Source organism: Streptomyces sp. NPDC044061, from assembly GCF_056434305.1.
In genome coordinates, this window is record NZ_JBWKFL010000004.1 from 215441 (window position 1) to 312638 (window position 97198).

General features: G+C 71.2%; 81 protein-coding genes, 4 tRNA genes and 1 pseudogene. 47 read left to right on the plus strand and 39 right to left on the minus strand.

Annotated features, from left to right (window positions below):
- Positions 1 to 135: 135 nt before the first annotated feature.
- The 5 genes from AC07CM_RS08185 to AC07CM_RS08205 all read right to left on the minus strand — a co-directional run bounded on the left by AC07CM_RS08185 (position 136) and on the right by AC07CM_RS08205 (position 8081).
- Positions 136 to 1569: a S28 family serine protease gene (locus AC07CM_RS08185; RefSeq protein ID WP_478875515.1), complete on the minus strand. Its 1434-nt coding sequence runs from the start codon at positions 1567 to 1569 to the stop codon at positions 136 to 138.
- A gap of 105 nt (positions 1570 to 1674) precedes the next feature.
- Positions 1675 to 2067 carry a hypothetical protein gene (locus AC07CM_RS08190; RefSeq protein ID WP_478875516.1) on the minus strand — a complete coding sequence of 131 codons (393 nt, stop codon included), beginning with the start codon at positions 2065 to 2067 and terminating at the stop codon, positions 1675 to 1677.
- A 126-nt stretch (positions 2068 to 2193) separates the two neighbouring features.
- On the minus strand, positions 2194 to 5922 hold the full coding sequence (locus AC07CM_RS08195; RefSeq protein WP_478875517.1) for an ABC transporter ATP-binding protein: 3729 nt from the start codon (positions 5920 to 5922) through the stop codon (positions 2194 to 2196).
- Between the two features lie 141 nt (positions 5923 to 6063).
- Positions 6064 to 7092, minus strand: coding sequence for an esterase-like activity of phytase family protein (locus AC07CM_RS08200; RefSeq protein ID WP_478875518.1), 1029 nt, complete (start codon positions 7090 to 7092; stop codon positions 6064 to 6066).
- A gap of 53 nt (positions 7093 to 7145) precedes the next feature.
- Complete coding sequence (locus tag AC07CM_RS08205; RefSeq protein ID WP_478875519.1) at positions 7146 to 8081, minus strand: serine hydrolase; 936 nt, start codon at positions 8079 to 8081, stop codon at positions 7146 to 7148.
- Positions 8082 to 8372: 291 nt separating this feature from the next.
- On the opposite strand from AC07CM_RS08205, the gene AC07CM_RS08210 reads away from it, so the two are divergent.
- Positions 8373 to 10706, plus strand: a complete 2334-nt coding sequence (locus tag AC07CM_RS08210) for an ArnT family glycosyltransferase (protein ID WP_478875520.1) — start codon at positions 8373 to 8375, stop codon at positions 10704 to 10706.
- A gap of 83 nt (positions 10707 to 10789) precedes the next feature.
- A pseudogene (locus tag AC07CM_RS08215) lies at positions 10790 to 11170 on the plus strand (DUF6210 family protein); the annotation flags it as partial.
- Positions 11171 to 11350: 180 nt separating this feature from the next.
- On the opposite strand, the gene AC07CM_RS08220 reads toward AC07CM_RS08215, so the two are convergent.
- From AC07CM_RS08220 to AC07CM_RS08230, 3 genes are read right to left on the minus strand one after another with little or no spacing between them, the layout of a single operon-like run.
- Complete coding sequence (locus tag AC07CM_RS08220) at positions 11351 to 13036, minus strand: thiamine pyrophosphate-binding protein (RefSeq protein ID WP_478875521.1); 1686 nt, start codon at positions 13034 to 13036, stop codon at positions 11351 to 11353.
- The gene (gene speB, locus AC07CM_RS08225) at positions 13033 to 14013 is read right to left on the minus strand and encodes an agmatinase (RefSeq protein WP_452966474.1); all 981 of its coding nucleotides are present in this window, start codon (positions 14011 to 14013) and stop codon (positions 13033 to 13035) included. The genes AC07CM_RS08220 and speB overlap by 4 nt, the downstream gene beginning before the upstream one ends.
- A 56-nt stretch (positions 14014 to 14069) precedes the next feature.
- The gene (locus tag AC07CM_RS08230) at positions 14070 to 15530 is read right to left on the minus strand and encodes a sodium:solute symporter family protein (RefSeq protein ID WP_478875522.1); all 1461 of its coding nucleotides are present in this window, start codon (positions 15528 to 15530) and stop codon (positions 14070 to 14072) included.
- A 187-nt stretch (positions 15531 to 15717) separates the two neighbouring features.
- Here AC07CM_RS08230 and AC07CM_RS08235 point away from each other — a divergent pair, with 187 nt between their 5' ends.
- A complete protein-coding gene (locus AC07CM_RS08235; RefSeq protein ID WP_478875523.1) occupies positions 15718 to 17346 on the plus strand; it encodes a PucR family transcriptional regulator in 1629 nt (542 codons plus the stop codon).
- A gap of 62 nt (positions 17347 to 17408) precedes the next feature.
- Positions 17409 to 18197 (plus strand): phosphatase, encoded by a 789-nt coding sequence (locus AC07CM_RS08240; protein WP_478875524.1) that lies wholly within the window; start codon positions 17409 to 17411, stop codon positions 18195 to 18197.
- A 79-nt stretch (positions 18198 to 18276) separates the two neighbouring features.
- Here AC07CM_RS08240 and AC07CM_RS08245 read toward each other — a convergent pair whose 3' ends face one another.
- The 5 genes from AC07CM_RS08245 to AC07CM_RS08265 form a co-directional block, all read right to left on the minus strand.
- Positions 18277 to 18606, minus strand: a complete 330-nt coding sequence (locus tag AC07CM_RS08245; RefSeq protein ID WP_478875525.1) for a hypothetical protein — start codon at positions 18604 to 18606, stop codon at positions 18277 to 18279.
- Positions 18607 to 18900: 294 nt separating this feature from the next.
- Positions 18901 to 19767, minus strand: coding sequence for an acyl-CoA thioesterase II (tesB, locus tag AC07CM_RS08250; protein ID WP_478875526.1), 867 nt, complete (start codon positions 19765 to 19767; stop codon positions 18901 to 18903).
- Between the two features lie 35 nt (positions 19768 to 19802).
- Complete coding sequence (locus AC07CM_RS08255) at positions 19803 to 20960, minus strand: acyl-CoA dehydrogenase family protein (protein ID WP_478875746.1); 1158 nt, start codon at positions 20958 to 20960, stop codon at positions 19803 to 19805.
- 112 nt (positions 20961 to 21072) lie between these two features.
- A complete protein-coding gene (locus tag AC07CM_RS08260) occupies positions 21073 to 21645 on the minus strand; it encodes a hypothetical protein (RefSeq protein WP_478875527.1) in 573 nt (190 codons plus the stop codon).
- Between the two features lie 83 nt (positions 21646 to 21728).
- Positions 21729 to 22328: an SACE_7040 family transcriptional regulator gene (locus AC07CM_RS08265; protein ID WP_478875528.1), complete on the minus strand. Its 600-nt coding sequence runs from the start codon at positions 22326 to 22328 to the stop codon at positions 21729 to 21731.
- Positions 22329 to 22424: 96 nt separating this feature from the next.
- On the opposite strand from AC07CM_RS08265, the gene AC07CM_RS08270 reads away from it, so the two are divergent.
- The 10 genes from AC07CM_RS08270 (at position 22425) to AC07CM_RS08315 (ending at position 35319) form a co-directional block, all read left to right on the plus strand.
- Complete coding sequence (locus AC07CM_RS08270) at positions 22425 to 24041, plus strand: carboxyl transferase domain-containing protein (protein ID WP_478875529.1); 1617 nt, start codon at positions 22425 to 22427, stop codon at positions 24039 to 24041.
- Positions 24042 to 24052: 11 nt separating this feature from the next.
- A complete protein-coding gene (locus AC07CM_RS08275; RefSeq protein WP_478875530.1) occupies positions 24053 to 25981 on the plus strand; it encodes an acetyl/propionyl/methylcrotonyl-CoA carboxylase subunit alpha in 1929 nt (642 codons plus the stop codon).
- Between the two features lie 17 nt (positions 25982 to 25998).
- Positions 25999 to 26922: a hydroxymethylglutaryl-CoA lyase gene (locus AC07CM_RS08280; protein ID WP_478875747.1), complete on the plus strand. Its 924-nt coding sequence runs from the start codon at positions 25999 to 26001 to the stop codon at positions 26920 to 26922.
- Between the two features lie 5 nt (positions 26923 to 26927).
- Positions 26928 to 28088 (plus strand): acyl-CoA dehydrogenase family protein, encoded by a 1161-nt coding sequence (locus AC07CM_RS08285; RefSeq protein ID WP_478875531.1) that lies wholly within the window; start codon positions 26928 to 26930, stop codon positions 28086 to 28088.
- 140 nt (positions 28089 to 28228) lie between these two features.
- The gene (locus AC07CM_RS08290) at positions 28229 to 29275 is read left to right on the plus strand and encodes an ABC transporter substrate-binding protein (protein WP_478875532.1); all 1047 of its coding nucleotides are present in this window, start codon (positions 28229 to 28231) and stop codon (positions 29273 to 29275) included.
- A 59-nt stretch (positions 29276 to 29334) separates the two neighbouring features.
- Positions 29335 to 30189 carry a siderophore-interacting protein gene (locus AC07CM_RS08295; protein ID WP_478875533.1) on the plus strand — a complete coding sequence of 285 codons (855 nt, stop codon included), beginning with the start codon at positions 29335 to 29337 and terminating at the stop codon, positions 30187 to 30189.
- Positions 30190 to 30301: 112 nt separating this feature from the next.
- Positions 30302 to 31744 (plus strand): lysine decarboxylase DesA, encoded by a 1443-nt coding sequence (desA, locus tag AC07CM_RS08300; RefSeq protein WP_478875534.1) that lies wholly within the window; start codon positions 30302 to 30304, stop codon positions 31742 to 31744.
- Positions 31728 to 33011, plus strand: a complete 1284-nt coding sequence (locus AC07CM_RS08305; protein WP_478875535.1) for a lysine N(6)-hydroxylase/L-ornithine N(5)-oxygenase family protein — start codon at positions 31728 to 31730, stop codon at positions 33009 to 33011. The genes desA and AC07CM_RS08305 overlap by 17 nt, the downstream gene beginning before the upstream one ends.
- Positions 33008 to 33553: a GNAT family N-acetyltransferase gene (locus AC07CM_RS08310; protein ID WP_478875536.1), complete on the plus strand. Its 546-nt coding sequence runs from the start codon at positions 33008 to 33010 to the stop codon at positions 33551 to 33553. The genes AC07CM_RS08305 and AC07CM_RS08310 overlap by 4 nt, the downstream gene beginning before the upstream one ends.
- The gene (locus tag AC07CM_RS08315; protein ID WP_478875537.1) at positions 33550 to 35319 is read left to right on the plus strand and encodes an IucA/IucC family protein; all 1770 of its coding nucleotides are present in this window, start codon (positions 33550 to 33552) and stop codon (positions 35317 to 35319) included. Before AC07CM_RS08310 ends, AC07CM_RS08315 begins: the two co-directional genes overlap by 4 nt.
- A 54-nt stretch (positions 35320 to 35373) precedes the next feature.
- Here the strand turns inward: AC07CM_RS08315 and AC07CM_RS08320 are convergent, their stop codons facing one another.
- Positions 35374 to 36987 carry a beta-N-acetylhexosaminidase gene (locus tag AC07CM_RS08320; RefSeq protein ID WP_478875538.1) on the minus strand — a complete coding sequence of 538 codons (1614 nt, stop codon included), beginning with the start codon at positions 36985 to 36987 and terminating at the stop codon, positions 35374 to 35376.
- A gap of 62 nt (positions 36988 to 37049) precedes the next feature.
- Between AC07CM_RS08320 and AC07CM_RS08325 the strand changes: the two genes are divergently transcribed.
- A complete protein-coding gene (locus tag AC07CM_RS08325) occupies positions 37050 to 37931 on the plus strand; it encodes a DUF4429 domain-containing protein (protein WP_478875539.1) in 882 nt (293 codons plus the stop codon).
- A 54-nt stretch (positions 37932 to 37985) separates the two neighbouring features.
- Here AC07CM_RS08325 and AC07CM_RS08330 read toward each other — a convergent pair whose 3' ends face one another.
- Positions 37986 to 39551 (minus strand): purple acid phosphatase family protein, encoded by a 1566-nt coding sequence (locus AC07CM_RS08330; protein ID WP_478875540.1) that lies wholly within the window; start codon positions 39549 to 39551, stop codon positions 37986 to 37988.
- A gap of 165 nt (positions 39552 to 39716) precedes the next feature.
- On the opposite strand from AC07CM_RS08330, the gene AC07CM_RS08335 reads away from it, so the two are divergent.
- A complete protein-coding gene (locus tag AC07CM_RS08335; protein WP_478875541.1) occupies positions 39717 to 39974 on the plus strand; it encodes a hypothetical protein in 258 nt (85 codons plus the stop codon).
- Between the two features lie 26 nt (positions 39975 to 40000).
- Positions 40001 to 41818: a glutamine--fructose-6-phosphate transaminase (isomerizing) gene (gene glmS, locus AC07CM_RS08340; RefSeq protein WP_478875542.1), complete on the plus strand. Its 1818-nt coding sequence runs from the start codon at positions 40001 to 40003 to the stop codon at positions 41816 to 41818.
- Between the two features lie 66 nt (positions 41819 to 41884).
- Here the strand turns inward: glmS and AC07CM_RS08345 are convergent, their stop codons facing one another.
- A complete protein-coding gene (locus tag AC07CM_RS08345) occupies positions 41885 to 42451 on the minus strand; it encodes a GPR1/FUN34/YaaH family transporter (RefSeq protein ID WP_478875543.1) in 567 nt (188 codons plus the stop codon).
- 127 nt (positions 42452 to 42578) lie between these two features.
- Entirely contained in the window at positions 42579 to 43106 is a 528-nt protein-coding gene (locus tag AC07CM_RS08350; RefSeq protein ID WP_478875544.1) for a universal stress protein, read from the minus strand.
- A 313-nt stretch (positions 43107 to 43419) separates the two neighbouring features.
- Here AC07CM_RS08350 and AC07CM_RS08355 point away from each other — a divergent pair, with 313 nt between their 5' ends.
- The 4 genes from AC07CM_RS08355 to AC07CM_RS08370 all read left to right on the plus strand — a co-directional run bounded on the left by AC07CM_RS08355 (position 43420) and on the right by AC07CM_RS08370 (position 46197).
- The gene (locus AC07CM_RS08355) at positions 43420 to 43674 is read left to right on the plus strand and encodes a hypothetical protein (protein WP_478875545.1); all 255 of its coding nucleotides are present in this window, start codon (positions 43420 to 43422) and stop codon (positions 43672 to 43674) included.
- Between the two features lie 378 nt (positions 43675 to 44052).
- Entirely contained in the window at positions 44053 to 45270 is a 1218-nt protein-coding gene (locus AC07CM_RS08360; RefSeq protein WP_478875546.1) for a helix-turn-helix domain-containing protein, read from the plus strand.
- A gap of 134 nt (positions 45271 to 45404) precedes the next feature.
- The gene (orn, locus tag AC07CM_RS08365) at positions 45405 to 46007 is read left to right on the plus strand and encodes an oligoribonuclease (RefSeq protein WP_478875547.1); all 603 of its coding nucleotides are present in this window, start codon (positions 45405 to 45407) and stop codon (positions 46005 to 46007) included.
- A gap of 117 nt (positions 46008 to 46124) precedes the next feature.
- A tRNA-His gene (locus AC07CM_RS08370) sits at positions 46125 to 46197 on the plus strand.
- A gap of 110 nt (positions 46198 to 46307) precedes the next feature.
- Here the strand turns inward: AC07CM_RS08370 and AC07CM_RS08375 are convergent.
- Complete coding sequence (locus AC07CM_RS08375) at positions 46308 to 47363, minus strand: LacI family DNA-binding transcriptional regulator (RefSeq protein ID WP_478875548.1); 1056 nt, start codon at positions 47361 to 47363, stop codon at positions 46308 to 46310.
- Positions 47364 to 47677: 314 nt separating this feature from the next.
- On the opposite strand from AC07CM_RS08375, the gene AC07CM_RS08380 reads away from it, so the two are divergent.
- From AC07CM_RS08380 to AC07CM_RS08395, 4 genes are all read left to right on the plus strand, one after another.
- Positions 47678 to 49009, plus strand: coding sequence for an ABC transporter substrate-binding protein (locus AC07CM_RS08380; RefSeq protein WP_478875549.1), 1332 nt, complete (start codon positions 47678 to 47680; stop codon positions 49007 to 49009).
- The gene (locus tag AC07CM_RS08385) at positions 49006 to 50031 is read left to right on the plus strand and encodes a carbohydrate ABC transporter permease (protein ID WP_478875550.1); all 1026 of its coding nucleotides are present in this window, start codon (positions 49006 to 49008) and stop codon (positions 50029 to 50031) included. Before AC07CM_RS08380 ends, AC07CM_RS08385 begins: the two co-directional genes overlap by 4 nt.
- A complete protein-coding gene (locus AC07CM_RS08390) occupies positions 50028 to 50921 on the plus strand; it encodes a carbohydrate ABC transporter permease (RefSeq protein ID WP_478875551.1) in 894 nt (297 codons plus the stop codon). Before AC07CM_RS08385 ends, AC07CM_RS08390 begins: the two co-directional genes overlap by 4 nt.
- Positions 50922 to 51046: 125 nt before the next feature.
- Positions 51047 to 52477 carry a GH1 family beta-glucosidase gene (locus tag AC07CM_RS08395; protein ID WP_478875552.1) on the plus strand — a complete coding sequence of 477 codons (1431 nt, stop codon included), beginning with the start codon at positions 51047 to 51049 and terminating at the stop codon, positions 52475 to 52477.
- A gap of 60 nt (positions 52478 to 52537) precedes the next feature.
- On the opposite strand, the gene AC07CM_RS08400 is transcribed toward AC07CM_RS08395, so the two are convergent.
- The 3 genes from AC07CM_RS08400 to AC07CM_RS08410 all read right to left on the minus strand — a co-directional run bounded on the left by AC07CM_RS08400 (position 52538) and on the right by AC07CM_RS08410 (position 56298).
- Positions 52538 to 54010, minus strand: coding sequence for a glycoside hydrolase family 18 protein (locus AC07CM_RS08400; RefSeq protein WP_478875553.1), 1473 nt, complete (start codon positions 54008 to 54010; stop codon positions 52538 to 52540).
- Positions 54011 to 54205: 195 nt separating this feature from the next.
- Positions 54206 to 55582 (minus strand): sensor histidine kinase, encoded by a 1377-nt coding sequence (locus AC07CM_RS08405; protein ID WP_478875554.1) that lies wholly within the window; start codon positions 55580 to 55582, stop codon positions 54206 to 54208.
- The gene (locus tag AC07CM_RS08410; protein ID WP_478875555.1) at positions 55579 to 56298 is read right to left on the minus strand and encodes a response regulator transcription factor; all 720 of its coding nucleotides are present in this window, start codon (positions 56296 to 56298) and stop codon (positions 55579 to 55581) included. The genes AC07CM_RS08405 and AC07CM_RS08410 overlap by 4 nt, the downstream gene beginning before the upstream one ends.
- A gap of 99 nt (positions 56299 to 56397) precedes the next feature.
- On the opposite strand from AC07CM_RS08410, the gene AC07CM_RS08415 reads away from it, so the two are divergent.
- Positions 56398 to 56910: a hypothetical protein gene (locus AC07CM_RS08415; protein ID WP_478875556.1), complete on the plus strand. Its 513-nt coding sequence runs from the start codon at positions 56398 to 56400 to the stop codon at positions 56908 to 56910.
- Between the two features lie 159 nt (positions 56911 to 57069).
- On the opposite strand, the gene AC07CM_RS08420 is transcribed toward AC07CM_RS08415, so the two are convergent.
- Both AC07CM_RS08420 and AC07CM_RS08425 read right to left on the minus strand, forming a co-directional pair.
- The gene (locus AC07CM_RS08420) at positions 57070 to 57939 is read right to left on the minus strand and encodes a spermidine synthase (protein ID WP_478875557.1); all 870 of its coding nucleotides are present in this window, start codon (positions 57937 to 57939) and stop codon (positions 57070 to 57072) included.
- Between the two features lie 34 nt (positions 57940 to 57973).
- A complete protein-coding gene (locus tag AC07CM_RS08425) occupies positions 57974 to 58393 on the minus strand; it encodes a hypothetical protein (RefSeq protein WP_478875558.1) in 420 nt (139 codons plus the stop codon).
- A gap of 262 nt (positions 58394 to 58655) precedes the next feature.
- Here AC07CM_RS08425 and AC07CM_RS08430 point away from each other — a divergent pair, with 262 nt between their 5' ends.
- A complete protein-coding gene (locus AC07CM_RS08430; protein WP_478875559.1) occupies positions 58656 to 60116 on the plus strand; it encodes a tetratricopeptide repeat protein in 1461 nt (486 codons plus the stop codon).
- 70 nt (positions 60117 to 60186) lie between these two features.
- Here AC07CM_RS08430 and AC07CM_RS08435 read toward each other — a convergent pair whose 3' ends face one another.
- Entirely contained in the window at positions 60187 to 60783 is a 597-nt protein-coding gene (locus AC07CM_RS08435; protein WP_478875560.1) for a histidine phosphatase family protein, read from the minus strand.
- Between the two features lie 227 nt (positions 60784 to 61010).
- Between AC07CM_RS08435 and AC07CM_RS08440 the strand changes: the two genes are divergently transcribed.
- The 7 genes from AC07CM_RS08440 to AC07CM_RS08470 all read left to right on the plus strand — a co-directional run bounded on the left by AC07CM_RS08440 (position 61011) and on the right by AC07CM_RS08470 (position 67413).
- Positions 61011 to 61955, plus strand: coding sequence for a phosphatase PAP2 family protein (locus AC07CM_RS08440; RefSeq protein WP_478875561.1), 945 nt, complete (start codon positions 61011 to 61013; stop codon positions 61953 to 61955).
- The gene (locus AC07CM_RS08445; RefSeq protein WP_478875562.1) at positions 61852 to 63039 is read left to right on the plus strand and encodes a hypothetical protein; all 1188 of its coding nucleotides are present in this window, start codon (positions 61852 to 61854) and stop codon (positions 63037 to 63039) included. The genes AC07CM_RS08440 and AC07CM_RS08445 overlap by 104 nt, the downstream gene beginning before the upstream one ends.
- On the plus strand, positions 63030 to 64628 hold the full coding sequence (locus tag AC07CM_RS08450) for a hypothetical protein (protein ID WP_478875563.1): 1599 nt from the start codon (positions 63030 to 63032) through the stop codon (positions 64626 to 64628). Before AC07CM_RS08445 ends, AC07CM_RS08450 begins: the two co-directional genes overlap by 10 nt.
- Entirely contained in the window at positions 64625 to 65962 is a 1338-nt protein-coding gene (locus AC07CM_RS08455) for an AAA domain-containing protein (protein WP_478875564.1), read from the plus strand. The genes AC07CM_RS08450 and AC07CM_RS08455 overlap by 4 nt, the downstream gene beginning before the upstream one ends.
- Before the next feature lie 303 nt (positions 65963 to 66265).
- Positions 66266 to 66637: a hypothetical protein gene (locus tag AC07CM_RS08460; RefSeq protein WP_478875565.1), complete on the plus strand. Its 372-nt coding sequence runs from the start codon at positions 66266 to 66268 to the stop codon at positions 66635 to 66637.
- 124 nt (positions 66638 to 66761) lie between these two features.
- A complete protein-coding gene (locus tag AC07CM_RS08465) occupies positions 66762 to 67349 on the plus strand; it encodes a bifunctional DNA primase/polymerase (RefSeq protein WP_478875566.1) in 588 nt (195 codons plus the stop codon).
- Positions 67340 to 67413: transfer RNA gene (locus tag AC07CM_RS08470), tRNA-Lys, on the plus strand. The genes AC07CM_RS08465 and AC07CM_RS08470 overlap by 10 nt, the downstream gene beginning before the upstream one ends.
- Before the next feature lie 158 nt (positions 67414 to 67571).
- Here the strand turns inward: AC07CM_RS08470 and AC07CM_RS08475 are convergent.
- Positions 67572 to 68786, minus strand: a complete 1215-nt coding sequence (locus tag AC07CM_RS08475; protein ID WP_478875748.1) for a M6 family metalloprotease domain-containing protein — start codon at positions 68784 to 68786, stop codon at positions 67572 to 67574.
- Between the two features lie 365 nt (positions 68787 to 69151).
- On the opposite strand from AC07CM_RS08475, the gene AC07CM_RS08480 reads away from it, so the two are divergent.
- Positions 69152 to 70957: a putative bifunctional diguanylate cyclase/phosphodiesterase gene (locus tag AC07CM_RS08480; protein ID WP_478875567.1), complete on the plus strand. Its 1806-nt coding sequence runs from the start codon at positions 69152 to 69154 to the stop codon at positions 70955 to 70957.
- On the opposite strand, the gene AC07CM_RS08485 is transcribed toward AC07CM_RS08480, so the two are convergent.
- The 3 genes from AC07CM_RS08485 to AC07CM_RS08495 all read right to left on the minus strand — a co-directional run bounded on the left by AC07CM_RS08485 (position 70936) and on the right by AC07CM_RS08495 (position 73716).
- Entirely contained in the window at positions 70936 to 72024 is a 1089-nt protein-coding gene (locus AC07CM_RS08485; protein ID WP_478875568.1) for an LLM class flavin-dependent oxidoreductase, read from the minus strand. The two genes, AC07CM_RS08480 and AC07CM_RS08485, sit on opposite strands and share 22 nt — an antisense overlap.
- A 97-nt stretch (positions 72025 to 72121) precedes the next feature.
- Positions 72122 to 72853 carry a maleate cis-trans isomerase family protein gene (locus AC07CM_RS08490; protein ID WP_478875569.1) on the minus strand — a complete coding sequence of 244 codons (732 nt, stop codon included), beginning with the start codon at positions 72851 to 72853 and terminating at the stop codon, positions 72122 to 72124.
- Positions 72850 to 73716: a maleate cis-trans isomerase family protein gene (locus AC07CM_RS08495; RefSeq protein ID WP_478875570.1), complete on the minus strand. Its 867-nt coding sequence runs from the start codon at positions 73714 to 73716 to the stop codon at positions 72850 to 72852. The genes AC07CM_RS08490 and AC07CM_RS08495 overlap by 4 nt, the downstream gene beginning before the upstream one ends.
- 97 nt (positions 73717 to 73813) lie before the next feature.
- Here AC07CM_RS08495 and AC07CM_RS08500 point away from each other — a divergent pair, with 97 nt between their 5' ends.
- The gene (locus tag AC07CM_RS08500) at positions 73814 to 74794 is read left to right on the plus strand and encodes a D-2-hydroxyacid dehydrogenase (RefSeq protein ID WP_478875571.1); all 981 of its coding nucleotides are present in this window, start codon (positions 73814 to 73816) and stop codon (positions 74792 to 74794) included.
- Positions 74795 to 74810: 16 nt separating this feature from the next.
- Positions 74811 to 76199 carry an amidase gene (locus tag AC07CM_RS08505; protein WP_478875572.1) on the plus strand — a complete coding sequence of 463 codons (1389 nt, stop codon included), beginning with the start codon at positions 74811 to 74813 and terminating at the stop codon, positions 76197 to 76199.
- On the opposite strand, the gene AC07CM_RS08510 is transcribed toward AC07CM_RS08505, so the two are convergent.
- The gene (locus tag AC07CM_RS08510) at positions 76180 to 76674 is read right to left on the minus strand and encodes a DUF3830 family protein (RefSeq protein WP_478875573.1); all 495 of its coding nucleotides are present in this window, start codon (positions 76672 to 76674) and stop codon (positions 76180 to 76182) included. The two genes, AC07CM_RS08505 and AC07CM_RS08510, sit on opposite strands and share 20 nt — an antisense overlap.
- 46 nt (positions 76675 to 76720) lie before the next feature.
- Between AC07CM_RS08510 and ehuB the strand changes: the two genes are divergently transcribed.
- From ehuB to AC07CM_RS08540, 6 genes are all read left to right on the plus strand, one after another.
- Entirely contained in the window at positions 76721 to 77647 is a 927-nt protein-coding gene (ehuB, locus tag AC07CM_RS08515; RefSeq protein ID WP_478875574.1) for an ectoine/hydroxyectoine ABC transporter substrate-binding protein EhuB, read from the plus strand.
- Complete coding sequence (ehuC, locus tag AC07CM_RS08520) at positions 77644 to 78363, plus strand: ectoine/hydroxyectoine ABC transporter permease subunit EhuC (protein ID WP_478875575.1); 720 nt, start codon at positions 77644 to 77646, stop codon at positions 78361 to 78363. Before ehuB ends, ehuC begins: the two co-directional genes overlap by 4 nt.
- Positions 78360 to 79010 (plus strand): ectoine/hydroxyectoine ABC transporter permease subunit EhuD, encoded by a 651-nt coding sequence (gene ehuD / locus AC07CM_RS08525; protein WP_478875576.1) that lies wholly within the window; start codon positions 78360 to 78362, stop codon positions 79008 to 79010. Before ehuC ends, ehuD begins: the two co-directional genes overlap by 4 nt.
- Entirely contained in the window at positions 79000 to 79782 is a 783-nt protein-coding gene (gene ehuA, locus AC07CM_RS08530; protein WP_478875577.1) for an ectoine/hydroxyectoine ABC transporter ATP-binding protein EhuA, read from the plus strand. The genes ehuD and ehuA overlap by 11 nt, the downstream gene beginning before the upstream one ends.
- Before the next feature lie 210 nt (positions 79783 to 79992).
- Positions 79993 to 80751 (plus strand): IclR family transcriptional regulator, encoded by a 759-nt coding sequence (locus AC07CM_RS08535; protein WP_478875578.1) that lies wholly within the window; start codon positions 79993 to 79995, stop codon positions 80749 to 80751.
- A 95-nt stretch (positions 80752 to 80846) separates the two neighbouring features.
- Positions 80847 to 80920, plus strand: a tRNA-Lys gene (locus AC07CM_RS08540).
- 57 nt (positions 80921 to 80977) lie between these two features.
- Here the strand turns inward: AC07CM_RS08540 and AC07CM_RS08545 are convergent.
- The 5 genes from AC07CM_RS08545 to AC07CM_RS08565 all read right to left on the minus strand — a co-directional run bounded on the left by AC07CM_RS08545 (position 80978) and on the right by AC07CM_RS08565 (position 86577).
- The gene (locus tag AC07CM_RS08545; RefSeq protein ID WP_478875579.1) at positions 80978 to 82684 is read right to left on the minus strand and encodes an AMP-binding protein; all 1707 of its coding nucleotides are present in this window, start codon (positions 82682 to 82684) and stop codon (positions 80978 to 80980) included.
- A 47-nt stretch (positions 82685 to 82731) separates the two neighbouring features.
- Positions 82732 to 83196 carry a DUF3592 domain-containing protein gene (locus AC07CM_RS08550; protein ID WP_478875580.1) on the minus strand — a complete coding sequence of 155 codons (465 nt, stop codon included), beginning with the start codon at positions 83194 to 83196 and terminating at the stop codon, positions 82732 to 82734.
- Between the two features lie 118 nt (positions 83197 to 83314).
- Entirely contained in the window at positions 83315 to 83920 is a 606-nt protein-coding gene (locus AC07CM_RS08555; RefSeq protein ID WP_478875581.1) for a lytic polysaccharide monooxygenase auxiliary activity family 9 protein, read from the minus strand.
- A 153-nt stretch (positions 83921 to 84073) separates the two neighbouring features.
- Positions 84074 to 85213: an SPFH domain-containing protein gene (locus tag AC07CM_RS08560; RefSeq protein WP_478875582.1), complete on the minus strand. Its 1140-nt coding sequence runs from the start codon at positions 85211 to 85213 to the stop codon at positions 84074 to 84076.
- A gap of 59 nt (positions 85214 to 85272) precedes the next feature.
- Positions 85273 to 86577, minus strand: a complete 1305-nt coding sequence (locus AC07CM_RS08565; protein WP_478875583.1) for a peptidoglycan-binding protein — start codon at positions 86575 to 86577, stop codon at positions 85273 to 85275.
- A 184-nt stretch (positions 86578 to 86761) separates the two neighbouring features.
- On the opposite strand from AC07CM_RS08565, the gene AC07CM_RS08570 reads away from it, so the two are divergent.
- From AC07CM_RS08570 to glxA, 4 genes are all read left to right on the plus strand, one after another.
- Positions 86762 to 86835, plus strand: a tRNA-Lys gene (locus AC07CM_RS08570).
- 176 nt (positions 86836 to 87011) lie between these two features.
- Complete coding sequence (locus AC07CM_RS08575; RefSeq protein WP_478875584.1) at positions 87012 to 87734, plus strand: FadR/GntR family transcriptional regulator; 723 nt, start codon at positions 87012 to 87014, stop codon at positions 87732 to 87734.
- Between the two features lie 312 nt (positions 87735 to 88046).
- A complete protein-coding gene (locus AC07CM_RS08580; RefSeq protein WP_478875585.1) occupies positions 88047 to 90092 on the plus strand; it encodes a glycosyltransferase family 2 protein in 2046 nt (681 codons plus the stop codon).
- The gene (gene glxA, locus AC07CM_RS08585; RefSeq protein WP_478875586.1) at positions 90089 to 92026 is read left to right on the plus strand and encodes a radical copper oxidase GlxA; all 1938 of its coding nucleotides are present in this window, start codon (positions 90089 to 90091) and stop codon (positions 92024 to 92026) included. Before AC07CM_RS08580 ends, glxA begins: the two co-directional genes overlap by 4 nt.
- Before the next feature lie 54 nt (positions 92027 to 92080).
- Here the strand turns inward: glxA and AC07CM_RS08590 are convergent, their stop codons facing one another.
- The 5 genes from AC07CM_RS08590 to AC07CM_RS08610 form a co-directional block, all read right to left on the minus strand.
- Positions 92081 to 93103, minus strand: coding sequence for a glycoside hydrolase family 6 protein (locus AC07CM_RS08590; RefSeq protein ID WP_478875587.1), 1023 nt, complete (start codon positions 93101 to 93103; stop codon positions 92081 to 92083).
- Positions 93104 to 93182: 79 nt separating this feature from the next.
- Entirely contained in the window at positions 93183 to 93854 is a 672-nt protein-coding gene (locus tag AC07CM_RS08595; RefSeq protein WP_478875588.1) for a class F sortase, read from the minus strand.
- Positions 93855 to 93865: 11 nt separating this feature from the next.
- The gene (locus tag AC07CM_RS08600; protein ID WP_478875589.1) at positions 93866 to 94420 is read right to left on the minus strand and encodes a hypothetical protein; all 555 of its coding nucleotides are present in this window, start codon (positions 94418 to 94420) and stop codon (positions 93866 to 93868) included.
- Positions 94421 to 94526: 106 nt separating this feature from the next.
- Positions 94527 to 95306, minus strand: a complete 780-nt coding sequence (locus AC07CM_RS08605) for an HAD-IIA family hydrolase (RefSeq protein ID WP_478875590.1) — start codon at positions 95304 to 95306, stop codon at positions 94527 to 94529.
- Positions 95307 to 95384: 78 nt separating this feature from the next.
- Positions 95385 to 96908: an alkaline phosphatase family protein gene (locus AC07CM_RS08610; RefSeq protein ID WP_478875591.1), complete on the minus strand. Its 1524-nt coding sequence runs from the start codon at positions 96906 to 96908 to the stop codon at positions 95385 to 95387.
- Positions 96909 to 97198: the final 290 nt, after the last annotated feature.

Below are 97198 nucleotides of genomic sequence, written 5' to 3' on the forward strand. Positions count from 1 at the left end.
ACTGGGGGGGGAACAACAAGGGAAAGCCCCGCTGGCGGTTGGGGGGGGACGGTGTGGGGGAGGGGGGGGGTTTCTGGAGGTTTTGGGGGGGGCCCGGCCGGCCCCCCCCCGCCGTCGGGAGTGGTGGGACCCGCGTCACGGACGCAGCGCCGGCTCCCTCTCCCCGTCCGCTACGTCCAGCTTCGCGTCATGGCGAGCCAGCGGCTTCGCCGCCGACGGGTTCTTCTGGACCGCGGCCGACGCGACGCCCGCCCATTCCAGGATCCGTGCCGTCGACAGGGCCTTCTCCTCCGACACCAGCCCCGCCACGTTGGCTCCGTGGTTCAAGCCCGGCGCCGTGAAGACGTAGGAGTCGTGGGCGCCCTTGCCGAGGCGGAAGCGTTCCGAGCCCCAGGGGTCGTTCTGGCCGTAGACGAACAGCATGTGCCGCGCGTGGTGGCGGACCCACGTGTCGACGCCCCGCATCGCGCCCGGCTGGAAGCGCATCGGGATGGAGCGGGGGACGAAGTTGCGCGGCGGCTGGTAGCCGTAGCGGATCAACTTCCGCTCGATGTACGGGAAGTGGATCGTCGGCGCGCCCAGCTGGGTGCCCGCCTGGTAGTAGTACGGCGTGTACGTCTCCAGGCCCTGGTCGGTGTATGCCGAGAAGCCCGAGATCGTGTCGACCGAGTTCCAGATCGCGTCGTCCGTTGCCGTGGCCGCGTCCGCGGGGATGGAGTCGCAGTCCTTCAGCAGGCTGTACTGCCAGAAGCCCCAGACGTAGTCGAGGACCACCGCCTCGTAGGCCTTGTCCAGGCCGCCGATGGTGGAGAAGGTGTAGCCGTTGTCGGCGGCGTACTGGGCGTACTTCGCCTCCAGCGGCTCGCGGCGGACCAGCGCCTCGCGCTGAACTGCGTTCAGGCGGTCCCGGCACTCCTTGGTGCCGACCTTGGCGAAGAAGCGGTCGTACGCCGAGTCCTCGTTGTTGACGACGTCGTTGGGGGCGACGTAGGCCACCACGCCGTCCATGTCGCGCGGGTAGAAGCGCTCGTAGTACGTGGCCGTCATGCCGCCCTTGGAGCCGCCGGTCGCCAGCCAGTTGGCGGAGTAGACCGGCTTCAGGGCCTCGTAGACGCGGTGCTGGTCGCTCGCCGCCTGCCAGATGTCCAGCTTGGACCAGTCGGCCGGGTCGGGCCGGGACGGCGTGAAGAAGCGGTACTCCAGCGAGACCTGGTTGCCGTCCACGATCTGGGTGGGCTCGCGGCGGGACGGCGTCGTGGAGACGTTGTAGCCGCTGGTGTAGAAGACCGTCGGCCGGCTCACGTCCTTGTGCAGCACGGTGATGCGCTGCTGGAAGGTGCCCCGGTCCGGGTGCCGGTGGTCGATCGGCTGGGTGTAGTTCAGGACGAAGTACCGGTAGCCGGGGTACGGCTTCTCCTGGACCAGGCTCATGCCGGGTATCGCCAGGAGGCGGTCCTTGATGTCGGTGGGCCCTGACTGCGCGGACTGTGCGGCGGTGGCCGCGCCCGCCGTGCTCAGCGTTCCTATGAACACCGTGAGCGCCAGCAGCCATCTGAGCGCCTTGCGCATGCGCAACTCTCCCCTGTGAGACAGATGTCCGCCGGAAGCTAGCGGAGCAACTGCCGTCACACCAGAGGGGGTTGTGCGATTTGCGTGGATGCGCGGTTTACGCGGTCAGCACAGGATCCAGCCGGAGCTGACCGAGTCCCGGTTCACCGAGCCCTTCACCCACACACAGCGCTGCCCGGCGTGGACGGTCACCGGGCCGGCGTGGTGCTTGTACTGGCCCTTGTCCACGACCGGCCGGTTGCCGCGGGCCTGCACGCTGACCGACATCGTGCGCCTGACACCGGGGTTCCTCGCGACGGTGACGGCGCAGACGTAGCCGTCGCGCTTGTAGACGTGCACCACGCCGGTTCTGAAGGGCAGCGTCCGCACCTCGCGCCCGGCGCAGGAGCCTGCCGTCGCCGCCGTGGCGGTGCCGGGCACCGCGAGAGCGAGCGCCCCGGACGCGGCCAGCACGGCCGCGCCCAGCGCCAGGCGCCGGCGTATCGCACCACTGTCCACTGTCGTCCTCCCCGTACCGCCGTCATACGTCGCCGATGACCGTACTGATGTACGGACGCACGACATGTGTCGGATGGTTGCACGACCGTCAGGAGTGCGTTTCAGCCACCCCCCGAACAGCGCGCCTCAGCGGGACGCGCCCACCGGCTCCTCCGGTTCGGACTGGCCGACGAAGGTGCGCCACAGCTCGGCGTACCGGCCGCCGCGGGCCAGGAGTTCCTCGTGGGTGCCGTCCTCGGCCACCCGGCCGTGGTCCATCACCACCACCCGGTCCGCGCGGGCGGCCGTGGTCAGCCGGTGGGCGACCACCAGCGTCGTACGGCGCCCCGCCAGACGGTCGGTGGCCTGGTTGACCTGGGCCTCCGTTGCCAGGTCCAGGGCCGCCGTGGCCTCGTCGAGCAGAAGGACGTCGGGGTCGACGAGTTCGGCGCGGGCGAGGGCGATCAGCTGGCGCTGGCCGGCCGAGAGGTTGCGGCCGCGCTCGGCGACCTCGTGCAGATAGCCGCCGTCGAGCGTGGCGATCATCTCGTGCGCGCCGACGGCCCGCGCCGCCGCCTCGACTTCGGCGTCGGTGGCGTCGGGGCGGCCGTAGGCGATGGCGTCACGGACGGTGCCCGGGAAGAGGTAGGCCTCCTGCGGGACGACCCCGAGCCGGTGGCGGTACGCGGTCAGGTCCAGCGCGCGCAGGTCCGTGCCGTCGACCGTGACCCGGCCGGAGGTGGGGTCGTAGAACCGGGCCACCAGCTTGACGAGGGTCGACTTGCCCGCGCCCGTCTCACCGACGAAGGCGACGGTCTGCCCGGCCGGGACGGTCAGGTCGATGCCGGTCAGCGCCTCTTCGTCGGTGCCGTAGGCGAAGTGCACGTCCTCGAAGGCGATGTCGCCGCGCAGGGCGGGGACATCGCGGGGTTCGTCCGCGGCTCCGGTCGAGGTCGGCTCGCGCAGCAGTTCCTGGATGCGGCCCAGCGAGACCGTGGCCTGCTGGTAGCCGTCGAAGACCTGGGAGAGCTGCTGGACCGGCGCGAAGAACAGGTCGATGTAGAGGAGGTACGCGACCAGCGCGCCCGTGGTCAGGGTGGCGGCCTCGACACGGCCCGCGGCCGCCATCAGTACGGCCGCCGCCGCCACCGACGACAGCAGCTGGACGAACGGGAAGTAGATGGATATCAGCCACTGGCCGCGGATGCGGGCGCTCCGGTAGCTGTCGCTGCGCTCGGCGAACCGCCGCCCGCCGTCCCGCTCGCGCCGGAAGGCCTGCACGATCCTGAGTCCGGCCACCGACTCCTGCAGGTCGGCGTTGACCACCGACACGCGCTCGCGAGCGAGTTCGTACGCCTTGACGCTCGCCCGGCGGAAGAAGAAGGTGGCGACGATCAGCGGGGGCAGGGTGGCGAAGACGACGAGGGCGAGCTGCACGTCGATCACCAGCAGGGCGACCATGATGCCGAAGAAGGTGACGACCGAGACGAAGGCCGTGACCAGTCCGGTCTGCAGGAAGGTGGAGAGGGCGTCGACGTCCGTCGTCATCCGGGTCATGATCCGGCCGGTCAGCTCGCGCTCGTAGTAGTCGAGGCCGAGCCGCTGGAGCTGGGCGAAGATCTTCAGCCGCAGCGCGTACAGCACGCGCTCGCCGGTACGGCCGGTGATCCGGGTCTCGCCGATCTGGGCCGCCCACTGCACCAGCACGGTCACCAGGCCGAGCAGCGAGGCCGCCCAGACCGCGCCGAGGGCCGCCTTCGTGACGCCCGCGTCGATGCCGTGCCGGATCAGCACCGGCAGCAGCAGGCCCGCGCCCGCGTCCACGGCGACCAGCAGCAGGCTCACCAGCAGGGGCAGCCCGAAGCCGTGGAGGAGGCGGCGCAGGCCGTACGACTCCTCGGGGCGGACCGCGCGGGCCTCGTCGACGCTCGGGGTGTCGGTGGCCGGGGGCAGCGCCTCGACCTGGGCGAGCAGTTCGGGGGTGGCCGGGGTGCCGGACAGCGCCGTGTCCTTGGCGTTCTTGGCCGCACGGTCGCCGGTCCACAGCCTGGGGGTCACCCCGCGCTCGGCGTCGAACTCGGCGTCCAGCTCCTCGCGGACGGAGGTGTCCTGCCGCGGCTCGGCCGGGAGGTCGTGGCCCGGGGAGACCCCGCCCAGCTCGTCCGGGTCGGTCAGCAGGCGGCGGTAGAGGGCGGAGCGCTCCTGGAGCTCGTCGTGCGTGCCCAGGTCGGCGAGCCGGCCGCCGTCCAGGACGGCGATGCGGTCGGCGAGGTTGAGGGTGGAGCGGCGGTGCGCGATGAGCAGGGTCGTGCGGCCCCGCATGACGTGCTTCAGCGCCTCGTGGATCTCGTGCTCCACACGGGCGTCCACCGCCGAGGTCGCGTCGTCGAGGACCAGCAGGCGCGGGTCGGTGAGCAGGGCCCGGGCCAGCGCGATGCGCTGGCGCTGGCCGCCGGAGAGGGTCAGGCCCTGTTCGCCGACCTTGGTGTCGTAGCCCCCGGGCAGCTCCGCGATGAAACGGTCCGCCTGGGCGGCCAGGGCGGCGGCCTCGATCTCCTCCTGGGTGGCGTCGGGGCGGCCGTAGGCGATGTTGTTGCGGACGGTGTCCGAGAAGAGGAACGAGTCCTCGGGGACCAGCCCGATCGCGGCCCGCAGGGAGTCCAGGGTCAGCTCGCGCACGTCGTGGCCGCCGATCAGGACGGCGCCGCGGGTGACGTCGTAGAAGCGCGGGAGGAGCAGGGAGAGGGTGGACTTGCCGGAGCCGGAGGAGCCGACCACGGCGAGGGTCTCGCCCGGCCGGATCTCGAGGCTGAGCCCGTCCAGGACCTTGCGCTCGTGCTCGTAGCCGAAGGACACGTCGTCGAACTCGACGGTGGCGGGCGCGTCGGCCGGGAGGGTCTTGGTGCCGTCCTTCAGGGTCGGCTCGGTGTCGATCAGCTCCAGGACGCGCTCGGTGCCGGCGCGGGCCTGCTGGCCGACGGTGAGGACGACGGCGAGCATGCGGACCGGGCCGACCAGCTGGGCGAGGTAGGTGGAGAAGGCGACGAAGGTGCCGAGGGTGATGTGGCCGCGCACGGCCAGCCAGCCGCCGAGCGCCAGCATGGCGACCTGGCCGACCGCCGGGACCGCCTGCAGGGCCGGGGTGTACTTGCTGTTCAGCCGGATCGTGCGCAGCCGCCCCGCGAACAGCCGCCGGCCGACCTCCCGCAGCTTCCCGGTCTCCTGCTCCTCCTGCCCGAACCCCTTCACCACGCGTACGCCGCTCACCGCGCCGTCCACCACGCCGGCCACGGCGGCGGCCTGGGCCTGTGCGTACCAGGTGGCGGGGTGGAGCTTGCTGCGGCTGCGCTTGGCGATCCAGCCGAGGGCCGGGGCCACGGCCAGGGCGACCAGGGTCAGGGGCAGCGAGAGCCACGCCATGATCACCAGGGAGATCAGGAAGAGCAGGAGGTTCCCGATGGTCATCGGGAGCATGAAGAGCAGGCCCTGGATCAGCTGGAGGTCGCTGGTGGCCCGGCCGACGACCTGACCGGTGGACAGCTCGTCCTGGCGGCGGCCGTCGAGGCGGCTGATCGTGCCGTACATCTCGGTCCGCAGGTCGTACTGGACGTCGAGGGCGAGCCGGCCGCCGTAGTAGCGGCGGACGAAGGTGGCGCCGTAGACGAGGAGCGCGGCGGCTATCAGGGCGCCCGCCCAGGTGCCCATGGAGCGGCTGTGGTCGCCGATCACGTCGTCGATGATCACCTTGGTGATCAGCGGGACGACGGCCAGCACCGCCATGCCGGCGAGCGAGGCGCCCAGAGCCAGCACGACGTCCTTCGGATACCGCCAGGCGTAGCCCGCCAGCCGTCGTGCCCATCCCCGTTGCGCAACCACGCCGGTGCCTTCCGTTCGACCTGTTCTACCGGAAAGCACCAACGCCGAAGGAAGCGGATTTCATCCCTCCGCAACATTCGCCCTGCCGGTCCGGCCCGGGGCGGCCGCTCCCAGGAGGCTCGCACCCGCAGGCAGCCGGCCTCAGGAGGCTCGTACCCGCAGGTAATAGAACCGCGTCGTCTGTACCGCGTTCTGGTTGTCGTCGCTGACCAGGAGGACCTTCAGGCGGCCGGTGCGGTCACGCCCGGTGATCGTCATGCCCTCGATGTTGTCCAGCAGGGGGTTCGACTGGGGCTGCTTCGCCGTGGCGCCCAGGGTGGGGCAGTCGGCGATGTCCGCGAGGAGGGTCTTCCCGACCGGGCGTACGTCCGGCTGCCCGGTGAGGTTCTCGATGCCGCTGGTGTCCGTGGCGTGGCGGAGGTCGGCCAGGTAGAGGCGGACGGTGTTGCCGACGCCCGCGGTGAAGCCGCGCTCCAGGACGAGGAGGCGGCCGTCGGGGGTGGCCTGGACCTCGGGGACGCCGAGGCCGGCGTCGGTGCGGTAGGCGTACTGGGCGGCGAGCCGGAACCGGCCGTGCCGGCGGGTCCAGGTCTGGAAGCGGACGGTGCCGGTGGAGTCGCCCGAGATCGCGTACTCCATGGAGGCCAGCAGGGTGTGGCCGCCGGGCAGCAGGGTCAGGCCCTCGAACGTCTGGTTGCCCGTGGCGCGGCCCGCCGGGGCGACCAGGAGGGACGTCGGGACCGGGAGGCGGTCGAGGATCCTCCCGGCACGGGAGTAGCGGCGGACGGACGGCTCGGTCTCGGAGGTGATCAGCCGGGTGCCGTCCCGGTCGATGACGAGGCCCTCGGAATCGAGGTCGGCGCCCTTCTCGTCGGCGAGGCGGACGGCCGACGTCGGCCGAAGGGTCCTCGGGTCCAGGCCGAAGAGGGAGGAGCGGTCCTCGAGCGCGGCGATCGAGCCGTCGCCGTCCATCGCGAGGGCGGAGAAGTTGCCGACGAAGGTGCCCTGGTACGTCGTCTTGTCGAGCGCGTCGGAGAAGCGGTCGATGGAGACAGCGGGCGAACAGTCGTTTCTCGTGGCGGAGTTGGCGCTTGCGGGCCCGGCGGCGGTCAGGCAGGTGGCCGCCGCCAGGCCGGCGGTGAGGGCGGCGAGTACGGTTCTCAGGCGCATGGCCGTCACCGTAGGAGAGGACGGTGACGGCGGGGAGACCGCCTCGTGAAGCGTCAGCCGTTCGACGGCACCGCGGGGAACGCCTCGCTCGGCGTGGAAGTGGGCGTGTAGCGCAGGGCGGTGGCGGAGGACGTCACCGGGACGAGGTCCTTGTGGATGGCCTTCGCCACGTTCTGGATGGTGGTGACGCCGTAGTCCATGGTGCTGTTGTCCCAGGTGAGCACCGACATCATGTAGTCGTGGCCGCCGCCGCTGAAGGTGCCGAGGCTGTGCACCCGCCAGCCGTGCGTGGAGCGCTGCAGCCAGCCGTTCTTGACGTGCACGGTGACCGTGGACGGTGCCCCGGCCGGCGTGCCCCAGCGCTGCGAGGAGATGACCTGGCTCATCAACTTCAGGATGTAGGCACGGGAGTTGTCGCTCAGGACTGTGTTCTTGGCGGTGACCAGCTTGAGCAGCTTCTGCTCGTCGGTGACGTTCTCCTGGGTCAGCCCCCAGTAGCCGTTCGCGCCCGGGACGGTCTTCGTCATTCCGGCGGCGGCCAGGAAGCCCTTGATCTTCGTCAGGCCGAGCTGCTTCCAGAGGGTGCTGGTCGCGTTGTTGTCCGACTTGGTGATCATGGCCTTGGCGAGCGAGGCCTCACGGTCGGTCAGATAGCGGTTGTGCTTCTTCGCGTCCCACAGCAGCGTGGCGAGGACGGTGACCTTCACCGTGCTGGCCGAGTCGTAGGAGGAGGTGGCCCGCAGCGTGCACGTCGTCTTCGTGGTGCGGTCGTAGACGCCGATCGCGACGGTGCTCCTGCGGTTGGCCAGCGCCGCCGTGATGTCCTTCTGCAGCTTGGTGGCCAGGCCCGCCTTGGCGGACGTACAGCTGACGGTCGGCGTCGCCGCGGCGGCCGGGGCGGCGGCGGCCACGGCCACGGAGGGTATGAGCACCCCGGCGCCGAGGGCCGCGGCCAGCACTCTGGCACGTCGGGATATCCGGTGAGTCATGGAGGGTTCCCCCTGAATGTCGTGTGGCGTCGGCACTTCGGACGCCGTCGGGCGCACCCCTGCGCCTTCTGGGTTGACTCGCCGGGGTGGCCGAAAGTTGTACGCATGTTCCCAGAGCGGGGGTTCACGGGGGTGAGGGGGGTCACGACACCCAACCAACTCACCATTAAACCGACTTAACGGGCATACGTGACCGCCGCGGTCCCGTTCCCCGCCCGGCTCCCACCGACGCACAGCTCCTCCCCAGGCGGGCCACAGTCGGCACCCATCGGCGCTCTGCAGGGTGCAGTGGTGACATCTGCCACCGATCCCCTCCCCCGCACGACGACCGAGACTCCCGACGCGCCGTCACCGGCCACGCGTTCGGGCCCGGCGCCCCGCTGGTCGCTCCCCGCACTGATCGCGATCATGATCCTGGCGGCGGTGCTCCGCTCCTGGAACCTCTCCGGGTCCGGCCTGAACAGCTTCTACAGCGCGGCCGTGCTCAGCGGTACGCAGAGCTGGAAGGCGTGGTTCTTCGGCTCACTGGACGCGGGCAACTTCCTCACCGTCGACAAGCCGCCCCTCGCCCTCATGGTCATGGGCCTGTCCTGCCGTCTCTTCGGCTTCGGCACCTGGCAGATGATGGCGCCGTTGATCGTGGCCGCGCCGGCGACGATCTGGATCCTGCACGCGTCCGTGAAGCGGGTGTTCGGGCACGGAGCGGCCGCGCTGGCCGCGCTGGTCCTGGCGCTGACCCCCATCACCGTGGCCATCGACCGGGACAACAACCCCGACACCCTGCTGGTCCTGCTGATGGTCGGCGGCGCGGCGCTCGGGCTGCGCGCGGTCGCGGGCGGGCGCCTGCTGCCGCTGCTCGGCTCGGCGGTCTGCTTCGGGCTCGCCTTCAACACCAAGATGCTGCAGGGCTACATCGCGCTGCCCGCGGTCTTCGCGGTGTACCTGTACGCGGCCCGGCCGCCGCTGGTGAAGCGGATCGTCAACCTGTTGCTCGCGGGCGTGGCCCTGGCGGTCTCCAGCTTCTGGTGGGCGGCGGCGGTCTCCCTCGTCCCGGCCTCCGACCGCCCCTACATCGGCGGCTCGACGGACGGCTCGGCCTGGAACCTGATCACGGGCTACAACGGCCTCGGCCGGGTCCTCGGCGGCGAGGGCAACACGGGCGGTGGCGGTGGTGGCGGAGGCGGCTTCTCCGGCACGGCGGGCATCGGCCGGCTCTTCAACGACATCCTCGGCGGCCAGATCTCCTGGCTGATCCCGTTCGCGGCCGTCGCCTGCGTCGGCGGTCTGGTGCTGTGCGGCCGCGCCCCGCGCACCGACCTCACCCGCGCCGCCCTGGTGCTGTGGGGCGGCTGGACCGGCCTGCACTACCTGACCTTCGCCATGGCCGAGGGCACCATGCACCCCTACTACACGACGGCCCTCGCACCCGGAATCGCCGCGTTGTGCGGCGGCGGTGGCGTGCTGCTGTGGCGCGCGTTCCGGACGGACCGGCGCTGGGTGTGGGTCCTGCCGACCGCGCTGGCGGTCACGGCGGTGTGGTCGATCGTCCTGCTCCGCCGGGCCTCCGGGTGGCACACCTGGCTGTGGCCGGCGGTCGGCGTGGTCATGGCGGTGGCCGTGGCGGGCCTGCTCCTCTTCCGTACGGGCAACCGGGTACGGCTGCTCGCGGCGTCCGTCGCGGCGGCGGTCGTGGCGGCCGTGGCGGGCCCGGCGGCGTACGCCTGGTCGGTACCGTCGGCGTACGGCGGCGGTGGCATGGGCGGTACGAACCCGACCGCGGGCCCGTCGACGGGGAACGGCTTCGGCGGCGGCCCCGGCGGGGGCAGCCGGGGTGGCTTCCCGGGAGGCGGTGAGCCGCCCCGGCAGAGCGGCGGGAGCACGGAGGCGGGCGGCTTCCCGGGCGGGAGCGCGCCGAGCGGCGCCCCCGGCGGCGGACAGCCGGGCGGCGGCTTCCCGGGCGGTGCGCAGGGCAGTACGCAGGGCGGCGAACTCCCCGGCGGCAGCGGCGGATCGGCAGGTACGGCATCGGGTGACGCCGAAGGCGCCGGCGGAACGACGGGCACGGCACCCGGCGGCACCGGCGGATCGGAGGGCACGGCACCCGGCAGCACCAGCGGTACGTCCGGCACGACGCCGGGCGGCGGCGCTCAGGGCACCCCGCCCGGCGGTATGGGCGGCTTCGGCGGGGGTGGCATGGGCGGTGGCGCGAGCGCCGAGCTGATCTCCTACCTGAAGAAGCACCAGGACGGCGCCAAGTGGCTGCTGGCGGTGTCGGGTTCGCAGAGCGCGGCCCAGCTGATCCTCAGCAGCGGTCAGCCGGTCATCTCCATGTGGGGCTGGTCCGGCACCGACAAGGCGATGACCCTCGCCAAGCTGAAGGAGCTGGTGAAGAAGGGCGAGCTGCACTACATCCAGCTCGGCGGAGGCATGGGCGGCGGCCCCGGAGGCGGCGGCAACAGCGCGAGCTCCGAGGTCACGTCCTGGGTCCAGAAGCACGGGACGGCGGTGAAGGAGAGCGCGTACGGCAAGAGCACGACGAACTCCGGCTCCTCTTCCTCTTCCAACTCCTCTTCGGAAAACGGCCAGTCGACGATCTACCGCCTGGACGCCTCGGAGGTGAGCTGATCCAGCGGCGCAACGGTGACGCCCCGGCACCCACGCCGGGGCGTCCCGACTCCCAAGGGGCGCCGTAGGACACGCTCCCCCTCATGGCTGACACGGACGACCACCGACGGTACGTCTGTCTCGACCCGGACGGCACGGGCTCGGACCAGGGCTGGGTGTTCGTCATCGTGGCGGCAAGGACCGGCGTGGTCTACCAGGCGCAGGGAGGCGGCTTCGGCTGCGTCCAGTACGCGCAGGAGGGCTACCTCGTCCCCGTCTTCGGACAGGGGCTGGACGAGGAGCTGAAGGAGATCTTCGTCGGGGAGTTGAAGGGGCAGGGAGCCCGTCGGCCGGACTGGCCGGAGAAACTGCTCGCCCGGTTGAGGACCGCGGTCGCCTTCCACGTCTACGGTTCCGCCAACCGGGACGACCTGTTTCCCGCCCCGCTCGCCCTGGACGAGACACGCCTCGCCGAGGTCGACGAGGCATGGGTGCCGGTCGTGACGCCCGACGGGCCCGGTGTCCTCGTGTGGGAGAACTCGGACCAGGCCGTCTCCCGCTCGCCGGGCCCCCGGTGCAACCGGGTCTGGTGGTGTTCTCGGGCAGCCCCGGGCACCGGCCATGGACTGCCGCCGGACCCGGGTCCGGCGGCCGCCCGGCGCGGATCAGCCCAGGTGCGTGGGTGCGAACATCCGCAGCACCGCGGGGAGTACGACCACCGAGGGACCGGGGGTCGCAAGCGCCTTGGCCAGGTCCGTCTCCAGGGTCTGAGGGGTCGTGCGGACGCCGGGGACGCCGAAGGACTCGGCCAGGGCCACGTAGTCCGGGCGGGTCAGTTCAGTCGCCGTCGCCTGGCCGAAGGCGTCCGTCATGTACTCGCGGAGGATGCCGTAGCCGCCGTCGTCGACGATCAGCCAGGTGACGTTCAGGTCGTACTGCCTCGCCGTCGCCAGTTCGGCGATCGAGTACAGCGCCCCGCCGTCGCCGGACACCGCCAGGACCGGCCGGGCCGGATCCGCGGCGGCCGCGCCGAGCGCCGCCGGGAAGCCGTAGCCGAGGCCGCCGGCGCCCTGCGCGGAGTGCATGGTGTTGGTGCCCCGGGGGTCGAAGGCCGACCAGGCCCAGTACGCCAGGATCGTCATGTCCCAGAAGGACGGGGAGTCGGCGGGCAGGGCGCGGCGGACAGCCGTCAACACGTCCTGCTCCAGGGTGAGTTCCTGGGCCGCGATGCGGTCCCCGACCTTGGCGAGCAGCTCTCGCACCCGCTGCGGCGCCGACTCGTCGCTGCGCTCCTCCACCGTCTCCAGCAGGGCCTGCAGAGCCAGGCGGGCGTCCGCGTGGATGCCGAGGGCGGGGTGGTTGGACTCCAGCTTGCCGAGGTCGGCCTCGATCTGGACGACCCGGCCGCGCGGCTTGAACGTGTGGTAGTTGGAGGACAGTTCGCCCAGTCCGGAGCCCACGACGAGGAGGACGTCGGCGTCCTCAAGCAAGTCGGTCGTGTGGCGGTCCTCCAGCCAGGACTGGAGCGAGAGCGGGTGCTCCCAGGGGAAGGCGCCCTTGCCGCCGAAGGTCGTCACGACCGGCGCCTGGAGCTTCTCGGCCAGCTGAACGAGCTTCCCCGAGGCGTCCGCCCGGACGACCCCGCCGCCCGCGATGACCGCCGGGCGCGCCGCGCGGGACAGCAGGTCCGCCGCCACCGCCGTCAGTTCGGGGCGCGGAACCAGGTCCTCGGGCGTCGCGTCCACCGCGGTCACCACGGGCAGCGGCGTCGGAGCGAGCAGCACGTCCTGCGGGATCTCCACCCACACCGGGCCGTGCGGAGCCGTCAGCGCCGACTTCCAGGCCGCCGCGATGGCGGAGGGGATCTGGGACTGGGTGCGGACCGTGTGGACCGACTTCACCACTCCCCGGAACGAGGCCGCCTGGTCCGGGAGTTCATGGAGGTAGCCGTGGCGGCCACCGCCGAGGCCAGCCGTCGGGATCTGGCTGCTGATGGCCAGGACGGGAGCGGAGGCGGCCGCGGCTTCCTGCAGGGCCGCCAGCGACGTCAGCGCTCCCGGACCGGTCGACAGCAGCAGCGGTGCCGCCTCGCCGGTGATCCTGCCGTACGCGTCCGCCGCGAAGCCCGCGTTGTTCTCCACCCGCAGACCTACGTAGCGCAGGGAGGAACGGCGCAGGGCGTCGAACATGCCGAGGGCGTGCTGGCCGGGCAGGCCGAAGACCGTGGTGGCGCCGAGCCCGGCCAGGGTTTCCACGACCAGGTCTCCGCCGTTGCGCCCGGGGGGCGGGTTCAGCGCGGTCGAGATCTGTGCCGCCGTGGGGCGGAGTACCAGGTCGTGGTCGTGAGTCACTTCGCTTCCGCGTCCTTCCGGGCCGCCGCGATCTGGCGGCTCATGATGGTGGTCAGTTCGTAGGCCGTGTGGGAGGCCGCCACCGAGGTGATCTCGGCGTGGTCGTACGCCGGCGCCACCTCGACGACGTCCGCCGACACCAGGTTGCAGGAGGCCAGCCCGCGCAGGATCTCCAGGAGTTCGCGGGAGGTCATGCCGCCCGCCTCCGGGGTGCCGGTGCCGGGGGCGTGGGCCGGGTCGAGGCAGTCGATGTCGATGGAGATGTACAGCGGGCGGTCGCCGATGCGCCGGCGCAGCTGGTCGGCCACCTCGTCGGCGCCCCGGCGGTAGATGTCCGCCGAGGTGACGATGCCGAAGCCCATCTTCTCGTCGTCGGTGAGGTCCTGCTTGCCGTACAGCGGGCCGCGCGTACCGACGTGGGAGAGGGCCTCGGTGTCGAGGATGCCCTCCTCGACCGCGCGACGGAACGGGGTGCCGTGGGTGTACTCGGCGCCGAAGTAGGTGTCCCAGGTGTCCAGGTGGGCGTCGAAGTGGAGCAGGGCCACCGGGCCGTGCTTCTTCGCGACCGAGCGCAGCAGCGGGAGGGCGATGGTGTGGTCGCCGCCCAGGGTCATCAGGCGGGCGCCGGTGCCCAGCAGCTCGTCCGCCGCGGCCTCGATGGTGTCGACGGCCTCGTTGATGTTGAACGGGTTCACGGCGATGTCGCCGCCGTCCGCCACCTGCGCGAGGGCGAAGGGGGACGCGTCCTGCGCGGGGTTGTAGGGACGCAGCAGCCGGGACGCCTCGCGGATGGCGTTGCCGCCGAAGCGGGCGCCCGGCCGGTACGAGACGCCGGAGTCGAACGGTACGCCCACGACGGCGACGTCGGCGGTGCCGACCTCGTCGAGGCGGGGCAGCCGGGCGAAGGTCGCGGGTCCGGCGTACCGCGGGATGCGGGAGGAGTCGACGGGGCCGCGGGGCGTCTCGTTGCTGCTCATGATGAAATGCCTTCTTTCTTGCGCTTCATCGCGCATGTACTGCTTTTCATACGACTCTACTGGTGAGCCGGGACCGGTTCGGACGCGAGTTCGGGGGACCGTCCGGCCAGGCGCTCACGCCAGGTGGTGAGGACGGCCTCGTCGGTGGGCCTGGTCGCCAGGGAGACGACGACATAGGCCGCGAGGGAGGCGAGCAGGCCGTAGTACACGGGCTCGTTGGCGAGGATGCCGTAGCCCGCCATCAGGCCGATCACGGCGAGGCCGCCGACGATCACGGAGGCCAGCGCGCCCTGCACGGTGCCGCGCTTCCACAGCAGACCGCCGAGGATCGGGACGAGCAGACCGCCGACGAGGAGGTTGTAGGCGACCGTCAGGGCCTCCACGACGTTGTTCAGCGCGATCGCGGTGCCGATCACCGCGACACCCATGATCAGGATGAAGGCGCGGTTGCCCTTCACCTCGTCGTGCGCCTCGCCGTCACGGCGCACCGCACCGCGCAGCCGGGACCAGATGTCGTTGTTGGCGACGGTGGCGCAGGCGATCAGGGCGCCGGAGGACGTCGACATCACGGCGGCGAGGGCGGCGGCCAGCACCAGACCGCGCACACCGACCGGGAGTTCGTCCTTGACGATGGTCGCGAAGGCGTCGTCGGGGCTGCCGAGCTTGGGGTAGAGGACCTTGGCGGCCGTGCCGATGACGGCACCGGCGAGGGCGTAGGCCAGACAGTAGGTTCCGGCCACCGTGCCGCCGAACTTGGCGGTCTTGTCGCTGCGGGCGGTGAACACGCGCTGCCAGATGTCCTGGCCGATGAGCATGCCGAAGGTGTAGATCAGCACGTAGGTGAAGATCGTCTCGCCGCCGATGCCCAGCGGGTCGAAGTAGGAGGTCGGCAGCTTGGCCTTCATCTCGGAGAAGCCACCCGCCTTGACCACCGCGATGGGCAGCAGCAGGAGCAGCACGCCGACCGTCTTGACGACGAACTGGACCATGTCGGTCAGCGTGATGGACCACATGCCGCCGAGCGTCGAGTACGCGACCACGATCGAGCCGCCGAGGATGATCGCGACGGTCCGGTTCATGTCGAAGAGCACGTCGAAGATCGTGGCGTAGGCGATCGTGGACGTCACCGCGAGCATCAGCGTGTACGCCCACATGACCACGCCCGAGATCACTCCGGCCCGGCCGCCGTAGCGCAGGTCCAGCATCTCGGAGACGGTGTAGACCTTCAGGCGCGCGATGCGGGCCGAGAAGAAGACCGACAGGGCCAGCAGGCCTAGGCCGATGGTGAACACCATCCAGGCGCCGGAGAGGCCGTACTGGTAGCCGAGGCCCACGCCGCCGATGGTGGAGGCACCGCCGAGGACGATCGCGGCCATGGTGCCGGAGTACATGGCGGGGCCGAGGCGGCGGCCGGCCACCAGGAACTCGCTCTTGGACTTGGCGCGGCGCATGCCCCACCAGCCCATGGCCAGCATCCCGGCGAGATAGACGACGATCACTGTGTAGTCGACGGCCATGTGGGGCCCTCCTTCGCGCACTGTCGGTGGCGTGTCGTGCAGAGTCGTGGGGGAATTCCTCGACGAGGAGCGACGGCAGGGGCTCGCGGGGACATCCGCCCGTACCCACGGCTGCCGTGCTGACTTGACAGTAGGTGGCCGGAAAGCGACTGCGAAGTGTACGTTTCATCCATATGAACGGGGCCGGATGGAGGGAACGCACACCATGCCGGAAACGATCAACCCAGCAGTCCCACCGACCCCACCCGTCCCGCTCTCGGCCCTGCTGGCCCGGGAGGATCTCGCGCTGCGCCGGATCGCGGGACCCTCGGATCCGGACATCGTGATCCACTGGGCGCACACCTCGGAGATGGCCGACCCGTACCCGTACCTGCTGGGCGGCGAGCTGCTGCTGACCGCCGGGGTGCACGTCCCGGAGGATGCGGGCTCGGGCACATACTTCGACGACTACGTCTCCCGGATCGTCGCGGCGGGCGGCGCGGCCCTCGGTTTCGGTCTGGCCCCCGTGCACGACACGGTCCCGCGCGCCCTGGTCGCCGCCTGCGAGGTGCACGGCCTTCCCCTGCTCGAGGTGCCGCCGCAGACAACCTTCTCGGGCGTCGCCCGCGCGGTGTGGCAGCTGATGGCGCAGGCCCGCCTGGCCGAGCTGCGCCGGGTGACGGAGGCCCAGCAGAGCCTCGCGGCCGCCGCCTCCCGCCCGGACCCGGTCCCCTCGGTGCTGCGCCAGCTGGCTCAGCGTCTGGGCGGGCACGCGGTGCTGTACGGGCCCGACGGAACGGAGATCACGAGCGCCGGCCGGGACCCGGCGGGGGGCACCGGGCAGGCACTGGCGAAACTCGCCGGAGTGGTACGGCCGACGGGCCGCGCGACGCGCGCCCCGGCCCCCGAGCCGGCCGGCGGCCCCGGAACCACCCGCCCGGCCACCGGCACCGGCCGCCAACCCACCCCGCCCACCGCACCCGGTCGCCCGACCGCTGCCGCGCCCGTCGCCCCCGCGCGGCCGGTTCCCAGCTCTGCCACCGACACCCTCGGTGACACCCATCTCGCCGCCTACGCCCTCGGCTCCGGTGAGGGCTTCGTGCTCGGGGTGGCGTCCCCGCAGCGCGAGCCCGGGGACCACACCATCGCCTCCGTCGCCGCCGTGCTGCTGTCCCTGCTCACCGGCGAGCACCACAGCGGGGCGGGCGCCGCCCGGTCCTCGGCGCTCGTTCGGCTGCTGCTCGGCACGGCGCCCGAAGAGGTGGCACCCCTGCTGGGGAACGGGCGGTGGGTCGTCGTGCACGCCCGGCCCGAGACCCAGCTGCCGGACGCGATGGCGGCCTCCGCGCTCGGCGCGGCCCTGGGGTCGCCGCTGGTCGACCTCGCGCGGGACGTCGTACGGGTGCTGGTGCCCGCCGGGCGGGAGCCGGTCGCGCAGCAGGGCTGGACCCTCGGGGTCAGCGCGGCCGTCGGCCCGCGGGACTGGCCGGCCGCCGACACCCAGGCGGCCCGCGCGCTGGCCCGCGCCCGTGCCACCCGCGCCCCGCTGGTCCGGCACGACGCCCGGCCGGGACTCGGGGACCTGGTGTCCCGGGACGACGCCGAGGCCCACGCCCGTGCGCTGCTCGCCCCGCTCGCGGCCCAGCCCGCGCTCGCCGAGACACTCCGGGCCTGGCTGTCGCTGCACGGCAGTTGGGACCGTACGGCGGTGGCGCTGGAGGTGCACCGCAACACCGTGCGGCAGCGGATCGCCCGCTGCGCCGCGCTGTTGGAGGCCGACCTGGACGACCCCGACGTACGGATGGAGTTGTGGTTCGCGCTGCGGCGCGGTGAGTGACCCGCGTCCCAGGGTGCGGTATGACGAGGACGCGCAAAGCCCGCTGCTCCACAATGGGAGGCATGCCGATATCCGGGACACCCAGCCGCGCCCAGCTCGTCGACCACCTGGTGAGGACCCGTATCGCGGGGGACGTCGCCACACCTCGCGAGAACAACCTCTCCCACTACCGCCAGCTCGCCAACGGTGTCCGCAACTTCTGGCTCGGCCTGGAGCTGGGCGACCGCTGGACGGACGAGCAGGACGTGCTCGCGGTCATGGCCGAACGGGTGGGCGTCAACGACGATCCCGAGTACCGGTACGGGCAGGACACCATCGACCCCGAGCTGACCGTGGACGCGCTGGAGCGCCTCGCGCGCCGGCTGCGCAAGGCGGCCGACGGGCAGCAGCGGGTGCTGTTCGCCACCGGTCACCCGGGCGGCCTGCTGGACGTGCACCGGGCGACGGCCGCCGCACTGCGCGCCGCCGGCTGCGAGATCGTGGTCATCCCGGACGGGCTGCAGACGGACGAGGGGTACGTCATGCAGTTCGCGGACGTGGCCGTCCTGGAGCACGGCGCGACACTCTGGCACACGCACTCCGGTGAGCCGATGCGGGCCATTCTGACGGCACTTGAGCGCGAGGGACGTCCGCTGCCGGACCTGGTGGTGGCCGACCACGGCTGGGCCGGGTACGCCGCACAGCACGGCGTCGACTCCGTCGGATACGCCGACTGCAACGACCCCGCGCTGTTCCTCGCCGAGTCCGAGGGCACCCTCCAGGTCGCGGTGCCGCTCGACGACCACGTGCTCAGCCCGCGCTACTACGACCCGCTGACGGCGTATCTGCTGGCCGAGGCGGGGCTGGCCTGACGCCCGGCACGGTGCGTCGACGGTCGTGACGGTGCGGCCCCGCCACGGGAGCCGCACCATCGATCAGGTGGTGGTCGGGTCAGTAACCTCCGTGGCCGCCGTGGTCGTTGCCACCGTGGCCGTTGCCACCGTGGTCGTTGCCACCGTGATCGTTGCCACTGTGATCGCCATGGTCGTTGCCGCCGTGGTCGTAGCCACCGTGGTCATGGTTGCCGTAGTCGTCGTCATCGTCGCCCCACCATCTGTGATGACCGCTGTGGTCGCTGTCGTCCCAGCTGTGGCTGTAGGAGCCGTGGTCGCCGTTGTCCGACGCCGAGGCGGTGCCTGCCGCCCCGATCGCGGCTCCGCCGGCCAGCAGAATTCCGGCTGCGGACGTCGCGACAAGACGCCTCGTGCGGGTAGCTCGCATGGGAAATACCTTCCATCGGCTCTCGCGCGTACCTGAAGGGAACGTCACGAGGTGGATGGCCGTCACCGCACGAGGGAGGAAAGGTGCGGCACGGTCTTCGGATGTCACCGCTGGCTCATGAGCGGCACCTCGGTCCGGCCGACGCCTGCGATCCCTGCCCTCGGATGTCGCGGTTGAGGTCAGAGCTTTCCAGAGACCTCGTCGGCCGCGTGTGCCGTGCACTTGCGGCTTTCACCGGAAGAGCCTGGTACCGCACCCGTCACTCGTCATCTCGGGCGACCAATCGCGTCACACTCATCGCGGGACGCGCACCACACCCTCCTGAATCACCGTGATGGCGAGCCGTCCGTCCTGGGTGTAGATCCGGGCCTGACCGAGGCCCCGGCCGCCGTGCGCGGACGGCGACTCCTGGTCGTACAGCAGCCATTCGTCGGCGCGGAAGGGCCGGTGGAACCACATCGCGTGGTCCAGGGACGCCCCCACGACGTCGCCAACGGCCCAGCCGCCGCGGCCGTGCGCGAGCAGCACGGAGTCGAGGAGGGTCATGTCGGAGACGTAGGTGGCGAGGACGACGTGCAGCAGGGGGTCGTCGTCGAGCTTGCCGTTGGTGCGGAACCAGACCTGGGAGTGCGGCTCGCGCGGCTCGCCGAACTTCCCGTACGGCGGCTCGTCCACGTAGCGCAGGTCGATCGCCTCGCGGGCCTCCAGGAAGCGCTCCACCACCTCGGGGGCGAGGTGGCCGTAGCCGCGCAGCCGCTCCTGGGAGGTGGGCAGCGCGGCCGGGTCGGGCGCGGCCGGCATGGGGGCCTGGTGGTCGAGGCCTTCCTCGTACGTCTGGAAGGACGCCGACAGATGGAAGATCGGCTTGCCGTGCTGTACGGCGACCACCCGGCGGGTGGTGAAGGACCGTCCGTCGCGGATGCGGTCGACGCTGTAGACGATCGGCGCGCCGGGGTCGCCCGGACGCAGGAAGTACGCGTGCAGGGAGTGGGCGGGCCGGTCCGCGGGGACCGTCCGTCCGGCGGCGACCAGCGCCTGGGCAGCGACCTGCCCGCCGAAGACCCGGGGGACGACGGCGGAGCGGGACTGGCCGCGGAAGATGTCCTCCTCGATCTGCTCGAGGTCGAGCAGATCGAGGAGATCCTGGAGTGCCTGGCTCATGGAATTAGTTGTACCGGCCAGTGATTGCGGGGACCTTACAGACCCATGTCCTTGGCGATGATCGTCTTCATGATCTCGCTGGTGCCGCCGTAGATGCGGTTGACGCGGTTGTCCGCGTACAGGCGGGCGATCGGGTACTCGTTCATGTAGCCGTAGCCGCCGTGCAGTTGGAGGCAGCGGTCGATCACGCGGTGGGCGACCTCGGTGCAGAAGAGCTTCGCGGAGGCGGCCTCGGCGGGGGTGAGCTCACCGGCGTCAAGGGCCTCGGTCGCCCGGTCGGCGACGGCCTCGGCGGCGTCCACCTCGGCCTGGCAGGCGGCAAGCTCGAACTTGGTGTTCTGGAAGTGGGCGACCGGCTTGCCGAAGACGGTGCGCTCCTGGACGTACTGCTTGGCGAACCGGACGGCGGCCCTGGCCTGCGCGTAGGCACCGAAGGCGATGCCCCAGCGCTCGGAGGCCAGGTTGTGGCCGAGGTAGTAGAAGCCCTTGTTCTCCTCGCCCAGCAGGTCCTCGACGGGGACCTTGACGTCGACGAACGCCAGCTCGGCGGTGTCGGAGGTCTTCAGGCCGAGCTTGTCCAGCTTGCGGCCGACGGAGTAGCCCTCGGACTTGGTGTCGACGGCGAAGAGGGAGATGCCGTGGCGGCGGTCCTCGGCGGTCGGCGCGGCGGTGCGGGCGCAGACGATCACCTTGTCGGCGTGGACACCGCCGGTGATGAAGGTCTTGGCGCCGTTGAGGACGTAGTGCGTGCCGTCCTCGCTGAGCTTGGCGGTGGTCTTCATGCCCGCGAGGTCGGAGCCGGTGCCCGGCTCCGTCATCGCGATGGCCCACATCTCCTCGCCGCTGACGAACTTCGGCAGGTAGCGCTTCTTCTGCTCGTCGCTGGCGAGCATCTTGAGGTAGGGCAGCGCCAGCAGGACGTGGACGCCGGAGCCGCCGAAGCTCACGCCCGCACGGGCGGTCTCCTCGTAGAGGACGGCCTCGAACTTGTGGGTGTCCAGGCCCGCGCCACCGAACTCCTCGGGCACGCTGATGCCGAAGATGCCCAGCTCACCCAGCTTGTAGTAGAAGTCGCGCGGCGCCTGGCCGGCGGCGAACCACTCGTCGTAGACCGGTACGACCTCGGCCTCGATAAAGGCGCGAAGGGTCTCCCGGAACGCCTCGTGATCCTCGTTGAACACCGTACGGCGCACGCCGTCCACCTCCACGTACCTCGGCATGACTTCGCCATGTCTAAGCGCTTGCTCACTCAACCGTACCGGCGGGTAGGGAATCCCGTCCAGAGGGGTCCGCGCGTAACGCTCGTCACGCCCGCTCCGGGGGCGGGCCGAGGCGGACCTCCGCGTCCCGGTCGAGGCCTTGGCGGTACTCGACGGCTCCCTTCCGGTTCCACACGCGGTATCCGGACAGGTCACCGCGCACGGGACCGGTCACGCGGACGCGGGCGAGCGCATGGGCGTTCGCGTCGTCGTGCGGCGGCACCGGGACCGGCCGCTCGGGACCGACCCGCACCGGGCCGTCGGCGTTCAGCTCCTCGTCGTCGGCGACGACGGGGCCGTAGCCGCCCATCTGCCCCAGGGTGACGGCGCCGTAGCGCAGCACCTTCAGACCGGCCGGCGCCTGGAGCCACCGCGTGCGCAACAGCGTGAGCGGCTCTCCGCCGCCGTCGGCCCGGAGGGGCAGGCTCACCCAGTACTCGTCGCCGATCCGCGCATGCTCGAAGCCGATGGCGTTGCCCGTCTCGGCGAGCGCGTGTCTCTGCGCGTAGCCGCCGGCCCGGTCACCCCCCGTCGCGGCCGTCGGCGTCCCCACCACGGCGAGCGCGGCAACCGCTCGCGGCGCTCTCGCCCACCTCACTCCTCCGGCCGTGGCGGTCACCACGGCTCCCCCCTCCGTCCGGTGCGCCCTCGTGCGGCGCAAGGGGAGAATTGATCATGGCATTGACCTGCGCGGACAGGTGGCTACTGGTCCCCCGCCGCCGCGAACGCCCCGCGGGCCATCCGGTGCAGCAGCGCCGCCGTGGTGCCCCGGCCGGGCAGCGTGCCCGCGCGGCCCAGGTGGGGCGTGGAGTTCAGCAGGCCGAAGACCGAGTGGACGGCGGACCGCGCCGAGGGCTCCGACAGCGCCGGGTAGACCGCCCGGACCACCTCCACCCACAGCTCCACGTACTGCCGCTGCAGCTGCCGCACGAGCTTGCGGTCGCTGTCGCGCAGGCGGTCCAGCTCGCGGTCGTGCAGGGTGATCAGGGGACGGTCGTCCAGGGCGAAGTCGATGTGGCCCTCGATGAGCGAGTCCAGGACCGCAGAGGCGCCGGCCTGCCCGTCGGCCTCCGCCAGGCGGCGCTTGGCCCCCGTCAGCAGCTGACCGCTGATGCCCACCAGCAGCTCGGCGAGCATCGCGTCCTTGCCCGGGAAGTGCCGGTACAGACCGGGGCCGCTGATGCCGACCGCGGCGCCTATCTCGTCAACACCGACGCCGTGGAAACCGCGCTCGGCGAAGAGCCGGGCGGCCTCCTTGAGGATCTGCTCGCGACGGGTGGGGGCGTCGGTTCTGGTGACCATGCCAGCAATTCTAGACAGGGAGGTTAGCGGTCGTTAACCTGATGGAAATGGTTAACGCTCATTAACAGTACGACCACTGGGTGAGGGGACCGCAGGATGCAGGAGGCACCGGAGCTGACGAGCGCGGCAGACCCCGCGTCGGAGGCCTGGCGGGCCAATGAACAAGCCCACCTCGCACTCGCCGAGGAACTGCGCGGCAAGCTGGCCGTCGCGGCCCTCGGCGGCGGCGAGAAGGCACGGGCGCGGCATACCGCGCGCGGCAAGCTGCTGCCGAGGGACAGGGTCGACACGCTGCTCGACCCGGGCTCGCCGTTCCTGGAGCTGGCCCCGCTCGCCGCCGACGGGATGTACGACGGGCAGGCACCGGCCGCCGGCGTGATCGCCGGGATCGGGCGGGTCAGTGGGCGCGAGTGCGTGATCGTCGCCAACGACGCCACCGTCAAGGGCGGCACGTACTACCCGATGACGGTGAAGAAGCACCTGCGCGCCCAGGAGGTGGCCCTGGACAACCGGCTGCCGTGCGTCTACCTGGTCGACTCCGGCGGCGCGTTCCTGCCGATGCAGGACGAGGTGTTCCCCGACCGCGAGCACTTCGGGCGGATCTTCTACAACCAGGCACGGATGTCCGGCGCGGGCATCCCGCAGATCGCCGCCGTGCTCGGCTCGTGCACGGCCGGCGGGGCGTACGTCCCGGCCATGAGCGACGAGGCCGTGATCGTCCGCAACCAGGGGACGATCTTCCTGGGTGGCCCGCCGCTGGTGAAGGCGGCCACCGGTGAGGTCGTCACGGCGGAGGAGCTGGGCGGCGGCGAGGTCCACTCCCGGACCTCCGGTGTCACCGACCACCTCGCCGAGGACGACGCGCACGCCCTGCGGATCGTGCGGAACATCGTCGCCACGCTCCCCGCGCGGCAGTCCCTCCCCTGGGAGGTCACCCCGGTCGCGGAGCCCAAGGTGGATCCGTACGGGCTCTACGGCGCCGTCCCGGTGGACTCCCGTACCCCCTACGACGTGCGCGAGATCATCGCGCGCGTGGTCGACGGGTCCCGGTTCGCCGAGTTCAAGGCCGAGTTCGGGCAGACCCTGATCACCGGCTTCGCCCGGATCCACGGCCACCCGGTCGGGATCGTCGCCAACAACGGCATCCTGTTCTCGGAGTCCGCCCAGAAGGGCGCGCACTTCATCGAGCTGTGCGACCAGCGCGGCATCCCGCTGGTGTTCCTGCAGAACATCTCGGGCTTCATGGTGGGCAAGGACTACGAGGCGGGCGGCATCGCCAAGCACGGCGCCAAGATGGTGACGGCCGTGGCGTGCACCAGGGTCCCCAAGCTGACCGTCGTCGTCGGCGGCTCGTACGGCGCCGGCAACTACTCGATGTGCGGCCGGGCCTACTCCCCCCGCTTCCTGTGGATGTGGCCCAACGCCAAGATCTCCGTCATGGGCGGCGAGCAGGCCGCCTCCGTGCTCGCCACGGTCAAGCGCGACCAGTTGGAGGCGCGCGGCGAGGACTGGCCGGCCGAGGAGGAAGAGGCCTTCAAGGCGCCGATCCGCGCGCAGTACGAGCGCCAGGGCAACGCCTACTACGCCACCGCCCGTCTCTGGGACGACGGCGTGATCGACCCGCTGCAGACCCGTCAGGTGCTGGGACTCGCCCTGACGGCCTGCGCCAACGCGCCGCTGGGTGACCCCCAGTTCGGCGTCTTCCGGATGTGAGGAGGGGAACCGTGTTCGACACAGTGCTGGTCGCCAACCGGGGCGAGATCGCCGTACGCGTCATCCGTACGCTCCGCTCGCTGGGCGTGCGCTCGGTGGCGGTCTTCTCCGACGCCGACGCCGACGCGCGGCATGTGAGGGAGGCCGACACGGCGGTACGGATCGGCCCGGCGCCGGCCGCCGAGAGCTATCTGTCGGTGGAGCGGCTGCTGGAGGCCGCAGCCCGCACCGGCGCCCAGGCTGTCCACCCGGGGTACGGCTTCCTCGCGGAGAACGCGGGCTTCGCGCGCGCGTGCGAGGAGGCGGGGCTGGTCTTCATCGGCCCGCCGGCGGACGCGATCGCGTTGATGGGCGACAAGATCCGCGCCAAGGAGACGGTGCGCGCGGCCGGGGTGCCGGTGGTCCCCGGGTCCAGCGGCAGCGGCCTGACGGACGACCAACTCGCCGAAGCGGCCCGGGAGATCGGCGTGCCCGTACTGCTGAAGCCGAGCGCGGGCGGCGGCGGCAAGGGCATGCGCCTGGTGCGGGACGTGACCGTGCTGGAGGAGGAGATCGCGGCCGCCCGCCGCGAGGCCCGTGCCTCCTTCGGTGACGACACGCTCCTGGTGGAGCGGTGGATCGACCGTCCCCGGCACATCGAGATCCAGGTGCTGGCGGACGGTCACGGCAACGTCGTCCACCTCGGCGAGCGCGAGTGCTCGCTCCAGCGGCGGCACCAGAAGATCATCGAGGAAGCGCCGAGCGTGCTCCTCGACGAGGCGACCCGCTCCGCGATGGGCGAGGCGGCCGTACAGGCGGCGCGCAGTTGCGGGTACCGGGGCGCGGGCACGGTGGAGTTCATCGTGCCGGGCGGTGACCCGTCGTCGTACTACTTCATGGAGATGAACACCCGCCTCCAGGTGGAGCACCCGGTCACCGAACTCGTCACCGGGCTCGACCTGGTGGAGTGGCAGCTGCGGGTGGCGGCCGGGGAACGGCTGGGCTTCGCGCAGCAGGACGTGGCGCTCACCGGCCACGCGGTCGAGGCGCGGATCTGCGCCGAGGATCCCGCGCGCGGCTTCCTCCCGTCCGGCGGCACGGTGCTGCTGCTCGACGAGCCGCGGGGCGACGGCGTGCGCACCGACTCCGGGCTCAGCGAGGGCACGGAGGTGGGCAGCCTCTACGACCCGATGCTGTCCAAGGTCATCGCCCACGGCCCGGACCGCGCGACGGCGTTGCGCAGGCTCAGGTCGGCCCTGGCGGAGACGGTCACGCTGGGCGTGCAGACCAACGCGGGGTTCCTGCGGCGGCTGCTGGCGCATCCGGCGGTGGTTGCGGGCGAGCTGGACACCGGGCTGGTCGAGCGGGTGGTGGACGACCTGGTCTCCACGGACGTCCCGGAGGAGGTGTACGAGGCGGCGGCGGCCGTACGGCTGGAGGCGCTGCGGCCGCGGGGCGAGGGCTGGACCGACCCCTTCTCGGTGCCGAGCGGCTGGCGGCTGGGCGGAACTCCGAAGCCGCCCGCCTTCGACCTGCGGGTGGCCGAACCGGTCGCGCACACCCCGCGCGGCACCCACACCGTCACGGAAGACCGGGTGTCCGTCACCCTCGACGGCGTCCGGCACTCCTTCCGCCGGGCCGGTGACTGGATCGGCCGGGACGGCGACGCCTGGCAGGTGCGCGACCACGATCCGGTGGCCGCGTCCCTCACCGGGGCCGGGCACGCGGGCGCCGACTCGCTCACCGCGCCCATGCCCGGCACGGTGACCGTGGTGAAGGTCGCCGTCGGCGACGAGGTCACGGCGGGCCAGAGCCTGCTGGTGGTCGAGGCGATGAAGATGGAGCACGTCATCTCCGCCCCGCACGCCGGCACGGTCGCCGAGCTGGACGTGGCTCCGGGCACGACGGTCGCCATGGACCAGGTCCTGGCCGTCATCGCACCCAAGGAGGAGGCGGAGTGAGCGCCGACGGACTGCCCATGGTCGTACCGGCCCAGGACCTGCCCGCACGGGTGCGGATCCACGAGGTCGGCGCGCGCGACGGGCTGCAGAACGAGAAGATGACCGTGCCGACCGAGGTCAAGGCGGAGTTCATCCGCCGGCTGGCCGACGCGGGTCTGACGAGCATCGAGGCGACGAGCTTCGTGCACCCTAAGTGGGTGCCTCAACTGGCCGACGCGGAGGCGCTGTTCCCGGTCGTCCAGGACCTGAAGGGGGTGCGGCTTCCGGTCCTCGTGCCCAACCAGCGCGGGCTCGACCGTGCGCTGGCCCTGGGCGCCGACCGGGTGGCCGTCTTCGCCAGCGCCACCGAGTCCTTCGCGAAGGCCAACCTCAACCGGACCGTGGACGAGTCCCTCGCCGTCTTCGAGCCGGTCGTGGCCCGCGCCAAGGACGCGGACGCCCATGTACGCGGCTACGTCTCCATGTGCTTCGGCGACCCCTGGGAGGGCGCCGTACCGCTTCACCAGGTCGTACGCGTCTGCAAGGCGTTGATGGACATGGGCTGCGACGAGCTGAGCCTCGGGGACACCATCGGGGTCGCGACCCCGGGCCATGTCCTCGAACTCCTCTCCCTGCTCAACGAGGAGGGCGTGCCGACGAACGTCATCGGCGTGCACTTCCACGACACCTACGGCCAGGCACTGGCCAACACCTACGCGGCACTGGAACACGGGGTGACGACCATCGACGCCTCCGCCGGAGGCCTCGGCGGCTGCCCGTACGCCAAGTCCGCGACCGGCAACCTCGCCACCGAAGACCTCGTGTGGATGCTGCAGGGCCTCGGCATCGACACCGGGGTCGACCTCGGCCGCCTCGTCGCCACCAGCGTGTGGATGGCCGCCCACCTGGGCCGACCCAGCCCTTCCCGCACCGTCCGAGCCCTGTCCCACAAGGAGCAGTGATCACGATGGACCACCGCCTCTCCCCCGAGCTCGAGGAACTCCGCCGTACGGTGGAGGAGTTCGCGCACGACGTCGTGGCGCCGAAGATCGGCGACTTCTACGAGCGGCACGAGTTCCCGTACGAGATCGTCCGCGAGATGGGCCGCATGGGCCTGTTCGGGCTGCCGTTCCCGGAGGAGTACGGCGGCATGGGCGGCGACTACCTGGCCCTCGGCATCGCTCTGGAGGAACTGGCCCGGGTCGACTCGTCCGTGGCCATCACGCTGGAGGCCGGTGTCTCGCTGGGCGCCATGCCCCTGCACCTCTTCGGCACCGAGGAGCAGAAGCGCGAGTGGCTCCCGCGGCTCTGTTCCGGCGAGATCCTCGGCGCCTTCGGCCTGACGGAACCGGACGGCGGCAGCGACGCCGGGGCCACCCGCACCACGGCCCGCCTGGACCCGGACACGAACGAGTGGGTGATCAACGGCACGAAGTGCTTCATCACCAACTCGGGCACCGACATCACGGGTCTGGTGACGGTCACGGCGGTGACCGGCCGCAAGCCGGACGGCAAGCCGCAGATCTCGGCGATCATCGTCCCGTCGGGCACCCCCGGCTTCACGGTCGCCGCGCCCTACTCGAAGGTCGGCTGGAACGCCTCCGACACCCGCGAACTGTCCTTCCAGGACGTCCGGGTGCCCGCCGCCAACCTCCTGGGTGCGGAGGGCCGCGGCTACGCCCAGTTCCTGCGCATCCTCGACGAGGGCCGCATCGCCATCGCGGCCCTGGGGACCGGACTGGCCCAGGGCTGTGTGGACGAGTCGGTGAAGTACGCGAAGGAGCGCCACGCCTTCGGCCGGCCGATCGGCAGCAACCAGGCCATCCAGTTCAAGATCGCGGACATGGAGATGAAGGCCCACACGGCCCGCCTCGCCTGGCGCGACGCGGCCTCCCGGCTGGTCGCGGGCGAGTCCTTCAAGAAGGAGGCGGCCGTGGCCAAGCTCTACTCCTCCACGGTCGCCGTGGACAACGCCCGCGAGGCGACCCAGATCCACGGCGGATACGGCTTCATGAACGAGTATCCGGTGGCCCGCATGTGGCGCGACTCCAAGATCCTGGAGATCGGCGAGGGCACGAGCGAGGTCCAGCGGATGCTGATCGCAAGGGAGTTGGGGCTGGTGGGCTGAGGTAGCCCCGGCGGCGCCCGGGCCGCCCGCGGGTCCGGGTGCGGGGCGCCCCCACCCTCTGGACAACTAGTGAGGTTAGGCTAACCTACCTTCGAACTTGTCCGGCGGGCGCCTCGCCCCGTTCGAAAGCAGTCACATCCATGCCCCATGCCCGTGCCACCCACCTCACTCGCCGCGGCCTGCTCGCCGCGGGCGGCGCCCTCGGACTCGGTGCGGCACTCGCCGCCTGCGGGGACGACAAGGGGAAAGTAGCGGGCTCCGGGAAGACGGCCGGGAGCGGCAAGTCCGGCCCCTGGAGCTTCGAGGACGACCGCGGTACGACCGTGAAGCTGGACAAGGTGCCCGCGAACATCGTCGCGTTCACCGGTGTCGCCGCCGCGCTGTACGACTACGGCATCCAGGTCAAGGGCGTCTTCGGCCCGACAAGGACCACCGCGGGCAAGGCCGACGTCCAGGCCGGCGACATGGACATCAGCAAGGTGACGGTCCTCGGCAACGCCTGGGGCCAGTTCAGCATCGAGAAGTACGCGGCCCTCGCGCCCGACGTGCTGATCTCGACGATGTTCGACGACGCCGGCACGCTCTGGTACGTCCCCGACGAGTCGAAGAAGAAGATCGCCCAGCTGGCCCCCGGCGTCGGCGTCTCCGTCTACGACCGTCAGCTCACCCGGCCGCTGCAGCGGATGTGGGACCTCGCCGAGTCGCTGGGCGCCGACATGAGGGCCGCGAAGGTCACCGACGCCAGGAAGCGCTTCGAGGAAGCGGCCGCCCGGCTGCGGGCCGCCGCCAAGGCCAAGCCCGGCATCAAGGTGATGGCCGGCTCCGCGAGCGACCAGCTCTTCTACGTCTCCGGCACCAACCTCTCCATCGACCTGGAGTACTTCAAGGCCCTCGGCGTGAACTTCGTGGAGCCCCCGGAGAGCGCCAAGAAGCAGGGCGGCGGCTGGTACGAGTCGCTGAGCTGGGAGAACGTCGACAAGTACCAGGCCGACATCATCATGCTGGACGACCGCACCTCGGCGATCCAGCCCGCCGACATCACCAAGGCCACCTGGAAGAAGCTGCCCGCGGTGAAGGCGGGGCAGGTCGTCGCGCGGTCGCCCGAGCCGATCCTGTCGTACGACAAGTGCGTGCCGCTGCTCACCAACCTGGCCGAGGCCCTCGAGAAGGCCAAGAAGGTCAGCTGAATCCCCCTCACCTGTCTTTCCCTCACCTGTCTTCCTGAACACCAGCCTCAGGAGCCCTCATGACGACGGCCGTGGCCGCACCGTTCCGTTTCTTCTCCCTTCAGGTCGTACGGACGAGGCGGCTCGGGCCGTCTCTGGTCCGGGTCACCTTCGCCGGGGCCGACCTGCACTCCTTCCACTCCGACGGGCGCGACCAGTCCCTGTCGCTGTTCCTGCCGCACCCGGGACAGAGCGAGCCCGTGGTCCCGCTGGAACTGGGCGACGACTGGTGGCAGGGGTGGCGTGAACTCCCGGACGACGTACGGGCCGTCATGCGGTCGTACACCCTCCGGGCGCTGCGCCGCGCTCCCGACGAGATCGACATCGACTTCGTCCTGCACACGCCCGCCGGGCCCGCGTCCGGCTGGGCCTCACGAGCCGCCGCCGGCGACCGCGTGCTGCTCCTGGGCCCGGCGATCGCGGACAACCGCGCCATCCGCTTCCGGCCGCCCGAGGGCACCGACCTCGTCGTCCTCTGGGGCGACGAGACGGCCGTACCCGCCGCGACCGCCGTCCTGGAGTCCCTGCCGGCCGGCACCCGTGCCCGCGCCTGGCTCGAGGTGCCGCACGCCGGCGACATCCAGGACGTGACGACCGAGGCGGACGCGGAGATCACCTGGCTCGTACGCCACGACGTCCCCCACCGCCTCAAGGGCGCGGGAAGTGCCCCCGCCCTCATGGCCGTCGACGCCGTACGGGCCGCTCGTCTGCCCGCCGCCCGGCGGCCGTACGTCTGGATCGCCGGCGAGTCCGGCCGGGTGAAGGAGCTGCGGCGGCACTTCACCGGCGAGCGCGGGATCGAACGGCGGCACATCACCTTCGTCGGCTACTGGCGCCGCGGCATGACGGAGGAACAGCTCCGCGCGGCCGGGTAACTCCCCCTGCGGTGACGCCGGTCACGGCACGGCCACACCTCGCAACATCAAAGTTAGGTTAGGCTAACCTTAGTTAACTCTGGCACGGACAGTCCCCTCGGAGGACCCCCACATGCGCTCGCACCTGCTCAATGGCCTCACCGCGGAGCACTACCGCCGCTCCGTGACCGAAGGAGTCGAGCGGGTGGCGGCCAAACTCGCCACCACCGACCGTCCGTTCACCGGCGTCACCGTGGACGCCCTCGCCCCCCGCATCGAGCGGATCGACCTCGACCGGCCGCTGCACGACACCACCGCGGCACTCGACGAACTCGAGGAGGTCTACCTCCGCGACGCGGTCTACTTCCACCACCCCCGCTACCTCGCCCACCTCAACTGCCCCGTGGTCATCCCGGCGGTGCTCGGCGAGGCCGTCCTCTCCGCCGTCAACTCCTCCCTCGACACCTGGGACCAGTCCGCCGGCGGCACCCTGATCGAGCGCAGACTGATCGACTGGACGACGGCCCGCATCGGCCTCGGCCCCGCCGCCGACGGCGTGTTCACCTCCGGCGGCACCCAGTCCAACCTCCAGGCGCTGCTGCTGGCACGGGAGGAGGCCAAGAGCCGGGACCTGGACCGGCTGCGCATCTTCGCCTCCGAGATCAGCCACTTCAGCGTGAAGAAGTCCGCGAACCTGCTCGGGCTCGGCCCCGAAGCGGTCGTCACCGTCCCCGTCGACCACGACAAGCGCATGCAGACCGTGGCACTCGCCCACGAACTGGAGCGCTGCGCGAAGGACGGCCTGGTGCCCATGGCCGTCGTCGCCACCGCCGGCACCACCGACTTCGGCTCCATCGACCCGCTCCCGGAGATCGCCGGGCTCTGCGCCCAGTACGGCGTGTGGCTGCACGTGGACGCGGCCTTCGGCTGCGGGCTGCTCGCCTCCCTCAAGCACCGGGACCGCATCGACGGCATCGAGCACGCCGATTCGGTCACCGTCGACTACCACAAGTCCTTCTTCCAGCCGGTGAGTTCCTCCGCCGTGCTGGTCCGGGACGCGGCCACCCTGCGCCACGCCACCTACCACGCGGAGTATCTGAACCCGCGCCGCATGGTGCGGGAACGCATCCCCAACCAGGTCGACAAGTCCCTGCAGACCACGCGTCGCTTCGACGCCCTCAAGCTGTGGATGACGCTGCGGGTGATGGGCGCCGACGGCATCGGCGAACTGTTCGACCAGGTCTGCGAGCTGGCCCGGGAGGGCTGGCGGCTGCTCGCCGCCGACCCCCGCTACGACGTCGTCGTGGAGCCCTCCCTGTCCACCCTCGTCTTCCGCTACATCCCGGCGGCCGTCACCGACCCGGCCGAGATCGATCAGGCCAACCTCCACGCCCGCAAGGCCCTGTTCGCCTCCGGCGACGCCGTGGTCGCGGGCACCAAGGTCGGCGGCCGCCACTACCTGAAGTTCACCCTGCTCAACCCCGAGACGACGCCGGCCGACATCGCCGCCGTCCTCGACCTCATCGCCGGCCACGCCGAGCAGTACCTGGGAGAGTCCCTTGACCGCGCGTCCTGAAGACAGCCGCACCTACGACTTCGTGGGGATCGGGCTCGGCCCCTTCAACCTCGGCCTCGCCTGCCTGACCGAGCCGATCGCCGCACTGGACGGCGTCTTCCTCGACTCCAAGCCCGACTTCGAGTGGCACGCGGGCATGTTCCTGGACGGCGCCCACCTGCAGACCCCGTTCATGTCGGACCTGGTCACGCTGGCCGACCCGACCTCGCCGTACTCCTTCCTCAACTACCTGAAGGAGAAGGGCAGACTGTACTCGTTCTACATCCGCGAGAACTTCTACCCGCTGCGGGTCGAGTATGACGACTACTGCCGCTGGGCGGCGAACAAGCTCGGCAGCGTCCGCTTCGGCACGACCGTCACCGAGGTGACGTACGAGGACGAGCACTACCTCGTCCGCACCCGCGCCGGTGAAACGTTCCGCGCCCGGCGCCTGGTCCTCGGCACGGGGACGGTCCCCTCCGTCCCGCAGGCGTGCCGCGACCTCGGCGGCGACTTCATCCACACCGCCCAGTACATGCACCGCAAGGCGGAACTGCAGGCCAAGAAGTCCGTCACGGTCGTCGGCAGCGGGCAGAGCGCCGCGGAGATCTACTACGAGCTGCTCTCCGAGATCGACGTCCACGGCTACGCCCTCAACTGGGTCACCCGCTCCCCGCGCTTCTTCCCGCTCGAATACACCAAGCTGACGCTGGAGATGACCTCTCCGGACTACATCGACTACTTCCGCGCGCTGCCCGAGGAGACCCGCTACCGGCTGGAGAAGCAGCAGAAGGGTCTGTTCAAGGGCATCGACTCGGACCTCGTCGACTCGATCTTCGACCTGCTCTACCAGAAGAACGTCGAGAGCGGCGACCGCCCCGTCCCGACCCGCCTGCTCACCAACTCCTCCCTGACGACGGCCACCCACGAGGACGGCTCGTACCGGCTCGGCTTCCACCAGGACGAGCAGGACAAGGACTTCGAGATCCGCACCGAGGGGCTGGTGCTGGCCACCGGCTACCAGTACGAGCCGCCCGCCTTCCTGGCGCCGATCCGCGACCGCCTCCGCTTCGACGCCCACGGCCGCTTCGACGTCGCCCGCAACTACGCGATCGACGTGACGGGCCGGGGCGTCTTCCTCCAGAACGCCGGCGTCCACACCCACAGCATCACCAGCCCCGACCTGGGCATGGGCGCCTACCGGAACTCGTACATCATCCGTGAGCTGCTCGGCACGGAGTACTACCCGGTCGAGAAGACCATCGCCTTCCAGGAGTTCGCCGTATGACCGGCACGACCATGACCTTCGCCTTCCGCTCCCTCGACCCGCTGAAGGACGCCGAACTGCTGCACTCCTGGGTCACCCACCCCAAGGCCGCCTTCTGGATGATGCAGGACGCGAAACTGGAGGACGTCGAGCGGGCCTACATGGAGATCGCGGCCGACGAGCACCACCACGCCCTGCTCGGCCTGCACGACGGCGAACCCGCCTTCCTCATGGAGCGGTACGACCCCGCCCGCCGGGAGCTGGTCGGGCTGTACGAGCCGCAGCCCGGCGACGTCGGCATGCACTTCCTGACGCCGGCCACCGGCACGCCCGTGCACGGGTTCACCAAGGCCGTCATCACCGCCGTCATGGCCCACCTCTTCGAGGACCCGGCGGTGGAGCGGGTCGTCGTCGAACCCGACGTGCGCAACAAGGCGGTGCACGCCCTGAACGAGGCCGTCGGGTTCGTGCCCGAACGGGAGATCCAGAAGCCGGAGAAGAAGGCGCTGCTGAGCTTCTGCACGCGGGAGCGGTTCGTCGCGGCGACGGGGGTGACGGCATGAGCCCCACCGACGCCGTGGCCCATCTGTCCCCCGAGCGCTGGGACACCGCCAACCGTCTGCTGGTGCGCAAGGCGCTGTCGGAGTTCGCCCACGAGCGGCTGCTCCTCCCGGAGCGGGACGGCGGGCAGTACGTCGTGCGCAGCGACGACGGGCTCACCGCCTACCGGTTCACGGCCACCCTGCGCGGCCTCGACCACTGGCAGATCGCCCCCGAGTCCCTCACCCGCCACCGCGACGGCGCCGAACTCCCCCTCGCCGCACTGGACTTCTTCGTCGAGTTCCGGCAGGCGCTGGGGCTGAGCGACGAGATCCTGCCCGTCTATCTGGAGGAGATCTCCTCCACCCTCTCGGGCACCTGCTACAAGCTCACCAAGCCGCAGGCGACCTCCGCCGAGCTGGCGCGGAGCGGCTTCCAGGCGATCGAGACCGGGATGACCGAGGGCCACCCCTGCTTCGTCGCCAACAACGGGCGGCTCGGCTTCGGCATCCACGAGTACCTGTCGTACGCCCCCGAGACCGCGAGCCCGGTCCGGCTGGTGTGGCTGGCCGCGCACCGCTCGCGGGCCGCGTTCACGGCGGGGGCCGGGATCGAGTACGAGTCCTTCCTGCGCGAGGAGCTGGGCGAGAAGACGCTGGACCGATTCCACGCCATCCTCACCGAGCAGGGTCTGGACCCCGCCGACCACCTGCTCATCCCGGTCCACCCCTGGCAGTGGTGGAACAAGCTCAGCGTGACCTTCGCCGCCGAGGTGGCCCGCCGCCACCTGGTCTGCCTGGGCGAGGGCGACGACGAGTACCTCGCCCAGCAGTCCATAAGGACCTTCTTCAACACCTCCGCCCCGCACAAGCACTACGTGAAGACGGCGCTGTCCGTCCTCAACATGGGCTTCATGCGCGGGCTCTCGGCCGCCTACATGGAGGCGACCCCGGCGATCAACGACTGGCTCGCCCAGCTCATCGAGAACGACGGCGTGCTGAAGGCGACCGGTGTGTCGATCATCCGGGAGCGGGCGGCCGTCGGCTACCGGCACCTGGAGTACGAGCGGGCCACCGACCGCCACTCGCCGTACCGCAAGATGCTGGCCGCGCTGTGGCGGGAGAGCCCGGTGCCGTCACTGCGCGAGGGCGAGACCCTCGCGACCATGGCGTCCCTGCTGCACGTGGACCACACCGGCGCCTCCTTCGCGGGCGCACTGGTCGAACGGTCCGGACTCGCGCCCACCGAGTGGCTGCGGCAGTACCTGAGGGCGTACCTCACCCCGCTGCTGCACTGCTTCTACGCCTACGACCTGGTCTTCATGCCGCACGGCGAGAACGTGATCCTGGTGCTGAGGGACGGGGTCGTGCGGCGCGCGATCCACAAGGACATCGCCGAGGAGATCGCCGTCATGGACCCGGACGCGGTGCTGCCGCCGGAGGTGCGGCGGATCCGGGTCGAGGTCCCGGAGGACAAGAAGCTCCTGTCGGTCTTCACCGACGTGTTCGACTGCTTCTTCCGGTTCCTCGCGGCGAACCTCGCCGCCGAGGGGATCCTGGAGGAGGACGACTTCTGGCGGACGGTCGCGGAGGTGACCCGTGAGTACCAGGAGTCGGTGCCCGAACTGGCCGACCGTTTCCGGCAGTACGACATGTTCGCCCCCCGGTTCGCGCTGTCCTGTCTGAACCGGCTCCAGCTGCGCGACAACCGGCAGATGGTGGACCTGGCGGATCCGTCCGGCGCGCTGCAGCTGGTGGGGAGCCTGGAGAACCCCGTCGCCGGTTTCTGACGGACCGGCGGGCACCCGGAGTACGGTCCTGAGGGGTGCCCGCCGGCCCTTCGCTCAGCTCGTCGGCCAGGGCACCTGGGGCGACCTGTAGTAGCCGATGCCGAGGGCGGTCCAGCGCGGGCCCTGGGCCGCCAGGCGCATCTTGTACGTGTTCCAGTCGTGCGTGGCCGCCGGTGACCAGCCCAGCTCGGCCGCTCCGGCCAGGCGCGGGAACGCCATGTACTCGATGTCGGCGGACTTGGTGAGGGTCTCGGACCACAACGGCGCCTCGACGCCCTTGACGGCCGAGGCGGGCGCTCCGGGCAGGTAGCTGCCGGGGTCCCAGTCGTAGGAGCGCTTCACCTCCACGAAGCCGGCCCACTTCGTGCCCAGCCGGGTGGTCGCGGTGTACTTCATGTCGAGGTAGACCCGGTCGGCCGGCGACAGGACGAGTCCCGTGCCGTTCTGGGCCGCCTTCGCCACCTGGGCCTTCTCCGCCGCGCTGGTGCCGTCCAGGCCCCAGTACTGGGCGAGGGCGCCCTTGGCGGGGGTGGCGCCGGTCAGCTGGTGCCAGCCGATGACCGTCTTGCCGTACTTGGCGACGATCGGCTGTACGCGGTCCATGAACTTCACGTAGTCGGAGTGGCTGGTGGAGTGCGCCTCGTCGCCGCCGATGTGCAGGTAGCGTCCGGGCGTGATCGCGGCCAGCTCCCGGACGACGTCGTCCACGAAGGCGTACGTCACCTCCTTGGGCACGCACAGCGAGCTGAAGCCGACCTCGGTGCCGGTGTACAGCGGGGGTGCGGTGCCGTCGCAGTTCAGCTGGGCGTAGGAGGCGAGGGCCGCGTTGGTGTGGCCGGGCATGTCGATCTCGGGGACGACCTCCTGGTAGCGGGAGGCGGCGTAGCGGACGATCTCCTGGTAGTCGGACTTCGTGAAGTGGCCGCCCTTGCCGCCGCCGACCTGGGTGGATCCACCGTAGGTCGCAAGGCGCGGCCAGGAGTCGACGGCGATGCGCCAGCCCTGGTCGTCGCTGAGGTGCAGGTGCAGGGTGTTGATCTTGTAGAGCGCCAGCTGGTCGATGTAGCGCTTGACCTGGGCGACGGTGAAGAAGTGCCGGGAGACGTCCAGCATGGCGCCGCGGTACTCGTAGCGCGGGCGGTCCTCGATGGTGCCGCCGGCGATCCGCCAGGGACCGCTCTGGACGCTCTTCTTCTCCACGGACGCCGGAAGCAGCTGACGCAGGGTCTGCACGCCGTGGAAGAGGCCGGCGGGTGCGCTCGCGGTGATGACGACCCCCCAGGGCCCGCTCTGCAGGCGGTAGCCCTCGGCGTCGAACGAGCCGTCGGCGAGGTGGAGTCGGATGCCGCCCTGGCTGCCCTGGTCGGTGACCGGCACGGGGTAGCCGGTGGAGGGCCGCAGGATGCCGGCGAGGTACTCCCCGATCCGGCGGACCTCGTCGGAGGCGGAGGCGTCGACGCGGACGACGGTGGCGCCGGTGACGCGGTAGGGCGCTCCGCCCGGCTGGACCGAGGCGGGCGCGGGGACCACCTGGTCCAGCGGCCTCGCCGCCGAGGGGCGCGGCACCGGCGGGGGTGTCGCGCCGACGGTGAACGCGCCTGCCGCCACCAGCAGCAGCGATCCGAGGACGCGGGTCAGTCGGGGAGTCGTGCTGTGGTTGCGTCTCACATGCGCTCCCTTCGGAAGTGGTAAAGACCACTCTCCCGCAGATCCGGTGAAACAATCCCCGCATGGCGGAAATCATCCAGAAGGACGGCACCTGGGTCTTCGACGGGGACGCCCTCAGGCTGACCCCGGGCCGGGACAAGAACATCGGCCTGCTGCGCCGGACACTGGGTGAACTCGTCGTACCCCTGGGCGCGTTGGCGGGGGTCTCCTTCGAGCAGGGGAAGCGGTCCGGGCGGCTGAGGCTGCGGCTGCGGGACGGCGCCGACCCGCTGCTGCACGCCACCGGCGGCCGGCTCGCCGAGCCCGACGACCCGTACCAGCTGACGGTGGAGTCCGAGCGGTACGGCGTCGCCGAGTACTTCGCGGACGAGGTCCGCAACGCCCTGCTGCTGGACGGGGTTTCACCGGACCCGGCCGCCGGCTACCTGCTGCCGGGGCCGTCCGTGCCGCTGTCCGCCTCGGCCGGGGACGGCACGGCCGGCTTCGACGGGGAGCGGGTGCGCCTGGAGTGGAACTGGAAGACGGAGAACGCCAAGGCCGCCACCGGGCCTCGTACGATCCCGCTCGCCGAGATCACGGCCGTGGAGTGGCAGCCGGCGGCCGGGCTGGAGAACGGCCACCTGCGCTTCACGGTGCGGGACGCGCCCGCCACCGCGCCGCCGAAGTACGACCCCAACGCCGTCGAGCTGTGGGGCTTCAAGAAGGACCCGCTGATGGCGCTGGTCGCGGCCGCCGTGCAGGCCCGGCTGCCGCATCCGTCGGTACCGGCCGTCGGGACGGACGTACGGCCCGGGCCGCCACTGCTCGCGAAGGCGACCGTGGCCGAGGACGACCACGACGCACTGCTGCGGCGCCTGCGTGAGCTGGGGGAACTGCACCGCTCGGGTGTCCTGACGGACGAGGAGTTCGGCCTGGCCAAGCGGGCGGTCCTCAGGCGGATGTGAGGACCGCCCGCTCTCGGGCGGGTGGCGCCGTGCCTTCCGGGCGCACCCGGATGCCTACTTGGCCCGGCGTGCCACCGTGAAGTGGTCGATCCGGTCACCGGTCTCGGCGATGCCCTGGACCTTCAGCTTGGCGTAGTGCCCCTTCGAGGCGGGCTCGACGTCCACGCGCAGGAACGAGTAGTTGAGGTAGCGCACCCGGGACCAGGCGACCGTCTCGTTCTGCTTGCCGTCCTTGAGGTTGATGAACGAGGCCACGGAGTCCACCTCGTGCTCGTGCCCCTCGTAGGAGTCCGGAGCGGAGAAGGCGTACAGGCTGCGGCCCGCCGCGCCCGCCGTGACGTACACCACGCCCTCGGTCTCGGGGTACGCCGTGCCGCCGATCGGCAGCTTCTTGGCGACCTCGTTGCCCTTGATGACGTCGGTGCGCTCGTACTGGTGGTTGTGGCCGTTGATGACCAGGTCCACGGTGTACTTCTCGAACAGCGGCACCCACTCCTGGCGCACGCCCCCCTCCGAGGCGTGCGCGGTGGAGGTGCAGTACGCGCAGTGGTGGAAGAACACGACGATGAAGTCGATGTCCTTCGAGGCCCGGAACTTCTTCAGCTGGGCCTCGAACCACTTCGTCTGGGTTCCTCCAGATATGCCCAGGTTCGCCGGGATCTCGAAGGAGACGTCGTTGGGGTCGAGCGAGATGATCGCCGTGTTGCCGTACACGAAGGAGTAGACACCCGGCAGGTTCTTGGCGTCCGGACCGTTGTCCGGGAGGGTCCAGCGGGCCTCCTCGCCGCCGTAGCCGTTGGGCGAGTACCAGGCCTCCATGTCGTGGTTGCCGTACGAGACCATCCACGGGATCTGCTTGGCGACCGACTCGGTCTGGTACAGGAACTGGTCCCAGGTGCGCGAGTCGAAGCCGGTGTCGGTGGACTTGCCCTGGCCGGCCGGGTCGCCGTAGGCGATGTCGCCCGCGTGCAGGTGGAAGGACGGGTTCTGGCCCAGGATCAGGCTGTCGTTGGCCAGGGCGTGGTAGCTGACGCCCTGGTCGCCGAAGGCCGTGAAGGTGAACGGCGCCTTGTGGGCGGGGGCGGTGGTGAAGGTGCCCACGGTGCCCAGCAGGTGCGGCTCGGCCGGGTCGAAGCCCTGGTGGCCGACGCCGTAGTAGTAGGTCCTGCCGGGGCGCAGGTGGGTCAGCTCGGCGTGCAGGTAGTACTGGGTGTGGTCGCCGCTCGCGCCGACGCCGGCCGGGGTGTAGAGGCTGCGGACCTCGGCCTCGATCTTGCGCGAGAGGTCCCAGGGGTGGGCGCCGATGCGGATGAAGGGCTTCTTCACGGCGACCGGGACCTGCCAGGAGACCGTCATCTCCGTGCGCGGGTCGTTGCCGTAGGCGAGGTGGCGGCCGAAGGGGGCGACGAGGGCGCCGTCGACCGTCTCGGTGGCCGGGGCCGTGCGCTGGGTCGGCACGGCGGCCTGGGCGGTGCCGCCCGGAACGAACGCGCCACCCGCGACGGCGCCCAGCGTGACGGCGCCGCCCCTGATCATGGTGCGCCGCGAGAATCTGGCGCGCAGGTACTCATGCTGCTCGGCCAGGCTCATGCGCTCGGCCAGCTTCTCGGGTACTCCCATACGAGGAATGTCCATGGCGTCTGAAACTCGTCCGTTCGGGCAACGACGCGCAAGACGCAGGATGGCCAGCTTGCGAACAGAGCACCATAAGAGATTCAACAGGCGCCTGCCCGGAATCGGGCACGATTCTTGCGAAACCGCGGCTCTTGGCTCAGGATCTACCGGGTGCACGAGGAACTTGTCGATCACCTGACGCGGTCCACGCCCCTGAACCGGGGCGAGGCACTGCGGGTGGTCCAGGACGTGCTCGCCTATTTCGACGAGACGACGCAGGACTACGTCCGTCGCCGCCACCGTGAACTGCAGGCCCAGGGCCTGACGAACACGGAGATCTTCGAACGGATCGAGGCGGATCTGGGATACCGGGCGGTGGCGCCGCCGGAGCTGACGCTCAGGCAGCTGCGCCGCATGGTCTACGGCTGAGACGCCAGGCTGAGAGATACCTGTATATGTGCGGAATTGTCGGATACATCGGGAAGCGTGATGTGGCTCCCCTGCTCCTGGAGGGCCTGCAGCGGCTGGAGTACCGCGGCTACGACTCCGCGGGCATCGTCGTCACCTCCCCGAAGACGGCCGGCCTGAAGATGGTCAAGGCCAAGGGCCGGGTGCGCGACCTGGAGGCGAAGGTCCCGGCCCGCTTCAAGGGCACCACGGGCATCGCCCACACCCGCTGGGCCACCCACGGCGCCCCCTCCGACGTGAACGCCCACCCGCACATGTCGGCCGACCAGAAGGTCGCCGTCGTGCACAACGGCATCATCGACAACGCCTCAGACCTGCGTCGCAAGCTGGAGGCCGATGGGGTCGAGTTCCTCTCCGAGACCGACACCGAGGTGCTCGTCCACCTGATCGCCCGCTCGCAGGCCGAGAAGCTGGAGGACAAGGTCCGCGAGACCCTCCGGGTCGTCGAGGGCACCTACGGCATCGCGGTCATGCACGCCGACTTCTCCGACCGCATCGTGGTGGCCCGCAACGGCTCCCCGGTCGTCCTCGGCATCGGCGAGAAGGAGATGTTCGTCGCATCGGACATCGCCGCCCTGGTCGCCCACACCCGGCAGATAGTGACGCTGGACGACGGCGAGATGGCCACCCTCAAGGCCGACGACTTCCGTACCTACACCACCGAGGGCACCCGTACGACGGCCGAGCCGACCACCGTCGAGTGGGAGGCGGCCTCCTACGACATGGGCGGCCACGACACGTACATGCACAAGGAGATCCACGAGCAGGCCGACGCCGTGGACCGCGTGCTGCGCGGCCGCATCGACGACCGCTTCTCCACCGTGCACCTCGGCGGCCTCAACCTGGACGCCCGCGAGGCGCGCAAGATCCGCCGCGTGAAGATCCTCGGCTGCGGCACCTCGTACCACGCGGGCATGATCGGCGCCCAGATGATCGAGGAGCTGGCCCGCATCCCCGCCGATGCCGAGCCGGCCTCCGAGTTCCGATACCGCAACGCGGTCGTGGACCCCGACACCCTCTACGTCGCGGTCTCCCAGTCCGGTGAGACGTACGACGTGCTGGCGGCCGTGCAGGAGCTGAAGCGCAAGGGCGCCCGGGTCCTCGGCGTGGTCAACGTGGTCGGTTCCGCGATCGCCCGTGAGGCCGACGGCGGCATCTACGTGCACGCCGGCCCCGAGGTCTGCGTGGTGTCCACCAAGTGCTTCACCAACACCACGGTCGCCTTCGCCCTGCTCGCCCTGCACCTGGGCCGCACCCGCGACCTGTCCGTGCGGGACGGCAAGCGGATCATCGAGGGCCTGCGGAAGCTGCCGGAGCAGATCACCGAGATCCTCAAGCAGGAGGACGAGGTCAAGCGGCTGGCCGAGAGCTACGCCGACGCCCGCTCGATGCTCTTCATCGGCCGCGTGCGGGGCTACCCCGTCGCCCGCGAGGCCTCCCTGAAGCTCAAGGAGGTCTCCTACATCCACGCCGAGGCCTACCCCGCCTCCGAGCTGAAGCACGGTCCGCTGGCCCTCATCGAGCCGGCCCTGCCGACGGTGGCGATCGTCCCCGACGACGACCTGCTGGAGAAGAACCGCGCGGCCCTGGAGGAGATCAAGGCCCGCAGCGGCAAGATCCTCGCGGTGGCCCACCAGCACCAGGAGAAGGCCGACGAGACGATCGTGGTCCCGAAGAACGAGGACGAGCTGGACCCGATCCTGATGGGCATCCCGCTCCAGCTCCTCGCGTACCACACGGCGAAGGCCCTGGGCCGGGACATCGACAAGCCGCGGAACCTCGCCAAGTCGGTGACGGTGGAGTAGTCACGGCAGAACGGACCCCCACGTGCGCCACCAACCACGTGGGGGTCCATTCGGTGCCGCTGCTGATCAGCCGGTGGCCGTCACCCCCCGGCCGGCGGCACGCCGGGGAAGCACCGTCGGCCAGTGCGCCAAGGCTGCCGTCGCCGCGTACCAGGCGACCGCGCCGGAGACCGCGGCGACCCAGCCGCCGGCCTTCGCGAGAACGGAACTGTCGGCGAAGTTCGCGACGGCGAGCAGCAGCATCGCCAGGAACAGCAGACCGTGCCCGGCCTGGCCGAGGCTGTCCCCGCTCGCGAGGGTCAGGGTGAGCGCCACGAGCGCGAAGAGCAGCAGGAAGAGTCCCGCTCCGTTGGCCGACGTGTGCTCACCGAACGAGACGGCCCAGGTGAACCACAGGGCACCGAGGGCCACGAAGCCCGTACCGGAAGCGGTGTCGCGGTCGCGGAGGGCCAGCAGACCGACGAGGAAGAGGGCGATGCCGCCCACGTAGTGGGCCAGGGACACGGCGTCGGACACCCGCACGCCGTCGATCACGCCGGTCGTGCCGAGTCCGAACGCCAACAGGGTGACACCCAGGGCGAGTCGGCCGACCACGGTGGTGGTTCCGCTTCCCGCGGAGACGTCATTGTCCACGGCGGGCTCCCTTCATGCATGTGCTGTTGCGCGGTGACCGGTATATGCCCTTCACAAGGGCACAAACACCTCTACGCGCGAGTAGTTTCGCGCTGCACAAAGGGAATTGACGAAGGGTCGGAAACCCTCAGGGGATCACGATCACGGGCCGCTGCGCCCGCTTGGCGAGCCGCCCGGCCACCGAGCCGAAGATCCGGCCCACGATGCCGTGCGTCGAGCCGACCACGATCGCGTCGGCCTCGTACTCCCGCCCCACCTCTTCGAGTTCATGGCAGATGTCGCCACCGCGCTCGACCAGGATCCAGGGCACCTCGGCCAGATAGTCCGCACAGGCCAGCTCGAGCCCCAGCACCTCGGTCCGGTGATCCGGTACGTCGACGAAGACAGGTGGCTCGCACCCCGCCCACACCGTGGTGGGCAGCCTGTTGGCCACATGGACGATGATCAGGCCCGAACCGGAGCGGTGGGCCATGCCGATCGCATAGGCGAGGGCGCGCTCACTGGACGTCGAGCCGTCGAAGCCGACGACGACGCCGTGCTTGAAGGCGGGGTCGCAGGAAGGGCGTGGCTCTTCCGCCGCCAGGGGATCGGCCGCCGTGGGATCGGCGACCGGCCGCTTGCGGTCCGCTGGTTCGAAGAATTCGTGACCGGCCATGACTGTCTCGGCGTTGTGATCCTTTGTGGGGGCGACATCGGCGTGCGGAGCTGTGTCCGGGATTCGTCTTCCCAACCCCATACCCCCAAGGGTACGGCGGCACGCCTCCTCTGCCCAGTTCCTGCGCACGCTCCGTAAGCGGCCCCACGGGTGTCCCGCGGGGGTTCACCGGAGCATGCACGAGCGACGCCCGTAACGCAATGGTTGCTGCCCCGTACAGGCGGTTTGCACGGGATTCCCTTCAGTCGCGCCCGGTGACCGACCGATCGAACAGACGTTGAACCCGGTGAGTCACCGCCACAGGGAGTACGAGATGTCCGGACCCCGATCCACCGACCCGCACCCCGCCCCGGACACCACGAGCGACGTGATCCGCTGGGCGGCCTTCAGCTGCGTCGTCGTACCCGTGGTCCTCGTCTGGTACGGCACCTCGCTCGCCGGCGCGGCCGGCACCGCCTTCGGCCTGGCCGCCGTCACGGCCGTCTGCCGCGTCCTGCTGCGGCGGTCCGAGCGTTGCGCCACGCAAAGAGGCGGACGTCACACCAAGGGAAAGACACCGGTCGACTGACCGGTTTTTGCACCCCCGACCGCTTCTTTTCGGCCAACTTCCTGATGCCCCTCCAGGGGAGTCCCACCCACCCCTCAACCCCCGTTCCACCTGCACGGAAAGGGTCTGGGCCGACCCGTGCACCCTACGCGGTTTGGCCACTGCGACGAGGCGCACTTCCCTGCACGGCCCACGAGTGCAACCCTTCGTGATCGAATGCTTCACGCCAAGTTGTCATGTCGACAATGTCCGGCGTGTCGAACTGGCCACCGTATGACCGCGGGAGCCAGTAGATTCGATCTTGACTGTCTTACGGCGGGGGACTCGTGCAGGACCGAGGGGAAACGTGCAGGAGCGACACAACCGAGGAGCCGCGACCACCGAGGGGGGCTTAGCAGGATGAGCCACGACTCCACTGCCGCGCCGGAAGCCGCGGCCCGGAAGCTTTCCGGGCGACGCCGCAAGGAGATCGTCGCGGTGCTGCTGTTCAGCGGCGGCCCCATCTTCGAGAGTTCCATACCGCTGTCGGTGTTCGGGATCGACCGTCAGGACGCCGGCGTGCCGCGCTACCGACTGCTGGTCTGCGGCGGCGAGGAAGGCCCACTGCGGACCACAGGGGGCCTGGAACTCACCGCACCGCATGGGCTGGAGGCGATCTCGCGCGCCGGTACGGTCGTCGTACCGGCCTGGCGCTCGATCACCTCACCGCCGCCGGAAGAGGCGCTCGACGCGCTGCGCCGCGCGCACGAGGAGGGCGCCCGCATCGTCGGGCTGTGCACCGGGGCCTTCGTCCTGGCGGCGGCGGGCCTGCTGGACGGCCGCCCGGCGACCACGCACTGGATGTACGCGCCGACGCTGGCCAAGCGCTATCCGTCGGTCCACGTGGATCCACGGGAGCTGTTCGTCGACGACGGCGACGTGCTGACCTCGGCCGGTACGGCCGCGGGGATCGACCTGTGTCTGCACATCGTGCGGACCGACCACGGCAACGAGGCCGCCGGCGCGCTGGCCCGCCGCCTGGTCGTCCCACCGCGCCGCAGCGGCGGTCAGGAGCGCTACCTCGACAGGTCTTTACCCGAGGAGATCGGCGCCGACCCGCTGGCCGAGGTCGTCGCCTGGGCGCTGGAACACCTCCACGAGCAGTTCGACGTGGAGACACTGGCGGCACGCGCCTACATGAGCCGCCGTACGTTCGACCGCCGGTTCCGTTCGCTGACCGGCAGCGCGCCGCTGCAGTGGCTGATCACCCAGCGCGTGCTGCAGGCGCAGCGACTGCTGGAGACGTCGGACTACTCCGTGGACGAGGTGGCGGGCCGCTGCGGCTTCCGCTCCCCGGTCGCGCTGCGCGGGCACTTCCGCCGTCAGCTCGGCTCGTCCCCCGCCGCCTACCGGGCCGCCTACCGGGCCCGCCGGCCGCAGGGCGAGAAGCCGGGTGACCCGGAGGCGTCGGTGGCACAGCACGGGCCGTCCGGCGCGCCCGGCCTGCCGGGTCACGGGCCCGTGGGCCACGCGCCCTCGGTCCTGCACTCGGACCGGGACAGCGGGGTTCCGATGCAGAGCCGCCGCCAGGCGGCGGGCGCGGTGAGTCTGCTGCCGGGACCGCGCAGCGGGAACTGAGCGAGGCGAAGGGAGGGGGCGGGCACACACCCGCCCCCTCCTTCGTCGTCCGGCGCCGCACGGGGCTCGGTCCCCGGCGAGCCCGGCGCCGACGGGGGCATCCCAAAAGCGGACGTCAGCTTTAGGGTGGTCGCATGAACGATCGCATGGTGTGGATCGACTGCGAGATGACCGGCCTCTCGCTGTCCGACGACGCTCTCATCGAGGTGGCCGCCCTCGTCACCGACTCCGAGCTGAACGTACTCGGCGAGGGGGTGGACATCGTCATCCGTCCGCCGGACTCGGCGCTGGAGACGATGCCGGAGGTGGTGCGCGAGATGCACACCGCGTCCGGACTGCTGGACGAGCTGGCCGGCGGCACCACGCTGGCCGACGCCGAGGAGCAGGTCCTCTCCTATGTCCGGGAACACGTGAAGGAGCCCGGCAAGGCCCCGCTGTGCGGCAACTCCGTCGGCACCGACCGCGGCTTCCTGCTGCGGGACATGCCGACCCTCGAGGACTACCTCCACTACCGGATCGTGGACGTCTCCAGCATCAAGGAACTGGCCCGGCGCTGGTACCCGCGGGCGTACTTCAACAGCCCGGAGAAGAACGGCAACCACCGGGCGCTCGCCGACATCCGCGAGTCGATCGCCGAGCTGCGCTACTACCGCGAGGCCATCTTCGTGCCCCAGCCCGGACCCGACAGCGACACCGCGAGGACGATCGCGGCCAGACACGTTCTGCCTGCACGCTAGGCCCCGCGGGGTCCGCGCGGAGGCCCGCACGGAAAACACGTGCGCGAGCACCCCTTCGGACCCTGTAGACTTCTTCTCGGCCGGTCGGGGAAACGACAAGTTCCATCGCCGGTCGTGGTGGGTGTAGCTCAGCTGGTAGAGCACCTGGTTGTGGTCCAGGATGCCGCGGGTTCGAGTCCCGTCACTCACCCTGTGTGAGCAGCCGGTGACTCCGTCGAGAGACGGGTCACCGGCTGCTTCGTTTCCTGCGCCTTCCCGCTCCGGGCCGGAGCCCGGAGCCCGGAGCGGGCACGAGAGCCGTTACGACGACGCCCGCACCACCAGTTCCGTCGGCAGCACCGCGTGCCGTCGCTCCAGGCCCCGGGACGCGGCCGGACGGCGGTCGGCGATCTCCGTGAGCAGCAGGTCGATCATCGCGCGGCCCATCTCCTCGATGGGCTGGCGGACGCTGGTCAGCGGCGGGTCCATGTGCCGGGCGATGGCCGAGTCGTCGTACCCGACCAGCGCCACGTCGTCGGGGATACGGCGGCCCGCCTCGCGCAGCACCTGCCGGGCGCCCGCCGCCGTCACGTCCGAGCCGGCGAAGACGGCGTCCAGATCGGGGTACCGCTCCAGCAGGGTCGTCATCGCCCGCCGGCCGCCCCCCTCGGTGAAGTCCCCCGACTCGATGAGCAGTTCGTCCACCTCGTGGCCCGCGTCGCGCAGCGCCGCGCGGTAGCCGTCGACGCGGCGCTGGGCGCCGTAGACGTCGAGCCGGCCGGTGATGTGGGCGATCGTCCGGCAGCCCCGGGAGAGCAGGTGCTCCACGGCCGAGCGGGCGCCGCCGTAGTTGTCCGAGTCCACCGAGGTGAGCGACTCGGCGGCCGAGCGCGGACCGCTGATCACCGCCGGGATCTCCAGCTGGGCGAGCAGGTCGGGCAGCGGGTCGTCGGCGTGCACGGAGACCAGCAGGACACCGTCCACGCGGTGGGCCGCCAGGTACTGCGCGAGGCGCCGGCGCTCCCGGTCGCTGCCCGCGAAGATCAGCAGCAACTGCATCTCGGTGTCGGTCAGTTCCGCGCCGACCCCGCGCAGCATGTCGGAGAAGTACGGCTCCGCGAAGAACCGGGTCTCCGGCTCGGGGACGACCAGCGCGATGGCGTCGGTGCGGTTGGCCGCGAGGGCGCGGGCCGCGGTGTTCGGGACGTAGCCCAGTTCGGCGACCGCCGCCTCCACCGCCGCCCGGGTCGCGTCACTGACCCGGGGCGAGCCGTTGATCACCCGCGAGACCGTGCCCCGGCCGACCCCGGCCCGGGCGGCAACCTCCTCGAGCGTGGGCCGTCCCCCGCTCCGGCCCCGCCCTGCGTGGTTCGCCATGGGCTCCGCCTCCCTCGACACCAACATCCCGGTGGCTGGAATCTAACAGCCCTGGCCAGGGCGGGGGGCGGCCACGGGGCTCCCGCCAGGAGCCAGTTAACACTCGGATAACTGAACACCTCCCCCCGCGTCCGCTCCCTTGACACCCCGCTTCGAACCGGCGACTCTTCAACACATCACCGGTGGGAGCGCTCCCACGGTACCTGGCACATACACAACCCGCACGTTCCCCGCCCGAGCCGCAGCGAGTACGAACGGGCCCAATTCCATGCAGTTGGCCGGGGGGTCGGCACGTCAGGCAACAGGAGGACGCAATGCGTACGAGCATCCGCCGGTCTCGGCGACTGATGGCCCTCGCGGCTGTCGCCGCGCTGACCACGGGCTTGCTGGCCGGCTGCGCCAACGACTCGGATGACGGCTCGTCCAACAACTCGGACGGCGGCAACGGCAGTGGCAAGGGCAAGATCACGCTGACCATCGGAACCTTCGGCGTCTTCGGCTACAAGCAGGCCGGCCTCTACGACGAGTACATGAAGCTCCATCCGGACATCAACATCAAGGAGAATGTCACCACTCGGACAGACGTGTACTGGCCGAAGGTGCTCACCCGCCTCCAGGCCGGCTCCGGCACCGACGACATCCAGGCCATCGAGGTCGGCAACATCACCGAGGCCGTCCAGACGCAGGCGAACAAGTTCGTCGACCTCGGCAAGGAGGTCGACAAGTCCCAGTGGCTGGACTGGAAGCTCGCGCAGGCCACCACCAAGGACGGCAAGACGATCGGGCTGGGCACGGACGTCGGCCCGATGGCGATCTGCTACCGCAAGGACCTGTTCGAGAAGGCCGGACTGGAGACGGACCGGACCAAGCTCGCCGAGCAGTGGAAGGGCGACTGGGCCAAGTACGTCGACGTCGGCAAGGAGTACATGAAGAAGGCGCCCAAGGGCACCAAGTTCGTGGACTCGGCCTCCTCGGTCTACAACGCGGCCCTCGGCGGCGCGAGCGAGCGCTACTACGACAGGGACGGCAACGTCATCTGGGACAAGTCCTCCGGCGTGAAGTCCTCCTGGAACGTCGCGATGAGCGTGGCGACCAGCAACATGTCGGCGAAGCTCAAGCAGTTCGACAAGCCGTGGGACCAGGGCTTCGCCAACGGCACCTTCGCGACGGTGGCCTGTCCGGCGTGGATGATCGGCTACATCGAGCAGAAGTCGGGTGACTCCGGCAAGGGCAACTGGGACGTGGCGGCGGCGCCGACCGCGGCCAACTGGGGCGGCTCCTTCCTCGGAGTGCCGAGCGCGGGCAAGCACCAGAAGGAGGCCGTCGCCCTGGCGAAGTGGCTGACCGCTCCGGAGCAGCAGGCGAAGGTCTTCGCCAAGCAGGCGAGCTTCCCCTCAACCCCGTCGGCGTACTCGAGCCTGAAGCCGGCCGCGGACACCACCGCGTACTTCTCCGACGCGCCGATCACGCAGATCTTCTCCGACTCGGCGAAGACGATCCCGACGCAGTACTTCGGCATCAAGGACCAGCCGATGAACACCGCGCTGACCGACGTCGGCATCCTCCAGGTGGAGCAGAAGGGCAAGTCCCCGGCCCAGGGCTGGGACGCGGCCACCAAGGAGATCAAGGACGTGCTCGGACAGTGACCAGCTCCAAGCAGGCTCTCGCGCAACCCGCGTCGAGCGCCGACGCCGCGCCCGGCTCCCAGCCGGGCGCGGCCCGGGGCGCTCGTGGTCGCGGTGCGCCGGCGGGCGCCGACTCCTGGCGCAGCCGGCTGTACCGCTGGGACATGAAGGCGTCACCGTACGCGTTCGTCGCCCCGTTCTTCGTCCTCTTCGGGGCCTTCTCGCTGGTCCCGCTGCTGTACACGGCCTGGTACTCGCTGCACGACGTGCAGCTGTCGTCGCTGGACCACCAGACCTGGGCGGGCCTGGACAACTACAAGAACCTGTTGTCCTCGGACTTCTTCTGGAACGCCCTGAAGAACACCTTCACCATCGGTCTGATCTCGACGGTGCCGCAGCTGCTGGCGGCGCTCGGGCTCGCTCATCTGCTCAACTACAAGTTGCGCGGTTCCACCGTGTGGCGCGTGGTGATGCTCACCCCGTACGCCACCTCGGTGGCGGCGGCGACGCTGGTGTTCACGCTGCTGTACTCCTGGGACGGCGGCATGGTCAACTGGATCCTGCACTTCTTCGGCGTCGACGCCGTCAACTGGCGCGAGTCGGACTGGGGTTCGCAGTTCGCGGTGTCGACGATCGTGATCTGGCGCTGGACCGGCTACAACGCGCTGATCTACCTGGCGGCGATGCAGGCGATCCCGATCGACCTGTACGAGTCGGCCGCGCTCGACGGTGCGAGCCGCTGGCAGCAGTTCCGCCACGTGACGATCCCGCAGCTCAGGCCGACGATCCTGTTCACCGTCGTCGTCTCCACCATCGGGGCGACCCAGCTCTTCGGCGAGGTCCTGCTGTTCGGCGGGGTCAGCGGCTCCAAGGGCGGCTCCGAGCACCAGTACCAGACGCTCGGTCTGTACATGTACGACCAGGGCTGGATCATCGGCAACCTCGGCAAGGCCTCCGCGATCGCCTGGTCGATGTTCCTGATCCTGCTGATCGTCGCCGCGGTCAACCTGCTGCTCACCCGACGGCTGAGGAAGTCCCAATGACCACCAGTGAACTGACACTGCCGCAGCCCGCCGAGGCCAGGCCGGAGCGGCGCCGGGTGATGGGCGCGGGCAAGCAGCTGCACGCGGGCCCGGTGACGTACGTCGTGCTGGCCGTCTTCGCGCTGGTCTCGCTGGCACCGCTGGTGTGGACGGCGATCGCGGCCTCGCGCACCGACCGGCGACTGGCCCAGACCCCGCCGCCGCTGTGGTTCGGCGGCAACCTGTTCAAGAACCTGCAGGCCGCCTGGGACCAGGCAGGACTCGGCACCGCGATGCTCAACTCGTTGATCGTGGCGGGCACGATCACGGTGAGCACGGTGCTGTTCGCCACGCTGGCCGGCTTCGCCTTCGCCAAGCTGCGGTTCCGGTTCTCCAGCCTGCTGTTGCTGCTGACCATCGGCACGATGATGATCCCGCCGCAGCTGGCGGTCGTACCGCTGTACCTGTGGATGTCGGACTTCGGCTGGTCGAACCAGTTGCAGACGGTGATCCTGCCGAGCCTGGTGACCGCGTTCGGCACGTTCTTCATGCGGCAGTACCTGGTGCAGGCGCTGCCGACCGAGCTGATCGAGGCCGCCCGGGTGGACGGGGCGAGCAGCATCCGGATCGTGTGGCACGTGGTCTTCCCGGCGGCGCGGCCCGCGATGGCGGTGCTCGGCCTGCTGACGTTCGTCTTCGCCTGGAACGACTTCCTGTGGCCGATCATCGCCCTGAACCAGCAGAACCCGACCGTGCAGGTGGCCCTGAACTCGCTCGGCACCGGCTATGTCCCGGACCAGGCGGTGATCATGGCGGGCGCACTGCTCGGCACGCTGCCGCTGCTGATCGCCTTCCTGCTGTTCGGCAAGCAGATCGTGGGCGGCATCATGCAGGGCGCGATCAAGGGCTGACGTGCCCTTTCCCAGGGCCGGGCCATCGCCGTCCCGGCCCTTTCCCCGCCCCGGCCTCTGCCCCGGGCGACCCCCTCCCCCACCCGTCTCATCGGTCTCCTACGACCTCTCTTGGGAGCGCTTCCATGCCTGACTCCGTTTCCCCCGTGACCTTTCCTCCCGCCTTCCTCTGGGGCGCCGCGACCTCCGCGTACCAGATCGAGGGGGCGGTGCGGGAGGACGGCCGCACCCCCTCGATCTGGGACACCTTCAGCCATACGCCGGGCAAGACGGTCGGCGGCGAGACCGGTGACATCGCTGTCGACCACTACCACCGCTACCGCGAGGACGTCGCGCTGATGGCGGAGCTGGGCCTGAGCGCCTACCGCTTCTCCATCTCCTGGTCCCGGGTGCAGCCGACCGGCCGCGGCCCCGCGGTCCAGGTGGGCCTCGACTTCTACCGCCGTCTGGTGGACGAGCTGCTCGCGCACGGCATCAAGCCCGCGATCACCCTCTACCACTGGGACCTCCCGCAGGAGCTGGAGGACGCGGGCGGCTGGCCGGAGCGGGACACGGCGCTGCGGTTCGCCGAGTACGCGCAGCTGGTGGGCGAGGCGCTCGGTGACCGGGTGGAGAACTGGATCACCCTCAACGAGCCCTGGTGCAGCGCCTTCCTCGGCTACGGCTCCGGCGTGCACGCCCCCGGCCGTACCGACCCGGCGGCCTCCCTGCGCGCGGCCCACCACCTCAACCTGGCGCACGGCCTCGGCGCTTCGGCCCTGCGTTCGGTGATGCCGGCCCGCAACCAGATCGCCGTCAGCCTGAACTCCTGCGTGGTACGGCCGCTCTCGCAGAACCCGGCCGACCTGGTCGCCGCCCGCCGGATCGACGACCTGGCCAACGGGATCTTCCACGGTCCGATGCTGCACGGGGCCTACCCCGAGACCCTGTTCTCCGCGACTTCCTCGGTCACCGACTGGTCGTACGTCCTCGACGGTGACGTCCGCACGATCAACGCGAAGCTGGACGCGCTCGGCCTGAACTACTACACGCCGACGCTGGTCTCGGCGTCCCCCGACAGGGTCGACGGTCCGCGGGTGGACGGCCACGGCGCCAGCGATCACTCACCCTGGCCGGGCGCCGACGACGTGCTCTTCCACCAGACCCCGGGCGAGCGCACGGAGATGGGCTGGACGATCGACCCGACGGGCCTGCACGAGCTGATCATGCGCTACACGCGCGAGGCCCCGGGCCTGCCCCTCTACATCACCGAGAACGGCGCGGCCTACGACGACAAGCCGGACCCGGACGGCCGGGTGCACGACCCCGAGCGCATCGCCTATCTGCACGGCCACCTCTCGGCGGTCCGCCGCGCCCTCACCGACGGGGCCGACATCCGCGGCTACTACCTGTGGTCCCTGCTGGACAACTTCGAGTGGGCGTACGGCTACGACAAGCGCTTCGGCGCGGTGTACGTGGACTACGCGACCCTGGAACGCACCCCGAAGTCGAGCGCCCACTGGTACGGCGAGGCGGCCCGGACGGGGGTGCTGCCGGCGGGGGAGCCGGTGGTGTGAGGACGGGGGGAGGGTGCGGCACTCCCCCCGTGGAGTGCCGCACCTTCGTTTGGGCGGCCGTCAGTTGAAGGCGCCGAACGCCTTCGAGAAGGCGAACTTGTCCTGGGTGATGGAGCTGCACGTGGCGTCGGCGGTGGGCTTGGTGCCGCCGTCGCACTGCTTGTCGCGGGTCGCGGACCACATCGACAGGCCGCCGAGGCCCTTGGACTTGGCGAAGTTCGCCAGCTGGGTGGCGTCGTCGACCTTGAAGACCTCGGAGGAGACGTCGTTGACGCCGATCATCGGGGTGACCGCGACGGCCTTCCAGGCGGCCGAGTCCGAGAGGCCGAGCACGCTCTTGACCTGGGCCTGGGTGGCGGTGGCGGCCTGCTCGGCGTAGGTGCCCATGTCGCCGCTGTAGGAGGGGCCGTAGTCCATCGCCATGATGTTGACGGTGTTGATCTTCACGCCGTTGGACTTGGCGTCGGACAGCAGGTTAACGCCGTCCTGGGTCAGGCCCTCGGGCATCACCGGGAGGGTGAAGGAGACGTCCAGGTTCGGGTGCTGGGCCTGGAGCTTGGCTATGGCCTGGGCGCGGCGGGTGTTGGCGGCCGTGTTGGGCAGCGCGCCGCCTTCGACGTCGAAGTCGACCTTGGTCAGCTTGAAGGCGTCGACGGCCTTGCCGTAGGCGGCCGCCAGCGCGTCCGCGGAGGAGCAGGTGGTGGCCAGTTCCGAGCCGGAGGCGCCTCCGAACGAGACCCGGACGTCACCGCCCTTGGCGCGCAGGGAGCCGATCTGCGCGGCAACGCCGTCGGCGGTGAGGTCCGTGACACCGCCCCACTTGGGCGTGCAGCCCCCGCCGTCGGTGACGAAGGCCAGGTTGTAGTTCTTCACTCCGGTCGCGTCCGCCGATGCCAGCAGGTCGAAGGCGGGGTAGAGGGAGGTGTCGACGTACGGGGCGAAGCCGGCCGAGGCGGTGGTGCCGCTGCCGGTGCTCCCGGTGGGGGTGGGCGTCGCGCTCTGGGTGGGGGTGGCGCTCTGCGTGGGTGTGGCGCTCTTGGTGGGGGTCGCGGTCGGGGTCGGCGACTGGGTCTGGGTCGGGCGCCCGCTCGGCTCGGGGGTGGCGCCGTCGTCCGCGGAGCACTGCGCGCCGTCGATACGACAGCCCGTCGGGTCGCCGGTGCCGCTCACCACGAAGCCTACGGTGACCGACTTGCCCTGCGCGAGGCCGTCCGTGTCCCACTTCGCGGGCTTCACCGTGACGTGCCGGCCGCTGACGCTCGACTCTGCGTTCCACAGCGAGCTGAGCTTCGCGCCCGTCGGCAGGTCGAACTCCAGCGTCCAGGTCTTCTCGGTCTGGCCGCTGTTGTTGGTGACGACGTACTGCGCGGTGTAACCCGACGACCAGTCGCTGGTCTTGGTGTACGCGGCGTTCACACCGGCCGCGTTCGCGGTGCCGGTCAGCAGGAGCGCGCCGCCACCGACCACGGCCGCGGCCACCAGGCCGCCGATCGCCTTGTTCCTGCCACTGATCCTGCGCCGGTGCGTGCTCATGCGGTGCCTGCCTTCGCTGTTCACGGGGGTGGGGTGCGGCAGCACGCTAGCGATCGGGAAAGGGGCAAACGGCTTGATAGGGACAGCGGTTGAGGATCTTAGGGTGCGCTTAAGGAAGGGATCGGGGACCGTTAAAGGTCGAGACCAATCCGCGCGGGATCGGGGTGCGTCCGGGCGCCAGGCGCCTTTCGGGCGTCAGCGGACCCCCGCCGCGCGCCGGCGTCTGCGCACACTCCCCCGGTGTCCTCTGCCCGCCGGCTTCCGCCCGTCCAGCTGGAACCAGATGCGCACCTCGGTGCCGCCCAGCACGGAGGAGCCGATGCGGACGTCGCCGCCGGTGGCCTCGGCGAGCCGGCGCACGATGTCGAGACCGAGGCCGGTCGAGCCGGCGCTGCCGGAGCCACGGCCGCGGGCCATCGCCGCCTCGGGGTCGGGTATGCCGGGGCCCGCGTCGGAGACCAGCACGATCACCGCGTCCTCGCCGTTGTGCACGTCGACCGCGAAGGCGGTGCCCTCGGCGGTGTGCCGGAAGACGTTGCCGAGCAGCGCGTCGAGTCCGGCGGCCAGGTCGGCGCGGGCCACGGGTATGCGCACCGGCCGCTCCACGCCGGCCACCCGCCACTTGCGGCCCTCGTCCTCGGCGAGCGCGGACCAGAACTCCATGCGCTCGCGGACCACTTCGGCCGCGTCGCACCCGGCGCCGGGGCCGGCCGCCGCGGTCTGCGGCTTGGCCTCCCGGGCCGTGCGGATGATGGTGTCGACCTCCCGTTCCAGCTGGGCGACGGCGGTCCGGGTCTGTTCGGCGGCGGGACCGGCGCCCAGCGAGGCCGCGTTCAGCCGCAGCACGGTCAGCGGGGTGCGCAGCCGGTGCGAGAGGTCAGCAGCCAGCTCTCTCTCGTTCGCGAGCAGTTGGACGACCTGATCGGCCATGGAGTTGAACGCGACCGCCGCGAGCCGCAGTTCGGTCGGCCCGTCCTCCGGCACCCGGGCGCCCAGCTGGCCCTCGCCCAGCTCGTGCGCCCCCTCGACCAGCCGCTGCGCGGGCCGCACCATGCGCACTCCGAGCCGGTCGGCGACCGCGACCGAGCCTACGATCAGCGCGAGGCCGACGGCGGCGAGCACCGCCCATGCCGTGCCGACGCCGTTGCTCACCTCGGACTCGGGGACGTACACCTCGACGACCGCGATCGCGCCGGAGCTGAGCGCGACCGGCTGCAGCAGGGTGGAGCCGCCGGTGACCGAGGTGGTGGACGCGCGGCCCAGCTTCCGTACGGCCTGGATGTCCCGGTCCTCGGCGCGCTGCCGGCCGAGGTCGAGCGCGGCCCGGCCGTCGCCGGCGGGCAGGTGCACGGCCATCCCGGAGTCCGCGCCGGCGGAGGCCACCACCCGCTCCAGCTTGTCCCGGTCGGTGGTGATGGACAGTGCGGGGGCTACCGCGGCCGCCTCCCGCTCGGCGTTGGAGAAGGCACGGTCGCGAGCCATCTCCTTGACGACGAGTCCGAGCGGCACGGCGAAGGCGACCACGACCATCGTGGTGACCGCCAGGCACACCTTGACCAGGGCCCATCTCATCGCGGTGGTTCCCCTCCCCCGTCGGCGGGCATGGGCGGCTCGAGCTTCACGCCGACGCCTCGAAGCGTGTGCAGATAGCGCGGCCGGGCCGCCGTCTCGCCCAGCTTCCGGCGCAGCCAGGACAGATGGACGTCGATGGTCTGGTCGTCGCCGTAGGACTGCTGCCAGACCTCGGCGAGGAGTTCCTTGCGCGGTACGACGACACCGGGGCGGCCGGCGAGGAAGGCGAGCAGGTCGAACTCGCGGCGGGTGAGGTCGAGCCGGACGCCGTCCAGCTCGGCCTGCCGGCGCAGTGGGTCGACGGTCAGTCCGCCGACACGGATGACGGGCGAGGGCGGTGCCTCTCCGCCGGACGAGCGGGCCCGGCGCAGCACGGCCGCGATCCGCGCCGAGAGGTGCTCGACCGAGAAGGGCTTGGTCAGGTAGTCGTCCGCCCCGGCGTTCAGCAGTCGGACGATCTCCGTCTCGTCGTCCCGTGCGGTGGCGATGATCACGGGCACGTCCGTGATGCCGCGGAGCATCTTCAGCGCCTCGGAGCCGTCCAGGTCGGGCAGTCCGAGGTCCAGGATGACCACGTCGAAACGGAGATGGGCGACCTCGCGCAGCGCCTCCAGTGCCGTACCGACGCTGCGCACGGTGTGCGAGGCGTCGGTCAGATGCCGGATGAGCGCCGAGCGTACGAACTGGTCGTCCTCGACCACGAGCACACTTGCCATGCGCCGCACCGTACGCCATCCGGCACAGGGGGGTCCGGTACCTGTGGATAACTCGGGACGAGTGCGAACGGCGGTACCCCTGAGGCAGTATGGCCCGCGATGCGCAGAGGACTCGTACACGTACTCGCGTGGCTGCTCGCGACGGGCGCGGCGGTCACGCTGTCGTGGTGGGGCGTGCACACGGTCATGGCCGGAACGGCGTACGACCCACCGCGCGCCCTGCCGATCACGGCGGCCGACACGACCACGCACCGCTCGAAGCCGCTGGATTCGCCGTCCGCCCGGCCGTCCGCGTCGAAGAGCCCGTCGACCAGGCCCCCGACGCCCGCGCCCGCCCGGACACCGGCCCGTGGCGGCAGCCCGTCCCCGACCGCAGGCGCGACCACCTCCGGCCAGATCAAGGCCTATGACACGGACGGCGGTCGGGCGGTCTTCGACCTGGGCCCGGCGAGCGCCACTCTCGTCTCGGCCACCCCCGGGACCGGCTGGTCGATGCAGGTGTGGAAGACCGAGACGTGGATCCGGGTGGAGTTCAGCAGCGGCGCGGACCGCGTCTCGGTGTTCTGCACCTGGCACGACGGCCCGCCGCACGTGGAAGTGGGGGCGTACTGACCGCACCCCTCGAGCGCGGTCTTCACCACGCTGTTACGGCACTGGGTGGAGGACGGTGGTGAGGAGGACGGTGGTGAGGAGGACCTGACGGACCGGTTGACGGGCCGGTACGTGCGTCGTCTTCCGTTGCCGGCGCGCGGGCTGCCCTTCCGGGCGGGGTCAGCGGAACACCGAGGGCGGCGGGGCCGGGGAGGCCACCGCCGACTCGTCCGTCACGGGTGCGGCGCCGCCGGTGAAGTCGGTGAGCTGCCTGCCGTGTTCGACCCGGGCGGGATGCGGGTCGGAGGCGGCGCGGCGGGTGAGTTCGGCGAGCGGCAGCGGGAGGTCGCAGGCGGCGAGGATGGTGTTGCCGAAGCGCTTGCCGCGCAGCACGGCCGGGTCGGCGATCAGCGCGAGTTCCGGGAAGCGGGCGGCGGCGGTGGCGATCTGGCCGCGCAGATGGGCGAGGGGCGGGCCGTCGGCGAGGTTGGCGGCGTAGACGCCGGAGGGCTTCAGGGCCCGGCGGACCTCGTCCAGGAACTCGGTGGAGGTGAGGTGGGCGGGGGTCCGGGCGCCGCTGAAGACATCGGCGATGACCAGGTCGGCCCAGCCGTCCGGCACCTTGGCCAGCCCTTCGCGGGCGTCGAGGGACCGCACCCGTATCCGCGCGTTGGGGTCCAACGGCAACTCGCGGCGGACCAGTTGTACGAGGGCCCCGTCCCGCTCGACGACCTGCTGGGTGGAGCGCGGCCGGGTGGCGGCGACGTACCGGGCGAGGGTGAGGGCGCCGCCGCCGAGGTGCACCGCCTGCACCGGACTGCCGGGCGGGGCGAGCAGGTCGATGACGTGGCCGAGGCGGCGCTGGTACTCGAAGGAGAGGTACGCCGGGTCGTCCAGGTCGACGTGCGACTGGGGCGCCCCGTCGATCAGCAGCGTCCAGGCCCGGGAGCGGTCCGGGTCGGGTATGAGCTGTGCGAGCCCGCCGTCGACCGTCTCCACCACGGCCTCGACGGCGGCCGACCTGCGCCGGTTGTTCCTGGACCTGCCCATCGGCCCATTTTCGCAGCAGACCGGGGCGGGCGCTTCACCGGCAGCGGTCGGCCGCCTCGATGATCCGGGCCGCTTCCCCGAGGGCCCGGCGGAGCACCACCGGGTCGGTCGGTAGGTCGGCCTCGCCGGGCGGCAGCAGCCAGTCCGAGCCCTCCACCGGGGGCTGCGGGTCCAGCCGCAGCCCCCGCCCGTTCGTCTCGGTGCAGATGCTGCCCGGCACGTCCCAGCAGGCGGCGGTGCCCGCCGGCACCAGGAAGCCGAGGGTGTCGCACCCGCCGTCGTGCAGGACGGGCCCCACGGTCTCCCCCGTCCCGCGGCGCAGGATGTCGACCGCCTCCAGCCCCTGCCGGGCCGGCACCGTCACGAGGTCGCACGCCGTGTCAGGTGCCGTCGGCGACGGCGCCGTACCCGACGTACCCGTAGTACAGGGATCGTTGCTCTGGCTGGTCTCCATGCCGGCCTCCACCACGCCTGTTGCAGTCCATCGGGTCCAACGCGCGACGGCGTCAACGGCTACGGCACAAGTGCGCCGCAAAGGATGGCAGTTCATGGCAGATCATGGATGAGATATCCGATTTGTAGCCAAACAATGCGTGGCGGGTCCGACACAGCCGGTACGTTCTTGCTCGCCGGAACCAGGGTGTCACACGGACAACTCAGCCCGAATCCACCCCGGATCCGGCATGGTTCGACGGTTCGCACGAGAGGACCCGGCCATGGCGTCGTCAACCGAGACCTCGTCACAGCCCGAACGGCCACAACGGCCGAACCTCGCCTTCCGGCAGCTGCGCGGTCGGCGCTCACCGGCCGAGTTCGCCGCGCTGGTGCGGCGGGCCGCGCTCGAGATCGGCGAGCGGGTGAGCTGTGACGCGCGCTACGTCGGCAGGGTCGAGGCGGGTGAGATCCGCTGCCCGAACTACGCGTACGAACGGGTGTTCCTGCACATGTTCCCCGGCCGCACGCTCACCGACCTCGGCTTCGCGCCGCGCTCGTCCGTCCGCGGACGCGCGGCGCGTACGACCGGGGACGCGCCCCCCGCGTTCGGTACCACTGAGACAGGAGGGGCGCACGAGCCGTATGACACACAGGAACGGTACGACCCGCAGGACCCGTACGACCCGCACGAGTCGTACGAGAACGACCCCCTGAACCACGAGGAGAGCGACGTGCTGCGTCGCGCATTCATGACCGGCGGAGGCGCCACCGTGGCCGCCGCCACGCTGAGTCTCACCACCGACGCCGCGGCGGCTGCCCGGCCACCGCGCCGTGCCGGAGCCTCCGAGGCGGCCGCCCTGGAGGAGGCCGTCCGACGTATCCGGCTGCTCGACGACCGGCACGGCGCGGACGGCCTGTACCGGCGCGCGGCGGCGCCGTTGCGCGCCGCCTACGCACTGCTGGACGCGGGCGCGACCCGGCAGACGACCGCCGAGCGGCTCCACTCGGGCGCCGGTGAACTGGCCATCTCGGTGGGCTGGCTGGCCCATGACTCCGGCCGTTTCGACGACGCCCGCTCGCACTACGCGGAGGCACTCGCGACCTCCCGCATGACCGGCGATGCGGCCCTCGAGGCACACGCCTTCTGCAACATGGCGTTCCTCGCCCGCGACGCCGGCCGCCCCCGCGAGGCGGTACGCGCCGCGCAGGCCGCCCAGCGCGTCGCCCGCTCCTTGGGTTCTCCCCGCCTGATGTCGCTGCTCGCCCTGCGCGAGGCCGGCGGCTGGGCGGGGCTCGCCGACCGAGCCGGCTGCGAACAGACACTGGCCCGTGCCCAGGCCCTCTTCGAGCGGGGCCACTCGGACGCCGACCCCGAGTGGATGAGCTTCTACGGAGAGGCAGAGCTGGAGGGTCTGGAGGCGCAGTGCTGGTCGACGCTGGGCGACTGGCGGCGCGCGTCCCGCCACGCCCGCCGGGCGGCCCAGCTCCAGAACCCCCACTTCACCCGCAACATCGCCCTCTACACCGCCGAGCTGGCCGACGACCTGGCCCGTGAGGGCCGCCCCGACGAGGCGGCACAGTCGGCGATGCGCGTTCTCGACCTGCTGGACCAGGTCCAGTCCTCCCGCATCCAGTCGATGCTGGCGGGGACGGCGCGGGTGCTGTTGCCGCACCGGCGGGCGTCGGGGGTGTCGGCCTTCCTGGACCGGCATGCGTCACTGCCCCGGGTGGGACGGGCCTAGCAGACCCTTGCGGGCGCGTGGGGCCGGTCGCGCAGTTCCCCGCGCCCCTACGGCGCGCTCGTGGCCGCGGTCACCCCGCCAGGTGCCCCAAGTCGTTCCAGCTCTCGATCGCCGGTTCCCCGTATGCCCAGCCGAGGATCGACAGCGAGGTCGGGTTGAGCCGGATCCGCGCCGCGAACTCCAGCGGCAGACCGAGCCACCGCGCGCCTATGGACCGCAGGATGTGCCCGTGGGCGAAGACCAGAACGTCACGGTCCGCCGACCGCGCCCACGCGACCACCTCGTCCGCGCGCGCGGTGACCTCGGCGATGCTCTCCCCCTCGGGGACACCGTCCCGCCAGATCAGCCACCCCGGCCGCACGGCCTGGATCTCTGCGGGGGTCATTCCCTCGTAGGCGCCGTAGTCCCACTCCATGAGCGTGTCCCAGGACTCGGCACGCTCACCGAACCCGGCCAGTTCGCACGTCTCACGCGCGCGTGCCAGCGGACTGGTGCGCACCTCCACCCCGGGCAGCCCCTCGAACGGCGCCCGGTGCAGCCGCTCCCCGAGCAGCTTGGCCCCGCGCCGGCCCTCTTCCAGGAGTGGCACGTCGGTCCTGCCGGTGTGCTTGCCGGACAGCGACCATTCCGTCTGTCCGTGCCGGGCCAGCAGGATGCGCGGTGCCATGGGAGACCTTTCCGGGAGAGCGGCGTCCGGCGGACGCCGGAAAACGATGAAGCGGGGTAGCCGGGGGGTGGTGGGTCCCTCCATCATCGCTCACCCCGGGCACGGGCAACCCGCCGGGCGATGTCGGCGTCTTTGAGGGCTGAAGCGCCCGCATGGCCGGGATATGGACGCCGTAAAGTGGCACGGTCGCCCGCAGGGGCGCACCACAGAAGGGGGAGGGCGATCGGATGCCGCAGACCGAGACACCGGGCACCGAGGTGACCCCGCGAACCCGGCTGCGGTGGTGGACCGAGCTGCCCCTGATCCTGCTGGTCTACGGCTGCTACTCGGCCGGACGTCTCCTCGCGCGCGGTGACGTCGCCTCCGCCGTCGGCCACGGCCTGGCGATCCTGCGTGTGGAGAAGGCACTGCACCTCAACGCCGAGCACCCGCTCAACCGGCTGTTCACGCGCGAGCCGTGGCTCGGCGTACCGGCCGACTTCTGGTACGCCTCGCTGCACTACCTGGTCACGCCCGCCATCCTGATCTGGCTGTTCCGGGCCCGCGCCGAGATCTACCGATCCGCCCGCACCTGGCTGATGACATCCACGTTCATCGGTCTGATCGGTTTCACCCTGCTGCCCACGTGCCCGCCCCGGCTGCTCGCCGCGGGCCACGGCTTCGTCGACACGATGGCCCAGTACAGCTCGTACGGCTGGTGGGGCGGCGAGGCCAGCGCGCCGCGCGGCATGGGCGGCATGACCAACCAGTACGCGGCGATGCCGAGCCTGCACGTCGGCTGGGCGCTGTGGTGCGGGGTCATGCTGTGGCGCCACGGCGGCACGCGCCTCGCCAAGGTCTTCGGCGTCGGCTACCCGCTGCTGACCGCACTCGTGGTCATGGGCACCGCCAACCACTACTTCCTGGACGCGGTCGCGGGCGTGGCCGTGATGGGCGTGGGCCTGCTGTTCGCGCCGCGTGTGATGCGCGGGGCGGATCTGCTCCGGGCCCGCCTGAGCACCCGTACCGCACCGGTCCCGGCGGACACGGGTTCCCCGATTGTCAGTGGCGGATGCCAGACTTCCGCGGGTGAGCGAATTCCACGGCAGCGCGAGTCGCAGCTCGCACCCGCAGCCGAACCGGACGCCTCCGCCCGAGACGCGGGGGAAGAGGCTCCGGCACCGGCTCGCTGAGCTGCGCGGTCCCGACGTACCGGCCAAGGCCCTGGACGCGCGCGCCCTCGCGGCGCTCGCCTCGAACCCCGGGTGCCGCAGGCGGGCGATCCTGGACGGCGCGGGGGTGGACAAGGCGGCGCTGGCGAACGCGCTGGGCGCGCCCTCCGGCTTCGGGCAGTCGCAGTTCGCGCTGACCCGGGGCAACGCGTTCGAGGCGAAGGTGAAGGCCGACGGCGGCGCGGAGCTGCTGCGGCTGGTGCACTCCCGTCTGGACCCGGGTGCCGAGCCGCCCGCCGGGGCCACGGTGCCCGACCTGACCGCGGTCGGCCCCGAGGGTCGTACGGCCCGGACGGCGCTGGCGCTGCGCGAGGCCGTGGCGGCGGGCGGCTGGACGCTGCTCGACCACCCGATGCTGGCGCTGGACGTGGCGGGTTCGCTCGCCTTCCTGGAGCCCGACGCGGTCGTGGTGCATCCGGACGGCGGCTGGACGGTCGTGGAGATCAAGTCCTTCCCGATGCTGGACGGTTCGGCCGATCCGGCGAAGGTGGGCGCGGCCGCCCGGCAGGCGGCGGTGTACGTGCTGGCCCTTGAGGAGGTCGCGGCCCGCCTCGACCCCGCTCCCCGTGTACGGCACCGGGTGCTGCTGGTGTGCCCGAAGGACTTCTCCAACCTGCCCACCGCCTCCGCCGTCGACGTACGCAAGCAGCGTGCGGTCACCGCCCGCCAGCTGGCCCGGCTCACCCGCGTCGAGGAGATCGCCGACGCCCTGCCCGAGGGCACCTGCTTCGCGCCGGACCGCCCGGCCGAGGAGCTGACGGCGGCCGTCGAGTCGGTGCCGGCGACGTATGCGCCCGAGTGCCTGTCGGCCTGCGAACTGGCCTTCCACTGCCGGGAACGCTCCCTCGAGGCCGGTGCGGTCACCCGGCTCGGCCGCCCGCTGCGCGCCGAACTGGGCGGTCTGACCACGGTCGAGGGCGTCCTCGCGGCGGCCCGCGGCGAGAGCGGGGACCCCGACGACCCGGCGGTGGCGGCCCTGCGCAGGGCGGCCGCCCTGCGCGCGGAGGCACTGGCGCACGCCCGGGAGGTGGCCCCTTGTCCCTGATCGCCACCCTCGCCCGGCTCGAGGCCGTCAGCACCGGCCGGGCCCGGCCCACCGCCACGGTCCGCCATCGGCATCTGTCCGAGCGCCCCCTGGTGTTCGTGCCGCTCACCACCGCCGGTGAGGCGGGCGCTCCGCTCGGCGCGCTGGTCGGCACCGACCGGGACACGCCGCGGCTGCTGGTCGTTCCGCAGCCCCGCGACCGCGACCTGCGCTTCGCTTTCCTCGCCGAACTGGCCGATGTCGTGCTGCCGTACATCGACTCCCACGCGGAGGCCGTCGAGGCGGCCGAGCGCACCGAGACCGACCCGGAGACCGGCAAGCGGGTCAAGGTCGAGGTCGAGCTGTGCGCGGACGCCCCCCAGCTGATCGTGCCGAGCCGGGCGGGCCTGGACTTCGTACGGCTGCTCGGCCGCTCCATGCGCTTCCGCCGCACCGCCGAGCAGGACCCGGAGACGCCCCACCCGGCGCCGCCCCGGGTGCCGCTGCTCGGCCGCTGGCTGACCCACTACGGCGAGCGGGCCCGGGTACCCGGCTCCTCCCTCCTGCTGGCCCTCACCGAAGTGCTGTCCCGGCACTGGGCGACCGGTCAGTCCAGCCTGGAGGACCAGCACCTGGGCGCGCTGCTCGCCTGGATCGACCCGCCCGAGGAGGGCACCGGCGCCGAGGCCGCCCGCCGGGCCGAACTCGCGCGCGACGCCGAAGGCCAGCTGCTGTGCCCGCCGGCCGGCCCGGCCACCGATCCGGCGTTCGACAACAAGCTCCTCGCCCCGGCGATCGAGCGCTACGACCGTGCCCGCACCGCGCTGGCCGCCGCCGAGGACGCCCTGGAGGCGGACGACCGGCTGGCCGCGCTCACGGCCGCGGAGCAGCGCGTGCGCGACCTGGTCGAGAGCCGCACGCTGCCCACCTGGGACGCGGTGTGGCGGGGCCTGGACCTGCTGCGGGCGCTGCCGGAGGGGGCGCACGTGGAGGAGCGCTGGACCCGGGACCGCTGGTCGTTCACCGGCCACCGCGACCGGGTCCTGGCCGGCGAGCCCCCGCAGCCGCGCCGCGACGACGCGGTGACGGCGGCGAACAAGCTGGCCACGCGCGAGCGCGAGCAGAGCCGTCTGGAGGCGCAGGAGGCGCTGGACGACCCGCTGGTGATGGCGGGACGGCGGCTGGCCGGTGAGGCGTTCGCGGGCGAGGTGACCGATGTCGTCATGGCGTACAGCGAGGGCAAGCGGCCCAGCCCGCGCCCCTTGGTGACGGTCCGCTCGGACGACCGGCCGCATCTGGCGGAGCGCGCGAAGGTGTACCGCTCGCTGGACGGAAGGCCGCAGGCGGCGGAGTTCACGGGCTACGAGGGCGCGCCGGAGGACGGTCTGCTGGTGCTGCGGATCGTGGACAAGATGGGCCGGGGCAAGGAGCCCGAGCCCGGTTCGGTGCCGGAGAAGGGCGACGCGGTCTGCTTCACGCTGTTCGAGCACGAGCAGCGCGGCGGCGCGAAGCTGCCCGATCCGGAGGAGACCCCGTGGACGCACGGCGGCCCGCCGGGCGAGGCCGTGCGGGAGGCTCCCGACACCGTGACCGAGGAGGACGTCCTGTGACGACCGTCGACTTCGACCCCGGAGCCGCGGCGGGACGCGCCACCGACGCGATCCTCCACGACACCCTGCACGGCATCGCGCGGGGTGTGGTCGTCGACTCGCCGCCCGGCGCCGGCAAGTCCACGCTGGTGGTCCGGGCGGCGCTGGAACTGGCCGAGGCGGGGCGCCCGTTGATGGTGGTGGCCCAGACCAACGCCCAGGTCGACGATCTGGTGATCAGGCTCGCCGAGAAGAACCCGGACCTGCCCGTGGGCCGGCTGCACAGCAGCGACGCCGACCCGTACGACAAGGCGCTGGACGGTCTGCCCGGTGTCCGTACGTCGGCGAAGGCGGCCGATCTGAACGGCCTCCCGGTCGTCCTGTCCACGGCCGCGAAGTGGGCGCACGTCAAGGTGGACGAGCCGTGGCGGCACGCGATCGTCGACGAGGCGTACCAGATGCGCTCGGACTCCCTGCTTGCCGTGGCCGGTCTGTTCGAGCGGGCCCTGTTCGTGGGCGACCCGGGGCAGCTGGACCCGTTCGCGATCGTGGGCAGCGAGCAGTGGGCGGGCCTGTCGTACGACCCCTCGGCGTCCGCCGTCACCACCCTTCTGGCCCACAACGCGGACCTTCCCCAGCACCGTCTCCCGGTCTCCTGGCGGCTGCCGGCCTCCGCGGCCCCGCTGGTCTCGGACGCCTTCTACCCGTACACGCCGTTCCGCAGCGGCACCGGCCACGACGACCGCCGCCTCGCCTTCGCCGTCCCCTCCGACGGCTCGGGGCCGGACAGGGTGATCGACGAGGCGGCGGAATCCGGCTGGGGCCTGCTGGAGCTGCCCGCCCGGCACACCCCGCGCACGGACCCGGAGGCGGTGCGGGCGGTGGCGACGGTCATCCGGCGCCTGCTGGACAGAGGGGGCGCGGCGGTGTCCGAACGCTCGCCGGACCCCTCCCCCCTCACCGCCGACCGCGTCGCCGTGGGCACGGCCCACCGCGACCAGGCGGCAGCGGTCCGCGCGGCCCTCACGGAGCTCGGCGTGGCGGACGTCACGGTCGACACAGCGAACCGTCTCCAGGGCCGCGAGTACGACGTCACGGTCGTCCTGCACCCGCTCTCCGGCCGCCCCGACGCCACCGCCTTCCACCTGGAGACCGGCCGGCTGTGCGTCCTGGCGTCCCGCCACCGCCACGCCTGCATCGTGGTGTGCCGCGCCGGGGTGGACGACCTCCTGGACGACTACCCGTCCACGGAACCGGTCCAGCTGGGCACACTGGTGAAGTTTCCGGACGGGTGGGAAGCGAACCATGCGGTGCTGGCCCACCTGGGCGAACACCGCGTGAGCTGGCGACCGTGAGCGGCGTCCCGGCATCCGGCCGACGAACGCCGCGCTCCCGCAGCCCCTCGCCGGACGGAGTCCGGCACGCCGCCGGAAACGGCCGATGAATGCAGCCCGGACAGGTGGGAAGCGAACCACGCCGTGCCGGCCCACCTGGGCGAACACCGCGTGAGCCGGCGACCGTGAGCAGGCCGGTACCCGGCAGAAGGGTGCCACGGGTCGGTCGGCGGACCTGACGTCCTCTTGCGCCGGCGCGGGAGAATGGACGGTGGCCCACCTGAAGGCGGGGCCCACCGAACGGTACGAGGAGGAGATGAAGACATGGCGGAGCCCACGCCGCGTCGGCACCAACCGCGGCTACGCCCCGCGCCTCTGATCTTCGAGCCCGCGGAGGCGGCCGGCGATCCCGAGCACTTCTTCGACCTGGAGTCGATCGAGGATCCGCGGGCGCTGCTGGCGCGGGCGACGGAGCTGACCCAGGCGTTCCGCGTGGCGGCCGACCGGGCCGTGGAGTTCCAGGCCATCGCGGCCGCCCAGCTCGCCGACCCGCGCCGGTTCGACCGGCTGACCCCGGCGGACATCGCCGAGCGGGCGGAGTGGACCGAGGACTACGCGAAGAAGATGGTGGAGTTCGGCCGGGATCTGATCCGTGGGGTCGAGACGGAGGGCCGGACGCCCGTCGACCCCGTGTGACCCCGTCCGGCCCAAACACGCCTGGCATATGCCAGGCGGGCACGATACTCCTCCCCGCCCCTCCTGTCCCGAATTTCCGCAACCCAGAAGAACCGTTCGCTCACGGCCGGTAGACCTTGTCGGCATGAGCAGCACGCCGAACGTCACCTGCGCCACCGCCGACGGAGCCGCCTGGCTCGCCTCGGCAGGAACGTATCCGCGAAGCACGCTGGCCTACTGGCGGGAGCGCCCGGACGCCCCGCTGGTCCTGCCCTGCGGGACCGTCTTCGACGTGGTGAGCGCTCCGGCGATCTTCGGACGCCGGATGCTGGACCGGTTATGGGACGACGGGCCCGGCTCGGGACCCGTCGCGGTGTTCCGGGGCCGCATGCTCCTGTTCGCCGCCCCGGGCACGGCCCAGCGGCTGCCCTCGCTGCTGACCTGGGAGGAGTGGGGGTCCCACCGCACGGAGGCGGTGCCACCCCTGCTCTGTCACGGCACCGGAGACGCAGTGACCGTCCCGGCGCTGGACGGAGGCGACTCCCCCACCAGCGACTCCCCCGCCGGCGGCTGCCGCTGGCTGGTCGCCCCGGACACCCGTCATCCCTGGCTGCCCGGCCCGGAGGTCGTGCTGTGGGCGGCCGTACGGGCGGCCCGCGCGGCCGTACGGATATCGATTTTTCCTCCCGCCGACCATGATGCTAATGTCTACGACGTCAGCAGGCGCCGCTAGCTCAGTTGGTTAGAGCAGCTGACTCTTAATCAGCGGGTCCGGGGTTCGAGTCCCTGGCGGCGCACAATGACGATGGCGAGGCGTGTTCGCGGAAAGCGCGAAGCTCCTCGCCATCTCTGTTTTTGCGCGGCTTCGCCGCGCGTTGCGGGGGCTTCGCCACCCACACCCCCATCCAGGTCGGTCCGGCAACCGTTTCTCGAGAAGTCACCGCGTCCCGGGACCTCAGCCCACCACTCCCGGTGTGATCTTGACGTTCCAGGCACCGGACGCCGTCCGGTCCTCCACCTCCACCCTCACGCCCTCTCCGGGCACCGTGAAGCTCTCGCCGAGGGAGACCGGGGCATCGGCGAGCGGCGGGTAGACCGAGTTCTCCCAGCACGCCTCGGACCGCGGGTGGGCGTCCACCACCTCGACCGGGCCGCCGCCGGACTCCGCGCCGCCCCGCACCCGGTACACCAGGACGCCCTGGCGGCAGGCCGCACGGTCGTTGCCCGCCGCGCCGCGCGCCTCGAAGGCCAGGACGCTGTCCGGACCGGTACGCACCACCGCCAGCTTCACGCCGTGCCCGAGGCCGAAGGCCGGGGCGCCGGCCGCACCCTGCACCGGGATGCCAGGGCCGGAGGCCAGCGGCTCCAGGGTCAGCCGGGTGGGCCCCGCGCCCCGCACGCACACCACCTGGCGCGGATCCAGCCAGCCCAGCTTCCACTTGTGCCAGGCGAACAGGTCCGGGGACATCCCGAACTGGCTTCCCATCAGGTCCCAGTCGCCCACGTACGTGTCCCAGTCGCCCTTGCCGTCGGCCGGGCGGTGATAGAGGTCGGGGAGGTCGAAGACGTGCCCGGTCTCATGGGCGAGGACCAGACGGTCGGGCGGGTGTTTCTCGAACACCGTGACGACCCGGCGCACGTCCGTGCCGTCCACATGCAGGGGGGTGTCCAGGTTGACGACTTTCGTCGCGTCCGAGTCCACGCCGGGCGCGTCCGGGTCGGCCACGAAGTAGATGACGTCGTAGCGGGAGAAGTCCACCTCCCGGTCGGCCGCCGCGAAGGCATCGCGCAGGTAGGCGGCGCGGTCGTCGGCGTTCCAGTCGCGCTTTATGGCGTACGCGGACGACGGTCGCGGCATGCGCAGCCAGTGCCGCAGCGGGTGCGGGCGCAGCGTGAACCTGCCGTAGGAGGCCTGCGCGAAGAAGCGGCTGGTGGCCGGGAAGTGGTCGGCGGCCAGCTGGGCGGGGGTGATGCGCGGGGTGGCGTCCGGGAAGGACAGGAAGATCATGACGGCGTCGAGCGCACCGGTCGGGCGGTTGTAGTCGGTGTTCCAGGTGTCCACGCCCTCCGAGTGGTGGGCGTCGGTGCGGTGCAGCGCGCAGGGGGCCGTCGAGAAGGGCTCGGCGACCGACGGCCCGGAGAGGATCGAGGTCGCGGCGAGCGCCGACATCGTGGTGAACACGGCGGCGGTGCTGCGCAGCTTGGGCACGGAAGGACCTCCGGATGCGGTTCGCGGGACACCGCATCCAGACTGTGGGACTTTATCCCTGTTCGTCCTGTTTGCCTGAACCAGAAGGGTGAGTACGCCCGTTTGCGCGCCGGCGCGCGTCGGGTGCCGACACCCCGAAACACTCACGGAACGTCACAACTGGTCGGGGGCCCGAAGAACCCGTCCAGGTGCGGGCAGAAACGATCTGTCAGAACCTGTGGTCTGTCCGGGACACTGGAGAGTGACTGGAAGGCCCCGGGGCCAGCCTCTATGATCGGCACACTTTCCGGCACGGACAGAGATCGAGTGCACTGCGGGAGCGAGCGGTGAGCGGAACGTCCGAAGGGCCGACGCCCGCGGCAGACCTCGACCGGTCAGCCGTCACAGACAGTGACCTGAGCACCTATCGCCGTGTCTTCGCGACCGCCCCGCTCTCCATGGCCGTCCTCGACGGCGAGGGTCTCGTCGTCAGCGCCAACGCCGCCTTCGGCGAGCTGCTGGGCACCCGGCCGGACGCGCTGACCGGCCGGGTCGCCGCCGATCTGGTGGACCTGGCCTCGGACGCCCGCACCTGGCACGCCTACCGCGAGGTGCTGCGCGGCCGGCAGGCCAGGCTGCGCTGCAGCCGCCGTCTGAAGCATCCCGAGGGGCACTCGCTGTGGGTGCAGGTCACCGTCGCCCCGCTGGCCGGCGGCGGGCCCGGGGTCCTGCTGTCGGTCGGCGACATCAGTGCCCGCCGCGAACTCCAGGCCCGGCTGCGGCACTTGCAGATGCACGACCCGGTGACCCGGCTGCCCAACCGCACCCTGTTCTTCGAGCGTCTGTCGGCCGCGCTGGAGGCGGAGTCGTACGAGCAGAGCGGCACGGGCCGGATCGGCCTGTGCTACCTGGACCTGGACGGCTTCAAGGCGGTCAACGACACCCTCGGCCACCGCGTCGGCGACCGGCTGCTCGCGGCCGTCGCCGAGCGGCTGACCCGGGTCGCAGACGAGGCCGGGTACGCCCGCGCCGGAACCCCGCTGGTGGCCCGGCTCGGGGGCGACGAATTCGCCCTGCTGGTCGAGGACTCCACCGGCACCGAGCAGCTCGCCGACCTCGCCGAGTCCGCGCTGAAGGCCCTGGAGGAGCCCTTCGACCTGGCCGGGCAGCGGCTGTCGCTGACCGCGTCCATCGGCGTCGTGGAACGGCACGCGGCCGGTACGACCGCCACGGGCCTGATGCAGGCGGCCGACACGACGCTGTACTGGGCGAAGGCGGACGGCAAGGCCCGCTGGACATTGTTCGACCCCGAACGCAACGCACACCGCATGACCCGCCAGGCCCTCTCCTCCACCCTCCGCCCCGCCATCGAGCGCGGTGAATTCGCCCTCGAATACCAGCCGTTGGTGGGCATGGAGGACGGACGGCTCAGCGGGGTCGAGGCGTTGGTCCGCTGGAATCATCCTCAGTTCGGCACACTGACGCCGAATCGGTTCATCGGACTGGCCGAGGAGGACGGTTCGATCGTCCAACTCGGCCGCTGGGCGCTCGCGACCGCCTGCCGGCAGGCACGCCGCTGGCAGCTGGACCACCCCGGCGAACCGCCGATCTTCGTCAGCGTCAACGTCGCCGTGCGCCAGGTCTGGGACTCCGACCTGGTCGCGGACGTGGCCGAGACCCTCGCCGAGACCGGGCTCGCCCCGCACCTGCTCCAGCTGGAGCTGACCGAGTCGGCCGTGATGGGCTCGGCGGGCCGCCCGTTGCAGGCCCTGCAGGCCCTGAGCGACATGGGCGTACGCATCGCGATCGACGACTTCGGCACCGGCTACTCGAACCTGGCGTATCTGAGCCGGCTGCCGGTGAAGGTCCTGAAGCTGGACGGCTCCTTCGTGCGCGGCTTCCAGTACGAGGAGGCACCCAAGGGCGTCGCGCCCAACCCGGCCGACGAGGTGATCGTGGAGGCGATGATCCAGCTGGCCCACCGCCTCGGCCTGACGGTCACCGCGGAGTGCGTGGAGACCTCGGCGCAGGCCACACGGCTGCGCCGGATCGGCTGCGACACCGGACAGGGCTGGCTGTACTCGCGTCCGGTGCCGCCGGATCGTATCTCCGAGCTGCTGGGCGAGAAGACCTACGCGGTGGGCAAGCCGTAGGCGTCCGCGACCAGTTCGTAGGAGCGCAGCCGCAGCTCGCCGCGGTGGGCGTGCGAGGTGAGCATCAACTCGTCGGCGCCGGTGCGCTTTTGCAGGTCGTCCAGGCCGGCACGGACCTCGTCGGCGGTGCCGTGCACGACGTTGCCGGTCCAGGAGGCGACGAAGTCCTCCTCCATCGGGCTGAACTCGTACTTCTCGGCGTCGTCGGGGTCGGGGAAGAGGCCCGGGCGGCCGGTGCGCAGCCGGATCATGTTCAGCGCGGTCGCCTTCACCTGCCGGCGGGCCTCCCGCTCGTCGTCCGTGGCAAGGGCGGAGACGCCGATGAGGGCGTACGGCTCGGCCAGCACCTCGGAGGGCCGGAAGGTCTGCCGGTACAGGTCCAGGGCCGGGATGGTGTTCTGCGCGGAGAAGTGGTGGGCGAAGGCGAAGGGCAGCCCGAGCAGACCGGCGAGGCGAGCGCTGAAGCCGGAGGAACCGAGCAGCCAGACCGGCGGGCGGTGCGGGGACTGGACGCCGCCGGGAGAGCTGCCCTGCACCGGGCCGGGGATCGCGTGGATGCGCCGGTACGGATGCCCGTCGGGGAAGTCGTCGTCCAGGAAGCGGGTGAGTTCGGCCAGCTGCTGCGGGAAGTCGTCGGCACCCTCGTTGAGGGTGTCGGTGCGGCGCAGGGCCGCCGCGGTGGCCCCGTCGGTGCCGGGTGCCCGGCCGAGGCCCAGGTCGATCCGGCCGGGGGCCAGCGCCTCCAGCGTGCCGAACTGCTCGGCGATGACCAGGGGGGCGTGGTTGGGCAGCATCACGCCGCCGGAGCCGAGCCGGATGCGGTCGGTGTGGGCGGCGAGGTGGGCGAGGATCACGGCGGGCGAGGAGGAGGCGACGCCGGGCATGGAGTGGTGCTCGGCCACCCAGTACCGGTGGAAGCCGCGCGACTCGGCGAACCGGGACAGCTCCACGCTGGTGCGCAGCGCGTCGGTGGCGGTGCTGCCCGCGCCGACGGTCACCAGGTCCAGTACGGAGAGGGGGACGGGGGCGGTCCCGTGCGTCGTGCCCCGGATCTCGTCTGCCGACACGGTGTGTGCCTCCTGTTTTCGGCCGTGTGCTGTCCTTCCGGGCTTTAACAGGAGGCTGTCCCCGTTTATTCCGGGCGTACCGGCAGGTGGGGTCCGCTCAGGCCTGGACGATGGGTTCCCTGGTGAACAGCGTCCCCAGGGCGGGCGCGTTCACCCGCCGGTCGGCCAGCCGCAGTCCCTCCCAGACCGACACCTGGTTCGCCGTGAGCACCGGCTTCGACAGCGCCTTCTCCAGCAGCGACAGGTGCGCGGCCGTGTGCAGCGCCGTGTCCGGCAGCAGCACCGCCTCGGCGCCGGTGGTGTCCGCGGCCCGGGCCAGGGTCAGCACCTCTTCCTCACCCCACGTCCCGACCTCCGCCGCCGTGACGATCCCGGACGACCGCACCGCGACCACCTCCAGGCCCCCGGCCCGCAGGAACTCCGCGAACAGCGCGGCCACCTCCTCCGGGTAGGTCGCGCCCACCGCGACCCGGCGCACCCCGAGCTCCTGCGCCGCGTGCACGAAGGCGAAGGAGGTCGAGGAGGCAGGCATCCCGCCCAGCCGGGCCAGCGTCCGCACCTGGTCCTGGGCGCCCTCCCAGCCGTACACGAAGCTGCCGCTGGTGCAGGCCCACACCACCGTCTCGGCGCCGGCCAGCCGCAGCCCCTCCATGCCCTCGGCGAGCCGCTCGGTCGAGCCCATCTCGCGCAGCGCGTCCACCCGGTGGGCGTCCTCGCCGATGTCGGTGTGCACGAGGTCCACCCGGATGTCGCTGCCGAGGAGCTGCTCGAGGCGCGGATAGTCGTCCTCGCCGGAGTGGCCCGGGTAGAGGAAACCGAGTGCAGTCATGTCAGCCCTTCTCCGTGTTCCTGCTGTTCCTGCTGTCCGTGCTGTCCGTGCTGTCCGTGCTGTCCGTGCTGTCCGTGCCGTTCCTGCTGTTCCTGCGTTGCTTCCGGCAGTACGGGCCAGTCACGCGCCGCCTCGTCCAGCAGCGCCTGATAGGGCCCCACGGCTCGGGTACCCAGTCGGCGCAGCGCAGCCCACATCGTGACCTGGTTGGCCGAGAGCACCGGGATGCGCAGCTCCGCCTCCAGTTGGGGGATCACGTCGTACGTCGGAAGGTTGGTGCAGGAGATGAAGAGCGCGTCGGCCGAGCCGGGGCGTACCGCGCGGCGGGCCATGGCGGCCACGTCCCGGTACGGCACCTGCCAGATGTGCCGGGTCAGGCCCATGAAGGCGCAGCCGGTGACCCGCACGCCGGCCTCGGCGACGTACTCCTCCAGCGCCCGGGTCACGGACACGGTGTACGGGGTGACCAGCGCGACCCGGCGTATCCGCAGCTCGTCCAGGGCCTCCAGCAGCGCGCCGGAGGTGGTCACCGAGGGCAGCGCGCCCGCCAGGCTCATCGCCGCGCACATCGCCCGCTCGCCCGCGATGCCGTCGACGAAGCTGCCGGACGTGCAGGCGTAGGCGACGACCTCGGGGGCGACGGCGCTCAGCGCGCGCACCGCGTCGCCGAGCGTCTGGTGCTCGCTGACCAGCCGGGCCAGGTCCAGGCTCACCTCGACCGGCACGAACGGGGTCCGGGTCAGGTGCAGGGACACCTCGTCCGGGACCCAGCGCCACAGCTCGCGGTCGAGCGCGAAGTCGAACGGGGCGACCACGCCGACCCCGCGCTGGGGGCGGGGTCCGCCGAGAAAGGAGACGTCCATGGCAAGGCACCGGCCTCACTCTGGGAGACGAGGGAACGGTCGTCGTACGCCCGTGTTGACGAAGGTAGGTTCGGGTGCGAGCGTGGTCAATCCGCGCATGTCAGACTCCCCCGGAGCCGCCCGCGTGACGTCGACCCTGCCCACCCTCCTCGTCCTGGACGCCGACCCGCCGCCCCGCCTCGGGCGGCTCACCGGCCGGGCCCGGATCGTGCACACCGACGCGGCCGGGCTCGCCGGGTCGCTGCCGGCGGCGGACGTGCTGCTGGTGTGGGACTTCACCTCGCACGCCGTACGGGAGGCCTGGCCCGGGGAGGGGCCGCGACCGCGCTGGGTGCACACGGCGAGCGCGGGCGTGGACCACCTGATGTGCCCGGAACTCGCCCTCTCCGACACGGTGGTGACCAACGCGCGCGGGATCTTCGACCAGCCGATCGCCGAGTACGTGGCCGCCCTGGTGCTGGCGGTGGCCAAGGATCTGCCGCGCACGCTGGAGCTGCAGCGGGAGCGGACCTGGCGGCACCGGGAGACCCGGCGGGTGGCGGGCACGCGCGCGTGCGTGGTCGGCTCCGGGCCGATCGGCCGGGCGATCGCCCGCACCCTGAAGGCGCTGGACGTGACGACGGCGCTGGTCGGGCGGGTCCCACGCACCGGCATCCACGGCCCGGGCGACCTGGACCGGCTGATCTCCCGCGCGGACTGGGTGATCGCCGCCGCACCGCTGACCGAGCAGACGCACGGCATGTTCGACGCCCGCCGGTTCGGCGTGATGCAGCCGTCGGCGGTCTTCGTGAACGTCGGCCGCGGTCAGCTGGTCGACGAGGACGCCCTGGCCGAGGCGCTGCGACTGCGCTGGATCGCGGGTGCCGCCCTGGACGTGTTCGCCACCGAACCCCTCCCCGGGGACAGCCCGTTGTGGGGGCTGCCGGGGCTGATCCTCTCCCCGCACATGAGCGGCGACACGGTCGGCTGGCGGGACGAACTGGGCACGCAGTTCGTGGAGTTGTACGAGCGGTGGGCGGCGGGCAGATCCCTGGTGAACGTGGTCGACAAGAAACGCGGGTACGTGCCCGGTCACTGACACCCCGGGAGGGTGCATGCAGCTCACCGACCTGACCGCCGTACAACTCCTCGACGGCTACCGCAAGGGCGAGTTCAGCCCGGTGGAGGCGACCGAACAGGCCCTGGAGCGGGCACGGCGGATCCAGCCGGAGGTGAACGCGTTCGTGCGCCTCACCGAGGAGGACGCGCTCGCCCGGGCACGGGAGTCGGCTCAGCGGTGGCGGCGCGGCGAGCCGGCCGGTCTGCTGGACGGGGTGCCGGTGACGGTGAAGGACATTCTGCTGCTGCGCGGTCACCCCACCCTGCGGGGCTCGAAGGCCATCTCGGAACACGGGAGTTGGGACGAGGACGCGCCCTCCGTCGCCCGGCTGCGCGAGCACGGCGCGGTGTTCCTCGGCAAGACCACGACACCCGAGTACGGCTGGAAGGGCGTCACCGACTCCCCGCTGTCCGGCGTGACCCGCAACCCGTACGACCCCTCCCGCACCGCGGGCGGCTCCAGCGGCGGCAGCGCGGCGGCCGTCGCGCTCGGCGCGGGCCCGCTGTCACTGGGCACGGACGGCGGCGGCAGCGTCCGCATCCCGGCCGCGTTCTGCGGGATCTTCGGGCTGAAGCCGACGTACGGCAGGGTCCCGCTGTATCCGGCGAGCGCGTTCGGCACGCTCTCGCACGTCGGCCCGATGACCCGGGACGCTGCCGACGCGGCGCTGATGCTCGATGTCATCGGCGCGCCCGATCCGCGCGACTGGTCCGCACTGCCCCCGTCGGCGGAGTCGTTCACGGCGGGTCTGGACCAGGGCGTGCGCGGGCTCCGGGTCGCGTACTCGCCGTCCCTCGGCGGGCAGGTGGCGGTCCGCCCGGCGGTCGCGGCGGCCGTGCGGCGGGCCGTGGCCGGACTCGCGGACCTCGGTGCGTACGTCGAGGAGACCGACCCGGACTTCAGCGAGCCGGTGGACGCCTTCCACACCCTGTGGTTCAGCGGCGCGGCCCGGCTCACCCAGAGCTTCTCGCCGCGCCGGCGGCAGCTGCTCGACCCGGGCCTGAGGGAGATCTGCGCGCGGGGCGCGAGATACAGCGCGCTGGACTACCTGGCCGCGGTGGACGTCCGCATGGACCTCGGCCGCCGGATGGGCCGCTTCCACGAGCGGTACGACCTGCTGGTCACCCCCACCCTTCCCGTCACGGCGTTCGAGGCGGGCGAGGAGGTGCCCAGGGGCTCCGGCCTCCGGCGCTGGACCGGGTGGACGCCGTTCACCTACCCGTTCAACCTGACCCAGCAGCCGGCGGCGACCGTGCCGGTCGGCGCGGACGACGACGGACTGCCCGTGGGGATGCAGATCGTCGCCGCCCGGCACCGCGACGACCTGGTGCTGCGGGCCTCGCACGCCCTGTACGAGGGGGGCCTCACGCTCTCCGGAAGCTGAGCGTCTCCCCCGCCGCCCCGCCGCGCCACAGGTCGTTGCAGGCCTCGGCCATCGCCTCCAGTCCGTCCACGACCTGGCCCCAGACGATCCCGGGCACCCAGCCCACGTCTCCGTTGAGCAGCAGGTTGTTGCGCTCGTAGAACAGGGCCAGGTCGACCACGGTGGTGCCGGGGCTGACCTCGCGGTCGTATCCGTAGGCCCGCGTGCCCAGTTCGGCGCCGGCGAAGGAGAAGTAACAGAGGTCGCCGGGGATCGGGGTGACCGTCGGGTTCTCCAGTGGGGGTTCCGTGGAGGCGAAGGGCGGGAAAAGCGCGTAGATCTCGTTGCGCGCGTACTTCGCGTGGTACACGCCGCCCGCCAGTGGCAGTGCCTCCCACACCGCCGCGCAGGTCAGGGGCGCTCGGTCGTCCAGGAGTCGTGCCGTGCAGTGCGCGTCCCGCTTGTCCAGCGAGACGGTGACGAATCGATCGGCCATGAATCCAGGGTGCATAGGACGAGTGCGCTTGGGTAGCCGCGCCGCCATGGCTCCACCACTTGGGAACGACGTGCACACGATCCGGTCGGAACACAGACACAGCAGGCGCTCGGTGCTCGCGGGTGCCGCGGCGCTGGGTGCGGTGGGCGCGCTGGGCGCGGCGGGCTGTACGCGGGTGGCCTCCGCGTCGGACGAGAACGGCGGCGACCTGCTCGACCGGCTGCGCGCACAGGGTGTCGTACGGCTGGGGATCGCCGGTGAGATCCCCTTCGGGTACATCGACAAGAACGGCCATCTCACCGGTGAGGCGCCGGAGCTGGCGAAAGTGATCTTCAAGCGGCTCGGGGTGGACCGGGTGCAGCCGGTGCCGACCGAGTTCGGCTCGCTGATCCCCGGGCTGAACTCCCAGCAGTTCGATGTCGTGGCGGCCGGGATGTACGTCAATCCCGACCGCTGCGAACAGGTGATCTTCGCGGATCCGGACTACCAGATGCTTGATTCGTTCATCGTCCGCAAGGGGAACCCGAAGGGGTTGAACTCCTACCGGGACGTGGTGGAGAAGAAGGCCAGGTTCGCCACCGGCACCGGGTACGCCGAGATCCAGTACGCGGTGGAGGCCGGATACGCGGAGGGCGACATCCTCATCGTCCCCGACCAGGTCGCGGGGCTGAACGCCGTGGAGGCGGGGCGGGTCGACGCCTTCGCCGGTACGGCGCTGACCACCCGCGAGGTGGTGAAGAAGTCGAGCAAGGCGGAGGCCACCAAGCCCTTCGCGCCGCTGGTGAAGGGCAAACCGCACGTCGACGGCGGCGCGTTCGCGTTCCGGCCCACCGAGACGAAGCTCCGGGACGCCTTCGACGTCGAGCTGCGCAAGCTGAAGAAGAGCGGGGAACTGTTCCGGATCCTGCGGCCCTTCGGCTTCACCGAGGCGGAGATGACGGACCTCACCGCGAAGGGGTTGTGCGCCGGATGACCTCGGGGCTCTGGGAACTCGTACTGAAAGGCATATGGACCACCGTCCAGCTGCTGGTGTTCAGCGCGCTGCTGGCCACGGCGGTGTCCTTCGTCGTGGGCGTCGCCCGCACCCACCACCGGTGGATCGTGCGCTTCCTCGCCGGTCTCTACACCGAGGTGTTCCGCGGCACCTCGGCGCTGGTGATGATCTTCTGGGTGTTCTTCGTGCTGCCGGTCGCCTTCGGCTGGCAGCTGGTGCCGATGTGGGCGGGCACGCTGGCGCTCGGCCTGACGTACGGCGCGTACGGCTCGGAGATCGTGCGCGGCGCGCTGAACGCGGTGGACCCGGCGCAGAAGGAGGGCGGAATCGCCCTCAGCTTCACGCCCTGGCAGCGGCTGCGGCTGGTCCTGCTGCCGCAGGCGGTGCCGGAGATGATGCCGTCCTTCTGCAACCTGCTGGTCGAACTGCTCAAGGGCACCGCGCTGGTGTCGGTCATGGGCATGGGCGATCTGACGTTCAGCGCCAACCTGGTGCGGCTGGCGTTGCAGCAGAGCGCGGAGATCTACACCTACGTGCTGCTGATCTACTTCGTGATCGCCTTCGTGCTCACCCGGCTGATGCGCGGTCTGGAGAAGCGGCTGAAGGCCGGGGTCGGCAAGGACGCCGGTACGGAGTCGGCGGCGCGTGAGCTGAAGCGGGCGCAGACGACCGGAGTGGGGGGTCGAGTCGCATGAAGTGGGACTGGAACGCCGTCAGCGAGTTCATGCCGCGCTTCTGGGACGGCCTGCTGGTCACCCTGCAGGCCCTGGCCCTCGGCTCGCTGCTGTCCTTCACCCTCGGCCTGGTGTGGGCGCTGCTGATGCGGACGCCGAGCCGGTTCGTGCGCTGGCCGGTCGGGGTGGTCACGGAGTTCGTGCGCAACACCCCGCTGCTGGTGCAGCTGTTCTTCCTCTTCTACGTGCTGCCGGAGTGGGGCCTGACCTTCTCGGCGCTGGCCACCGGCGTCTTCGCGATCGGCCTGCACTACTCCACGTACACGATGCAGGTCTACCGGGCCGGTATCGAGGCGGTGCCCGTCGGCCAGTGGGAGGCGGCGACGGCACTGAACCTGCCCAGGCGGCGGACCTGGACGGCGGTGATCCTGCCGCAGGCGATCCGCCGCGTGGTCCCCGCCCTCGGCAACTACGTGATCGCCATGCTCAAGGACACGCCGATGCTGATGGTGATCACCGTGCTGGAGATGCTCGGGCGGGCCCGGCTCTTCTCCCAGCAGCACTTCCAGTTCACCGAGCCCCTGACCGTGATCGGGGTGGCCTTCATCCTCATCTCCTACCTGGCCTCCCTTCTTCTGCGAGCCCTGGAGCGACGCCTTGTCCGTTGAGACCCGAACGAAGTCGTCGGCCACCGACGCCCAGCCGACCGATGTGATCCGCCTCGACGGGGTCACCAAACGCTTCGGGACGAACACCGTCCTGGACGACCTGTCCTTCTCCGTCGCCCCCGGCAAACACGTGACCCTGATCGGGCCGTCGGGCTCCGGGAAGACCACGATCCTCCGGCTGCTGATGACCCTCACCAAGCCGGACGAGGGCACGATCACCGTGGACGGGGAGCAGCTGTTCCCGGCCCCGGAGAAGCAGGTCCGGGAGGTCCGCAAGAAGATCGGGATGGTGTTCCAGCAGTTCAACCTGTTCCCGAACATGTCCGTGCTGCGGAACATCACCGAGGCGCCGGTGCAGGTCCTCGGCATGTCCCGGGACGAGGCCGAGGCACGGGCGCGGGAGCTGCTGGACCTGGTGGGCCTCGCCGACAAGTGCGACGCCAGGCCGACCCGGCTCTCCGGTGGCCAACAGCAGCGGGTGGCGATCGCCCGGGCGCTGGCGATGCGGCCGCGGGTGCTGCTGCTGGACGAGGTGACCTCGGCGCTCGACCCCGAGCTGGTCGCGGGCGTCCTCGATCTGCTCAGGGACATCGCCCGCAGCACCGACATCACGATGCTGTGCGTGACCCACGAGATGGGTTTCGCCCGGGACATCTCGGATCAGGTGCTGATGTTCGACTCCGGACGTGTGCTCGAATCCGGTTCGCCGGAGAAGATCTTCAGCGATCCGGAGCAGGACCGGACCCGGGAATTCCTCAGCGCGGTGCTGTGACTACGAGACGTGAGGGCGGGAAGAGCCGAGGTCGGGGCGTTGGGTGATGACTCCGGCATATGCCAGAGGGTCTGCGCCGCAGTTGGGAGGGCCCGGAGAGGGGCACAATCTCGCCAACACCCTCTCCCCAACGGCTCTTTGCCCGTTATCGTGGTAGCGATCCGCCGACCGGATTTAGCGGCCACAGACAGGCGAGCGCAGGGGGAAACCGTGGCGCTGATGCACGAGCCGACTGCCCCGTACCACTCCGCCCAGGACGCGCTGCGCGTGCTGGAGACCGTGGCCCGTCACCCCGCCGGCGTCACCGACACCGAGCTGGCCCGCCGCACCGGCCTGGAGCCCGAGCGGCTGACCGCACTGCTGCGCATGCTGCGCCGCGAGGGCTACGTCGAGCAGATCACCGACGGGACGTACGTCACCGGCGAGACCCTGCGCAGGCTCACCTCGGCGCACGACCGCGAGCGGGCCCTGCGCGACAAGATCCAGCACACCCTGGACCGGCTGCGGGACTCCGTCGGCGCGGCCGTCTACATGAGCCGGTACGTGGACGGCGAGGTCACGGTCACCCAGTACGCCGCCGGGCCGGGCACCCCGGCGGTCAACGAGTGGGTCGACTTCCGCTCCTCCGCGCACGCCACGGCCGTCGGCAAGAGCCTGCTGACCCAGCTGGACCACAACGGCCGCCGCGACCACCTGTCCCGGCACAAGATGGCCCGCCTCACCTCGCGCACGATCACCAGCGACAAGCTGCTGCTATCCCGCCTGGAGTCCCAGCCGCCGACGGTGCCCATGCTGGACCTCCAGGAGTACGCGATCGGCACGGTCTGCGCGGCCGTCCCGATCACCGCCGGCTCGTCGGTGGGCTGCCTGGCCCTGTCCCTCCCGGTGGAGCACGCCCACCGCCTCCGCCGGGCCGCGGACACGCTGAACCGGAACGCGGCACCGGTGCTGCTGTCGCTGGCGATCTAGGTCGCGAAGGGCGGTCACGAGCACCCTGGAGGACCAGGTAGTATTTTCTTCGTCGCCGGCCGCGGGAGTGAAAATCCGCGGAGGGCGTGAGTCATGCGCCGCTAGCTCAGTTGGTTAGAGCAGCTGACTCTTAATCAGCGGGTCCGGGGTTCGAGTCCCTGGCGGCGCACAGATGACGATGGCGAGCCACGTCTGCGGAAAGCGCGGACCTGGCTCGCCATCTCTGTTATTGCGCGGCTGCGCCGCGCGCGGTGGGGGCTCCGCCACCCACACCTCCCACCGAGGGACCCTTCGCGGAAGCGAGGGGCCCTTCGACGTCTTCCCCGGTCAGCCTCCGGTAGGTGTTCTCGCCCGGCGGCCGCCACCACACGGGATCGGCACAGCGGAACCCCTCGCGCCTGAGCAGCGCCCGGTGGATCTTGTTCGTCGCGGTCACCGGCATCCGCTCCACCACCCGCACGAACCGGGGCGCCATCTTCGTCCCGAGGTCGGGCTGGGCCCGCAGGAACTCCGCGAAGGACCACGAGTCGAACCGCCCGGCCATGGTCACCATCACCTGGTCCCCGGTCACCGGATCCGGCACCCCGTACACGGCGACGGCCACCGCGCCCTCGTACCGGGCGACGATGTTCTCGATCATCGCGGCGGCCAGATTCTCCCCGTCGACCCGGATGCGGTCGTCGGTACGCCCGGCGAAGTAGAGGTACCCCTCGGCGTCCCGGTAGAAGAGATCCCCGGTCCAGTACGCCCCGCCCCGCCGCCGCTCGGCCTCCGCCGCCGGATTGCGCCAGTACCCCTCGAAGGGGCTGGGCCCCCGGTTCACCAGCTCCCCTATGGCCTCGTCGCCGTTGACCAGCCGCCCGCCGGCGTCCAGGACCGCCGCCGGACACTCCCGTCCGGTGGCGGGATCGAGCACCACCAGTCCGGGCCCCGCCGGACCCACGGCCCCCGCCGGAGTCCCGGGCGCCCACTGGATCGCCGCCCCTCCCTCCGACGAGCCGTACCCCTCCACCAGCCGCACCCCGAACCGCCGCTCGAAGGCCGCGGCGTCCACCGCACCGGCCTCCGTGCCGAAGCCCGTCCGCAGCGGGTTGTCCCGGTCGTCGGGCCGCGCCTCGGTGGCGAGGACGTACTGGACGGCCCGCCCGACATAGGTGAAGTACGTCGCCCGGTACCGGCGTACGTCCGCGAGGAACCCGGACGCCGAGAACCGCCGCCGCAGCGCCACCCCGGCCCCCGCGGCCAGCGCCGGCGCCCAGTCGGCGATCACCGCGTTGCCGTGGAACATCGGCATGCAGACGTAGTGCACGTCGTCCGCGCACACCCCGAACTGCCGGACCAGTGCCTGTCCGGCCGCCGCCAGCCGCCCCTGGGAGCAGACCGCGGCCTTGGGCGCGCCGGTGGAGCCGGAGGTGAAGTACAGCAGCATCCGGTCGGCGGGGGTGGCCCGGGACGCGTCGGGCACGGCACCGGTGTACGGCGCGAGGAGGGCACGGTACTCCGGTGTGTCCGTGACGAGGATCCGTACTCTCCCGCGCTGGGCCGCACTCGCGGGGAGGGAGCCCCACGGCAGGTCCAGCCCGTTCAGCAGCGGCAGATGGGCCCGCTCCGTGACGAGCACCGGGCACTCGGTGTGCAGGATGTCCCGTGCCAGCTCCGCCCCCCGGCGGGTCGGGTTGATCCCGGCGACGGCCGCCCCGGCCAGCGCGGCGGCGCCGAGCCACAGCGGGAACTCCTCGGTGTTGTCGAGCAGCACCCCGAGGTGGGGTACGGCACCGGCCGGCAGCAGGTCGTCCAGCAGCGCCGCCCGCTCCGCCGCGCCCGCCGCGACCTCGTGCTGTGTCAGCACCCGCTCCTCGCACCACAGCCCCGGCCGGTGGTCCCCCCACCTTGCGGCGACCAGCTCGGCTACCGTGCGCGTCGTGGACTCCATGGCCGCGCACGGTAGCTGACAGAGCATCAGAAGTAGAGGGCCACGGGCTACGGGATCAGGCCGTCCGATTCGGTGAACATCATGTGGGCGACGACCATGAAGCCGACGCAGAAGGTCATGACGACCCCCAGGAAGGACAGCCCGAAGCCGGTGCCGACGGCGAGCCTGCCGCGGGCCGGCGGGCGGGCGGTGGCCAGGTGGGGCTGCTCCGGGAGGTACCGCACGGTCACGAAGTCGCCCTCCAGGACGGTCGAGGGACCGTCCTCCTCCTCGAACCGGACCGTGCGGCCCTCGCGCGTGCTGAACTCGTAGACGTGGTGCAGGGTCGTCCGCACCGACGTGTCCCCGCCGCCCCCGCTGGTCGTGGTGTACATCCGCAGGCAGCGCGCCTCGGCCGTCAGGCCGTGCGCCCACGTTCGGCTGAGCCGCCGGGCGCGGCGGACCAGCAGATACGCGGCGAACCCGCAGCCGGCGATCATGAGGGCGGGAATGGCGTAGAAGAACGGTTCCATGAGGTTCCCCCGAGGTCGGTGCGCCGCTCCGAAAGATCGGCGTGGCGGGAACCTACCCGGCGGGCCGGGCCGTGGGCCTCAAGGGAACCTCAGTTTCCGCGCCGTGGCGGAACGGGGATCAGAAGGTGACGTCCGAGCAGGCGTAGAACGCGTTGCCCGTGTCGGCGATCGTCCACACCGCGAGGATGACGTGGTGCCCGCTCAGCCCGGTCGGCAGTGTGCCGCTGTGGCTGAGGGTGGCCGGCGGGCGCTGGCCGTTGTACGGCACCGACAGGAACGGGGTGAGGTTGAGGTCCGAGCGGGACAGGGCGTGGTTCTGGTTCCAGCCCTGCCTCGTGACGTAGTACTTGAAGTCCGTCGTGGCGTGCATGGCTGTGAACTGCCAGCGGAACGTGTACGACTGACCGCCGGTCACCTTGGTGGTGGGCCAGGCCGCGCCGGACGGTGCCTTCGGCGAGCTGAGCTGGGCGAACCGGCTCAGGCCGCCGTTGCAGAGCTGGCCGTCGGCGGGTCCGGCGGCCGGGAAGCCCTTGGGGCCCTCGACGCTCTGCGGCTCCCACTGGATGTCGCCGCAGTTCGCCACGGTGCCGTTCTGGCAGAGCTTCTGCCTGCTGATGGGGAGGTCGGTGTAGCCGTGCCCGCTGGCGCCGCCGGAGGAGAGCGCGAAGGCTCCGGCGGTCACCACGCCGAGCACGGCCGCGGACAGTCTGGTCTTGGTGCGCATGCTGCCGCTCCTGGAGAACGTGGGGGATGTTCACTGAGCCGAGCTGTGCAGTAGGTCTAGACCAAGTCCCAGATTATTGCCGTTAGTTGAGCGTGTCCACATCACGGGCGTGTCCATACCGAGCGCGCGTCCCGTCGCCGGGCCCCGCGACCGTCAGGTCGGCTCCCTGCGCCCCGAGCAGAACGCCACCGTCAGGTCCCGCACGAGCACCTTGCGGTCGTAGTCGTCCAGTTCGACGAGACCGCGCGTGGTCAGCCGGGTCACCGTGTCCTCCACCGAGTCCACGACCGAGTTGAGCATGCCGGCCCGCTCCCGGGCGTCGAGCGCGGCGATCTGGCGCCGGTGCATCGCGGCGGCCACCTCGGGCGCGTACTCCACCCGCAGCGGCTGCACCGAGAACACCTCCAGTCCGATCGGCCCGGCGTCCGCCGACACCAGCCGGGTCAGCGCCTCCCCGGCCGCCGCCACCCCGCCCCGTGCCCCGCCCGGCAGGTCCACCGCCACCTGGGCCAGTGCCGCCTCGACACACTCGCACAGATAGGTCTCGTGGTCGTCGATGCCGAGCACGGCCCGCGCGGTGTCCCGCACCCGCCAGACCACCAGCACCACCACCCGCAGCGCCACCCCGTTGGCGTCCGTCGCCGGCATCGCCTCGCTGCGCCAGTGCCGCAGCCGTACATCGACCCGGCGGCGTGCCAGCAGCGGATTCATCCAGAGCAGGCCGGTGCGCCGGACCGTCCCCCGGTAGCGGCCGAACAGCCCGAGCAGCCGGGCCTGCCCGGTCCGGCCCCGGGCGAGCCCGCCGAAACCGAGCACGCCGAGCGCACCGGCCCCGGCGTACGCCGCCCACTGGGACGGACCCAGACCCGCGCCGCCGTAGGCTGGCAGGCGCAGCGCGTCCACCGCGAGCCGCGGCAGCACGCCCGCCCACCACGAGGTGGCCAGGCACCCCGCGACGCCGCCCGCCCCGGCCAGCACCCCGGCCAGGCCGGGCAGCACCCGCGCCGGGCGCTCCACCAGCTCGGGATCCGGCTCCGGCACCGCCCGGCAGCGGACGGGGGCCGGGCGCCTGAGGCGCGGCTGCTCGCCGGTGCCCTGCCGGCGGGCCACCACGGCGGGTTTCAGTGGCACCGAAACCGGTTCGGTGTCGTCGCGGAAGAGCAGATGGACGGGGATCTCGGTGGTCGCCTCGTTCTGGATCAGCCGGGCCGGGCGGGTGGCCGTACCTGGTGTGCCCGCCGTGCCCTCGGGTTGGTCCTCGGACTCGGTCGTGTGTGACGTGGTCGTACTCATGCGTGCTCCAGCCTCCGCGCCAGATGCGTCATGACAGTGAGAGGGGGTCGGGGGTTCCGCTAGGCGAACAGCCGGCGCCAGGTCTCCGGGCCCGGGTAGCCGTCCGCCGCGCCACCGCGCCAGCCCTGGCCGCGCTGGAAGGCCTCCACGGCCCGTCGGTCGGCTTCGCCCCAACCCGGGCCGGGGTCGGTGGCGTAGAACCTGCCGAACCCTTTCTTCACCAGTTGCTTGCCGAGCTGGGTGACATACGTGTTCTCCGCACCCGGGCGGAAGAGGTCACGGCCGGGGTAGCCGGGCACGCCGTGCGAGGCGGGCGGGGTGGATCCGTTCCCTCCGGCCGCGATGCGCTTGCCCTTGCCGGTGACGAGCAGGTCCCAGGTACGCGGTCCGGGTAGCCCGTCGGCGTCCCGGCCGGTCCAGCCCTGGGCCCGCTGGAACGCCTGGGTGGCCCTGCGGTCCTCCTCGCCCCAGACCGGGCCGGGGCCCCTGGTGTAGTAGGAGCCGGCGCCGCCGGCCACCAGCATCCGGCCGAGCCGGGCGACGTGCTTGTTGTTCGCGCCGGGACCGAAGTACGCGGCGCCCGGGAAGGACACCGGTGCCTTGCTGTCGTCGGCCGACTGTCCGCCCGCGGCGCCGGTGGTCAGGCCCTTGTAGCGGTAGGGGACGTACTTGTCGGCGTTGTTCCAGTACGGGTAGGGGGTGGCCTGGCTGCGGGCGTGCGGGGGTGTCTGTTCGTAGACCGTGTAATCGGTGTGCGTGTGGTCCGTCCAGCCGCCGAAGAGCACCACGTGGGAGCCGCGCTCGGGGTTGTCCGGGTTGTGGAAGAGAAGCATGTCGCCGGGCTGGAGCTCCTCCTTGGTGATCTTCACTCCGAACCCGCCGAGGCTGCCGGTCCACTCGTTGGAGGTCAGCCCCCAGGCCATGGACACATAGCCCGAGCAGTCCTGCCGGTAACCGTCGGACCAGTAGTCGGTCATGCTGTACGGCACCTTCGCGGTGACCCAGGTCTTGGCCCGCTTGATGATCTCGGTCCGGGTGGTGGCGGGGGTGGTGGTCGAGGGACTGGCGGGCTTGGCGGCCGGTCCGTGCAGCGGGGACCTGGCGCCCTGTGGGGTCTCGGGCACGCTGTCCGCCGCGGGGGTTCCCGGGCCGGGCGGGGGCTGGGGGGCGGTGAGGGCGGCGGCCGGCGGGATCGCGCCGAGGGCGGCGGACGCGGCGGCGGCCACCACCACGATCCCCCTGGTCACCGGGGGGCCGCCGAAGCGGCCGGACGGTGGGCGAGCGCTCGTCCGCGGTCCGTGGACGCAGCCGGGACAGTCGCAGCCGCTCACGGGGTCGACTTCCTCGAACAGCGGAGCGGTCATGCGATCTGCCTCACATTCGGGGTTGATTTGTCCGCGAGTGTGCACGTTGATCAGTTTCACAACTGTCGTCCGGGTGCGCATGTTGACGGTCCGAATGATGTACGGCCGCTCCGCCGGACCGGGGACCCACCTTTCGGTGGTCCGGAGCACCCCGCCAGGTCATGTAGAGTTTTCCCGTCAGCAGGCGCCGCTAGCTCAGTTGGTTAGAGCAGCTGACTCTTAATCAGCGGGTCCGGGGTTCGAGTCCCTGGCGGCGCACGATGACGATGGCGAGCCACGTCCGCACACAACGCGGGCCTGGCTCGCCATCTCTGTTTTTGCGCGGCTGCGCCGCGCGCGGTGGGGGGGCTCCACCACCCACACCCCCGAACAGGGAGCAGGCCCCTCGTGGCAACGAGGGGCCTGTTCGCCGTATGGCCGGATACCCTCTGGCCATGGCAGCGCGGGACCTTCAGGAGCGGATCAAGAAGCTCATCATCGACCGACGGCTGCCCTCGGGCGCCCCGCTCCCGACCGAGCCCGAGCTGATGGAGTTCCTCGGGGCGAGCCGGAACTCGGTACGGGAGGCCCTGAAGGCGCTCCAGGCGATGGGCATCGTGGAGATCAGGCACGGGTTCGGGACCTACGTCGGATCGATGTCGTTCGCACCCATGATCGAAGGGCTCGCCTTCCGCACGGTCGCCGGGCACTACAGGGGCGAGGACTCCCTGCTCCAGCTGCTGGAACTGCGCGAGGCCGTCGAGACGGGACTCGTCTCGCGGCTGGCCGGGCGGCTGCCGGAGGCGGACCTCGTTGAACTGGACGCCCTCGTGAACCGTATGGAACGGGAGGCCGCCGAGGGACGCGGCCTCGCCGAGACCGATCGCGCGTTTCACGCCACCCTCTACCGGGGGCTGGACAACGTACTGCTGAGCGAGGTGCTGGAGGCGTTCTGGGACGCCTTCCACCGCGTCCGGCGGGACCTGGTGGACGTACCCCAGGACCCGCGGATCACCTGCCGCCAGCATCGCGAGATCCTGGACGCCGTCCGGTCCGGCGACTCCATACGGGCGGAGGAGGCCATAAGGGATCACTTCGGCAACATCCGTGCCCGCCTCGCCCCCACCGGCGCACCCGAGCCCCCCGAACCCCACCCGCGCCACAATGAACGGGTTTGAGCGGTAAACACCGCGTTTCGCGTCTTGCGATCATGCTTGGCGTCGTACAACCCTTGATGTCCATGAAGCCGCGGGATGGCGGCAGTTGGGGGAACGCAAGCGGTTGCGGGCACGGCGGGGAGGGGGCCCCGTTCATGAACCGGTGCCGAGGGGGGCATCATGCAACCGGAGGGTCCCGGTCCCGTGTCTATAGGGTGTGCAAGACGTGGTGACCGTGATCCACCACTGATCCGCCCGTGACGGCCGAGGGGACCCCGACCGGGCGGGAGGACCGACGAACACGCGGTGACCTGCGTGTGGGGGGAATGACTCATGACGTCGACGCCGACGGGCGCCCGGCAGAGCCACGAACAGCACAACGACCCGTCACAGACCACTCAGCTCCGTGCGGTTACGCACCGGACCGGCCAGTTCCGCCGGATCAGGAAGAGCCTGCCGAGATACGACTACGAGCACTACAGCCGGCTGGCGGGTCCCCTCACCCAGCCCGACCCCGGCAAGCCGTACCAGGTGCAGTACCGCTCACTGCTCTCGCAGGAGCCGCACCGCATACGCGCCGCACTCATGCTGGGCGCGGCACCGGTGCTGTCGCTGGTCCTGCTGTTCTGGCTGCTCCAGCCGGAGCACTGGACCGAACGCGACTACCCCGCCTACGACTTCCTGCCGGCGCTGGACGTCGTCATGCTGGTCGCGATCGGCCTGATCGAGTTCTTCCGCTGCATGAACGTTCTGTCCAACGCGCACGCCACCCTGGTCGCCCGCGACCCGGTCCCGGTCGTGCCCGAGACCGGCACCCGCGTCGCCTTCCTCACTTCCTTCGTGCCCGGCAAGGAGCCGCTGGAGATGGTGACGAAGACCCTGGAGGCGGCGGTCAAGCTGCGTCACCGGGGCCTGATGCACGTGTGGCTGCTGGACGAGGGCGACGACCCGGCCGTGAAGGAGGTGTGCGCACGGCTCGGCGTGCACCACTTCTCCCGCAAGGGCGTCGCCAGGTGGAACCAGGCCAAGGGCCCGCACCGCGCCAAGACCAAGCACGGCAACTACAACGCCTGGCTCGAGGCGCACGGCGACAGTTACGACTTCTTCGCCTCCGTCGACACCGACCACGTGCCGCTGCCCAACTACCTGGAGCGGATGCTCGGTTTCTTCCGCGACCCCGATGTCGGCTTCGTCATCGGCCCCCAGGTGTACGGCAATTACGACAACTTCGTCACCAAGGCCGCCGAGTCCCAGCAGTTCCTCTTCCACGCGCTGATCCAGCGGGCCGGCAACCGCTACGGCGCCCCGATGTTCGTCGGCACCTCGAACGCCGTGCGGATCAAGGCGCTCAAGCAGATCGGCGGCCTGTACGACTCGATCACCGAGGACATGGCCACCGGGTTCGAGATGCACCGGGCGAAGAACCCGGCCACCGGCCGCAAGTGGAAGTCGGTGTACACCCCCGACGTGCTCGCGGTCGGGGAGGGGCCCGCCGCCTGGACGGACTTCTTCACCCAGCAGATGCGCTGGTCGCGGGGAACGTACGAGACGATCCTCAAGCAGTACTGGAAGGGCTGGTTCTCGCTGCCGCCGGGCAAGCTCTTCAACTACACGATGATGATCATCTTCTACCCGATGTCGGCCCTCAACTGGATCCTCGCGGCACTGAGTTGTGCGCTGTTCCTGGGCCTGGGCGCCTCGGGTGTGAACATCGACCCGACCGTGTGGCTGATGCTGTACGGCAACGCCTCCGCGCTCCAGATCGGCCTGTACATCTGGAACCGGCGCCACAACGTCTCCCCGCACGAGCCGGAGGGCTCGGGCGGTGTGGCCGGCATGGTGATGTCGGCCCTGTCCGCGCCGCTCTACGCCAAGGCGCTGATCGACTCCGTACTGCGCCGCAAGAGCAAGTTCGTGGTCACCCCCAAGGGCGATTCGGCGAGCCCGGACACCTGGTTCGCCACCTTCCGGTACCACTGGTACTTCATCGCCATCTTCGGGGCGTCCGTCGTCGCCGGGTTCGTCCTCGGGCACTCCCACCCGGCGATGGTGATCTGGGCCGCGTTCGCCATGCTCATCACGGCCTTCCCGATCTTCGTCTGGCGCCACGAGATGCGGCAGACGAAGAAGAAGCCCCGGCACGCTGCGGGTGCGCCCGCGCCTGCCCCTGCGGGTGCGCCCGCGCCCGCCCCTGCGGGTGCGGAGCCGCAGGACGCGGTGCCCCCGCAGTACGCGGCCTACGCACCGCACGCCCCGCAGCAGCGGCCCACCTGGGCCGCCGCACCCGGACGACCGGGCGGACCGGGCGGCAGCCCGGACGGGGACAACGACCAGACCATGCAGATCGCCCTTGGTGGACTTGGGGGACGTAAGGAATGAAGGACCAGGCCGGCCGCCGCCGTGCTCGTCGACTCGCGATAGGCACGGCGGTGGTACTAGCGCTGGCCGGGATGAACGGGCCGTGGCTCTACCGCTTCAGCACCGAGCAGTACCACCAGTACAAGATCAACAAGCCTGAGTACAAGGCCGCCAACGGCCATTGGGACATCATCGAGTTCCCCCCGGAGTACCGCCAGGACACCATCCACGCGGCGCTCCTGCACACCGGCAAGGTGCTGCTGGTCGCGGGCTCGGGCAACAACCAGGACAACTTCGACAAGAAGAAGTTCGACACCCGGATCTGGGACCCGGTCAAGGGCACGATCAAGAAGATCCCCACGCCCACCGACCTGTTCTGCACCGGCCACACCCAGTTGGCCAACGGCAATCTGCTGATCGCGGGCGGGACCAAGCGATACGAGAAGCTGAAGGGTGACGTCACCAAGGCCGGCGGCCTGATGATCGTCCACAACGAGAACCCGGACAAGCCGATCACGCTGCCCGCGGGCACCAAGTTCAGCGGCAAGACCAACGGCAAGACGTTCGTCTCCAAGGACCCGGTGCTGGTGCCGCGCGCGAAGAAGGTCTTCGACCCGAAGACCGGCGCGTTCCTGCGCAACGACCCCGGTCTGGGCCGTATCTACGTCGAGGCGCAGGCGAGCGGCGCCAAGTACGAGACCGGCACCCAGGACAACTACCGGATCCAGGGGCTGAGCGGTGCGGACGCCCGCAACACCTACGGCATCGCGCAGAAGCTGGCCCTCGACAAGAAGGACTTCCAGGGCATCCGCAACGCCTACGAGTTCGATCCGGTCGCCGAGCGGTACATCAAGGTCGACCCGATGAACGAGGCCCGCTGGTACCCGACGCTGACGACCCTGTCGGACGGCAAGATCCTGAGTGTCTCCGGGCTGGACGACATCGGACAGCTGGTGCCGGGCAAGAACGAGATCTTCGACCCCAAGACCAAGAAGTGGACGTACACGAAGAGTCTCCGGCAGTTCCCGACCTATCCGGCGCTGTTCCTGATGCAGAACGGGAAGGTCTTCTACTCGGGGTCCAACGCGGGGTACGGGCCGGACAACGTGGGCCGCAAGCCCGGCATCTGGGACGTGGACACCAACAAGTTCACCAAGCTGCCCGGTCTCAGTGACGCCGACATGATGGAGACGTCCGGGACGGTGCTGCTGCCTCCGGCCCAGGACGAGAAGTTCATGGTGATCGGCGGTGGCGGGGTCGGCGAGTCGAAGCTGTCCAGCAAGAGGACGCGGCTGATCGACCTGAAGGCGAAGAACCCCCGGTTCGTCGACGGGCCCGAGCTGGAGAAGGGCACCCGGTATCCGCAGTCCTCGGTCCTGCCCGACGACACCGTGCTGGTGTCCGGCGGCTCGGAGGACTACCGGGGGCGCGGCGCCTCCAACATCCTGCAGGCACGGCTCTACCACCCGGACAGCAACAGCTTCACCCAGGTCGCCGACCCGCTGGTGGGGCGGAACTACCACTCCGGGTCGATCCTGCTGCCGGACGGGCGCGTGATGTTCTTCGGGTCCGACTCGCTGTACGCGGACAAGGCGAACACGAAGCCGGGGAAGTTCGAGCAGCGGATCGAGATCTACACGCCGCCCTATCTGTACCGGGACTCCCGGCCGGCGTTGAGCGGCGGGCCGCAGACGATCGCTCGGGGTGGGTCCGGGACGTTCACCTCCCAGCATGCGTCGAGCATCAAGAAGGTGCGGCTGATCCGGCCGAGCGCGTCGACGCATGTGACGGACGTGGACCAGCGGTCCATCGCCCTTGATTTCAAGACCGCCGGCGACAAGATCACCGTGACGGTGCCGAAGAATCGGAGCCTGGTGCAGTCGGGGTGGTACATGCTGTTCGTCGACGACGACCAGGGCACGCCGTCGAAGGCGCAGTGGGTGAAGGTGCCGTAGCGCTCCCGCGGGTACGTGAAGGGGTGCGGGAGCGCTGCGGCTGCTCGCGCACCCCTAGGTGCCTGACGCCTGCGCCAGCCTCAAGGCGTAGGTCGGCCACCAGTCCCCTGCCTTCGGGCCGCCCTTGCAGGTGCCGTCGGACTCGCCGGGGCGCTTGACCCACAGGTAGGCGTCCACCAAGGGGTCTGCCGTCTTCGTCGTCGGGGTTTCTCCCAACGCCCTGCCGGGCGGGTTGCACCAGCGCTCGGCCTGGTCGCCGCCCGTGTAGGGGCCCTTGCCGTTCCTGCTCGTGTCGATGACGAAGTGTTTGTTGCCGACCTTCGCCGAGAGCTGCTTGCCGTAGGCGATGGAGTCCTGGGTGGAGTAGAAGTTCGCGACGTTGACGGCGAAGCCGTCGGCCTGGGCGATTCCGGCCCACTGCAGGGGCTGGAAGATCTGGTCGGGGTGGCCCCAGCCGGCGTTGCCCGCGTCCAGGTAGACCTTGGTGTTCTTCAGGGACTTGAGCTTGGCGACGGCGCCCTTGAGGAGGTCGTAGCGCTCCTCGTGGAACTCGTCGGGAGTGCAGCCGTCGACGAGGTGGAGCACCGCGTCGGGTTCGAGGACGACGGTGGCGGGCCGGTCGCCGATGCCCCGGGCGACGCCGTCGATCCAGGCGCGGTAGGCGTTGCCGTCGGCCGCGCCGCCCTGGGAGTACTGGCCGCAGTCGCGGTGCGGGATGTTGTAGAGGACGAGCAGGGCCGTGCGGTCGGACTTCTCGGCGGCCTCGGTGAAGCCGCGGGCCTCCTTCTCGGGGTTCTCCGGGCCGATCCACTCCCCCACCGGCTGCTCGGCGATCTTGCGGATCTGCTCGGCCTCGGTCTTCATGCCGGACTTCTCGTAGGCGGCGATCTGGCGGGCCGCGTTGCCGTCCGGGTTCACCCAGAACGGGTCGGCGGCCTTGGGCTGTTGGGTGATTTTCACGTCCGGCCCCTGGTCCCCGTCTCCGGACGAGCACCCGGCGAGCAGCAGTGCCGCCCCCAGCACCGCGGCGGACGCCCGTGCCCGTGCCGAAGTGCGGGCCCCCCTGGTGTCGTACATGCGATTTCCCCCCTGGCGCATCGTTCCGAGTGCCAATCGTGGCATACCGGCCGGGCCGGTCACGAGGTCGCGCGGGCGGTCATGGGCCGGTGCGCGTGAGGTACGCCGAGACCACCACGTTGGCCGTGTAGCTGCGGCTCGTGCGGTCGAAGGCGCCGCCGCAGGTGATCAGCCGGAGTTCGGCGCGGCCCGGCTTGCGGGGGCCGTAGGCCACCCTCGCGTCGAAGTCGTCGTCGGGCAGGACGCGCACGTCGTCGATGGTGAACTCGGCGACCTTGCCGTCCGCGCGGACCACCCGCACGGTCTCGCCCGGCTCCAGGGTGCTGATCTTGTAGAAGACGGCGGGCCGGGTCTCGGTGTCTACGTGGCCCACCATCAGCGCGGCCCCCGCCGCGCCGGGCGTGGTGCCGGAGCGGTACCAGCCGACCACCCCCGGCTGGTCGAACGGCGGCGGGTCGACGGCTCCCCGGCCGTCCAGGCCCCGGGCCGTCACCGGGGCCTGGACACCGAGCTGGGGGATGTCGATCCGCAACGGGGCCGCGGCGCCGAGCGGCTCGGCCGCGGGCGGCAGCGGGACCGGGCCGGCGGGGCGGCCGATTCCGGCCACGTCGCCCGTGGTGGGTCCGGCCGGGCTCTCCGGCACGCCGGTCACACCGCGGCCCCACAGCCACAGCCCGAACAGCAGGACCGCCCAGGCCAGGCAGGTGGTCAGGCGCCCGGTGCCGGTGCCGCGCCCGTGCTCGTCGGTCATGGCCGCGGCGCTCAGTCCGTGCCGCGGCTCCGGCGGGCCCTGCGCAGCCCGACGGCGGCCGCGGCGATCGCGGCGAGGGCCAGGCCGGTCACCGCCTGGACGCCGTCGGGGCCGGACCCGCTGGTGGCCACCGTGGCGAAGTGCGCGGTGCCGCCGCCGCCCGCGTGGACCGGGGCGACCGGGGAGGCGGCCGTGCCGGGGGCGGTGCCCTCCTCGGTGGACCGCCCCGAGGATCCGTTCACGACGGTGATCGTGCCGGTCATCGCGACGTCGGCGCAGCTGATGCGCACGTCGTAGGCGCCCGGCTGGAGCGATGAGCGGATGCGGGTCTCGCCGCCCATGGCGCCCTGGCCGCCGGTGAGCCGTGCGTCGGAGACGAAGGCGGGCGAGGAGGCGGTGGCCTGCGCGCCGGTGCAGCCGCGCACTTTCAGGGACACGTCGTCGCCGGGGGCCGGGGAGGCCGGCGTCACGGTGATGCCACGGCCGTCGTCGGCCGCGTGTGCCGCCGGGGTGAGGGCGGCGACGGCGAGGAGCCCGGTACAGAGAGTGAGGCGTAGTGAGCCCATCGTGAACCTCCAGACACTGGGAGGCTCCCCCGTAACGCGCGCCTCCGCATCCTCGGAAGGCGCGCGATTACTCCGAACGGGTGGGGCGGGGTTTCAAAATGCCTGATCAGACGAGGTCCACCAGGTCCGCGATGGAGTCGGCGACCTGCGAGGGGCGGAAGGGGTAGCGGTCGACGTCGGCGGGCTGGGTGACGCCGGACAGCACCAGGAAGGTGCGCATCCCGGCCTCCAGGCCGGCGAGGACGTCGGTGTCCATGCGGTCGCCGATCATGGCGGAGGTCTCCGAGTGGGCGCCGATCGCGTTGAGCCCGGCCCGCATCATCAGCGGGTTGGGCTTGCCGACGAAGTACGGCTTCTTGCCGGTCGCGGCCGTGATCAGCGCGGCGACGGAGCCGGTGGCGGGCAGGTCGCCCTCGGTGGACGGGCCGACGTTGTCGGGGTTGGTGGCGATGAACCGGGCGCCGTCGTTGATCAGGCGGACGGCCTTGGTCAGGGCCTCGAAGGAGTAGGTGCGGGTCTCGCCGAGGATGACGAAGTCGGGCTCGTGGTCGGTGAGGATGTAGCCGATGTCGTGCAGTGCGGTGGTCAGGCCGGCCTCGCCGATGACGTAGGCGCTGCCGCCGGGCCGCTGGTCGTCCAGGAACTGTGCGGTGGCCAGGGCGGAGGTCCAGATGTTGTCGACCGGCACGTCCAGACCCATCCGGCGCAGCCGGGCGTGCAGGTCACGGGCGGTGTAGATGGAATTGTTGGTGAGCACCAGGAAGGGCCGCCCGGACTCGCGCAGCTTCTTCAGGAAGGCCTCGGCGCCGGGGATCGGGACACCCTCGTGGATCAGGACGCCGTCCATGTCGGTGAGCCACGACTCGATGGGCTTGCGGTCAGCCATGTGCTTGCGTCTCCTGCGTGCGTACGGTCAACAGGGCGGGGGCGCCGGAACCACGGCGTACCGACGCCCCCAGCCTAGTCAGACCTGCGTGATCCGTACCCCGTCGATCACCCAGTACCAGTTGTTGCCCGCGGTGTAGCGGAAGCGGACGCGGACGCTGGTCGCACCGGCCGGGACCTGGAGGGTGACGCTCTCGGTGCGGGAGGGCACATCGGCGGTGTACGTCTTGACGCTCACCGGGGTGCCCCCGTCGTAGGAGACGAGTACCTCGCCCTTCTGCGGTGACTCCTGGCGGTAGTAGGTGGTGTACGTCAGGGTGGCCGGACGACCGCCGGTGACGGGATGCGCGGGGCTGACCAGGGTGGAGTCGAAACTGCCGGTGAGGGTCTTGTCGCTCCACTCGTCGCCGTCGGCGACCGCGAAGACGTTCCGGGCGCGCACGTTGCACTCGCGGTTCTGGTCGCGCTGGGCCTGGGTCCAGAACTCGTCGGTGGTGAAGGACCAGCCACGCCACTCGGTGACCCCGCCGGTGCCCATCGCGGAGTTGTCGACGGACCAGCCGGCGGGCGGGGTGTGGGTGAAGCCGGCCAGGTTCGCGGGGATGCCGGTCTCGTCGACACGGGTCCGGAGTGTGCCGCGCAGGGAGTCGAAGTCGTCGGGGACCGGCTGCTGGACGGGGCGTCCGTCCAGGCCCCAGGCCGGGTCGAGGGCGACGCCCAGGTGGGCGAGGGCGGAGGCGGCGACGTCCGGCATCTTCACGTCGTACCGGACCGAACCGGCCGCGAGGGCACTGCCGGCGGCGATCATGAACGTCTGGCGTTCCTGCAGGGTGGAGCCGCCGTGGCCGCCGGAGTCGGTGTGGCCGTGGTCGGCGGTGACCATGATCAGCCAGTCCTCGGCGGAGTAGGTGGCCCGGGCCTTGACGGCGGCCACGATCTGCCCGACCTGGGTGTCGGCGCCGTGGATGGCGTCCAGGTACTGCTGGGAGGCGGCGCCGTAGCTGTGGCCGGCGTGGTCGATGTTGTCCAGCTGGACGAAGACGGCGTCCGGGGCGGCGTCCTTCAGCCGGGCGACCGCGCGGGCGGTGGTGCCGGTGTCGTACTCGGCGCTCGGGGTCGAGACCCGGGTGTCGACCTTCGCCGAGAACACCGTGTCGGTGATCGGCGCCCAGGAGGAGACCGCGTAGGTGTTCAGGGCGGGGTTCGCGGTCTCGGCGCGGGTGAGGAAGTCGGGGTACTGCGCGAACCTGTTGCCGGTGAAGGCGTTGTCCTTGACGTTGTGCTTGTCCGGCCAGACGCCGGTGATGATCGTGGACCAGCCGGGGCCGGAGAGGGTCGGCGCGAGCGGGTCGGCGTAGATGCTGCTGGGCGCGGTGAGGCCGGCGGCCGTCAGGGCGTCCAGGTTCGGCGCGTCGGCGTCCCCGATCCGGCTGAGCAGGCAGCCGTCGAGGCCGATGACCAGCACCTTGGGCTTACGGACGGCCGCGTGGGCGGCGGGGGTGAGCGGGCCGGCGGCCGCGGCCAGCGCGGTGGCGGAGACGAGGAAGGTGCGACGGGACAAGTCGGGCACGGAGTCCTCCGGATGACAGGGGCGGACGTGCATGAGGCATGGCAGCGCCCCCGGTGGTTCCAGGGGCGTTGCTTCGCCGCCGACGGCCGGACAACTCCCCAGGGACGCGGGAAACTGCCCGACCAGCCACGGCGGACGGGACGAATACGTACGACAAGGCGAACTCACTGGACGGCCGAACCCCCGGAGGGAACCGCATGGCAACGCCCCCGGTGGTTCCAGGGCCATTGCTTCGCCGCCGACGGCCGGACAACTCCCCAGGGACGCGGGAAACTGCCCGACCAGCCACGGCGGACGGGACGAATACGTACGACAAGGCGAAC

Excerpts from the sequence above, each read along its gene's own strand:
- AC07CM_RS08200 (WP_478875518.1), bottom strand. The coding sequence starts at position 7,092 with ATGCGCCTGAGAACCGTACTCGCCGCCCTCACCGCCGGCCTGGCGGCG.
- AC07CM_RS08545 (WP_478875579.1), bottom strand. The coding sequence starts at position 82,684 with ATGGAGTCCACGACGCGCACGGTAGCCGAGCTGGTCGCCGCAAGGTGG.
- AC07CM_RS08205 (WP_478875519.1), bottom strand. The coding sequence starts at position 8,081 with ATGACTCACCGGATATCCCGACGTGCCAGAGTGCTGGCCGCGGCCCTC.
- AC07CM_RS08460 (WP_478875565.1), top strand. The coding sequence starts at position 66,266 with ATGGCGGAGCCCACGCCGCGTCGGCACCAACCGCGGCTACGCCCCGCG.
- ehuB (WP_478875574.1), top strand. The coding sequence starts at position 76,721 with ATGGCTCCACCACTTGGGAACGACGTGCACACGATCCGGTCGGAACAC.
- AC07CM_RS08295 (WP_478875533.1), top strand. The coding sequence starts at position 29,335 with ATGACGACGGCCGTGGCCGCACCGTTCCGTTTCTTCTCCCTTCAGGTC.
- glxA (WP_478875586.1), top strand. The coding sequence starts at position 90,089 with ATGAAGGACCAGGCCGGCCGCCGCCGTGCTCGTCGACTCGCGATAGGC.
- AC07CM_RS08375 (WP_478875548.1), bottom strand. The coding sequence starts at position 47,363 with ATGGCGAACCACGCAGGGCGGGGCCGGAGCGGGGGACGGCCCACGCTC.
- AC07CM_RS08575 (WP_478875584.1), top strand. The coding sequence starts at position 87,012 with ATGGCAGCGCGGGACCTTCAGGAGCGGATCAAGAAGCTCATCATCGAC.
- AC07CM_RS08280 (WP_478875747.1), top strand. The coding sequence starts at position 25,999 with ATGGTCGTACCGGCCCAGGACCTGCCCGCACGGGTGCGGATCCACGAG.
- AC07CM_RS08465 (WP_478875566.1), top strand. The coding sequence starts at position 66,762 with ATGAGCAGCACGCCGAACGTCACCTGCGCCACCGCCGACGGAGCCGCC.
- AC07CM_RS08420 (WP_478875557.1), bottom strand. The coding sequence starts at position 57,939 with ATGGGCAGGTCCAGGAACAACCGGCGCAGGTCGGCCGCCGTCGAGGCC.
- AC07CM_RS08600 (WP_478875589.1), bottom strand. The coding sequence starts at position 94,420 with ATGGGCTCACTACGCCTCACTCTCTGTACCGGGCTCCTCGCCGTCGCC.
- ehuC (WP_478875575.1), top strand. The coding sequence starts at position 77,644 with ATGACCTCGGGGCTCTGGGAACTCGTACTGAAAGGCATATGGACCACC.
- AC07CM_RS08595 (WP_478875588.1), bottom strand. The coding sequence starts at position 93,854 with ATGACCGACGAGCACGGGCGCGGCACCGGCACCGGGCGCCTGACCACC.
- AC07CM_RS08395 (WP_478875552.1), top strand. The coding sequence starts at position 51,047 with ATGCCTGACTCCGTTTCCCCCGTGACCTTTCCTCCCGCCTTCCTCTGG.
- glmS (WP_478875542.1), top strand. The coding sequence starts at position 40,001 with ATGTGCGGAATTGTCGGATACATCGGGAAGCGTGATGTGGCTCCCCTG.
- AC07CM_RS08285 (WP_478875531.1), top strand. The coding sequence starts at position 26,928 with ATGGACCACCGCCTCTCCCCCGAGCTCGAGGAACTCCGCCGTACGGTG.
- AC07CM_RS08555 (WP_478875581.1), bottom strand. The coding sequence starts at position 83,920 with ATGCGCACCAAGACCAGACTGTCCGCGGCCGTGCTCGGCGTGGTGACC.
- AC07CM_RS08560 (WP_478875582.1), bottom strand. The coding sequence starts at position 85,213 with ATGAGTACGACCACGTCACACACGACCGAGTCCGAGGACCAACCCGAG.
- AC07CM_RS08235 (WP_478875523.1), top strand. The coding sequence starts at position 15,718 with ATGGAGGGAACGCACACCATGCCGGAAACGATCAACCCAGCAGTCCCA.
- AC07CM_RS08425 (WP_478875558.1), bottom strand. The coding sequence starts at position 58,393 with ATGGAGACCAGCCAGAGCAACGATCCCTGTACTACGGGTACGTCGGGT.
- tesB (WP_478875526.1), bottom strand. The coding sequence starts at position 19,767 with ATGAGCCAGGCACTCCAGGATCTCCTCGATCTGCTCGACCTCGAGCAG.
- AC07CM_RS08495 (WP_478875570.1), bottom strand. The coding sequence starts at position 73,716 with ATGGACGTCTCCTTTCTCGGCGGACCCCGCCCCCAGCGCGGGGTCGGC.
- AC07CM_RS08185 (WP_478875515.1), bottom strand. The coding sequence starts at position 1,569 with ATGCGCAAGGCGCTCAGATGGCTGCTGGCGCTCACGGTGTTCATAGGA.
- AC07CM_RS08500 (WP_478875571.1), top strand. The coding sequence starts at position 73,814 with ATGTCAGACTCCCCCGGAGCCGCCCGCGTGACGTCGACCCTGCCCACC.
- AC07CM_RS08325 (WP_478875539.1), top strand. The coding sequence starts at position 37,050 with ATGGCGGAAATCATCCAGAAGGACGGCACCTGGGTCTTCGACGGGGAC.
- AC07CM_RS08350 (WP_478875544.1), bottom strand. The coding sequence starts at position 43,106 with ATGGCCGGTCACGAATTCTTCGAACCAGCGGACCGCAAGCGGCCGGTC.
- AC07CM_RS08265 (WP_478875528.1), bottom strand. The coding sequence starts at position 22,328 with ATGGTCACCAGAACCGACGCCCCCACCCGTCGCGAGCAGATCCTCAAG.
- speB (WP_452966474.1), bottom strand. The coding sequence starts at position 14,013 with ATGAGCAGCAACGAGACGCCCCGCGGCCCCGTCGACTCCTCCCGCATC.
- AC07CM_RS08550 (WP_478875580.1), bottom strand. The coding sequence starts at position 83,196 with ATGGAACCGTTCTTCTACGCCATTCCCGCCCTCATGATCGCCGGCTGC.
- AC07CM_RS08565 (WP_478875583.1), bottom strand. The coding sequence starts at position 86,577 with ATGACCGCTCCGCTGTTCGAGGAAGTCGACCCCGTGAGCGGCTGCGAC.
- AC07CM_RS08245 (WP_478875525.1), bottom strand. The coding sequence starts at position 18,606 with ATGCGAGCTACCCGCACGAGGCGTCTTGTCGCGACGTCCGCAGCCGGA.
- AC07CM_RS08230 (WP_478875522.1), bottom strand. The coding sequence starts at position 15,530 with ATGGCCGTCGACTACACAGTGATCGTCGTCTATCTCGCCGGGATGCTG.
- AC07CM_RS08290 (WP_478875532.1), top strand. The coding sequence starts at position 28,229 with ATGCCCCATGCCCGTGCCACCCACCTCACTCGCCGCGGCCTGCTCGCC.
- AC07CM_RS08510 (WP_478875573.1), bottom strand. The coding sequence starts at position 76,674 with ATGGCCGATCGATTCGTCACCGTCTCGCTGGACAAGCGGGACGCGCAC.
- AC07CM_RS08590 (WP_478875587.1), bottom strand. The coding sequence starts at position 93,103 with ATGTACGACACCAGGGGGGCCCGCACTTCGGCACGGGCACGGGCGTCC.
- ehuD (WP_478875576.1), top strand. The coding sequence starts at position 78,360 with ATGAAGTGGGACTGGAACGCCGTCAGCGAGTTCATGCCGCGCTTCTGG.
- AC07CM_RS08410 (WP_478875555.1), bottom strand. The coding sequence starts at position 56,298 with ATGGCAAGTGTGCTCGTGGTCGAGGACGACCAGTTCGTACGCTCGGCG.
- AC07CM_RS08430 (WP_478875559.1), top strand. The coding sequence starts at position 58,656 with ATGGCGTCGTCAACCGAGACCTCGTCACAGCCCGAACGGCCACAACGG.
- AC07CM_RS08440 (WP_478875561.1), top strand. The coding sequence starts at position 61,011 with ATGCCGCAGACCGAGACACCGGGCACCGAGGTGACCCCGCGAACCCGG.
- AC07CM_RS08405 (WP_478875554.1), bottom strand. The coding sequence starts at position 55,582 with ATGAGATGGGCCCTGGTCAAGGTGTGCCTGGCGGTCACCACGATGGTC.
- AC07CM_RS08270 (WP_478875529.1), top strand. The coding sequence starts at position 22,425 with ATGCAGGAGGCACCGGAGCTGACGAGCGCGGCAGACCCCGCGTCGGAG.
- AC07CM_RS08580 (WP_478875585.1), top strand. The coding sequence starts at position 88,047 with ATGACGTCGACGCCGACGGGCGCCCGGCAGAGCCACGAACAGCACAAC.
- AC07CM_RS08390 (WP_478875551.1), top strand. The coding sequence starts at position 50,028 with ATGACCACCAGTGAACTGACACTGCCGCAGCCCGCCGAGGCCAGGCCG.
- AC07CM_RS08490 (WP_478875569.1), bottom strand. The coding sequence starts at position 72,853 with ATGACTGCACTCGGTTTCCTCTACCCGGGCCACTCCGGCGAGGACGAC.
- desA (WP_478875534.1), top strand. The coding sequence starts at position 30,302 with ATGCGCTCGCACCTGCTCAATGGCCTCACCGCGGAGCACTACCGCCGC.
- AC07CM_RS08400 (WP_478875553.1), bottom strand. The coding sequence starts at position 54,010 with ATGAGCACGCACCGGCGCAGGATCAGTGGCAGGAACAAGGCGATCGGC.
- AC07CM_RS08355 (WP_478875545.1), top strand. The coding sequence starts at position 43,420 with ATGTCCGGACCCCGATCCACCGACCCGCACCCCGCCCCGGACACCACG.
- AC07CM_RS08435 (WP_478875560.1), bottom strand. The coding sequence starts at position 60,783 with ATGGCACCGCGCATCCTGCTGGCCCGGCACGGACAGACGGAATGGTCG.
- AC07CM_RS08240 (WP_478875524.1), top strand. The coding sequence starts at position 17,409 with ATGCCGATATCCGGGACACCCAGCCGCGCCCAGCTCGTCGACCACCTG.
- AC07CM_RS08310 (WP_478875536.1), top strand. The coding sequence starts at position 33,008 with ATGACCGGCACGACCATGACCTTCGCCTTCCGCTCCCTCGACCCGCTG.
- orn (WP_478875547.1), top strand. The coding sequence starts at position 45,405 with ATGAACGATCGCATGGTGTGGATCGACTGCGAGATGACCGGCCTCTCG.
- AC07CM_RS08415 (WP_478875556.1), top strand. The coding sequence starts at position 56,398 with ATGCGCAGAGGACTCGTACACGTACTCGCGTGGCTGCTCGCGACGGGC.
- AC07CM_RS08605 (WP_478875590.1), bottom strand. The coding sequence starts at position 95,306 with ATGGCTGACCGCAAGCCCATCGAGTCGTGGCTCACCGACATGGACGGC.
- AC07CM_RS08610 (WP_478875591.1), bottom strand. The coding sequence starts at position 96,908 with ATGCACGTCCGCCCCTGTCATCCGGAGGACTCCGTGCCCGACTTGTCC.
- AC07CM_RS08505 (WP_478875572.1), top strand. The coding sequence starts at position 74,811 with ATGCAGCTCACCGACCTGACCGCCGTACAACTCCTCGACGGCTACCGC.
- AC07CM_RS08360 (WP_478875546.1), top strand. The coding sequence starts at position 44,053 with ATGAGCCACGACTCCACTGCCGCGCCGGAAGCCGCGGCCCGGAAGCTT.
- AC07CM_RS08315 (WP_478875537.1), top strand. The coding sequence starts at position 33,550 with ATGAGCCCCACCGACGCCGTGGCCCATCTGTCCCCCGAGCGCTGGGAC.
- AC07CM_RS08330 (WP_478875540.1), bottom strand. The coding sequence starts at position 39,551 with ATGGGAGTACCCGAGAAGCTGGCCGAGCGCATGAGCCTGGCCGAGCAG.
- AC07CM_RS08380 (WP_478875549.1), top strand. The coding sequence starts at position 47,678 with ATGCGTACGAGCATCCGCCGGTCTCGGCGACTGATGGCCCTCGCGGCT.
- AC07CM_RS08475 (WP_478875748.1), bottom strand. The coding sequence starts at position 68,786 with ATGTCGGCGCTCGCCGCGACCTCGATCCTCTCCGGGCCGTCGGTCGCC.